We start from the raw sequence: 99,043 nt of genomic DNA on the forward strand, positions 1-99,043 counted from the left end.
CGACAGCTCGCGGCCGGAGAAGCCGTAGAAGTCGGCGATCGTATGGTCGGTGCCGAGCAGCGAGTCCGACTTCACCTGCGCCGAGATGCGCCGTACGCGCCGCAGGGTCGGGATATAGGCCCAGCCGTCGTCCTCGCGATGGGGATCTTCGTAGCGATAGACGATGAAAGCGGTGCCGCGGATATCGAACGGGGTGTAGAAGCCGGTGAACTCCTTGAACTCGAACTGTTTCGCATCCGGCACCGGCAGCGTATGGCTCTCGAGCTGGGCGAGGTGGGTGAAGTAGACCCGGCGATAAAAAGCCGACATCGTACGCTCAAACTCGCCGCCGCCGCCATAGATCTGCTTCATCTCGTCCGCGGTCGGCACGTGGTAGTTGAGGTTCTCGATACCCGAAGCCTGGAGCCAATCGCTGGGAGGATCCGACCACGTCGGGATTGTGTGCGAGCCGCCGAAACGCATCAGGGTAACCGGCGGGATCGTGAACAGTCCGAAGTTCTGCCAGCGCCATTCAAAGTTCCACGCCGCCTTCCATCCCGCGTCTGGGTCGCTCTCCTTAATCGCCGAGTTGGGGAAAGGTTGACCACACACGTAGTTGGCCAGGGTGTGGTCTGCGTTCAACCGCACCTGGCTCTGATACTTCTCGGTGCAGTCCAAGTAGTCCTTGCGCGGGGTGTGATCGACGTAAGGGCCGATCTTCATCTTGAACTCGGGAAAATTGAGGAACTCGATATACCCCGGCCACATGAAGGGCTTGATCTTGGTGTCCAGATCCGCCGCCGTAAGCACGTCGCCCGGTTTGAAATCGGGCTTGGCGTCCTTGTACTTGTTGAACCAGTCCATGAAGGTTTGGATGGTGTAGGTCTTGACCTGGTCGGGGCTGTTCACCGCCCGGGCCGCTCCCGCCGGCAAGGAAACACTGACGGCTAACGTCAGGGCAGCTACCGCCAGCCACCACGGCCTCGCGGCGGCTCTGCCATGCGGCATCGATTTGCGTCGCACGATATTCCTCTCCTTACGTGTTTAGGCGCCCCCAAAAGTCGAGCTGGTCGAATCGACTAAAGATCGGCGCGAACCTTTAATGCCAAGCTCCCTTGCAGACTTACACACACTCGCGCGCGCTCAGATTCTCCATCCGCCGTCCGCGCCGAGCAGATGCGTCGCTATGTGGTTAAGACTGTCAGCCGCCGTGTAGCGGACCATCGGTTCCTGCTCCGGAACCATCACCAGCAGGGTTGCGATGCTGCTGGAGCTGCCGATGCGCCCCAGCGCCCAGGCGACTTCCGCGCGCACCGTCGGGTCATTGTGGTCGCGCAGGAGCCCGCTGAGGAGCGCGGCATTGCGCTCGTTGCCGGTGGTTGCCAGCGCCTTGATCGCCGCCAGCTGGACATTGGCGTATGGTGAGTTAAGGCCGCTGAGGATGACGGCGGCGCCGACGTCCTGGCCCAGGTCTTCGAATAGCTGTGAAATCTCCAGGCGCGTCACGTCGTCCGAGTTGGCGAGCGAATTCTTAAGGTACTCCGCTCCCATCGAATCGCCGTAATGCGTCAGCGCCGCGGCGGCGCCGATGCGCACCTCCAGCTTGTGATCCGTCAACGCCTGCTTGAGCAGCGGCACCGCCGACGGATCATTGGCGAAACCCAGCGCTACGGCGGCCACCGCGCGCGCGTTGGTGTCCTGCGAACGATCGAAAACGACCTGGCGCAGATACGCAACTCCGGATTGATCGCCGAGCAGCAGCAGGGAGCGCGACGCCATCACCCGATCGAAGGCGTCGTAGTCCTTTGAGTTGTTCAGCACCTCGTGCAGCAGCGGCAGCGCCTTGCGATTGCCCAGCGAACCCAGGCTCTTGAGCGCCCCCAACCGCACCATCTTGTCCTTGGAATGGGTCGCCTCCATCAGGACCGTGACCGCGCTGGGATCGGTGGCCGCGGAAAGGCCCTCGACGATGATGCGCCGGTCGAAGGGCTGGGCGTGATAATAGAGATCGCTCAGAATTTCCACCGACTTGCGGTTGCCGTCCTGGCCCAGCCCGTCGGCCACCGCCATCTTCACGCTCAGGTCGGGATTGTTGTTGAAGGCGTCGAGCAGCAGATGGACGCCCTCGTCCTCACCACTTCCGGCGAGCGCGCTGGCGGCGAAGCACTTCTCGAAGATGTCGTGTTCCTTCAATCCGCGGCGCAGAACGATGAGCGAAAACTGCTGCAAGGCGATGAGGCCGGGAGTGTTGTTGAAGCGATAAGTCGCGTTGAGCCTGGCGGTCGCCTCGGACAGTTTGCCCACCTCGACCAGGTTGCGAATCGCAACCATGGAAGGGTCCCTGATCGCCGCCGCGACCATCCGGCTGTGTTTCGCGTGCCGAACCAGCGCCACGCTTGCGACGCCTGCCACCGCCAGCACGACCACCAGGAGCGCCCGCCGTCCCGACCCGCGCATCAGTCCCTTGCGGCCCTCCCCGCCGCCCTTGCTCACGGTCCTTGCCATCCGAATGTGCGGGGCCCGGCCCCGGGCCGGGCCCCGTTTACCTCTGACTCCGCTCTATTCCCCTAGAAGCGATAACGCAACCGGGTCCAGAACTCGTCCATCACGTTACGCTCGGCGCCGCCGGCCTGCATGTGCGCAGGGCCGAAGACGCTCTCACTGTAGGGCGCATCCTGCGGCGGCTGGAGACCGCCGAAGGCCCGCTGTTGGAACAGCGCGTTGGGTCCGACGTTGTGCTGATGCGATTTGCCGAGGAAAGCGTCGACGCCGATGGTCGCCGACCAATGGTCGCTGATCAGCCATTCGGTGTTGCCGCCGATCGTCGCGTCGGTACCCTCGGTGCCGAAGGCCGCAAAGATGAGCGGGATGATCTGATCACGGTAGTAGTGCGTCTGGGTGAACGCGGTGAAGGTGAAGTCGTTCACGCCGGTCACGATCCCGTCCTTGCCGCCATTCTCGCTCTTCTGCCCCGGATAGTAGGTCTCATAGAGCTGGAAGCTGCTGAAGAAGGTCCGGTCCGGGTTGAGGAACTTGATAAAGTGCGGACGGTCGAAACCGATGACGTACTGGAGAATGTCGCCGTTATGCGTCCAGTCGAGATAGTCGGTGTTGTTGAGCAGCGCGTTGTGCGTCCACGACGATTCCACCCGGATGACCACGCCCGTGTACGGCTCGAAGTAGTCGGCCGAAAGTCCGAGCGTGTTCGCCCGATGGTAGCGAATCTCGGCGCCGCCGCCGAACACGCAGTTGTTGAGGTAATTCTGCGGCGCAACGTTTTTGGCGAGGTGGATGCTGCTCGGGTCGGTCGCTATGAACGGCAGTCCCCCGCCGCCCGGGCCGAAGATCGCCGGATGGCCGGCGCTGATATTGGCCATCGCCGCGCATCCCGGCAGCGTCGGCACCGCGTCGAGGTTCGTCAGCACGAAGGTCGGCGTATCGCGGATACCCCAGTAGTCGGTCAACGCGAAGCGAATCGCCGGATGCGGGAGCTGGAAATCCCACTTCATGCCAAGGCCGGTGTTGCGCAGCCGCCAGTCGGGCACGCGCTCGCGAACCAGGCCGAAGTTGACGAAGTTGGGATTACAGCTTCCCGGCGTCGGGCTGCCGCCGCACAGTCCGGCGTCGAACAGGCTGTTGTCGAAAGCGAACGCCCGTTTCTGCTCGCCGAAGTTGACCGCCCACGGCTGCCCGCCCACACCCAGGCCAACCGGATTGAACTCGTCAAAGTTCCAGATCAAGTTGCCGGCCACGTCCTGCAAGCCGAGGATGTCGCCGAAGCGGTGCTGCAGCCAGGCGCTGAGCTGCGGGATACGGGTATCCTCAAACGGCTCGATGAAGAAGTGCTGGGAGAAGTCAACCGGGTTGACGATGTCCTGAAGCCGGAAGAAGTCGGCCTTACCCCAGACGATCTGTTGCTTGCCCAAACGCAGCAGGTTGGCGCCGAAGAAATCCCAGCGAAAATCCAGGTAGGCCTCGCGCACCGGGTAGTAGATCAGGTTGCTGTCGTCGCGCTCGAAGCGCAGGTTGCTGACCGTCTGCTCGACGTTGATGCAATGCCAGCATGACCACGGAACACCGTTGACGTTGTTGATGAATCTGATGTTCTGCGACACTGGCATCAGAAAGGCGAAGTCGCGTGCGACCACCCCGTTGAAACGCCGGGGGTCGTAGCCGAACGCGTTGAGCAGCGCCACACCGCCGCTCTTGGCGAACGGCTGGGTGAAGGGCGAAAAGCCGATGCCCGAAAACCCCGTGGTGTGGTTGCCGAAGCGGTCGGTGACAATGTCGTAGGCGCCTTCATATCCCGGCCGGATGTCCATGAAGTAGTTGACCGAGAAGCTCGAAAGCGGCGGGAGCCCTCCGAAAGTCGGGATGGCAGCGTCCTGAAGGAGCGCGCCCGAGGGCTGGAGGTCGATCCGATTGCGGATCGACGCCACATGATAATCGGTTACGAAATTCTCGTTACGGATGATCTCCTGATTTTCCACGTAGCCGTGGAGTCCGAAAGTGCTCGTGACGGTCTCGCCAAATGACTCGGCGTAGACCGGCGCGCCGGGCCAACACTCCACCCAGGCGAACGCCGCGGCCAACATCCACAATCCCACCCAGAATCTTTTCCAGCCTGCGTCCATTTAGTTACCCCCGAAGTTTAGAGACCGGCCATCCATACCCGCGACAGCCACAGACCGACCTCCTGTCAACTCACTCCTCCCTTTGCCTCCGCTTCCAGCTCCTTCTCGATCAACTCGAGGTCCTCGTCTGAGATCTCCGCACCGCGCTCGACGAACTTCGGCCTGAAGATCGAGAAGATCGAAGGAACCAGGGTGATTGCCGACAGCCAGTGCGTGATCATCAGCAGAGCCAGCAGCATCGCCATTTCCGCCGAGAACCGCAAATCGGACATCCACACCCACGGGATCACGCCGCCGACCAGCGTCGTCGCGGTGAACGTAACCGCCATCCCCGACGTCTGGATGGCGCGTTTGATCGCGCGCTCGTGATCGTGCAACCGCCCGTACTCGCGCTTGATCCGGTCAACCACGTACAGAATGTAGTCAACACCGATTCCCATACCGACCGCAGTCACCGGCAGGGTATTGATGTTCATGCCGATGCCTTTAAGGCCGATATAGAGGAAGCTGACGATACCGGCGGCTACCAGCGTGATCATGACCATCCCGCCGGCCACGAATGACATGTAGCTGAACGCCACCAGCGCAAAGACCACCAGCACGATAAGGATGGTGCTCACACGGTCGGAGTAGGCAACCTCGTCATTGAGGGCGGCGGTGGTGCCGATGGTGCCGCCGGCGAGCACGAACTTGACGTGCTTGAGCGGATGGGCGGCCGTAAACAGCTTGGTGCGGTAGATCGCCTCGTCGATCGTAGTACCCTTGGCGTCCTTGTAGAACACTACGAACTGGCCGTCCTTGGCGTGGTAGTCCATGTACTCGAGGATGACGCCGGGCACGGCCGCGTTGGCCTCATACATGAACGTCATGTTGCCGACGCCGTCGGAGGTCGGCGGCAGCACCGACCATTTCGGATCGTTGAAGTGGTAGAGCCGGTTGACGCTGCGGACCAGGGTTGGCAGGTCGCGCGTGTCGCCGGCCTCGGGCTGTTGCAGCATGTAATGCCGCAGGTTGTCGAGCGTTCTGAGGACGTGGACGTTCTTGAGGGCGTCGTCCTTGTCACCCTGGAGATAGATAACAAGCTGGTTGGAACCGGCGAAATCGCGGTTGATTGCGCGCGAAGAGACGTTGAAGTCGGAGTTGCGGAAGAGCAAGGGCGAGCCAGACTCGGTTTCGCCGATCTGCACCGAGGACGCCTCGTACGCACCGGCCAACACGATGAGACCGGAGAGGATGAAGACGACCCAGCGCCCGCGCGGGCTGGTGCAGCTCTCGCCCACCCATTCCAGCATGTCGTGCATCCACTGCGGCACGTAGTGCGCGGTCTTCTTGGGCGTCGGCAGCACGTCGAGCATCAGTGGGATGAGGAGCAGAATCGCGAAGATGTTGGAAAAGCCCCAGAAGCTGGCAAAGAAGGCGAGCTTGCGCACGAGCGGAATGGTCGCCACGGCCAGGACCAGGATGCCCGCGGCGTCAGCCAGGACGCCGATTCCGCCCGGCAGCAGCAACTCACCCATCGCGATCGCGACCGCGTGATGCTTGTCGCCGGTCGCTTCCAGCTCCTCGAAGTAGCGCTCGACCATCTGCACGCCGTGGCTGGCGGCGCGTGCCGAAACCAGCAGTGGGATGACAAGCACCAGCGGGTCAAGGTTGTAGCCGAGGATACCCAGGAAGCCGAGGCCCCAGATAGCCTGCACGATCGCGCCAAATACGGGCAGGGCGACTCCGTAAAATCGGCGGAAATATATGATCAGGGTGGCGAAGATGAAGAGGAACGTCACCGCGAAGATCTCGGCCAGCTCGCCGGTATAGAACCACACCCAACCCTTGAGCATCGGTTCGCCCGCCGCGTAGAGGACCGTGTTGCCGTCCTCGACGTGCTTTCGAATATCCATGATCTTGCGCTGGATATTGCCGTAGTCGAGGCGCTCCTCATTGAAGCCGGCCAGGATCAGCGCTGCCTTGCCGTCGGTAGAAAGATATTTCCCGTAGACGATGTCGTTGTTGTACATCGACTGTTTGAGCTTCTGTAGCCCTTCGGGAGTGGTTGGAATCGTCGCCGGCAAAGCGGGTTGGGATTGAATGAGGCCGCCAGAAGTCGCTACCAGGTTGCGAATCTTGGCGTGCGCGAGCGAAGCGACCTGGTAATGGTTGACTCCTTCGATTTGGTCAACCTTCTGGGTAACGTAACGAATCTTCTCAAGCGTCTCGTGGGTGAAGATGTCGCCGTTTTTCACGCGCAGCGAGAGACTGACGATATTGGCGCCGCCGAAGGTGGTGCGGAAGTGGTTATAGGCCTTGATGTACGGATGAGCCTGCGGCAATAGATCGGCAAACTGGCTGTACATCTGGACCTTCAACGCGTGATACCCGAAGAAGACCGTGATGACCGTCAACACAATCAACGAGGGCCATCGGTGCCTCAGCGTGTAGCGCGCGATGCCGTGAGTGATACGTTCTGCCATCGGCAGCTGCGATATGTCGTGGTTGGACGGCATTGGTTCAGACCTCTTCAGCAACTCGACAGCGCGCTTCGAACGCTGGAGTGTGTATTCATCAACAAAGCAGCTTGTTTAATTCTAGCCCTTGGCATGCGGCGACTCATTGCCCGCCGCCGCGATCGTGGCCTTGTCAATCATCTGCCACGACGTCCCGCCGTCGTGTGAAACGAGTACGGTCCCCTTTCCTCCGGTCACAATCCCCAGCGAAGCGTCCGGCGAGAACTTGACGCATCGCAACCACGTATAGATGTCCGCGGAGGTTTTCTGGTCCACCGCCCACTTGCCGCCGTCCTGGCGCGCAAGCGTGCCTAGAATACCCACCACCACTGCACTATGCCCAGCGGGGGTGGCCACCGAAAACAGGGTGTTTTCGGTGCCGGTGCGTACCGCCTTCCAATTCGCACCGCCGTCATTCGTTTCAAGAATGAGACCGCCGGTGCTCGCGATGTAGCCGTTCTGGGGGCTCGTCCACGCGCTGTTGAAAAGGTAAAGATCCTGCTCGGTCAGCTTCGGGATACCAAGTAGGTAAGCCTCTTGCGGCGTCACGTTCTGGAAGTAGGTCGGCAGGTCTGTAACCTTGTCCATTTCGGTCCAGGTCTTGCCCCCGTCGGTGGTCTTCTTGATCACGCCGAATTCGCCGACCACCCATCCAGTCGTATCGTCGAGGAAAGTAACGCCGTTGAGCGTCTCGTCCTTGTGCAGACTCTGATCGACCCAGGTCTTGCCACCGTCGGCCGAGTGAATCAGCGTGGCTTCAGGGCCCACCGCCCAAATCTGGCTGGGATCCTTTCCGCGCGCGATTGCGAGAAGGTTCTGATCAACAGCCTTTGGCACATCCGCCTTTTCCCAGGTCTTGCCGCCGTCGGTGGTGCGCAGGACCAGGCCGTCTTCGCCGACGACCACGCAATCGTTAGGCCCGGAAGCACTCGCCGCAAAGAGAGAAGAGCGAGTGGGAGTGGGCTGCATCTCAACCTTGGAGCCGTTGTCGGTGATCTTGAGGATGGTGCCGTAACTGCCGACCACCCAGGCGTTGTCCTTGTCGGCAACGGCCGCTCCGTAATAATCCTCGCGCACCGGCAAGGGATAGCCTTCCGCCTTGGTACCCACGCGCTGCTCTATTTCCCGCTTCTGCGCCTGGCCCTCACATCCGGCAGCAAGCCCCGCCAGAATCAACGCCGCAGCTACGGACAAGGCAGCTTTTCCACCCCTGGTGATAAGCTTGTGACTCAAAATGCTACCTCGCAAATCCTCGGAGTCACCTCTGCGCATGAGTGATGCCACACGTGCGCGCCGACGGAGTGAGGCGGCTCCTCAATATAGTTTGCCGTATCCCTAACCGGCCTTGCTTTTTTCTGTTCCTGCTAAACTCCCGGAACCGGCGGAACTTGTCCAGCATTGAGCAGGACAATGCTCCTCCCGGCCGGATTCCGGGTGGGACGCTTTTAAGCGCTATTCACGCCGAATGTCAAGCCTCACTCGTGCCTCAAGCATACGTTTGTTTACAGCGGCCCCGTCCGCTCAATGACCGGACCCGCTCGCCGGTTCAAATTGACCCCGACTCAGCCTCAGTCTGCGCCCGCCTGGGGCGCTCGCGTCGTCCGCATGCATCAATAAGCGCACCGGTGCGAATGCGTCGCCAACCCGAAGCCGCTGTTCAGTCATCCGTCCGCTTACTTGATCTCGACGCTTATCTGGCGATAGAGCCCGGGCCCCAGGTTGACCAGGCGGCGCTCGACCCCGCCCTGCTGCCAGCGCACGTCCTTGACCACGCGGTTCTCCTCGATGACCCGCTCGGCGCCCGAGGATGCGCGCTCAACGACCTTGACCTTCCCCGGATCGACGACGAAGACGGCGGCGTCACGCTCCGCGCGCTCCATCGCAGACTCCTGGCCTGGGGCGAGGGTCGTCTCCACGACCCGCATGCGGTCGTTCTCCAGGACGCAGATGCTCCCCGGCTGAACTTCCGTCCCGACCAGGGCTTCGCAGATGGTAAAGGAGCCGCGGCTTTGGCCCGGGCGCGCCGGCCGCTTGATTTCGATCAGAGCCTCGCGGAACGGCGTGCGATCGACATTGACGAAGCTCTCGGTGCCGCCTGCCGGAATGTAGTACACCGAGCGCTCGCGGCCAGCGAAGGTGTACGTGCCGTGGTCCTTGTCGTCGACGCGCAGCTCGGCGCCGCCGGTGATGTAGAGCACGTAGTCATTGGAATGATGGTGGAGCCCGCAGGTCTCGCCCGGGCCCACGTCCATCTCCCACACCCGTACGTCCTGGTTCTCGAAAAGCGACCGCGTAGCAATCTGAGTCAACGGATATTCGCTCTCAGGCATTGTCGAGTCCTCCATCTTTCCGCACGCGTGCTGGGATTGCGATGAGGCATATAGCACGGCGCGCGGCGGGCGAGAATGGCGCGAGCGTGCGGATTGCCTGCCTGCCGGTTTCGTGTTAGCGAAGGGCGCGCGTGCTGCCCGCGGCGCGCCGCTTGGCTGAGGAGGAACTGTCGATGCCGTATGCGGACAACCACGGAACCAAAATCTATTACGAGCGGTGGGGAAACGGTGGCCTGCCCATCGTCTTTCTCCATCCGTGGTCAACCAACGGCTACATCTGGTACTACCCGCTCTTCCATTTCGCCCGCGGCCGAGCCTGCGTCACGCTTGACCATCGCGGCCACGGCCGCTCCGATAAGCCGCTGACGGGCTATTCGATCCAGGAGCACGCCGCCGATACGGCCGCGGTGATGGCTGCGGCGGGAATCGACAAAGCGCTGGTGGTCGGCAATTCGATCGGCGGTATGATCGCGATGCAGCTCTGCCTGGATCATCCTGAGCGTGTCGCCGGAATGCTCATCCTGAGCAGCGGCACGGCGCTGTCCGAGAGCATGCCGCGCGAGGCGATGGAGGCGATGATGCGCGACCGCGACGCTACCTTCAGCCAGCTCCTCGAAGGGACGCTCTCAGCGCGCAGCAAGCGTGAGCGCCCGGAGATCCTCGATCTGATGAAGTCGCAGTTTCAGATCGAGGCGAATTTTCCGCGCCACGTCTTCGCTTCCGCCGCCAAGGACCCTAACGGCGTTTTCAACTGGAACATCAAGAGCAGACTGGGCGAGATCCGCCGCCCCACACTGATCATTGCTGGCGACGAGGACAACGCGACGCCGGTCGCGGCCAACAAGCTGCTCGCCGACAACATCCCGGGCGCCAGGCTCAACGTGGTCAAAGAGGTCGGGCATTTCTACCAGCTCGAACGCCCGGCCGAGTTCAACGCCGCACTGGAGGAGTTCATCCGCAGCCTGCCGCATTAGACGCGGCGCTCGACGGCAAGCCCCAGACCGCACCAGCGGCGCTGAGGCATGACGCGCACGAGGAGGATCGTTTACAGCGAAACGTGGGCCCGCCATTTTGGCCCGCGTCACGGAAGGAACCGAACCTATGGCAATGGATTTTGGCATTTTTTACGAAATCGAGATGGCGAAGCCCTACGGGCCACGCGCCGAGTATGAACTGTTTCAGCAGGTCATCGCGCAAGTGATAGAGGCCGAACGGGTGGGCTTCTCCCATTTCTGGACCGTCGAGCATCACTTCCTCTCCGAGTTCGCCTACAGCTCGGCGCCCGAGGTGCTCTACGGCGCGATTTCCCAGCGCACCAGCAAGATCAAGATCGGCCACGGCGTGCGCCTGCTGCCTTTCCCCTACAACCATCCGATCCGGGTGGCGGAGATGGGCGCGACGCTCGACCTCCTGTGCGAGGGCAGAATGGAGTTCGGCACCGGGCGCTCGGTGACGCGCGACGAGCTCGAGGGCTTCGGCATCAACCCCAGCGAAACCCGTGCGCTATGGGACGAAGCGCTCGACATCGTGGTCGGTGCCTGGACCAACGAGGTCTTCTCGTGGGAGGGACGTTACTTCAAGATTCCTCCGCGCGAGGTCATCCCCAAGCCGTTCCAAAAGCCCCATCCGCCGCTGTGGTGCGCCTCGACCGGGCCCGAAACCCATGAGATCGCCGGACGCAAAGGACTCGGCCTGCTTTCGTTCACGCTGCTGGTCGATCCGGAGGAACTGAAGCGGCGTATCGGGATCTATCGCGCGGGGCTCGCCCAGGCCAAGCCGGCTGGCAAGTTCATCAACGACCGCGCCGCCACCTTCACCATGGTGCATTGTGCCGAAACCAACAAGGAAGCGCGCGAAAACGCCAGGGCGGCAATGGAATGGTACGCGCGCAAGGCCTTCGAGGCGGTCGCCTCGGTCGGCATCTGGCAGTCGGGCAAGACCGACATGGGCACCTACGACTACCTCAAGCAGATGCTCAATGTGGATCCGGCCACGATCAACTTCGACCACATGGAGCAGAACGACATGATCATCTGCGGCGACCCCGACACTTGCATCAAGAAGGTCAAACGCTACCAGGAGGCGGGCTGCCAGCAACTACTGTGCTTCATGCAGATTTACAACATCCCGCACCAGAAGATCATGGATTCGATCAAACTGTGGGGCCAGCACGTCATTCCGTATTTCAAGTGAGTCGTTCGCGCCGGGCGCGTCGGCGCGGGGCCCTGACACGAGGCAATCGTCATGGCGGGAGATAAATCCGCTCCTCCTCCGGAGTCCCTGATCCGTGAGCTTTCCTCCTTTCCGCTGCTCAGCGCGATGTTCGGGCGGCGCGCGCGGCGCTTCGGGCTGGGGATGACGATCCCCGATGGCCCGCTCGCCTACCAGTCGTCGCATCCCCCGCTCGCGCTGAGCGAAACCGAGCGGATGCTGCTGGTGCTGTGCGGCGCCGGGATCAATGGGTGGAACACCGGAATGGAGCATACCGCGGCCGGCGAGCCGGACACCGGATGCAACTATCCCGTGCGGCTGCTCGGCCGTACCTTTCCCAGTGGCGCGGCGATCTACGCCTCCGAACTGATCTTCAGCGACGACGACGGCACCTGGCTTACCCGCCTGCGCGACCTTGACGCCGACGACCTGCTCGGCGGTCAGGCGCCGACCGACTTCGCCGCGCTGCTTAACCGGGTCAAGCAGCACTGCGTCCAGCTCGCCCCCGGGCGCGTCACCGTGCCCGCCCAGCCGCCGCATACCAGCGCGCACAACCTGTGGAACGCCAACAAGCCGGGCACCACGCTCTTTGCGCCAGTGATCGATCTGACGCAGCAGATGATGGACCTGATGGCGGTCTATCTGGGGATGGGGTTTACGCCGTTCGATCCGCAAAACGGCCGGGTCTGCGGCAACCTCGACCGCTTCATCCGCGCCGGCCTGCTCGACGGTGCAAAGCGCTTCTCGATCTTCGAGTTCGACCAGTATTGCCTCGCAACCGGCGCGATGGAGCTGGCGCTCATCTGCTACAACATCGTGCTCGCAATGCAGGCGATGGGCCTGGGCGGATGGATGTACACGGGGATCAATCCGGCCAGCCTGATGGGCGCGTTCGCCGCCAACGGGATTTCCGGGCTCGGTTTCCGCTTCGTCCGCGACGAGCGCTGGGCGCTACCCAACCCGGTCGGGATCGACAAGCATTTCGAGGGGCTATGCCCGCCTTACTGCGCCGACATGCGCGAGGCGGTGCGAAAATTCGTCGATCTGAAGTTCGGGCCCGGCGGCGCCTTCGACCCCGAACGCGCAGGCCCATATCGGGAGAACTCGCGGGTCAAGGCGCGCGTGGAGCGCTACAGCTCCGACTTCATCGAACTGATGGGCGAGGTCGCCCAGTATATCCACGACACCTTCGGTCGCTTTCCCGCCTCGGTGCCGAGCTTTTACATGCGGGTGTACACGCAGGCTCAGCACTGCGAGCTCGAATTTTATGACAAGTTTTTCGCCGGTGACTTCTACCTCGATACCCATGCCGCTCACATGACCAAGTGGCATGGCGGCGAGAAGTAGCGGAGCCGAGCCCGATCGCCAGGAGTAGAGAGTTGGCAGCCAGTTCACGAAGAGGCAGAAAATGGACCGCGCTCGCGTCAGCCTTCGCCGTTCTGTTCGCGCTCGGCGCCTCGCGCGCCGCCGCGCAGGACGTTAAGAGCTACAATCGGGCGACCGTCGATCAGTGGCTGAGCAAATACGCAAACGCCAAACCCGACTTCAAGCCGGGCGACGTCCTCACCAGCAAGGACCTCGAACGCATCCGCCCTTTCATCCCGCCCGGATGGCTGGAGCAGCTTAATTTCCCCGAGTTCAGGATGGAGATCATGGCGACGGCCGATCATACGCCGCGCAAGGATTTCCAGGAGTGCACCGAGAGATACCAGGCGCAGGTGCGCCTCAATGCTGACGGCTCGCTGGCCAACTACGTCTGCGGACAGCCGTTCCCGAATTCGGCGCTGAGCGTCTCCGATCCCGCCTCCGGCATCAAGGCCGCCTGGAATTTCGAGTACCGATGGCAGAACTACGGCCCGTTCTCGCTCAACTTCCTCTTCATCTCCGACACCTTCGGCGGGAACCACACCGGCCAGGCGCCCAACGTTATCGAGGGACCGCCCCAAAGCTGGATCGGCGGAATCAAGTATGCGGGCAAACTCCCGACTGACGCGGCCAAGTACTACGGCGGAGGCGGCTCGTTTAGCCGCATCCTGAGCAGTTTCTACCGCCGCGTTTACTTCAGCCATCTCGCGCCGCGCGCCGACCACGGCGGCCTGCTCGACACCGAGAACGCCAAGGAATTCCTATGGAAGGAGTTCAGCGGCTTCTTCTCGCCCTACGACGTCCGCGGCCAGGTCTTTGTCACCTACCGTTACGCCGACCCCCATCGCGCCGACGACGCCTGGGCCTACGACCCCCAGTTGCGCCGCGTGCGGCGCATCTCGGTCGAGGTCAAGTCGGACTCGGTCGAGGGCACCGATACCACCCAGGAGGACTTCTATAGTTTCTCCGGCCGCCCGCTCCACTGGCACTGGAAGTTCCTTGGCTTCAAGGACCTCCTTGCGGTGCTCGACGCACGCGAGGATTACGCCCATCTGTTCGGCCCCAACGGCGAAATCCCCAACGACCGCTGGTCGTTGCGCCGCTTTGCGGTGATTGAGCGCACCCCGGTCGAGGCGCACCATCCCTACTCCGGCGTCGTGATGTTCTGGGACGCCCAGAACTGGCATCCCTGGATGTCAATGGCATTCGACCAGCACGGCAAGCTCTGGAAGCTGTGGGAATTCACCTCGCGCTGGAGCGAAGACTTCACCGACTTCGCCGACATCAACCACGGCGTGCGTTCGGTGATGCTGATTGAGGAGAGCGTGGTTGACGTGCAAAACAGCCGCGCCACAATCTTCACCGGCTACGGCAGCGGCTATCCGACCGCCCACGCGGCCAACGTCGATCAGCTCTTTGACATCAGCAAGCTTGAGCAGATGCATCGTTGATGCTTGTCGCACGGCCCAGCCGTGCCCTTCGGCGCGGCGGGCGATAGCAAGGCTGTCAGGAGGTGGCTCCAATGGCGCTTAATCTCAAGGGCAAGGTGGCGCTCGTGACCGGCGCCAGCTCGGGTATCGGGCGGGCGACGGCGCTGGCATTTGCACGCGAAGGCGCGCGGGTTGCAGTGGCCGACTACGCCGCCGAGGGCGGCGAGCGCACGGTCAAGGAGATCGCAGCGGCAGGCGGCGAGGCGATTTTCATCAACGCCGACGTCTCGAAGACCGCCCAGGTCCAAGCGATGGTCAACCAGGTCGTCCAAACCTGGGGCCGGCTGGACTGCGCGCACAATAACGCCGGGATCGAGGGGCGCGCGGCGTCGCTGGTCGATTGCACGGAGGAAAACTTCGACCGCACGATCGCGATCAACCTCAAAGGCGTGTGGCTCTGCATGAAGTACGAGATCATGCAGATGCTCAAACAGGGCGGCGGCGCGATCGTGAACACCGCCTCGGTTGCCGGACTGGTCGGTTTCCGCAACCTCTCCGCCTACAATGCCTCCAAGGGCGGCGTTGTGATGCTCACCAAGACCGCAGCGCTCGAGTACGCGCAATCGGGAATCCGGGTCAACGCGGTATGCCCGGGCGTGATTCGCACGCCAATGGTGGCGCGGCTTATCGATTCCAGCCCGGCCTACAACGAGAAGGACCTCGAACAGGGCGAGCCCGTGGGCCGGATGGGCAAGCCGGAGGAAATAGCCGAAGCGGTGGTGTGGCTGTGCTCGGACGCGGCGTCGTTCGTCACGGGACTGCCGATGGCGGTGGACGGCGGCTGGGTCGCACAGTAGGCCGCCCGCGCGTCAAGGACTTCTTCCTTCCCCCTTCCCGTTCAGGGGAACCGGGGGCCAGGTTGGACCGGTCGCCATCGCGAGGTCCTCACCGTACGCTGAGCGCGACCCGCCCCAGCGACCCGAAATCGGCGACCACCTCCGCCGAGCCGGAGACGAAGTGGAGCCCGGTCCAGGTGCCGGTCGCCACGATGTCGCCCGGGCGCAACGCGCGACCGCGCCGGGCGAGATCGTTGGCGATCCAGGCGAGCCCGTCGAATGGGTCGCCGAGCGTAGCCGCGCTCGCGCCTTTTGCGCGCACTGCTCCGTTGACCGAAATCGCAACCTCGTGAGCGGCTAAATCCAGTCGCCGCCAATCCGCTATTCCGCGCCCCACGACCAGCCCGCCGTGGAAGCCGTTGTCGGCGATGATCTCCTCGATCCGCGCCGCCTTCCATCGCGCGATGCGCGTGTCGCAAATCTCGATCGCGGGCCACAAAGCGGCAACCGCAGCGGCGACCTCGGCACGTTCATAAGGGGCGGCGCGCGCCGGCAGCCCCGAGCGCATCGTGAAGGCGAATTCCGCCTCCACGCCCAGCGTGAAAAAATCTTGCGACGGCACTTCCGCAGGCGAATCGAGGCGTCCGGGGGCGAAGATCAGCGCGGTAAACGGCCCTTGGGCTTTGACCAGCGCCTGCGACTCCTTCGAGGCGCATCCAATCTTGTAACCGACCACCGGCAGGCCGCATCGGCGCGCGAAGGCCTCCTGGATCGCGTAGGCATCGTCCACCGAAAGCGACGCGCCGCTCGGCGGCAATCGCTCAAGCAACAGGCGACGCGCACGCGCCGCAACGAGCACCTCAACCGAAGCCTGGACATCCGGGGGGCTGATCATCTTCGAACAGTACTGATAGCACCGCGCGTCGGTCCCTGCACAGCTTGCCCGGCGCGGCGGCTTCGTGCCAACGTCGCGCAGGGGATGGGGCGCGCTTGAACCACCGCGAAGAACGCATCGACGTCCGCGGATGCACGGTGCCGACACTGATCGGGGGCGGCGGCCCGGCGCTGGTCTTACTGCATGGCGCCGGCGGAGCGGGACAGTGGTTCGAATTTCACGAACGGCTCGCTCAGCGCTTCACCGTGTACGCCCCGCTTCATCCGGGATTCGGCGGTACGCCTCTGCCCTCCTGGGTCAAGGAGGCCGAGGACCTTGCACTCCACTATGTTGACTTCATCCGCGCAATCGCAGCGGACAAGCCGCTGGTCATCGGGCTCTCGCTCGGCGGGTGGATCGCGACGGAGCTTGCCGTCTTTCGCTCTGATCTGATGAGTGGCCTTGTCCTGGCAGGCGCGCTTGGGGTACGTCCCGAACGTCCGACTCCCGACCTGTTCATCATGGATCCGATGGAAGCAGTGGGCTACCTGTTCGCCGATCCGGCCAAGGCCATCGCTCTGATGCCGCAGGGCGCGGCGGTGGACGGAATTGTGCGGATGTGGGAGGAGCAAGCGGCTGTCGCACGCCTGACCTGGAGACGGCCGTACAATCCGCAGCTGCACCGCCGGCTCCATCACGTGCGCGTGCCGACGCTCGTAGTCTGGGGCGGCAAGGATCGGCTGATCTCGCCCGAGCACGGGCGGATGCTGGCGCGCGAGATCAAGGGCGCGTGTTTCGAGCTGATAGAAAGCTCGGGCCACGCCGTCGCGATCGAGCAGCCGACCATGCTGGCCGACACGATTGCGCGCTTCGCCGACGGTATCGCGCTTGCGCCGCCGCAGCCGGCGGGCGATCGCCGCTGAGTACCGCGCGCGCCGGGAGGCAAGGATGAAGCTGTTCTTTTTCCACTTGATGCCGTGGCCGTTCATCCCCGATGACTTCCAGAAAACCTGGCGCAGCTCGTGGGTCGTACTGCCCAACTCGCTCTACGACCCCGCGATCGGCCATCGCGTGTACGGCGAGTATCTCGACCAACTCCAGTTCGCCGACGAGGTCGGCTTCGACGCGGTCTGCGTCAACGAGCATCACCAGAACGCCTACGGCACGATGCCCGCGCCGAACATCATCGCCGCGATGCTCGCGCAGCGGACCAAACGCGCGCAGATCGCGATCCTCGGCAACGGGATCTGCCTGCGTGAGAATCCGCTGCGGGTGGCAGAGGAAGTCGCGATGATCGACGTTATCAGCGGCGGACGCGTCATCTCGGGCTTCGTGCGCGGGATCGGATGCGAGTATTACTCGCTCGGCCTCGACCCCACCTTCTCGCGCGAGCGCTTTTTCGAAGCCCACGATCTCATTATCAAGGCGTGGACCGAGCCAGGGCCGTTCGAATGGGACGGCGAGCATTACCGCTTCCGCTACGTCAACGTGTGGCCGCGGCCTCTCCAGAAGCCGCATCCGCCGATCTACTGCCCTTCGCAGGGCTCGACCGAGACGATCGCGTGGGCCGCCGAACATCGCTACCCCTACATCATGACCTTCACTCCGCTCGACGTGCTGGTGCGTTTCTACGACATGTACCGCGAACTCGCCGCGCGCAAGTTCGGCTACGAGGCCGGCCCCGAACTGTTCGGTTGGACCTCGCAGGTGTACGTCGCCAAGGACGAAAAGACCGCGCTCGCCGAGGCGCGGCCGCATCTGAAGTACTTCGCCGAGCGATGCTTCGCGATACCCCCGCAGATGCTGATGCCGCCGGGCTACACTTCGGCGGCCTCGCTCCGGCGCTTCATCGAGGCGCGCGGCACTGCGGGCTCGTTCTTCGACGTTGACAACCTGCTGGCGAGCGGCGAGACGCTGATCGGCACGCCCGAGCAGGTCGGCGAGCGACTGGTGCGCAACATGGGACGCGCGGGCGCGGGCATCTTCATGGGCGCTTTCCAGGTCGGCGACATGCCGCACGACAAGGTGATGCGCAACGTCGAGCTGTTCGCCGACAAAGTGATGCCGTACCTGCCCGGCGCCAGCGCCGCGCCGCCGCGCCCGGAGCAAGCTTCAACGGGATCTAAACGGATGGAGACCAGCAAATGATCTACGAGTTGCGCGTGTATCATTGCCTGCCGGGACGCCTACCCGATCTGCTCAGGCGCTTCGAAACCGTAACAATCCGCCTGTTCGAGAAGCACGGGATCCAGCAGCTCGGCTTCTGGACGGTGGCTATCGGCGAATCCAACGCCGACCTGGTTTATATCCTGAAGTGGGATTCGCTTGCCGATCGCGACGCGCGCTTCGGCGCCTTTCTGCGCGATCCCGAATGGATCGAGGCGCGCCGCCTGAGCGAGGCCAACGGCCCGCTGCTCTCGTCGGTTTCCAACTCGATCCTGACACCGACTTCGTTCTCGGCCGCGCGATGACGATGCGCGTTCAGAGGCCGGGCCCGCGCGCGCCGCGCGTTGCCCGCCGGATCATTGAACCATGATGAAGGACATCCTGCTGCCGACCACGGTGGTCGGGAGTTACCCGCAGCCGGACTGGCTAATCGACCGCGACAACCTGCGCAAGCGGGTGCCGGTGCGATGGCGCGCGCGCGAGATGTGGCGCGTCCCCGATCAATGGCTAGAACAGGCACAGGACGACGCGACCGTCGTCGCCATCCACGACATGGAACGCGCCGGCGTCGATATCATTTCCGACGGCGAAATCCGGCGCGAGAGTTATTCCAACCGCTTCGCCAACGCGCTCGGCGGCGTCGATCCCGACCGCCCCGGCCAAGGGCTCAACCGTCGGGGCAAACCCGACGTAGTGCCGTTGGTCAACGGGAAGATCCGGCGAATCGCGCCGGTCGAGGTGCGTGACCTCGTTTTTCTGCGCGCACATACGTCGCGAATGACCAAGATCACTATTCCTGGCCCCTTCACGATGTCCCAGCAGGCGCAGAATGCCTATTACCCCGACGACGAAGCGCTGGCGATCGACTATGCGGCGGCGGTCAACGAGGAGATAAAGGATCTGTTCGCGGCCGGCGCCGACATCGTGCAGCTCGACGAGCCCTACATGCAGGCGTGGCCGGACAAGGCGCGCAAGTTTGCCGTGCGCGCACTCAATCGCGCACTCGAGGGAGTTCGCGGCACCACCGCCGTCCACCTCTGCTTCGGCTATGGCCATTACGTCAAGGACAAACACGAGACCGGCTACGCGTTCCTGCGCGAGCTCGAGGAATGCACCGCCGACCAGGTGTCGATCGAGGCGGCGCAGCCGAAACTCGACTTCTCCATCCTGAACGAGCTGCCCTCGAAGACGATCATGCTCGGCGTGCTCGACCTCGGCGACCCGCGGGTCGAGAGCGCGGAGACCGTCGCCGAGCGGATTCGCGCGGCGCTCAAATTTGTGCCATCCAGGCGGCTCGTTATCGCGCCCGATTGCGGGATGAAGTATCTCGAGCGTGGCGTCGCGTTCGCCAAGCTCAAGGCGATGGTGGACGGCACGCGGATCGTGCGCGCCGAACTCGGCCGCTGATCGCGCGCAGGCAGCCCCGCATCTGACCGCTCAAAGGCGCGCCCCGGCTATTCGACGACAACCGGAATGCGCACTTCGAAGTTCGACGCGACCGGCTTGCCGTCCTTCAACGCCGGAGAGAAGCGCCACCGCCTGAGAGTCCGCAGCAGGAGATCGTTCAGCTCCGGATACGGCGTCGCCTTGACCAGTGCCACCGTCGCGCTGCCGTCTGACGCTACGGTAAAGCGCGCAACCGCGATCGTATTGAGCGGGTTGCTGCGCAGGTCCGCGGGAATCTCTGGCAGCGGAGTGTACAGCGCCTGCGCGCCCTCGCTCGCGGCGCCAAGCCCGCCTGCCGCGCCGGTGCCGCCTGGCGCTGACCGTTCGGCCGGGGGCGTTGACGGTGCGGCCGAAGGAGCGGATGGAACGCCGCTTGGCGGCCCGGCCGCAGCGGGAGTTCGCGCGGCGAACGACTTCCGCTCCTCCCTGAGTTTCGGGTGATGCGCGGCACGGAGATGGCGCGGTTTTACGGCTTTCGCGCCTCGCGCGACGCTTGAAGCATGCGTCATCCGCACGGGGCTCGCTGCGGGCGGGCCAGGCGCCGACGGCGGCATCGCGATCGGCGGGATAACGCGGATCTCAACATACGAAGCCCTTGGAATGATCGTGCGGCCGACCCAGCGGTCGAGCACAAAAATCATCAGGGCTACCAGCGCCGCTGCGGGAACGCTCCACGGAAGCAAACGCCAGGGATTTGCGGGCGGAGGCGGCGCGAGGGCAGGCAGCGACGGGCGTCCGGCGAGCCGTACGGTGGCGCCGTCTTCCCGTTCCCTCATCGCGTATGCGAGCGGATTTCGCATCGGAGCCGTAACTGACCTATGCTTGCGTGGCGACGCGCCGCTCACGGCACCCGAGCGCGAGCTTATCAAATCGAGGCGCGTCCGGCGCGGTGCCTGCGCGCGCGCAAAGCCGCACGCGGGCGGCGAGCCCACATGAAGAAGACGTGCAGATGGCGATTGCAGGTGGCCGCGCTGGCCGTCCTTGTTTTTGCCCTCGCGCATGTCAGCGCCGTGCATGCCCAAGCCACCGGTGGACGCCCTGCGCTGATGGGCATGGTCAAGGATTCGCTTGGCCGTCCGCTCGAGGGCGTGCTGGTCCAACTCGATGCGCGCAGCGGCGCGCGCGTAGCTACGACGCGCAGCGAGGCTTCCGGCGCCTTTTCGTTCGAAGCACTGCCGCCGGGAACTTACGCGGTAGTGGCGCACGCGCGCGGCTTCAAACCGGCGATCGCAATTGCCACGGTCGTGGCCGGTCGCGCCGCACGGGTGCAACTCTCGATGGAGTCTCAAGAGCCGCTCAGCCTGAAACTGAGCGCTCCACGCCTGCGCCCCGCGCGCAACGCGGTCGCGCCAGGCGGCGTTACCGCCTATCACTTCAGCCAGCAGGCGATTCGCGAACTGCCGCTGGGCGAAAACGGCACCGTGAACCAGGTCCTCCTCCAGGCGCCGGGAATGATCCAGGACTCGACCGGTCAGCCGCTGCCGCGCGAGATGGACGACGCCCTGCAATACCGGATCAACGGCGTAATGATTCCCAACGTCCAGGTGCTCGACCTGGGACAGCTCTCGCCGCGCTTCGCCGAGAGCATCGACGTCCTCACCGGCGCGCTCCCGGCTGAATACGGCTACCGCACCGGCGCGGTGGTCGACATCCATACCCGCAGGGGCGAGATTGCCAACGGCGGCAGCGTCGGATACTTCGGTGGCCAGCGCGAAACGGTCCAGCCGAGCTTCGAATACGGCGGCTCACGAGGCGGCCTCGACTATTACGCAACCGGCTACTTCCTCCACAACGTTCGCGGCGTGAATCCGCCTACGCCTGGGCCCGATCCACTCAACGACTTCACCAATCAGGGCGGGAGTTTCTTGTATCTCTCGGATTTGCTCAACACCGACACCTCGATCAGCCTTATCGGCGCAAGCTTCGTGCACGATTTCGGATGGCCGGCGACACCCGACCAGCCGCAGGTCTTCGAGCTCTCCAATGTCCCGGTGTACCCCTCGGCCCACGTTTCCGACACCGAACTCGAACAGACCCATTTCGGTATCCTTGCGCTGAAAGGGGTGGCGCCCGGCGGCATCGATTATCAGCTCTCGCTCTTCAGCCAGTACTCGTCGTTGAGCTTCCACCCCGATTTTGCCGGGGAGTTGATATTCAACGGTCTGGCCGCGCGCGTCTTCCGCAGCAGCTTCGTCAACGGTTCGCAGGGCGATGCAAGCTGGCACCTCGGCACCCAACACACGCTGGGTTTTGGTTACTACTTCGATGTCGAGAACGCCGAGATTGACGACCACGCCTATACCTTCCCAGCGATCGACGGCGTTCAGACCAGCACCCTGCCCTTTCTCATCGTCGACAACCACAACCTGATGCAGTCGATGTACGGACTGTACGTCCAGGATCGATGGCAGCCGCTGGCCGGGCTGACCGTCGATTGTGGCGTGCGTTGGGACGAACTTGTGGGATTCATCGGCGGCGGGCAGGTCAGTCCGCGGCTGGGCGCGAGCTACCAGCTCGATCGAGCTACTACGTTGCACGCAGGCGCGGCGGTGTATTTCGTTCCTCCACCGACCGAATTTCTCGCCACTGAAGACATCGACCGCTTCGTCAATACCACCGCCGAGCCCGGGATTTTGAGGAACTCGCCGCCCAAGCCAATGGCCGACTACTTTTTCGATCTTGGGATGCGCCACCGCTTCTCATTCGGACTTCAGCTTGGGGTTGACGGATTTTTCGAGCTTGAACGCGACGTTCTCGACGAGGGACAGTTCGGTAGCTCCCTCATCTTCGCTCCGATTAACTATCGGCTCGGGCGAATCTACGGCGCCGAGGCGACCGGCTCGTGGCAACTGCGGGACAGCCTCTCAGCCTATGTCAATTTCACTTATACCGTGGCGCAGGCGAGCCAGGTGGTCAGCGGCCAGTTCAATTTCGACCCCCAAGAGTTTTCCTACATCGCCAGCCACTATATCGCCCTCGACCAGGGCCAGCTCTTCACCACGTCGGCCGGGCTAGCCTACCGATGGCACGGCTTCGTGGCGACCAGCGCCATAACCTTCGGCAGCGGATTACGCACCGGCTTTGCGAACACGGCGATGATGCCGTCGTACACGCAGGTGGACGCGAGTATCGGGCGAACCTTCGATGGGGTTCCGATGGTCGGCCGGGTCGACGCCCGCGTAAGCGTTGTCAACCTCCTCGACCGCATCTACCAATTCCACAACGGTTCCGGAATCGGAGTGGGCAGCGTCCCGCAGTACATGTCGCGACGCGCGCTCTACTTCAATTTCAAGGTACCGCTGCCGGGCGCAAGCCAGGGAGCGCCGACGCCCTAACCCCGGAGCGCCGGAGCTTAAGCTCCGGCGCTCGCCCCTTGGTCCACGGCGCCCGGACAGTCCGGCGAGCCGTCGGGCGCCCGCGCCCCTACTTCATCCACGACGGCAACTCGTCCTTCAACAGCGCCATCGTCGGGAATGCATAGTCGCCGGTCAGATAGAATCCGTACTGCCGGAACACGTTCTTCGTCATGATGTCGGTCGCGAAGGACAGCCACAGATTGACCGGCCCGACGTGGGTCATAAAAGCCGGCCCCACTCCGAGCTCCTGAACCTCGGAGCCATGGACCGTCAGTCCGCCGATATCCGGCGCAGACAGCGACTGGGTGTAGGTTACATGGAAGCCCGCCTTCAGGTCCTTCAGCACCGGAAACAGAAACGCGTTGTTGAACACGATCGAATCCCCCGGCGAGAAGGTCGTAAAAGCGCCCAGGGTTTTCACCAGCGGGGCGGGCGTCGGAAACTGATCGTTGGCGCTGAATACGTGGCTATAAATCAGATCTTCCTGCCATTCTGAACCTGCCAGCGGCCCGAAATTCTTGCCGAGATAGGTCCATCCGATGAAAGCCGGCGTGATCGACCATGCGTTTCCCCCGGTATTGAAGGCGTCGCCCTTGTCGTAAGCACCGGAGGGAAATCCGATCAACGGCGATATATAGGCGGTCGGCTTGACCCAGTCCTCATACTTCCAATGCTGGTAGGAGATACCGATTCCGAGCGGAGTCCACGAGATATCGCCGAATCCGCCGCCGCCGACTCCGATACCGACCGGTTCACCCGAGTCGACGTGCACGGTCTGGTAGTTGAAGAACATGTCCGAACTCAGGGTGATGTGGTTGCTGAACGGCTGCCAGGGGTAGAAATACACCCACTGGAACAACATCACTAAAGCGTCCAGCTGATGGTTTCCTGGTACCTTTTTACGATTGGTTCCCGACAGCGATTTTCCGACGTTGTAGATTGGCGCGACCTGGAAAGCCTGCACATCCTCGGCGCTCTCCGGAAAACCGCCATCGAAGAATGGATAATCATAGAAGTTGTACAGGCCGCTGTTCGCTCCGAGCGAAGGGCCGATATCGAGGCCATTCACCGTCAGGTCAGCGTGCCCGTAGGCTGGCCACAAGCAGAGAAGGACGCAGCCCGTCGCTATACTTAGCCATCTGAGCAACGATGATCGTTTCATAAGTCACCCCTCCGAAATGTGATTACGCACTGCGCGTGTTCAATGTACTCTGCGCATCTGTCACCTCCGTGTCGCCCGGCTTTGCGGAACTGTGCTTCTTCCGTCGACACGTTCCAGATTGAAGAACCCGACGGCCGGAGCCGGCGTGTGAACAAGCTCCCTCCTGGGCCTGGCGACCCTGTGATTTAGTGTTCTGGAATCCACAACCGGCCGCCGCCGGTTGCTCAGTTCCCCGTCAGAGATAAATCTTCAGCCGCGAGCTTTGCGCCACATCGTCAACGGAATCGCGCAAATGCCGGGAGACGGCCGAGCGGTGCGGTATCGCCGACAGAATTTGTCTTGTCAGAGCGCTCGCCGCAGCCTTCCACATCTCGTCGGTGTCGTCACGGATCGAAAGCGAGGACTCGCTCATCACCGACTGCCGCGCGACGTCCAACAGCGACATCTGCGCCCACAGGATGAGTCGGCTCTCCTTCTCCACCGCGCCGACGATGACGAACGCAGCGCCCCGCGCCTTTGCCCAGTCCCAGATACAGGCCGGACAGGAGCGGAAGTCCAATGGCGGCGCCTCGTCGGTGCGTCCGCGGTCGAGCAGTGTGAAGGCTCCGCTGTTCGCGACCAGTCGGCGAACCTCCCGGCTTATCAATCGGGCACGCGCTTTATCCTGCTCGACGTCGTAGCGTTCCCCCTCGGGCGCCAGGTCCACCAGGTCAAAATCGGCGACCACCACGGTGGGCGATCGGGCCGTGCCCGGCTGCGGCGCCGCAAGCGCGCGTCTTGCGGGAACCGTCAGCGCAAGCACACAGGCCGCAGCCGCCGTTGTCGGCATCAGGCAGAAGGTTCGCTGGCGAGTTCGGTTCGAGCGATTCACTGCGCAAGCCTCGCGCGGTGCGTTCAGTCTTCCTTCGACGGTGGACGCCCGGTCCCGATGAGATCGAGCGAGCGCGCCTTGACATATTCGTAGACCTGTTCGAGCTCGTCGGCGGTGAAGAAGCCGTTCCATCCCGGCATCCCCTTCGCCTCTCGCCCCTCCATCGCCACCGTGAAAAATTCGCGTCTGGTCATTCCATTAATAAGGGACTGGCGAAGATCAGGTGCATACTCACCGCCAGCGGCGTCAAAGCCATGGCAACGGAAGCAGTAGGAATTGTATTTTTCGAACCCGCCAAAGATATCGTCGGTGACAATTTTCTTGCCGTTTGACTGTTGGAAGACCTGGAAATCGACGGTAACCATCTTGCCGGCGAGGTTCTTGTACCGGTAGTGCTTGCTCGGCCCTTCCTCGAGTTTACCTTTGAGCGTGAGAATGTAGGTTGCAAGCTGCTTGGCGAGCTTGGGGCTCATGTCCTTATGCGCGGGCATCGGCACTTTTCCAAAGTCACCCACGCTGCCATTGATAATCTTGTTGGCAAGGTAGTCGGCCTTGGAGGGGTCGTGATTGTAGCGATTCGCGATCCTGATCCAGGCCGGACCCACGATGTCGCGCTTGATCGCGTGGCAAGAAAAGCAATCAAACCCGTGCGCCATAACTTCGTCAGGGCTGGCCGCTTCCTGCGCGGCCCCTCGACCCCAGCCCACGCTCGCGCAAATCGCCAGAAGAATAAAAAAAAACCGGCACCATCCCGCGGACAACATGCGACTCTCGCTCCAGCTCGCATATTGCCGCCGCCCCATTCTCACAAAGCTTCTCCCTCGACCGGATACAGGCGTACGTTGTAGCGGCGAAGAATGTCCTGAAGGGCACGTTTGTGCCGTGCGATTACCGCGTTCAACTTCTTCGCCAGCGCCTGGTCATTTTTCCGCACCCCCATCGCCATCGAAAACATGTACTGCTCGGGCGACCCGGTCACCCGCTCATTGGGAACCCGGGCCACCGTCAGGTCCGGATAATTTTTTAGGAAATATCCAATCGCGGGCTCCCAGGTGATCATCACATCGATCTTTCCGTCCTCAACCGCTTGCAGCATCGAGGCCGGCGACACTCCCTCCTGATCGCCCACCGAAAATGGAGTCGCATCAATGATCAGATCGCGGATCTTTAGTCCGTCCTCGGGCGGAGTGTCACGCTCGAATCCTATCTTGACCTTGCGCAGGATTGGTGAATCCATGCTCTCGAGATCGTAGTTTCTGGCTTTCTTCGAAACGAACACGTAGGACGACGCATAGTAGGGATCGGTCGTCAGTTCGTCCTGGTTTCCGTAGGGGATATCCATCACCGCGTCGCACTTGCCGCTATCGAGGTTGCGCGCGAGAAACTCCGAAAAGCCGCCGTGCTGGCGGTAGCTCGCCCAGGTGTAGACCAGCCGCTCGCCCAGCTCCCTGGCCACCAGTTCCGCTACCTTGTTCTCAAAGCCCTCGCCGGCGCGATTGGAGAACGGCATATAGTCCGGGTCGGTGCAGACGCGAAAATCGGCGGCCCGGGCCGAGGTCGCGGCGACGCACAGGAGGGTCAACGCAAGCGTAAGGAGAAGGGGTTGGCGCGGCATGTTCCAGGGATCCGATTGATGCGTGCGAGTTGGAAAGGAGCCGGCGGACCGTCCGTGGCCGCCGGCTCCGCATTGCCGAAGCTGCGGCTTAGAGGCTGAAAACCATCAGCGTGCCGCCGAGGTTGGTGTACTCGCCCAGCGACGCGGTCAAGCCGACCGCACCGAGGCCTTCGCTCGGCTTGGTCAGACCAGCCGCGAGCCCGATTCCGGCCCAGCCGCCGACGCCCGTGAGCACGGCGACGTACTGCTTGCCGTCATGCATATACGTGATCGGGTTGCCGATAATCCCCGAGGGGCAATGGAACTGATAAAGTATCTTGCCGCTGCGCACGTCAACGGCGCGGAACCATCCGTCGAGCGTGCCGTAGAAAGCGACGCCGCCGGCGGTGGTAAGCGCGCCGCTCCAGTCCTGAAAGGTGTCGTTGATAGCCCACTTGGTATCGCCGGTGACCGGGTCGAAGGCGATGAAACGGCCGCGTACGTTGGGCGACGCAGGGTACATATTGAGGATCGCACCGACGAACGGGAAGCCGGCCTTATATTTTACGTCGAACGCCTGGTAATCCATGCAGATGTGGTTGGTCGGGATGTAGAACAGGTGTGTTGTCGGATCGTAGGAAGACGGCTGTTCGTCCTTGTCGCCCTCGGCCGCGGGACAAATGCCCTTCACGTTCACCCCGGCCTTGGTCATTTTGGACGGATCGACGGTCGGCTTGCCGGTGGTGGAATCGATACTCGTCGCCCAGTTCACCGTAGGATCGTACTTGTGGACGGCAAGCAGCTTGCCGTTGCTGCGTTCGAGCACGTAGGCGTAACCGTTGCGGTCGAAGTGCGCGAGCGCCGGCACGGTCTGGCCGTTGACGTCGGCGTCGAACAGCACGTTCTCGTTGACCCCGTCGTAGTCCCATCCGTCGTGCGGAGTCATCTGGAACGCCCACGCGGCCACGCCCGTGTCGGGATTGCGCGCGATGAGGCTCATCGACCAGCGGTTATCACCCGGTCGCTGGGTCGGATTCCAGGTTCCCGGATTGCCGGTGCCGTAAAAAATCAGGTCGAGCTTGGGGTCGTATGAATACCAGCCCCAGGTGGTTCCGCCGCCCAGCTTCCACTCGTCGCCGCGCCAGGTCTCCAGGCTGGAGTTTTTGCCCACCGGCTTCTGGAGATTGGCGTTGATGGTCTTCTCGGGATCGAAGAGCATGCCCTCGTCGGAGCCGGCGCTGTACGCGCGCCAGACCAGCTTGCCGCTGTTGAGATCGAATGCGCTGAGGTAGCCGAGCACGCCGAATTCGCCGCCCGATACGCCGATGAGCACCTTGTCCTTGACCACCAGCGGCGCGGCGGTGACAGTCTGGCCCTTGAGCGGGTCTGCGTTGTTGGCCTTCCACAGCACCTTACCGGTCTTGGCATCAAGCGCGTAGATGTGGCCGTCGAGCGCGCTGGCGATAATCTTGCCGTCGGCGTAGGCAACGCCGCGGTTGACGACGTCGCAGCAGGCGACCGGCGGCGCGGCGGGATTCTTGGGCGGCTCGAATTTCCAGACAATCTTGCCAATGTTGTTGAGGTTTACGGCGTATACATAGTTCGGGTAGGCGCTCTCGAAAAACATCATGTCGCCGATCACCAGCGGCTGGCCCTCATGCCCGCGCAAGGTGCCGGACGACATCGTCCATGCGACGTGCAGGTCCTTCGCGTTCTGGGCGTTAATCTGATCCAACTTGCTGTAGCGGGTGATGCTGTAATTGGCGCCCGGCATCACCCACTGATTGGGATCCGTGGACATCTTCTCGAGCGCCTCGTTGGCCTGCGCGATCGAAACCGTCGCGAACAAGCCGGCCAGCACGAAACAAGCTATCCATCCGGTATGCCTTGAGCCAATTTTCATCTCGGTCCCCTCCCTGATCCAGTCAGTCGGTCATGCCCTACTCGCCGGGTGTCCTATACAGCCTGAGGCCCTGGGGCTAATTGAACCCTTCCTTTTGCGGCAGATCGTCTTTGATCTCGTACCACGGAACCTTCGAGGTGACGAAAGCGTGCCGGTAGGTATTCGCGGGATGGCCCGGGAAGGCGCCCTCGTCGATGGTGCCGGTGGCGACCGCGATAAGGTCCGGATGGTCGTCGAGGTCGAGCGTCACCGGGCAACCGCATTTCTGACAGAAGTGGCGATGCACCTTGGCGGAAGTGCTGTAGGTGCTCAGCCCTTCCTGCTTGTCGAACTTGAAGGCCGAACGGGGAAAGATCGAGAGCGTAACGAAAATAGCACCGTGGATCTTACGGCAGATCGAGCAGTGGCAGTGATGGGTGTCGACCGCAGGCGCGGAGATGGTGTAGCGCACGTTGCCGCAGTGGCATCCGCCGGTGAGCTTGAAATCCGCCATGATTCAACCCTCCTCGCGGCCGTCGAGCGGCCGATTCGTTGCCGGCTCGAGTTGTCGACCCTCAGTACTTGATCACGCTCCGAATCGAGGCGCCCTGATGCATCAGCTCGAAAGCCTTGTTGATCTCGCTCAGCGGCATGGTATGGGTGATCAGATCGTCGATATTGATTTTGCCCTGCATGTACCACTCGACGATCCTCGGCACGTCGCGCCGGCTGTGCCATCCGCCGAACGCTGTCCCCTTCCAAGTGCGGCCGGTGACGAGCTGGAACGGCCGGGTCGCGATTTCCTGCCCGGCCCCGGCGACCCCGATTATCACACTGGTGCCCCACCCGCGCCGACAGCACTCCAGCGCCTGCCGCATCAGCGTAACATTGCCGACGCACTCGAAGCTGAAATCGGCCCCGCCGCCGGTAAGGTCGACGAGATATTTGACCAGGTCGCCACCGACCTCCTTAGGATTGACGAAATGCGTCATTCCGAACTTCTCGGCGACCGCGCGCCGCGCCGGATTGATATCGACGCCGACGATCATCTCGGCGCCGACCATGCGTGCGCCCTGGATGACGTTGAGGCCGATTCCGCCGAGACCGAAAACTACTACCCGGTCGCCCACCTGGACCTTTGCGGTGTTGATTACGGCGCCCAGCCCGGTACTCACGCCGCAGCCGATGTAGCAGATTTTGTCAAACGGAGCGTCCTCGCGAACCTTGGTCACTGCAATTTCGGGAACGACCGTATAATTCGAAAAGGTCGAGGTCCCCATGTAGTGCAGCAGCGTCTGGTTGCCGAGCGAGAAGCGGCTGGTGCCGTCCGGCATCAAGCCGCGCCCCTGCGTATCACGAATCGCGGTGCACAAATTGGTCTTGCCCGACAGGCATGACGGACACTGGCGGCACTCGGGAATGTAAAGCGGAATTACATGGTCGCCCTTCTTGACCGAGGTCACCGCCTTCCCAGCTTCGACCACCACACCGGCGCCCTCATGGCCCAGGATGCACGGGAACAGGCCCTCGGGATCCGCGCCCGACAGAGTATAGGCGTCGGTATGGCAGACGCCGGTCGCCTTGAGCTCGATCAGGACCTCGTTGTCTTTGGGCGCAGCGAGGTCAACCGTCTCGAGCTTGAGCGGTTCGCCCGCTTTGAAAGCCACAGCGGCTTTGACTTTCATGGCCGTCCGTCCAATTCGCAGGGGAGTTGTGTGCGCCCGCCGCGGGTCCGAGCGCGCTCATGGGTCGCCGCGCCACGGCATCTTTGGCGGCGACGTCGTCGAGTGTATTCGGCGGCACGCGTCTCCCCAGGCCCGCGAGCGCCGACGCTGAGCGGTTTCAGCGAGTAGAGATATACATCGTGACCTCGAAGCCGTAACGGAGATCCTCGAACGTCGGCTTTGTCCATGCCATCTTGGTATTCCTCCAACAGCGGCGCCCGGTGCGCAGCGCCGCGATAAGCCGGCATCGCCACTTGCAAACGACGTACCCGGCAGGCATCACTGGAATCTGTAGCCATGAGTCGTTCAGACACACGCATTAGCGCTATATTGGATCGGTCTATCAGGCTGTCCGCTTTCTGGACAGTTAGTGAAAATTGACAGCGTTCAAACTCTTAACAAGCTATTCGTGTCCGCACGCTCGTTAACTCGGTCGGCCAATATTCCACATCCAGGCCGGGCCAATAGTCAGGTCGCGTGTCCGATGCGGCGCAGCTTCTGATACAGCGTCGTGCGCGAGACTCCAAGCCGGCGCGCCGCCGCGCTGATATTGTTTCCGCATTCCTCCATCGCGGTCAAAATCATCTGATCCTCCATCGCCCGCAGCGAGCGCTCGGCCCCCCGATGGCTGCCGCCGAGGTCAAGCGCTCCAGGCGCGCCGCGCATCTCGCCCGGCAGATCGTCCAGGCGGACCAGCGCGCCCAGGCACGCCTCGGCCCAGCGCGCACACAGGTTCTGCAGCTCGCGCACGTTGCCCGGCCATGAATAGGCGCGCAGGGCGGACTCGACCTCGGGCGAGAGCGTTAGCGCGGCGCGTCCGCTGGCGCCGCACTCGCGGGCGAGAAAGGCCTTGGCCAGCAGGACGACGTCCTCGTCGCGCTCGCGCAGCGGCGGGCACCGCACCTGCAACACGTCGAGGCGATAGTAAAGGTCGAGGCGGAATTTCCCCCGCGCCGCCAGGGCGCGGAGGTCCTCGTTGGAAGCCGCGATAATCCGCACGTCGAGCGGCTGCGGCAGCGCGCCGCCGAGCTTGGTCAAGGTGCGGGTCTCGACCACCCGCAGCAGCTTGGCCTGCAGGTCGACCGGCATCAGGGCGATTTCGTCCAGGAAGATCGTTCCGCCCTGCGCCTGCTCGAACTTGCCCCGCCCGCCTTCGCGCCGCGCGCCGGTGAACGCGCCCGGAGCGTAGCCGAACAGCTCGCTCTCGACCAGCTCGCCGGGCAAAGCGGCGCAGTTGACGGCGACGAAAGGCCCGCCTGCGCGGGCGCTCGCGTCGTGGATCGCCTGGGCGAAGAGCTCCTTGCCGGTGCCGGTTTCGCCGGTCAGCAGGACGGTACGCTCGCTGCGGGCCGCGGATTGCGCGGCGCGCACCGCCTGGCGGATGGCGCTGCTGGTGCCGAGGACGTCATCGAAGCGGGCCAGGCGCGCTGGTTCGCGCCCCGGCGCCTGCAATTCGTAGCGCTGCGCGGCGCGCGGACGCGCGTCGGCCGGACGCATGACCAGCAACGCTCCGAGCATCCGCTCGCGCGCGATCACCGGCCAGTAGTGCAGCGCCATCTCTTCGCTTTCCCACTGACCCGGCTCGTGGCGCAGCACGCCAAGGTCGGCCTTTACCCCGAGCCTCGCGAGCAGCGCTTCGAGCGGCCGATTGATCCACTCGCCGCCCCGCGCTCCGTCTTGGCCGCCGGCCAGCCGCGCCGCCTCGGTACTGAAGTGCACGATCCGGCCCTCCTCGTCCACGGCAACGATCCCCTCTCCGGGCCAGCGCCGGATCGCGCGCAGGAACTCCTCGAGCAGCGCATGGCGCCGCTCGAGCGCGACGTTGGCGAGCGCGCGTTCGATCGAGCGCGCGAGCGAGAGCGTGAAGTTGAAGGCCGAGCGATCGAGCTGGAGCGCGGGCCCCGAGATATCGACCGCGCCCAGCGCGCGCCCGCTCACCGGATCCCGCACCGGGCTGCCGTAGCAGACCCACGGATGCCAGCCCTCGCAAAAATGCTCCGGTCCGAACACGTAACAGGGACGCCCGCGCAGGAGCGCGCTACCGATACCGTTGGGCCCGACCGCGCGCTCGCACCAAAGCCCGCCCGGCGAGAGGTTGACTTCTTCCAAGCCGAGCATGGTTTTGGGATTGCCGATTTCAAGGAAAATACGCCCCTGCGCGTCCGCCAGCACGATCACGTGGCCGCTCGCCTCGACCACGTGAGCAAAATCGCCCAGCACCTGGCGGCCGGCAATCGCAAAGTCGTCGTGTTCGAAGAGCTGCGCTATCTGGTCGGGCTCGAGGCCGCGCGGCGCCCGGCGCGCGTGCGGGTCAAGATGCGCCCGTAAACACTGGCGCCAGCTCTCGAGAATGTCGCGGCGCACTCCATAGCCGCGGTCCGAGCCGCCGTTGCTGATGAATTTCTCCCATGCGCCTCGGAGCCCTGAGTACAGCTCGGCGGGGTCGCCGGAGAGCAGCGATGCCTCCGGCAGTGCGGTGGCCTTGAAGTCCACAGGCTGCCCCCTGCCCGTCGAATAGAAGAAGTACGCGCCGGCGTCAAGCCGAGGAGTGGGCCGCTCACGGCAATGCGTCGGCTGCAAGCGCGGCGTTTGTGGTGATACCGGCCTCGCGCAACTGGCGTGCGGCGTCTGCCGCGTCGGCGACAATCACCCAGCGCGGCACCGCCTGCGCGCGAATCTGTCGGCAGGCTTCGGTGATCGCGTCGGGTCCAAGCCCGCGCAAACGGCGGTTGAGCTGGCGCCGATAATCCATAGGAAGGCCGCAGACCGTGTCGCGCGCGAGCAAGTCGGCGATCTGCGCGCAGCTCTCATACGTGCCCGGCGTCCGTGCGACGAGGTAATCAACCGCGTGCCGCAACTCCTCCTCCGAACACGGCCGTGGGCCCGCGATATCGCCGACTTCGGCCGCGATCTCGGCCATCGCGGCCGCGGCGCGGTCGCGACGCACGAAGCTGCTGATCAACCACGTTCCACATTCCCGCGCGTCAATCAGCGCCGAGCGCACGCCGTAGGTCCATCCGCGCTCCTCGCGCAGTTTCAGGTTGAGCCGCGAGGCAAAGGTTCCGGCGACCACCGCGTCGGCGACCATCAACGCCTCCGCCGCAGTGCAGGCGCGCGCCACCGTTGGCAAACCCATCACGATCGCCGCCTGCTCCATCCGCGGGCGATCAACGAGCACAACGCTTTCCGGCACGCGGCTGAATTTCGAATCCGCCGCCTTTGTTGGTGGTCGATCGTCCGCGGCAGGCATGGCCACCCGCCATCGGCCCAGCGTACGCTCGAGCAGCGGCGCTGCATCCAGCGGACGCAGCGGCCCCGCCATCACCATCGTGACGCGCTCCGGCCGCAGGTTGGCGGCGTAATACTCGCGTACCTCGTTTGCCGTAAGCGCGCCGACACTTTGAGCGTTGCCCGAGCCGCTCATGGGACGCGCATATGGATGTCCTTCTCCGTACAGCGCAGGAGGCAACAGACGCGTCGCGAGCCCCAGCGGACTCTGGCGCTCATACGCGATCAACGCGAGACGCTTCTCGCGCACCCGCTCGAGGTCATCGTCGTCAAATTCCGGATTGGCGAGCAGCGCGGCGCATAGCGAGAGCACTTCGGTGACATTGGCGGCCAGTGCCGACACCTCAATCAAGGCGCCGTCGGCAAACACGCGGCCGCCGAACGAGGCCCCGAGCGACTCCTGCATGGCGTCGAGCCGTGCGCCGCCGACGCGCAGCGCTCCTTCGGCGAACATCGCCGTCGCGAGTCCGGCAAGACCGACACGCTCGCGCGTCTCCCCCGCAAAACCCCGCGCCAGGATGAATCTCAACTCGACCAGAAGCGAAGCGCTGCGCTCGGCGGCGATTACGTGCAAGCCATTGTCGAGCACGAAGTCCTTCGGCGCGGCCAACCACGACCAAGGCGAATCGGGCACCGGCGGCGGAACGATAGCGGGGCGCATCATGCCGTTTTTCTCTACGCCGCCCCGCGCAGCTCGACTACGGCGCGGTTGCGGCCGAGCCACCTGCGCGCCGCGGCGGCGACCGCTTCAGGCTCGGCTGCGGCGAAGGCGGTGATCCACGCATCAAAGGCCTGGGGTTCTCCAACAAGCATCGCAGCAAGGCCGAGCACGTCAGACTTGCTCTCCGGCCCGCCGACGCGCTCGAGACCGCGAACGAGCCGGGCGAAGATTCGCAGCCGCGCCGCGTCGACCTCGGCAGGATCCGCGCCGTCCCGAGCAAATTCCTCCAGCGCTCGCTCCGCCGCCGCTTCGATAGCGGCTAGCGGAACGCCCGCGCGCGCGGTTGTCGCAAGCACTGCCTGCGATCCGAACTCGCGCGGCCGCGTCTCGAACGTCACATCGACAGCAAGCCGCTGCCTCTCAAGAGCGCGCCACAGACGCGATGCCTTGCCGCTGGCGAACACCTCGCATGCGAGCTGGTACGCAGCCAGGTCGGACGAAGCGAAGCGCGGCCCGTTCCAAGCCAGATACAGGCGACTTTGCCCGCCTTGCTCAATTATTGTTCGCCGCCGGCTGCCTTCGATCGCAGGGTTCGCGCCATCGGCGCGATCAACCAATCCGCTTCCGCCGGGAAGCGATTCGAAATGGCGCCGCACCAGATCGATCGCGGAGCCCGGCTCGACGGCGCCGGCGATCACGACCGCGGCGTTGCCCGCGCAATGGCGCGTCTCGATCCAATTACGCACGTCGTCCGTGGAAATGTTGTCGAGTTGTTCCAGAACGCCATCGGGCGGATGCGCGTAGGGATGGCCTGGGCGATGCGCCAGGCTGGCGATTGCCGCGGGCACGCGCCCGTAGCGATCGCCGGCACGCTGGCGCAGCTCGTTGCGGACGACCTCGCGCTGGCGCGCGATCTTCTCATCGTCGAGCGCGGCGGCCAGATGTCCCATCCGGTCGGCCTCCATCCGCAGCGCGAATTCCAAGGCCCATGCGGGCACGGTCGCAAAATACGCGCTGTAATCCTCCCTCACGTACGCATTCATCCAAGTCGCGCCGATCCGCTCGAACGGCGCGAAGTACGAACCGGGAGCGGCGGACGTGCCCGTGAACATCAGGTGCTCGCACAGATGGGCGAGGCCGGCACGGGATTCGGGTTCCTCGCGCGAACCCGCGCGGTAAGCAACATGGATGGCGACGAGCGGCGAGCGCGCATCGCGATGGGTGACGACGGCAAGGCCGTTGGAAAGCCGCGCCGCGCGCGCGGGAACGCACGCGGCTTTCCAATCGATCGGTGCCATGCGAAACGTGGCTCAGCGCGAGCTCAACTCGCGCGAGTTGCGGTCGTCGCGGAACGTCAGCGGCCTCTCCGCCGTCGCGCCGCCCGAGTGGCCCTGCGCGCGCTCCACCGCCTCAGCGACGCGGTAGTGCTCCGGCGAGAGATCGCACACCGGATCGGTATCGGCCGGATCTCCCGTCAGCAGGAAAGCCTGGCAGCGGCAGCCGCCGAAGTCCTTGAAACGCTCGGCGCAGGTGCGGCACGGTTCGCGCATCCAGTCGAAGCCGCGAAAGCGGTTGAAGGCGGGCGACTCGTACCAGATCCAGCGCATGTCATGTTCGGCCACGCGCGGAAACTCGAAGCCGGGCAGCATGCGCGCCTGATGGCACGGCAGGGCGATACCGTCGGCCGTCACCACCATGAATACCGAGCCCCATCCGTTCATGCACGGCTTGGGTCGGCGCTCGAAGTAGTCGGGCACCACGAAATACACCTTGACCGACGAGCCCGCGCGCTCGCGGAAGCGGCGCGTCGCCTCCTCGGCACGCCGAAGCTGTTCGCGCGTCGGCAGCAGATGGTGCCGATTGAGAAACGCCCATCCGTAGTACTGGGTATTCGCAAGTTCGAGATACTCCACGCCCAGCCGTTCGGCCATGTCGAGAATCTGTTCAATGTGATCGAGGTTCTGGCGATGGAGTACGACGTTGAGCACCATCGGGTAGCCGTGCCGCTTGATGAGCCGCGCCAGGTTCAGCTTGAGGTCGAAAGTGCGCGTGTGGCTGAGGAAATCATTGAGCTCGCGGGTCGAGTCCTGGAAGCTGAGCTGGATATGGTCGAGGCCGGCCTCGCGCAGCCGCGCGATCCGGCCTTCGTCGAGGCCCACGCCGGAAGTTATGAGGTTGGTGTAGTAGCCGAGCGTATGCGCCTGGCCAACCAGGGTTTCGAGATCCTCGCGCGTAAGCGGCTCGCCGCCTGAGAATCCCAACTGCACCGCGCCCAGTTCGCGCGCCTCGCGCAAGACCTTGAGCCACGCCGCGGTCGGCAGTTCGGCGCCGTGGCGGATGTAGTCGACCGGGTTGGAGCAGAATACGCAGTGCAGGGGACAGCGGTAGGTGAGCTCCGCGAGCAACCACAGCGGACTACCTGCCCGGGACTTCGATCCATCCTCTTGCATAGGCGGCATTGAGAAATTCGATCACGTCGGCGCGCAAGTCGGCGCCGGGAAACGCCTGCTCGAGGCTCCGGATGACCTCGGCAATCGACGCGCGGCCGTCAATCCGTTTCATGATCTCGCCCGCGCTCGCCGACAGCTTCACCATCCCCTCGGGATACAATATCACATACGCCTGCTGCGCCGCCTCCCACTGGAGCCGGCAGCGCGCCGGAATCACCGGAACGTCCGCGGACACAAGTCTCACAGCCATCGTCGAAGCCCGCCTTGCCTAATACGCCGCCTGGACCGCGTCGAGCAGCGCCCACAGCACGTCGAGCTTGAACTGAAGGATCTCCAGCGCCCGCTCCTGCTGCGCGCGGGTTTTGAAATAGTCGAGCGTGACCGCGAGCCCGTGCTCGACGTCGCGCCGGGCCTGGGAAAGCCGCGAGCGGAAATACTCCAAGCCCTCGGGCTTGATCCACGGATAATGCCGGGGCCAGGTCGCCAGGCGATCGCGATGGGCCTGCGGAGCAAACATCTCGGTCAGCGACGAGCAGACCGCTTCCTGCCACGGGCGGGTGCGCGCGAAGTTGACGTAGGCGTCAACCGCGAAGCGCACCGCGGGCAGCACCAGGCGCAGCGAAGTCAACTCAGTGCGCTCGATGCCGCACGCCTCGCCGAGCCGGATCCAGGCCTCGATACCGCCCTCCTCGTCGACCGTGCCGTCCTGGTCGAGGATGCGCTGGATCCACAGGCGGCGCACCTCGCGGTCGGGACAGTTGGAGAGGATCGCGCCGTCCTTCATCGGGATATTGAACTGGTAGTAGAAGCGATTGGCGACCCATCCGCGGATCTGCGCGGGCGTCAGTTGGCCCTCGTTCATCCTGATGTGGAACGGATGGTGGATGTGGTAGCGCGACTCCTTTGCGCGCAGCTTGTGCTCGAATTCCTCCCGGCTCCACGGCCTGTCGTCCGCTTGCGCGCTCACAGCGAGATCTCCATCCCATCAAAGGCGACCTCGATACCGGCCCGTTCGAGTTCGCGCCGCTGCGCGGAATCCTCGTCGAGAATCGGGTTGGTGTTGTTGATATGGATCAGCACCTTGCGTGCGTGTGGCAGCTTCTTCAGCCATGAGAGCATTCCGTCCTCGCCCGACTGCGCCAGATGCCCCATCTCGAGCGCGCGTTTGCGTCCCGCGCCGAGCCGGATCATCTCGTCATCGGTCCAGAAGGTCCCGTCAACCATTACGCAGTCGGCGCGGCTCATGCACCGCCATACCTCCGGCTCGATCTCCGCGAGTCCTGGCGCGTAAAAGACCGACCTGCCGCTTACCGCGTTGACCATCATCAGCGCGATATTGTCGCCCGGCTGCGGGGTCTCGCGATGGGGCGAATACGGCGGCGCCTTGCTCTTGACCGCGACGGCGGTGAACTCGACGCCCTCGACGCCCGGGACGCCAAAGGGCGCGCCGCCGACGGGGCGGATTTCGTGCCAGGTGACGCCGCAGTAGCTCTCGAGCATGCGCAAGAGCGGATTGCCGGTCGTCAGGTCTTCGCGCACGCTCGCCGTGCAATAGACCTCGAGCCGCGCGCCCTCGCGCAGCATTGCCAACCCCAGCGTGTGATCGATCTGGCTGTCGACCAGGATTACGGCGCGGATCCCGGTGTCGCGCATCGCGCGCGCCGGCTGGAGCTGCGGCAGAGACTTGAGCTGCGTCAGCAGGTCGGGCGAGGCATTGATTAACGCCCAATTGGCGGAATCGGAGCTGACGGCGATCGAGGACTGGGTGCGCGGCCTCGCGCGTACGGTTCCCGAGCGTACTCCGCGGCAATTGCGGCAGTTACAGTTCCATTGGGGAAACCCGCCGCCCGCGCCGGCGCCGAGAACCAGGATTGTCATTTAAAGCGCTCGCGCGCAGCGTATCCGCGCGGAGCTCGCGCCCCCGCCGCGCAACAACTCGGGAGGGGCTGCGAGTAGGTGAGAAAGCGCCGAGACGCTGTCGCGCTTCGGCGCTTCACCACAGCCTAACGGTTCCAGATGTACATCGTGACTTCGAAACCGAACCGCAGCTCTGTAAATTCGGGTTTGCTCCAGACCATCGCAATCCCTCCTGACGCTAATAACGACGGCGGCAGGCTCGCCGCCTCACGACCCCAAATTGATCACAATTTGTCCAAAACGTCAAATCAGCCTCCGGCAAAGCCCAGAGCGATTCACCCTGCGAGCGCTCATCGCCCCGCCTCGCCGCGGCCCGGCGTGCGCGCTTCGGCCGGCGCTTGTCGCTCCTCGGGAGCCGGAATCGCGCGGAAAAAGCCCCAGTACATTGCGGCGGTCGAGCCTTGGAGGATCGCCGCCAGCGCGATCGGACTTGCCAGCCATAGCGTGGCCATCATCAGCCCGGCGAAGTACGGGCTCACCAGCGAGGTAATCTGCAACGGAACGTTGGTCAGGCCGGCCGCGGTCGCCCGCTCACGCGGCTCAATCAGGCCCATCAGATATGACTGGCGCACCGGAATCCACAGCGCGCCGCTGACCGCGCGCAGCGTGTACATGCACGCGGCACCGAGGAAGCTCGGCATCAGGACGGTGGCAAGCAAAAAGGCCGCCGAAATTGCGCGCGCCCATACCACGGTGCTGACCGCGCCAAGCAGACGGCTGATACGCCCGACGAGCAGGTTGGGCACGCCCGCCGCCAGATTGATCACGAAAAAGAGCTGTCCGAGCTGCGCCGCGTTCACCGCGAAGCGCCGATAGAACCAGTACACCACGAACGGCCCGAGCATCCCGACCGCGAGCCCGTTGACTCCGTTGATCGCCGCAAAGCGCAGGACCAACCACCACGACTCGCGCGACAGTCCCAGCCTGCGTCCGCTCCCTGGGGCGTCGGACGTCGCAGCCGACAGGTTGCGGGTATTCGCGGGCGGCACGGCGAGCGTCTGTGTGCGCGCGGCTTCGTGGACCGGCATCGTTACCGCCGCCATCACGACGCCCAGCACGGCAACGATCCAGAAAACGGCTCTGAACCCGCCCAATACCGACGCTCCGAAGTGGACGCGCGCCAGCATCGGCAACGCCGCCATCAGGCTGCCGAAGGCTCCCGCGACAACTCCGACGAAAGCCAGCGCGCCGAAGGCCGTGGTCCGCGCCCGGTCGCTGCTATGCTCGGCGACCAGCGCCTGCTCGGCCGGATAGTACGGTCCAACCGACGCGCCGGCCCCGGCCGGTCCCGTGCGACCGACCGTGCCCATCGCTGCCGCCAGCATCAACAGCGCGAAGCTGTGCGCGAGCGCGAACGCGACTCCAGCGGCGGTCGTGAGAAGCGACATCGCGATCAGCAGATTGCGCCGGCCGAAGCGGTCGGAGAGAAAGCCGACGGCCGCCGCCAGCGCAGCGCTCGCCAGCGCCGCCGCGGTGAACAAGTAGCCCAGGTCGAGCGCGCCGAAGCCGAGAAAGGCGACGTAGATCGGCACCACGATCGTCAGGCAGCTCTGGGTCAGGCTGCGCAGCGCGCGGCCTACGAAGAGCAGCGCCAGGTCGCGATTGAGCCATGCAGGCAACGACATCGCTCGCCCCCGCGCAGCGCAGTATCACACAGGGCGGCGCATCGCGGCTATCTGCGCGCGCTCTCAGCGCTCGCGATGGTCGCGCGGCTGGTCGGGCGTCTTCGGATGCGCGTAGGGATGGTGGCGCTCGGGCGGTGGGACCGCCAGCTCCGCCATCCGGCGCAGGCTGTCGCGACAGATCGCGGCGAGCTTGTCCTCGGTCACATAATCGAACGGATCGTGCAGGCGACGCTCGATGTCGCCGCCGCGTTCGGGCTGATGTTCGACGTACCAGCGCACGGTGCGCGCGAGCGCCTCGGTAACCGACACGGGATCGCGATAGCCCAGTTCGCTCCTGATCTTGTGGAGGTCCATCAGTTGATGATGCGAGGTATGCTGCAGCGTGAGAGCGCGCGCGGCCGAACCCGCCGCGTCGGGCACTGCGATTATCTCCAGCTCGCGGCCCATCGCGCGCGCTATCACCTCGACGATCTGCGCGAGCGTGAGCTGCTGTTCGTCGCCGCAGTTGTAGATCTGCCCTGCGGACGCTTGCGGCCGCTCCACCGCCAGCATCACCGCGTGCGCGAGGTTCTCGGCGTAGCCATGCGTCATCAGGGTCAATCCACCGTCGGGTAGGAGGATGAAGCGGCGGCCGTCGAGGATGCGCCGGATGACACACCATTCGCGCGGCACGAGTTGGTAGGGGCCGTACACGTAGGGGTAGCGTAGGAGCGCGGCGTTGGGATGCGCGCGCAGCACCGCCCGCTCGGTTTCGGCGATGAGCCACGAGAAGCGCTGTTCCTGCTCGCTTTCAACCAGCGGACCGCTCTCGGCAGTTGGAACTTTCATCCCGACCGGGAACAGCGCCTCCGGATGGAAGTGGCCGCGATAGCAGGCGACGCCGCCGACCCCGATGAAGCGCCCCGTCTTGCCTTTCAAAGCCTCGGCGACGAAGCGCAGGCGCCCGTACGTAGCAACGACGAGGTCAAAAATCCGTCCCTTGAGTGCTGTGTCGAGCGTATCGCGAAAGTGAGGGTCGGCGTGGATGTGTTCGACCTGGGACGGAATCTCGGGCACCTCGTGGGTGCCGCGATGCAGGATCGTTACCGCGTACTTGCGCGCGAGCAGGGCCTTGACCAGAAATGGCCCCGTAGGGCCGGTGCCGCCGACTACCAGTGCTTTCATCTCGTTCCGTGCGCGCCGTGCCAATATGAATGTCGGCGTGTACCAGACGGCGTGCCGCGGCGCAAACGATCAGGCGAGCGAGCTCCGCAGCCGCTGTTCGTAAAAACGTGCGAGTCCTTCGAGCATCGCCGCCGCGTCGCCCGCGAATGATGGGCCATGCATGATCGCGAGCGTGCGCGGCCTAAGCCGCGCCAGCCGGCGCACGGTCGGCGCCGTGTTCGGCGTGAGGCTGGTAAACGGAAGCACCTTTTCCAGCTCCAGTGCGGGGCCCAGAACGTCGCCCTCGGTAAGCGCAGCACCTTCGCCGGCCTGGGTGAACAGGTCGGAGCAAAACAGGGTGCCGGTGGTCTCCTCGAAGAGCAGGCCCGCGTCCCAGCAATGCGGGAGATGCGGGGTGTCGAGGCGGCGCACCTTCTTCCCGCCCAAATCGAGCACCTCGCCGTCGCGAAGCTCGCGCGGCGGGCGGAGCGCGATGTCGTTGAGCCAGATGTTGCAGCCGACGCGGCCGTGAGCGGCGGTCGCATTCGACGCGGCGGCGAGCCACTCATTCATCGCGCCGCACTCGTCGGATTCGACGTGGCTGAAGGTGACCCAGCGCAGGCGCGATAGGTCGATGACGCGCGAGACCGCCGCCGAGACCAGGGGGAACATCCTGCGCGGGCCGCAATGGAAAAGCAGCGGCTCATCGGCGTCAACCAGAAACTGGTTGAAGGTCAAGCCGGCGGGCCCGGCGACGCCCGGGACAAAGGTCGAGAGCCGGTAGATTTTGTCCGCAATCTGATCGACCTTGGTTTCCATGACTGACCACCTCGCTCGGCAGTTTGGCGTGCTCCACTCGCCCAGAATGCCCTCGCTCGACGCAATCTTCCAACCACACCGATCGCCTGCAGGCAAATAGCGCTGGCCCGAACGGAGGAACAGCGGATGACAAAGTCGCAGCTCGTCGCCCCGATCCACCGCCCGCCGCTTGCGTGAATTGCCGCGCGCGCCTTCAGCCGTGCAGCATCACCAGGCCGTCGCGGATTGCGCGCCCGCCCTGCGCGGACAGCGCCTCAAAGAACACTGCTTCGCCGCCGTCCTGCCGTTCGCGCGCGAGTAGCCGCAGCGTTACCTGCGACGGCATGAAAACCATCGCGCCGAAGCGCCCGTACACCCGCGTCACCCGCTCCGGGTCGCCCTGCGCCTCGCTATCGACGATCCGCGAAACGCACATTGCAAGTGTCGCGACGCCCATCAGGATCGGCGCCGATAATCCCGAGCGCCGCGCTTCCGTGGTGTCGGTATGGAAATTGATCGAATGGCCGGGGCGTGCGCAGGCGGTGTAAACGATCGCGGCGGTAGCGGCGATTGGAATCGCCATCTCGGCCCGCGGCGCGCCCGGCCGCGTAGCCGGGGCGGGCACGCGGGGGATTTCGCCGACTGATCTGTCCGGCCCCATCATCTGGACTCCCCTGAAAATCCGCCCCCAATGAATCGTCGCGACCGCCGCGCCGTTGGTCTCCGCGATGTCGTAGCGGGTGACCACGTAGGTGCCCGGCCTGCGGCGCTCCATCGCGGCGAGCGTCGTGCTCACGACCAGCTTCGCGGGCGGCCGGATTGACCGGTAAAAGACCATGTCCTGGGTGGCATGCACGCGCCGAATCGATTCCTCCTCGGTCAGCCCGGCTTCGAAGAACACCCGATCCATCGGCGTCATCGCGCGCAGCGCCAGGCCCACCGGGAACACCGGGTGTGCGACAAGCGGGCCGCAGTTGAGCGAATCGAGATAGCGCGGGTTGGCATCGCCCAGCCCCGCCGCATACGCCATCGTCCAGAACCGGTCCACCTCGTATTCGAACGGTCCGAGCGTGGTTCCTACCAAGCGAGAATCACACGGCATCGCACTGCTCCTCGACGGCGGAATAATGGCATATTTGGCACTCCCGCGGGTCTGCTCGGAAATCTCGGCCCGCGGGTGCGAGCCATCGCATGCCGGACGACGTAAGCTTCGTCATCACTTCGATGCCCCCGTATGAGCGCTCGCGTGCGCAGCTCGAAATCTGCGAGCACAAGGGCATTGGCCACCCCGACAGCATCTGTGACGGCGCTGCCGAGGCGGTTTCGCGCGCGCTCAGCCAGGCCTACCTGCGCGCGGCCGGTGAAGTGCTGCATCACAACGTGGACAAGGCTCTGCTGGTCGGCGGGCAGAGCCGTCCGCGCTTCGGCGGCGGCGAGGTCAACACCCCGGTGCGGCTGATAATCGGCGGACGCGCGACGCCGGTCGCCGGCCTCGACCTGGAGCAACTCGTGCGCGGCGCTGCGCGCGAATATCTCGTGGCGGCGCTGCACTGCGATCCGGGTTTATTCGTCGTCGAACCGGCGACTCGGACTGGCAGCCCGAACCTGGTGCGGATTTTCGCGCGCGGCCCGTCGGCGCGGATCGCCAATGACACCAGCTTTGGCGCGGGCTACGCGCCGCTCTCGCACCTGGAACGCGCGGTCCTCAAGCTGGCGGAGATATTGCGCTCCCCATCGTTCCGCGCCGCATTTCCAGCCGCTGGCGACGACTTCAAGCTTATGGGAGTGCGTACCGGACGCAATGTCCGCTTCACGGTCGCGCTGGCGTTCATCGATCGCACCATCCGCAGCGCGTCCGAATATTTCGCGACCAAGTCGAAAGCCCGGCGCTATCTCACGGACGCAATCGACATCGACTGCGAGATTGACATCAATATGCTCGACGACCCACAGGCGACTGATGAAACCGGGCTCTACCTGACGGTAACGGGTCTTAGTGCGGAGAACGGCGACGACGGCGAGGTGGGCAGGGGCAATCGCGTCAACGGCCTGATCACACCGTACCGGCGGATGTCGCTCGAAGCCGCGGCGGGCAAGAACCCGGTCGCCCACATCGGCAAGCTCTACAACGTGTTGGCGGCGGAGATCGCCGCCGCCATCTGCGCCGAGGTGGAAGGCGTCACGGAGGCCTCGGTGCAGATCCTCTCGACCATCGGGCGTCCAGTGGCCGAGCCGCAACTTATCGCGATCGAGCTGGCAACTGCGCATGGCCTCAGCGCGCGCTTCCGCGGAAGCGCGGAGGGAGTCGCCAGAAGCTGCCTCGGGCGCATCGATCGACTCTCCGAGCGGTTGATCCGCGGCGAGCTGCGCGTGCTCTGACCTCTGCCAGCCGCAATATCAAAAATTCTGGCCATCGTCCTGAGTGCGAAGAAGAATGCCCGAACCTTGACGTGGCGGCGGCGCGTCGCGTCGAGCCGCGTCAACGGTGCAGCGCCGGCAGGACTTCGGTGGCGAAGCGCTCGAGCGAGCGCATCGCCTTGGCCGGCGCAAGGCCCGGCAATTGCATGGCGACGATTAGCTCGCTCATCTGGCCCGTGCCGACAATCGCGGCGAGCTGCGCGGTCACTTCCTTTGCGGTTCCGAGCACGCAGGTGCGCCGCACCTTCTCCGGCTCCGGCTTGATCCACGTCTGCCTGCCACCGGTCGCCTCCGACAGCCACTTGGCGTACAGCTCGGCCTGGTACAGAGCGGGGCGCTCGATATCGGCCCACGCCTGGTCGGCACTGTCGGCGATGTACACGGTACGGCTGTTCACGATGTCGTAGGCGGCGGGGTCCTTGCCACGCTTGCGCAAAGCTGCGCGGTAGAGCGCGGCCTCGCGCTGGCCAAGATTGCAGGCGAAGGAGAGATCGAGCTCGGCGCCGCGCTCTATCGCTTTGGGCGCCATTCCGCCCCACAGCAGTTGCGGATGCGGCCGGCTGAGCGGGCGCGGCAGCACGCGCACGTCGCGGAACTGGAAGTATTTGCCCGCGAAGCTGAAGCGTTCGCCGGTCCACGCGCGCTTGAGAATCTCGATCGTCTCCAGCGTACGCCCGAGCCGCTCGGCGCGCGGCACCTGGAACCCGCCGAATTCCTCCGCGCGGTAGCCGAGTCCGATTCCGAGCCGCAACCGCCCGCCCGAGATGACGTCGATCGCTGCGGTGTCCTCGGCCAGGCGCAGCGGGTGGTAAAACGGCGCGAGCAGCACATAGGTGCCGAGCGCGACGCGGATGGTGCGCGCAGCGAGCGCGCCCAGTGTCGGCATGAGCGCGGCGAGATAACCATCGTCGGTGAAGTGATGCTCGGTCAGCCAGATCGAATCGAATCCCGCGCGGTCGGCGAACTCGGCCTGACGGAACAGCTCGGAATAAAGCGTATGGAAGTCGAGATTTGCGCCCGGCGGATTGCGGAAGCCGAGCAGGTAGCCGAACTTGATCGCCTCTGCCATCGATCTCGCAGCCTCCGACGGGCCGCCCTGGCTCCCGCCCGTACTCGCCTCCAGTTGCGGGGCGCTAGCGCCCCGCGTACACCGTGCGCACGAGCGGATGGGTTTCGCCGCCGTCGATCGTGAGCACCGCGCCGGTGGTGAAGCTGGCGGCGGGGCTGGCGAAGTATAGCGCCGCGCCGACCACCTCCTCGGGCTCGCCCGCGCGCTGGAGCGGAAAGGTCTCGCGCGCGCGGCGCGTGAAATCCTCGGTTCGCGACCATCCCTTGCTGATATCGGTATGAAACGGGCCGCACATGATGCAGTTGACGCGCACCCTGGGGCCGTACTCCTTGGCCAGCGCGACGGTCAGGATATTCAGTCCGGCCTTGGCCGCGGCGTAAGGCGCGGTCTCCGGGCTCGGCGCAACCGACGCGGTGGACGAAATATTGATGATGGCACCGCCCTCGCCCGCCGCCATCCGCGAGCCGAAGAGCGCCGAGAGCCGAAACGGCCCCTTGAGATTTACCCCGATTATCTTGTCGAAGAGCTCCTCGCTGGTCTCGAGCGACGACGGCGCGAGCGGCGAGAGCCCGGCGTTGTTGATGAGCACGTCGGCGCGGCCCCATCGCGCATAAACCTCTTCGGCAAGGCGGTCGCAATCCGCCCATTTGCCGACGTGCGCCGCGTGCGCCGAGCCGTCGGAGCCAAGCGCGCGAATCTCCTTGACGGTGGCCTCGCACGCTTCGAGCTTGCGGCTGGCGATCGCCAATCTCGCGCCGGCGGCGGCGAAGCCCAGCGCCATCGCATGGCCCAGCCCGCGGCTGCCGCCGGTGATCACCACCACCTTGCCGCTGAAATCGTATTGCACGGCGCGCGTCGTCATTGCGCTGCCACCTCCAGCTCGATTCGCCCGGCGAACTTTCGAAGCGCCGCCTCGCGCAGCGCCGGGATGTGCCCTGTGGGGAACAACCCGTTCGTCCCGCGGTACTCGCGCAGCACCTGGCGCGCGAGCGTGATCTTGTGGACCTCGGTCGGCCCGTCGGCCAGACCCATCACGAAACTCTCCATCACCTGGTCCACGAAGGGCATCTCGGGCGTCACGCCGAGCGAGCCATGGATCTGGAGCGCGCGCACGGCGACGTCGTGGAACACCTTGGGCATCTGCGCTTTCACCGCCGCGATGTCCTTGCGGACCTTGAGATAGTCCTTGTACTTGTCGATGCGCCAGGCGGTGCGCAGAACGAGCAGGCGGAACTGCTCGATGTCGATCCACGAGTCCGCGATCTTCTCCTGCACCATCTGCTTGTCCGCGAGCAGCGAGCCCTGGGTGGTGCGGGACAGCGCGCGCTCGCACATCATGTCGAACGCCTTGCGCACCTGCCCGATAGTGCGCATCGCGTGATGAATACGGCCGCCGCCCAGGCGCGTCTGCGCGACCACGAAGCCGCCTCCGCGCCCGCCCAACAGATGGTCCTTGGGCACCTGCACGTCCTGATAGTTGACGTAGGCGTGGGTGCCCTCGTCCTCATGGCCAACGCCGAGGTTGCGCACGATATTCACGCCGGGCGCATCGGTTGGAACGATGAAGGTGGAGAGCCGCTTGTAGGGCGGCGCGTCGGGATCGGTGACCGCGAGCAGGATCAGGAACGAGGAGTAGCGCGCGTTGGAAGAAAACCACTTCTGTCCGTTGATTACCCAGTTATCGCCGCGCAGTTCGGCGCGGGTCGTAAAAACCTTGGGATCGGCGCCGCCCTGCGGCTCGGTCATCGAGAAGCACGACACGATCTCGTTGCGCAGCAGCGGCTCGAGGTACTGCTTCTTCTGTTCCGGCGTGCCGTACTTGGCGAGGATCTCGGCGTTGCCGGAGTCCGGCGCCTGGCATCCGAAAACCGTCGGCGCAAAGCGCGAGCGGCCGAGGATCTCGTTCATCAGCGCGAGCTTGAGCTGGCCGTAGCCCTGGCCGCCGAGCTCGGGTTCGAGATGGCAGGCCCAGAGCCTGCGCTTGCGGACCTCGGCCTGAAGCGGGCGCACCAGTGCATTGCGTTTTGGATCCCGCACATCGTAGGGCGAGCCGAGCACGTAGTCGAGCGGCTCGACTTCCTCCCGCACGAATTTCTCCATCCAGTCGAGTTCCTTCTGGAAGTCGGGTTCGGTTTCAAAATCCCAGCTCATGGCGATCTCCTCAAAGATTCGGCTATGTGGGTTGAATCAACGGCCTCAAAGCTGTCCGCAATGGGCTCCGGGAGTCTCTGCGCACGTCAGACACGCGCGCGGAAATGACAGCGCAGGGGGCCGCGGAACGGAAGCCTGTTCATTACCGAGTCCAGTACTCAATAGCTATGCGAGCGACTTCTTCACGGCGTCCTCGATCACGGTACCGCGGAAGAAATCGGGATTGGCCGCGGTCCAGAAGCTGACCGGATTGTCGAATACCAACTCGCGGAAGGCTTGCTCGTCGATGAGGCCGTGCTCGACCAGCTCGTATGCCTCCTCGGCCGCCCGCGCCATCTCGGGAACGTCCCAGTGGCTCAGGTCCGAGCCGTAGAGCGGATGCAGCCGGGAGCCGGGCGGCGCGGTGCGCCGGTCGAAGGCGAGCGCGGTCAGCGGATCGTCGCCCTCGCATCCGAAGTAGAACTGCCTGCTGAAGATCGCGCTTATCTCCTCGGCGCTTTCTATTCCGCTCGGCTCCCATTCGTCGAGCAGCGCGGGGTCCTCGCCGCGCGTCATGGCACGGGCGTAGGCGTTCAAAAGCTCGCCCGCGCGATCCGACAGCCCGGGGCCACCGTAGCGGCGGCACAGATCCGCGAGGCTCTCGCGATCGATGTGCGCGGGATTGTAGTTCTGGACCGCGCCCCAGTTGCGCTTGTGCCAGTGCGAGATCAGGTCGCAGTGCAGGTTGTGCGCCCAGGCGACTCCGCCCTCCATGAAGGCGAAGCGCATCTGCGCAAAGCGCTTCGGCACGCCGCCCATCACAAGTCCGCGGCAGACCGCGTCCGCGCTCGCCGCGAAGTTGCCGAGATGGTTGTGCACGTAATTCGACGGCGTCGCTCGGCTGCCCCATCCGTAGCCCACCGAATGGAAGGTCGGCGACACTCTGAGTTCGGCGCACTTCGCCCACACCGGGTCGTAGTCGTATTCGCTGTCGAGGCCGTAGGTGTCGAGCCAGTAGGTGTAACGGGCGGCCTCGGGCGAGATGCGCTCAGCGGCCTTGACCGGCCGGCGCACGTAGCTCGCCATCATGATCGCGCGCATCCCGAGCCGGCCGACGGCGAACTCCAACTCCTCGATCGCCTCGCGCGGCGTGTGCATCGCGATAATCGCGACCGGCAACAGGCGGTCGGCGAACTCGGCGTACATTTCGGCGCGCATCCTGTTGAGCGCACGCACCGCGGCGCGCCGGACCTCCTCGTCGCCGATCTGCACCGCCATCAGCCCGACGCTCGGATAGATGATCGAGACGTCGAGTCCCATCTCGTTCATCCGCTCGTGGAAAAGCCTCGGGAAAAGGGCGGTGGCGAGGTCGCGGGTGTTGCGCGCAGGGCTCGCCCACCACGTCGGGCGCATCGCGCGCCGTTCATGGCGCTCCTCGCGCGTCAGCGTGCGCCAGCCGGCGCCGAGAAAGCCGTCGAAGCTCGCCTTGCCGAAGCGCTCGACCGCCGACGGGCCGGCCTCCGCGCGCAGATAGTCGAAGAACAGCGGCCCGGCCTCGTACTGATGGCCGTCGGAGTCAATTATCGGATGGCTCAGCCGCGCGCGCAGCGCGGCCGAGGGCGAGACGGGCTTGGCGGACATGATTTTGCTCCGGCCCAAGGTTTTAGCCCACCCGCGCGGCCCGCGCCAACCCCGGGCGCGGGCGTTACACGCGCGGCGAGGCAAAAGAAAAGCCGCCGGCCCAGGGCGCCGGCGGCTCGAGGCGGTCAAGCCGCGAAGCGATCAGTTCGCCGCCGCCGTCTTCTTGGTCCCGTGGTTGCCGGCCTGCGCGAGCTCCTCGTCGATGATCTGCTGAAACTGCGGCAGCGGCTGCGCGCCCACCAGCTGGCGACCGTCGATGAAGAAGGTCGGGGTGCCGCTGACATTGAGCTTGCGCCCTTCGGCGAGGTCTTTCTTGATCGCCTCTTCGTATTTGCCCTTGTCTAGACAGCCGTCGAACTTCGCGGTGTCGAGCCCGAGCTTCTTGGCGGTAGCTTTGAGGTCGGCGGGCGCGAGCTTGGACTGATCGGCGAACAGCGCGTCATGGTACTGCCAGAACTTGTTCTGCTCGCCCGCGCAACGCGCCGCGTTGGCCGCCGCCATCGCGTGATCGTGGAAGCTCAGCGGGAAATCCATGAACACGATCTCGACCTTGTCGCCGTATTTTTCCCGCACCTGCTTGACCGTGTCCTCGGCGCGCTTGCAGAAGGGGCACTGGAAGTCGCCGAACTCGATCAGCTTGACCGGCGCGTCCTTGGGGCCGAGCGTGGGATGGCCGGTGCTGGAGACCTCGACCCGCGGCGGCTGGAGCAAAACCTTGACCCCGTACTGCTGGCGCAGGCGCTCCAGCAGCGCCTCGCGCTGCTGCTGGGCGTCGCGCTGGCGCAAGGCCGCGATCAGGCGATCCTTGACCTTGTCGTAGGGGGTCGCCTTAAGCGCCGCGATCCTGTCCTTGTTCTGGTCGTAGAACTTTTTGGCCGAGGCGTCGTTCACATCGGCCGCGACCTTGTCGTCGATTTCGCGCTTGAGGAAATCGGCGACGCTGAGGTGGTCCTTGCGGGCCGCCTGTTGGAGCACGTAGTCATCGACGATATCATCAAGCGCGCCCTTGCGGGCGTCGTAAAGCTGGACCTTTATCTTGGCGTCCACCTCCTGCTGGGTAATCTTGTGGCTGCCGACGGTTGCGAGCACCGGGCTCACGTCCGCCGCCGCGGCCGCGGACGCGCCGATGAGGAAAGCCGCGGCGCCGGCCGCGATCGCCCCCGCCAGCAGGGAGCGGCCGTCGAGGCGCACCGCCAGCTTCCGAATCGCACTAAGTTCTTTACGCACTGATTTTTCGTCCTTACGGGCAGAATTGGGTTAAGGCCCTAAGCCGCATCAAGCCTATCATTACGGCAACCCCGCCGCGACCGGGGTTTGGCGCGCCGCCGCGCCCGTGGCATGTTCGCGCTCTAACGAGCTGCCGCGGCGGCGGATCGGGTTCCCAACCCGCTTAACCGAAGGCCGCCGCGGCTATATACAATGGAGCACTGGGGCGGTCACCTGGAAGCTTGGTCCGCGGCAAAGGAGGTCGAACCATGGCAAGCACGGTTTCGGCAGTCCTCCAGCAGAAGGGCAGCGAGGTCATAAGCGTAACCCCCGGCCAGAGCGTTACGTCGCTCGCCGGCCTGCTCACCGCGAGGCGTATCGGGGCCGCGCCCGTGGTTGACGAATCCGGTCGGCTGGTCGGTATCGTCTCCGAGCGCGACATCGTTCACGGCATCGCCGAGCACGGCGAGGCGGTGATGGCGATGCCGGTCGAGCGGCTGATGACGCGCGAGGTGAGAACCTGCGCGCCCCACGACGCGATCGTCGAGCTGATGGAAGTGATGACGATGCAGCGCATCCGCCACCTGCCGGTCATCCGCGACGGCAGGCTGGCCGGGATCGTCAGCATCGGCGACGTCGTCAAGCAGCGTCTGCACGAGGCGCAGTTCGAGCTCGAGTCGCTGCGCAATTACATCTGCTCGGCGTCGTAGCGCGTCGCCGCCAGCGGGAGCGGCGCGAATCCGAGGCGGCGCGCCTCAGCGCTCCGGCGCGCCGGCGAGGACCATCCGCTGGACACCCCAGGCCGCGCCGCTCAGGGCCAGCGTCAAAAGCGGCGCCCCCACCGCCATGACCAGCGCGAGCATGAAGGGCAGCCAATTCTCATCAGGCGAGTAATGCTGCATCGCGAGGCTGATGCCCCAGGCGTCGAGCAGGGCGGGGATCAACCACCAGGCCGCTTCGCCCACCAGCAGTGCGCCTGGGACCAGCCATCGGCGCCCGAGCGCAAGCGTAACCGCCTCCGCCACCAGCAACGTCGCCGCGACTGAGCCCAAGGCGGTCGCCGGCCACAACCTGAGCGGCGGCCAAACCATCGCGTCCATCATCGAACCCGAACTGAACTGGAGCATCGCGGCGGGAACGAGGACCAGCAACCAGGCCACGCCGATCGCGAAGGTTCGCGCGCCGCGGCGCACGAAGCCGGTTAACACCGTTAGCGCCGCCACGAGCAAGGCGACCGCAAACGCGATTCCGTACTGGCGGCGGCGATGGGCGAAGTAGGGCGCCCCGACCGTGGTCGAGACGTCGTGCGAGGCTTCGAGCGCAAGCGGCCCGTCGAGGCGGTCGGTGGCACCAAGGATTTGCCCTAACGCCACGCATCCGCCCTTGCCGCATCGGTTGACCGCCAGCGCGCACTGGATCGCGCCGCGCGCCGCGTCTTCGCGCATGTCCCTGCTGGCGGCGAACTGCGCGAGCGCGGCATTCGTGATACGTGCGCGGCGCAGGTAGAGCGCCTTCTGCAACCCGCTCTCCGGCGGCTCGACCGCAGGAACGGGCAGCGGCCGCATCGCAGCGGCGCGCGCGCCCGGCCACGGCGCGCCCATCGTCGCTGCAGGAGGCGGCGGCGATACAGCCAGTGCGACCAGCGCGCGCGGCGGCGGCTCCAAGGTGCGCACGATCTCCGACAATGCGCCGCTTGCTTCGGCGCTGCCGCTACGCTCGGCAATACGGGTCAGCGTCTCAGCCTTCTCGTCGTCCGTGGACTTTTCCGCGCGCAGCCAGCGTCCCAAGAAGCGGCCGATACTCGCGGCCTCGGTCTGGGCGCGGCTGGCGGCGAGGAAATCGTCCGCCGTATGCAACTGGCCGAAGCGATCGAGCGTCTGGTAGGCCTGCGCGCGCACGGCGCCGTCGGGGTCATTTTTGGCGGCGCGCCACAGCGCCGCAAAGTCGGGCGGCGTTTTGCAGTTGCGCAGAGCGACGGCGGCAGCCGCGCGCACCTTGGGCGCGGGGTCGGCGCCCAGGAGCCGATTGAGCGCCGGCGCATCGTCGCGCCATCCCAACAGATAGGTCAGCGACGCCCTCGTGGCGGGATAGTTCACGGCGGCGAGGCGCGCGGCGAACAACTGCGTCGCCTCCGCGTCATGGACCAGCGCGGGTGCGGCGAGCGCCGCCTCCACCGCGCTCGCCAACTCGAACGGCTCACGCACGGCAGCGGGTTTGGCGAGCGCGTCAAGCAGCGCTCCGAGCGCAGGTTTATCCGCGCACTGCCTGAGCAGCGCGAAGAACTGGTTTTCATTGACCGGTTCTGCCGAGCCGACGAACCGCGTCAGCATCGGCTGGAGTTGCGCGTTGCAGGCCACATCGGCCGCGCCGGCGCGCTTTGGCGCGAGCGCCGCGAGAGCAAGGGCGATTATCGATGCAAGTACAAACCGCAGCGCGAGCGCTGGGGCCGGTGGGCGCACGACGCAAGTATAGACATCGCCGGGCGCAAAAGCAGCCCACCAGGCGGCTCGCAGGCGCGCCGGGTGCGCGGCCGTTCTCATGTCCGCCGGCGATAGCGGGCTGGCCGAGCAGTGCGGCGAGCCGCGCCTGCTTCTGCTTCAGCCGCACTACCAGCACGCACGCCGATCACGTTCATCCTCGAGCGAGCGGGCACGGAAATTGAATCGAGCAAGCCACCGCGGCAGCGGCACAGGATCTTCCGTATGGCGCAGGAACCGGCGGAGGGCACGGTCAGTGGGATTGGCCGGCCGCGCGCCGGCGGCCCCGCAGCGCCGCGTCCGTCGTCGGCCTTCTACCGTCCCGACTTTTTCAATAAGGTTTTCCCCTGACGCGAGAGTGGCGGAACGGCAGACGCGCCGGACTTAGGATCCGGTGCCGCAAGGCATGGGGGTTCGAGTCCCCCCTCTCGCACCATCCGCCGCCGCGGCATTCACCTTGCCTAATCGAACGTTGACCACCGGGGCGGGCTGCGCGCGATGTGGATAAGCACGCTGCGCCAGGCGCGGCGCGTCGCCGCCGCCGTCATCGGCTTTACCCTGATCGCGGCCGGCGTCGTGATGCTGGTGACGCCGGGTCCGGGATGGCTCGCGATCTTCCTGGGCTTGAGCGTGCTCGGCGCAGAATTCGTTTGGGCGCGCCGCCTACTCAACCGGCTCAAGGAACAGGGAACCGAGCTGGGCAACAAGGTCCGCGGCCGAGCGGATTCCGCGGAGCGCCGCAAATCGCCTCCGCAGTGAGGAAATTGCCGCGCTCGACGCGCGTCGCGCCCGGCGCGCGGGTCAGGCGCGGCGCAACGCCACCTGGGGAGGCGGCGCGGCAAGCGGCGCCGGCGCGATCCCCTGGCTCAGGCACATCGCGTGCAATCGCCCGTGTTCGCGCGCGCACAGCTCGTCCCAGTTTCCCGACTCGGCCACCGCGCCGCCCTCGATGACGTAGATCAGACCCGCATAGCGCACGGCGGCGATGCGATGGGCGATCATCACGATCGTCGTCTCGCCGCGCAGCGCGTCGACGGTGGTAAGGATACGCTGCTCGGTATGCGCGTCGAGACTGTTGGTCGCCTCGTCAAGGATCAGCAGGCGCGGACGGCGCAGCAGCGCGCGCGCGAGCGCAAGCCGCTGGCGCTCGCCCTGCGAGATGGTCGCGCCGCGCTCGCCAATCGGGGTATCGAGCCCCTGCGGCAGGGCGTCAACGAAGGCGGCCGCCTCGGCTAGGGCGAGCGCCGCGCGCAACTCCGCCTCGCCCGCATCGGGCCGCGCCCACAACAGGTTGTCGCGCACGGTGCCGCGGAAGAGATGGGTGTCCTGGGCGACGTAGCCGACCTGCGCGCGCCACGCGCGGGCGCGCTCTTGGTCGAGCACCGCGCCGTCGATCGTCACTCGGCCGGCGGCAGGCACGAGCAGCCCGCACATCAGGTCGGCGATGGTGCTCTTGCCGGCGCCCGAGGTGCCGACCAACGCGACGAATTCGCCCGCCGGAACGACGAGATCGAGCTCACGTACGGCGGGCGGCTTGTCGGGCTGGTAGGAGAAAGAGACTCGCTCCAGGCGCAGCGCGCCTGCGAACTCGAGCGCCGCCGGCGGCGCGCCCGCCGGCTCGGCCTCGGCTGCGCATCGCGCGGTCAGCCCCATAACGTTTTCGAACGCGGGCATCGCCTGCACCAGCTCGCGGTACAGGTGATGGCAGAGCATCACGCTCGGGGTGACCCGCACAAACATCCCGAGCAGGAGGAGCACGGCGAACGGGGCAACCTCGAGCATGCGGAGCGCGACGTAAATCAAGACGGCGAGGATCGCCACCGAGCCGAGCTCGAACAGCGTGCCCACGGCCGTCCCTTGGCGCATGATCTCGACGCCGCTGCGCGCGACCTCAGCGCTGACGTTGGCGAAAGACTCGAAGTTGCGCTCCTGCGCGCTGTACATCCGCGCGGCCTTGAGGCCCTGGAGATGCTCGACGGCGGCGGCGTAGAGGTCGCGCGTGCGGCGGGAAAAATCGGCGCCCGCGTCATGGAGCAGCCGCGTGCGCCGACGCAACATCAGGACCAGCAGAATTCCGCAGCCGACCACCAGCGCCGTCGTCGGCGCCGAGACCACCAGCGCGACCGCCAGGTAGAGCGCAAGCAGGAGCAGCCGCGAGACCAGCCCCAACAGTTGCGAACCTGCGACTTCCGCCCGTTCGACCTCGGCGGTCAGCGCATGGGTGAGGTCGGCCGAATGCAGCCGCGAAACGAACAGCCATCGCGCGTTCGCGATCGCATGGTACAGCCGGCGGCGGAGCAACAGTCCGAAGCTCTGCTGGATCGAGTAGAAGGTGACGTTCTGCCATTGGCCTAGCACAGCGCGCGCTCCGACCAGCCCCGCAAACACAATCAGCAGAACGAGCAGGCTCGGATGCAGGCCGAGGGCCTGGATGGCCCCCGCAATCGTGCGTTCGTAGCGGCCAAGCGAACCTTGGGCGCCAAGGTCAAGCCCCGCGACCTGCAATAGCGGGAGCAGCAGCGCAAGGCCGACACCCTCAGTCAGCGACAGCAGAAGCATCAGGGCGAGCGCGCCGGCGAGCCGGAGGCGTCCGACTTCGAGCAGCGTCCTGATATAGGCAACGAGGGTCTTTGTCACGAGGGATTCACGCTGCCTGACGGCCGAATCGGCGTGGTCAGCGTCGCGGAACCCGGGCAGGGAGCTGGCTGCCGTCATTCCAGCAATTCAGCGTATTTAGTTTCTCTTAGATAATCAATGCATGCATAGCCGAGCCAAATCGAGTCATGCCTAAGCGCGACCTCCGCAGCAGCGCTCATCACGGCCTTCCGGTCGAGGCCATCGGACGGTAGCGGTCGAGGTCGAAATCGCCGATCAGCACCTTGCCGTCGGGAGCGACCAACCATGCATGGGCCGCCATGTTGCGGGCGCCGTCCCTGGCGACGCCGATTCGCAGGTCGCACGCATAACCCGCACGCAGCATCAGCGCCTCCGCCGCGAGCGCCTGCACAAGACAGTTGCCGCCGCCTGGAATCGCACGTCCGGCGGCCTCGACCGCCCAGATGATGCGCTCGGCAGGGGGCCGTAAACAGGCAATATTCGATGGCGCCGCGCGCAGGCGCCGTTGACTGCCGACAAGGGCGCCGCGGGCGGTTCGCAGCGGCATCAGCTTGACCATCACGCGGGCGGCGGCGACCGCCGTCGCCGCGCGCATCAATAGGCGGCGATCGGAGGAAGGGAGGCTAAGAAAGGTGGCGAGCCGGCGCCGCATCACGTGCTCGATGATCTCCGATCGCCGATCGCCCGGCAAGCCACGCGCTGCCGCCAAAACGGAATCGGACCAACCATGATGCCGCCGCGCATCAGCGTGCCCTGCGCTGCGTCACTGAATCCGCGCGCCAGAGCCCGCGCATGGCGGCGCTGCTCCCTTTCAGAGCAATCCGCAATGGACGCAGCAGGTAGTACAACGGTGCCAGGGCGCGCGGCAGGCGTGCGAGTTCGCGATCGTCGGCGCCCGGGGTAAGCGCGCGGGCGGCGAGGTAGCGGATTCGCGCGCGAGGCTGTTCAATCATCCGCAGCGGAATCGACCATCGCTGATAAAGCCGTGGCCCGCGCGCATCCGGATCGGCCGCATGCGCGATGAAGGTGCGCGCGGCGCGAATTACCGCGGGTTCGCTGCGCGCCTCCACAAGCGCTTCCTCGGGCACCTCAGCTTCGAGCAGGTCGTGAACGAGCACGACTCCCAGCAAAAGCATCCGGCGCGCCCCGACGCGCGCGGCGCGCTCGCGCAGCGGCTGCCAATCAACGGGCGCGGCGCGCATCAACTGCGCGACGTCGCATACGCCGCTTAGCGTTTCCCATCCGTGCCGGGCACCGTGCGCGCAGAGGTAGAGCAGATGATCGTCGGGGGCAAGCGTGCGCACGCCGCCGCCTTCCAATTCGACCGTTATCGCGCGCTGCCAAAGCTCGTCGCCGCCCAATGCCAGCGGAAAATATGGCTCGGCGAGCCGCCAATGGAGATCGATCGCCGCAAACGATCCCGGCTTCGCGAGCGAGGTTTCAAAGACGCCACTTCGCCCGATTTCCCCGACTCCGTATCCAGCAGGCGCGACGTAGCCGTCGGCGGTCAGGAGCCTGACCGCCTCGGCCGCCTGGTCCTCGCGCACCAGAAGGTCCAAATCGATAAACTGCCGGAGATTGGAGCTGCCATAAGCATGGACGGCCAGTGCGGGCCCCTTGAACGCGAGCGCCCGGATGCCGGCCGTCGCCATCAGCGCGTTGACGCGGACCAGCTCGCGCGCCAACGACGCGTTGCGCAGGGCATTGGCCTGGAACTGCCGGCGCATCGGCTGAATCGCCTCAGCCGCCGCTACCCCGTCGAGCGTCTGGCTCAGGCTCTTGTACACGAGCGGCAGGATCGCGTGGCGCGAGGCAAACGCCGCAAGCGCGAGCCAGTCGATTGCCCCGCCGCCAAGGAGCTCCCGCGCTCGGGCCGCGCGATGTCCCGTCACGGCCAGCGCCGCACAACAGAGCGCTAGCTCCGCCTCGCGCCCGGGGCCAATCGCATGGGATGACCGACGAGCCTGAACTTCGCTCGGCGCATCCAAGCTGCGCGTCCTTGCGGTCAGTTCCGTGTCGTTCGCGACAGCAGGCACATCGCGCCTCTTTGCCCATTGTGCCTGAAACTCTGCTCCAAAGCTTGCGCTGACGGATCAGGAGCGCCGATTCGGCGATGCGAAACGGGATTCAGGCATCTAGACAGCGAAAGCATAAGTCGGCACACTCAGCCGTTAGATGCCGAGTCTAGCGAAGGACCGGAAGGAGAGCTCGAAGGGGGACCGAGAAGTCGGAAGTCGAGAATTTGGCGTTCAGTTTAGCTCAAAACCGTCAATTTGACTAAACGTGTTCTATACGATATTAAGATAACGGATACTCCTCGTCACCTCTAAGTGCTCGGCGCAACCGCGGGAGGAGTCAGGAGCTCGGAGGCCGATTAACACCGGCTTAGACGCAGTGAGCACAGGCAACCACACTATCCGCGCGCGGTTATCTGCCGACGTGATGAGCGAGCGCTTCGGCGACGAGATCGTATTGCTCAACCTTAAGACCAACCGCTTTTTTTCGCTCAATCGCACCGGCGCCAGACTCTGGGAACTGCTGGCGGCGGGGGAGCGGCTCGAGGCAATCGAAGAGCAGCTCTGCCGAGAATTCGAAGTTGACCGGGCGCAAGTCACGGTGGAGGTCGAGCGGATGGTGGCCTCGCTCAACAAAGAGCAGCTATTGGAGCTGGAGGAAGGCTGACGCCGATGGCAGTAAGGGCAGCCGCGCTCCGACCGGAGTTGAAAGAGCATGGGTGGCCGCGATGGGTCGCGGCGCTCAGCCGCGGCATCGCCAGCGAGGTTCCGGGCCATCGGCGGATGGCCTTGGGTCCCGCGCGCGCCGAACGACGGCTCAACCTGTTTTGCCAGCTCGGAGAACCCGAACCGCTGGTCGCGGCCACGGGCAGCTGCGCCGTTGTGCTGGAAGGCTTCCTTTACAACGGGGCCGACCTCGCTGGCGAACTCGGCACCGACGAGGCCGACGATGCCGAGACTATACTGCGGGCATATGAACGCTGGGGCGAAGACCTGCTTAACAGGCTACGCGGGATCTTCGCCCTCGTGGTCTGGGATGCGAGTCGCGACCTGCTGTTGTGCGCGCGCGACGCGATGGGCAATCATCCGTTGTTCTTCTCCAGCGGCGCAGGCGACCTGATCGTTTCGACCTCGCTCGAAGCCGTGGTGCGCCATCCGTCTGTCTCCCGGGCGATTAATCGAGCTGCGGTCACCAGCTATTTCCTGGATTTCTTCCCCAAGCTCGGGGAGACCTTTTACGCCGAGGCGGAAAGGGTTCCGCCTGGACACGCCCTCGCAGTGAGCCGCGGAGAGCGGCGGGTTTATCGTTATTGGAATCCGCAAGCGCCAAAGCTCGGCTCAGGCTGGGTGACCGAAGACGAGGTCGAGCGGTTCAACGAGCTATTGTCGCGTGCGGTCGAGCGGTCTTTGGAGTTCGGCCCGTTGGGAATTTATCTCAGCGGCGGACTTGATTCCGTCAGTATCGCCGCCGTCGCCACCGACCTCAGCCGCGAGCGCGGGGTTCCGGCGCCGCGTGCTCTTTCGCTGATTTTTTCGACCCCTGAAGCGAATGAAGAGCGGGTGCAAAAGGCGGTGGGAGAACGGCTCGGCCTGGAGCATGACCTCGTGCCTTTCAGCGTCGCGGTCGGATCGCGGGGGATTTTGGGACCGGCCGTCGAGATGAGCGCGCACTCACCTCATCCGCTGCAGAACTACCTGCTGAGCGCGTACAACTATCTCGCGAGTCTGGGCCAACAGAACGGATGCCGGGCGATCCTGACTGGCACCGGTGGCGACGAGTGGCTGGGCGTCTCGCCCTTTCTGGCCGCTGATCTGATCGGCTCATTGGATGTTGTCGGGCTTTACCGTTTGTGGAATCAAACCCGTCGTTCGTTCAGGGTTGGACAGTGCGCCTATGCATTCCGCCTGCTGTGGAGCTTCGGGCTGCGCACCCTGCTGCGCGACACGACGCTGCGGACGCTCGAGCGGCGCAGTCCGTCAACTTTCGCTCGGATCAAGCGGAATCGGTTACGCAGGTTATTGCAGCCTTGGCAAAGGGTCGATGCGGAACTGTGGAGCAGCGTCAGCTCGCGCGTCGAGGCGGTGGAAACCGATCGGATCAGGGGGCTCGCCGAATGCGGAACCTATTTTGCGGAGGTGCACCGCGCGCTCGACCATCCGCTGGTCTCGTGGGAGATGGAAGAGTTGTTCGAAAACGGCAAGCGCTTGGGCCTGAGGTTTCTGCACCCCTATTTTGACCGCGACCTGGTCGAGCTGCTCTACCGCACGCCCCCCGCGCTGCTCAACCGTGGCGGACTGACCAAGGGTCTGGTGCGCCAGACGGTAGCCAAGCGGTTTCCTGGCCTTGGTTTCGACCAGCAAAAGAAGGTGCAGCTCACAAAGTTTTTTCCGTCGGTGATACGCGCCGAGGGGGCCGAGGTATGGAAGAGATTAGGTGGCGCAAAGGCCCTCATCGCCCTAGGGCTCGCCGAGCCGCAGCAGGTTGACTCTTGGGTGAGTACCGTGTTCCAGTCCGACCATCATCCAAAGGCCTTTCGGGTGTGGCAAATGATGAGTATGGAGTCGTGGCTAAGGGCGCGATTGTAGCGGCGGATTTCGGATTTTGATCCAGATGGGTAAGGAGCTACTTATGGCAAAGGGTCAAGGCAGAGGGTCGGGAGCCACACAGGCCGAGGCTGAGAAACAGCCTTGGCAGAAGATGGAACTGACCTACGTCGGCGATGCGGCCGAGCTGATCCAGGGTGGTGGAGGCAAGCTCAGTATTCAGGCTGATGATACCGGAGATGCTCCCCGCAAGCCGAAGGGGCTGGGCTAAGGCTGCCTGAGGGCTTTCATGCCCCCCGGACCAGCGTTTATCGCGCGGCGAGTGGAGTTTGCAATCGCCGCAGCGACGCCTGTCCGCGCACGCCCGCCCGACAGCGCCGCCGTCGAGGTCTGGCGCGACGTGCGCGGAATCGCGTGCGCCTTCAGCTACACCGCCGGCGGCTACGCCTGGATGGAGATGCCGGGCGCGGCCACGTTCCGCTTCGATGCGCGCCGCCTGAGCGTGACCGCGTATCCGGAACCGGGCGTCCAGTGCGGGCTCGTCGAAGCGGCCTATCGCCACGCCGCGCTGCCGGTGGCGCTGCATTACTTCGGAGCCGAAGTTCTGCACGCAAGCGCGATCCGCGCGTCCACCGGCGTGGTCGTGTTCTGCGCGGTTTCCGAAACCGGCAAATCAACGATGGCGGCGGCCTTCGGCGCGCGCGGCTATCCGCTATGGGCCGACGACGCGGTCGCGATCGAGGCCGAGGATGGCGCGCCGAACAAAACGATCAGGCTGCCGTTCGACCTGCGGTTGCGCGCGGCCTCGGCGGCTCATCTGGGTCGCGCGCCGGCGCGCGCCGGCGCCGCGCATGAGTTCGCCACCAGCCCGCTGGCGGCGCTGTGCGTTCTGGAACGCGCGGAGCCGGTGCGAGGCGACGTGAGCGTCGAGCGGCTTTCCGCGGGCCGCGCGCTCGCCGCGTTGCTCCCGCATGCCTTCTCTTTCAGCCTTAAGGACGAGGCGCGCAAGCGCCTCACGCTGCGCCGCTACCTTCATCTGGCCGCGCGCACACCCGTCTTCCGCGTCGCGTTCGCGGCGGGATTCGAGCGGCTGCCCGCGGTGCTCGACGCAATCGAGCAAACCGTCGCCGGCTTCGCGCCCGACGAATCCGCGCGCGAAGCCGCCGCCCTCTGAGATTCCGGACCAATACAAGGGGACCTGCCCGCCGTTCGGCGAGCGCTAGCGCAGCCGCGGGCGGACTTCGCGCTCGAAGCGCTCGAAGAAACCGTCGAAACCGGTGCGCTCGAGCGCGATCGGCGTCACCAGCACTTCACCGACTCCCAGTTCGGCGAACTCGCTGAGATAGGCGGCGAGTTCGGCGGGCGGCGCAAGGATTCCGCGCAGGTAGCCGCCCGTTTCGGTCCATCGCTCGGCGAAGCCGACATAGACGCGATGGCTCAGGGCGAAGCCGTCGAGCGAGCGGCCGCGGGCGGCGGCGAAATCGCGAAGCCACTTCAGCCGCTCGGCCAGCTCTGGCGCGCGCATCCGCGTCCCGTGCCACCCGTCGCCCAGCTCGACCGCGCGCCTTAGCGCGCGCCGGCTGAGCCCACCGACCCAGAGCGGGATCCGCCCCGCGGCCGGCGCCGGCGCGCAGCGCATCGCGTCGAAGTTGAAGAACTCGCCATGGAACGAGGAAAGGTCGCTGGCCCACATCGTGCGCATCAGGCGGATCGCTTCGTCGCAGAACGCGCCGCGCCGCTCGTACGGCGCGCCCAGCGCGCGGAACTCCTCGACCATCCATCCGCCGCCCACTCCGACCACGAGCCGCCCGCCGCACAGACGGTCGAGCGTCGCGAGCTCCTTGGCGAGAACGATCGGATTGCGATAGGGCAGCACCAGCACGCTGGTGGCGAGCCGGATTCGGCTCGTCACCGCCGCGGCGTAAGCGAGGTCGCAATCGGCTCCAGCAGCGTGCCGACCTGAACCGTCGGATGCTGCGCGGGAGTCAGGACGTGGTCGCTGACCCACAGCGAGGCATAGCCGGCTTCCTCGGCGCGGCGCGCGACGCGCGCTAGCAGCCGCGGATCGTCCTGAAACTGCGGCAGATGCAGCCCGATTTCCACCGCGCTCCCCGCCGCCCCCGTCGGTCAGCTCGAGGCACCGGCGGCGGCGCGCTGCACCTCGGCGCCCGCCGGGCGCTCGTACTTGCAGATGAAGCGCGGGCGGCGCCAGGCGATGAAGCAGGGCAGGATGAGCACGCCGGCAATCATGTTGGTCGCCATCAGGAAGATCAGCAGCACGCTCATCTCGTTATGGAACAGCAGCGGCGAGAACGCCCACGGCAAGATGCCGCCGATCATCACCGCGAACGTGCTGAACACCGCCGAGCCGGTGGTCCTCAGCGCCGTCGTGATCGCCTCCTCCAGCCGCCGCCCGCCGATCACCTCGTCGCGGATGCGCGCCACGGTGTAGATGCCGTAGTCCACGCCGAGCCCGATGCCGAGCGAGATCACCGGGATGGTGTCGATGGTGAGCCCGATGCCGCGCGCGCCCATGTAAACGAAGGCGCCGAAGTTCGCCATCACGCACGACACGATAAAGAGCGCGCCGGCCACCACTGAGCGGAATGAAATGACGCAAAACACGTAGATCGCGGCGAGCACGAACGTGATGTTGATCAGGTCGAGCCTGTAGAGCACGTCGTTGGCCGCCGCGTAAAGCCCCGCTTCACCGCCGAGGTAGCGCACGGCGACGCCTTTGAGCTGCGGATCGGTCCTGACGCGCAGGTTGACGAAATCCTGGATCTCGCTGCGCAGCGTGTTGAGCCGGTCGTAGGTATGGTCGGGCAGCAGCACGCGGATGCAGGTGCTGGTGACATGCGGGTTGTGGGCGAAAAAGCGCTCCATCTCGCCCGGCGCCGTGCCCGCGAAGAACATCCACCAGATGTTGCCGTTGAGCGCCGAGATCCGCGGCTGCGCGTAGTATTTCGGCTGGCCATTATGCAGCAGGCGATTCATCCCCTTGACCACCGTGTTGGAAAAGGAAACCACCGCCGCCACCTGCCCGTGCGCCTGGAGATAGGCGGCAAGATCGTCCTCCATCCGCAGCACCGGCGAGCCCAGCGACGACTGCGGCGAGGGCCAGTCTGGGGTTTCGAGCACGATCCAGCCCTCGTCCAGCGGGACGTACCTGCCGATCTCGGCCATATCGCGGTTGACCTTGGAGTCGGGACGGTAGAGCGGCGTGCCCGAGCTCGTATAACCGATCTTGGCGCGCTGGCCCGAGGCCACGCCCCATACGATAAAGGCGGCGCCGGCGACCAGAATCGTCGTACGCAGCGCGCCCGGCGTCACCGGCACCTGCACCAACCAATCGATGAAGCTGCCCATCCGCGAGCCGCCGGCGCCCAGCGCGCGCTCGGCCCAGCTGCGCGGCTTGATCCGCGGGCGCGGCAGATAGCTCATGAAAATCGGCTGGAAGACGAACACCATGGTCAGGCTGCCTGCGAGCCATACCGCGCCGGCAAAGCCGATCTCTTTGAGCACCGGGATACCGCCGAGCGAGATGAAGATGATCCCCGCGATGTCGGCGATGATCGACAGGAAGCCCGGCGGCAGCATCACGTTGGTGGTCGCCGCGCACGCCGCGTACTTGTCGTCGAGCGCGTCGAGCTCGTCGTAGTAGCGCCCCTGCCATTGGATGCCGTGGCTCAAGTCGCGCGCGGTCAGGATGAACGGGATAACCATCATGATGGGGTCGAAGTTGTAGCCCATCAGGCCGACGTACCCGAGCCCCCACAGCGCCGAAAACGAGCCGGTCAGGATCGGCGCCCACCAGCTCGAGCGCTGGCCCAGGCTGAGATACAGGATGGCCAGCATCAGGGCGATCGAAGCGAGGAAGATCACCGCGATCACGTCGAAGTAGTAGTAGCCCCAGCCGACGATCACTGGCACGCCGGCGATGTAGATGTCGGTGTTAGGGTCGGAGAAGCGGTGGACCAGGCCCTGGATCTGGTTGAACAGCGCGCCGTAGTCTATCCGATCGGCGTTGAACGCGGCGGTCACCAGCGCGCCTTTGTCGTCGGGCGTCACCAGCCCCATCACGCGGTCGCGATGGGCGTGGACCAAGTGGCGCAGTTCGTCGAGCTCGTGCTGATTGGCGGGCAGCCTCGGGTACATGAAACACTGCGACACCAGTCCACCCGGCACCGCTTCGGTGTAGGCGACGCGGTAAGAGGCAAGCGAAAAGACCTCGTTATGGTCGACCGCTTGCAGCGTGTTCACCGCATTCTGAAGGTCGAGTATTTTCTGGAGGGTTTTGAAGTTGAAGACGTCGCCGTGGCGCACACGGATCATCATCACCAAGGTCTGCGCGCCGCCGTAGCGCATCTGGTACTTCTCATAGAGCTGGACGTTGGGATGGTCGGCGGGAAACAGGTTCTCGAATTTGGTCGCCGCCCTGACATGCGCCGCGTTCCACGCCATAAAGGCGGTGATCGCGAGCAGCAGCAGCCCGATCGAACGGCGATAGCGCAGAACGAAATCGCCGATCCCCCAATTACCGGAACCAAGCGAACCCATCGCTTCTAAAGATCGCCCCTTGTTATTCCCGCGCGTCCCCGGGCGCGGGTTTGCGGAACGTGACGCCTAGCATTTGCCGCAAGCCCGCCGCAACCGCCCGCCGCCGACACCACGCCTGGCGGTGCGGGAAAATCGCTCACACTGCCCCCGCGCGCTCGATCGTCGGCGCCAGCTCGCCGACCACCGCGACGCCATCGCGCGAGGCCATCTCTGCCGCCAGCATTATCACCCGGCTCACGCCGGCGGCCGCGTAGCGCTCCAGCGCGTCGGCCCCGGGCGCCTGCTGGCCGGGCACACCGAGCAGCACGGAAAACTCAAGCCGCTCCGGGTCGCGCCCGTACTCCCGCGCCATCCGCTTGATCTGCGGGATACACTCGGCCGCCTTCTCGGGGCTGAGCCCGCCCGGCATCCATCCGTCAGCCCATCGCGCGACCCGCCTGAGCGCGGGCCCGGGATCGTGCGCGCCGAGCAGGATCGGCGGATACGGCCGCTGTACGGGCTTGGGATAGAGCCTGACCGGTGGAAAGCGGATGATCTCGCCTTCGTAGCTCGCCTCCGGCTTGCTCCACAGCTCGCGCATCGCCTCGACCGACTCGCGTAGATGGCGCCAGCGGCGTTTGAAATCGACGCCCATCACCGCCGCCTCCTCGGGAAACCATCCGGCGCCCACGCCGAGGCTGATTCGGCCGCTCGCGTAGAGATCGAGCGTCGCGACCACCTTGGCAGTTTCGATCGGATTGCGTTCGGGGAGCAGGCAGATGCTGGTGCCGAGCCGGATGCGCGATGTCGCCTGTGCGGCAACCGCCAGGGCGACGAAGGGGTCGACAAGATGGGCATAGAACTCAGGCACCTTGCCGTCGGTCGAGCGCGGATAGTAGGTCATATAGTGGGCCGGAATGACCAGATGCTCGGCGACCCAGAATGACTCGAAGCCGGCGCGCTCGGCGGCGGCAGCGATTGCCCCGGGATTGCCGGAGTGTTCGGTGAGAAAGGCCGCGAGTCCAACTTTCATGGTCACCCTCCTGCTGCGGGATGGATGCGCGCGCCAGGCGCGATTGTAGCACCGTTGTGGGCAAGTCGATCATCCACAGGGCAGCCGCCCGACCCGAACGGGACCGCCGCCAAAACGGTGCGTAACTGCCCGATCCTGCGAGCAATTTGGCCTTGGCCAGCTTGCGTTAGGTTCCGGCAGCGTTTAACCTGACCGCAGCCCGGACATCATGCGGCATTCGAGGCTTGTACTGGCGGCTTGTCTTGCGCTTGGGGTGGCGGCCTGTAGCCTGCGCCAGCAGCTCCCCACCGGTGAGAACTACTACGCGCTGGGTCAGCAAGCCTACGCGACCCATGACTACAAGGGCGCGACCATCTACTTCCAGAAGCTCATTGACCAATATCCGTTCAGCCCCTATGCCGAAGACGCCGAGCTTAAAATCGGCCTCGCCCAATACCAGATGAAGCACTACGCCGAGGCGATCGCCTCGCTCACGGACTTCGAGAAGATGCATCCGACGAGCAAGCAGATCGAGCTGGCGTCGTACTACCTGGCGATGGCGCACTTCGACCAGATCGGCCGTCCCGACCAGGATCAGACCCATACCCGGCTGGCGCTCGAGCAGTTCGAGATTATCGAGCGGCGTTATCCGGAAACCGGCTTCGCCGCCCTCGCCCATCAGCAGATCGCGATCTGCCGCGAGATGCTCGCGCGCCATCAGCTGCTGATCGGCGATTTCTACTACAGCCGTGCCAACTTCCGCGCCGCCGAATCGCGCCTGGCGGAGTTGATGCAGAAGTGGCCCGATACGCCAGTGGGCGATGAGGCGCTCTACCAGCTCGGCGACGTGCTGGAGAAGGAAGGCAAGAAGTATTCGGCGGCCCAAGCCTACACCGCTGAGGTCCTGCACTATCCGGGAACCGAGTACGCCAAAAAGGCCGAGGCCAAGCTCAAGAAGCTCCATCAGCCGGTCGACACCGAGGAAGACCCACTCAAACTGGTGCTGGCGGAAAGCGGATTCGGCGACAATTCGCCCGATAACGTGACCGTGCGCCAGGGCGACGACGCCGCGCTGGCCGCGGCAAGCGACTCCAAAGCCATCTATGGAGCCGACGGCCTGCCGAACCTCGAACGCGCGGCGGCATCCGCCAAGCCCGCGGGCGCGAGCACCATCGCGGCGCATCCCGCGACCGCTCCTGCCGGCGCCCCCGGCTCTTCCGCCGCCGGCACCGCCGCGGCCCAAAGCGTCGCCCGCGCATCCGAGCACGGCGCGCTGCCGGGCGTACTCAAGGCGCCCGCACCGACCGGGCCGGCAACGCTCGACCGCATTCGGCTTTCGTCAGCCGACCCGCCGCTGTCCGTGATCTTCGATCTTACCGGGCCAGTCGCCTACGACAACGAACTCCAGAGCGGCAACGGCTATTCGACCCTGACCATCCATCTCAAGGACACCCGGCCGGCACCCAAGATGGCCAGCCATTTGGTGTTCGACCGCTCGATCTTCCGCGATTGCGATATCGAGGCCAAGGCTGACGGCACCACAGTCACCGTCAACACGTCGCCGGTGTCGCGCTTTGCGGTGGTGCCGCTCCAGTCGCCGCCGCGATTACTTATCACCTTTACTCCAGAGAACGGGCAGGGTGCGCCCGATCAGGCTGCCGACGCCTCCGGCTCGCAGTTGTAGGCCGTCGGATACGATCAGGCAAATACTTCGTCGAAGCGCAGGCCCAGGAAGCCGAGTACTACCTGCGCATAAACACGCAATCCCCACAGGAAGCCGTCGAGCGGGATACGCTCGTCGTGGGCATGGTAAAGCGAGCCGAAGGGCATCTTCGCGCCGACCCTCACCGGCCCGAAACCGTAACAGGTCGCGCCGAGCTGCGCGTAGAACTTGCTGTCCGTCGCCCCGGGCAGCATCCAGGCGATCGCGCGCGCGCCAGGGTCGGCAGCTTCGAGCTCGCGCGCGATTAGGCGAAACAGCTCTGTGTCGGCGGAACCCTCGGCCGGCGGCGCCGACTTGATGACCTCCAACGCGGGCTCTGGGCCGACGATCTCGCGCAACTCGCGCAGAAAGCTCTCGGGCGTCTCGCCGGGCAGCGTGCGGCCGTCGAGCACCGCCGAGGCCTCGCCCGGGATGACATTGTCCTTGTAGCCGGCGCGCACGATGGTAGGCGTGACCGTGTTGGCCATCATTGCGCGAAACAGCGGCGGCGCGCTGTGCGGGTCGATTCCCAGCTCCCCCAGCGTGCGCCGCATCAGCGGCGTCAGTCGCTGGCGCATCGGCGTGCGATTCAGTCGCTGGATCAGATCGGCAAGCCACGCGATCGCGTTATCCGGGCGCGGAATCGAGCCGTGGCCCGGCGGGGCGTGTACGCTCATCCTGACCGTAACGTACCCCTTCTCGGCCACCTGGACCGGATAATAACGCCGACCGTTCAGATGGAGCGTGAAGCCGCCCGCCTCATTGAGCACCCATCCACAGCGGATAAGCTCCGGATGGCATTCGACGAGGAATTTCGCGCCCAGCTCCGAGCCCGCCTCCTCGTCCGCCACCGCGGCGAAGATCAAATCGCGGTTGGGCACCGCGCCAGCGCGTTTGAGCGCCAGCATCAGGCTCAGGTCCATCGCGCACTTGGGTTTCATGTCGATCGCGCCGCGTCCCCATACGCAACCCTCGGCGACCTCGGCGCCAAATGGCGGCCGGCTCCATCGCTGGGGCTCGACCGGCACGACGTCGGTATGTGAGGAGAGCATCAGGGGCGCCTCGACACCGCCCTTCAGCCGGGCGACCAGATTGGCGCGGGTCGGCTCCTTCTCCAGCACCACCGCGCCGATGCCCTCGGTGCCGAAGGCGGCGGCCAGCAGCTCAGTGGCGACCCGCTCGTTGCCAGGCGGATTGACCGTGTCGCAGCGAATGAGCGCGCGCAGGTGCGCGAGCGCCTCGCGCTCGAAGCTTTCCCATGGCGTGCGCGCCAGACGGCGTTGTGGGCTGATTTCCACCGGCCCAAGCAGTGTAGCCGATCGGCGGCGCGCGTGTGTAGTTCAGCGGCTGTTGGTTTCCCGGACGGCAACGCCAGCGTGTAGCAGTTTTCCACAGATTGCGGGGCAATTCTCCCGCATCCCACTGACGAGCAGCCACTTATTCATGCATGGCCGTGTCTTGCCGCCAAGGACGCGGGGTTTCGAATGGCAGTCCGTTTGCTATCGCTTCGCTATGGGATTCGCCTTGTTCCCTCGATTGCAAGCGGGCCGGCGGGAGCTGATCAGACCCTTGGGGCTGGGATTCGGCTTTCTGGCTCGGCCACAGGCTTGGCTCGTTGCGGGGCCGAATGGCGCTATAATGGCGCCGGTGAAGGTCGGCACGCGTCTAACCCTGGTGCTGCTGTTGGCGGTCACACCCGTCATCGCCGTGCACACCTATCTGAGCGTGCAGCGGGCCACCAACGCTTCGATAGCCGACCTCAAGCGCGAGATCCGCGCCAGTGTGCGCGCCCTGGTCCCTGCGGTCGATAATGACCTGCGTGAACGGCAGTGGGACCAGATCCTCAACGAGCTCCAGCGCATGAGCGTCAACGAGACTCGCGTCGCGCTGTTCACCGCCGACGGTAACCCGTGGTACATCCCGCTCGCCTTCCCCACTGAGCTGATGCCGACGGCTGATGACTTCCGCCGTGCCGACGCCGAGAGGTTTGCCGAGTTCGAGCGCACGATTGCCGACCGTAGCTGGTTCTGCCGCCTGGTCCCGTTAACCGTCAACGGCGAGCTGGCCGGCCGGCTGCTGGTCGCCCAGGACTGGACCAACATCAGCGAGGACCTGCGCGCGCGCAGGATGACCTCGATCGGCGTGGCGATGCTGGTGATGGCGTTGATTGCGGTGATCATCCCGCTGGCCGTGCGCCGCTATATCTCGGACCCGCTGAGCGAACTGTCGCGCCGAGTTACGCGCTTCTCAGCCGACGGGGCGCGCCCGCCCGAGGGCGACGAAGTTGAGCTGCTGACCGAGGAATTCCGCCGCCTGGCCCAGCAGCTCACCCAGGCCGGCGCCGATCTAACTGAGCGTCATCGGCGCGAGCTCGAACTCGAGCGCCGGCTGCAGCGCGCTGACCGCCTGGCTACGATCGGTACGCTCGCCTCGGGCCTGGCTCATGAGATCGGCACCCCGATGGGCGTGATCCGAGCCCGCGCCGAGTACCTGCTGCACAGCAAGCCGCCCGCGCCCAAGGCCCGCGAGGGGCTCGAGATCATCATCAACCAGATCGACCGCATCACGCGCATCGTGCGCATGCTGCTCAATTACGCCCGCGGCAACGAGCCGATCCGCGCCGCCAACGACATCCGGCGGATCGTGCAGCACGCGCTCAGCCTGGTCGAGACCGAGGCCGTGCGGCGCAACGTGCGGCTGACCGCCGAGCTCGGCGAGGAGCCCCTGACCGTCGATTGCGACGCCGACCAGCTCCAGCAGGTCTTCGTCAACCTGGCGGTCAACGCGCTCGACGCGATGGGCGAGACGGGCGGCACGCTGCAGGTGCTTGCCAGCGCCGAGGGCGTCAACGGCATTCGGCGCGCGCGCGTCACCTTCGCCGACACCGGGCCGGGCGTGGCCCCGCAGGACCGCTCGCGCGTCTTCGACCCTTTCTACACCACCAAGGAGCCGGGCAAGGGGACCGGGATGGGACTGGCGGTGAGCCAGTCGATTATGCGCGACCACGGCGGCGAGATTACGCTGGAGTCCGACACCGACGGCACACGGTTTTTCGTCACCATGCCGATGGCGGCGGAGCAGACGGCGCCGCGGCAGGCAGGCGCCCCGCGCCGTGGCGCCGAGGGAGTAGCGTGAGCGAAGATACCCAGGCCACGGTCCTGGTGGTTGACGACGACCGCGAAATGGCGGATGTCGTCTGCGACGTGCTGCGCGAGGCCGGCTATCGCGCGCTGGCCGCCAACTCCGGCGCCGCGGCGCTCGAGTTGGCCCGCCAGGAAAGCCCCGACGTCCTGGTCTCGGACCTGCGCATGAGCGGGCTCAGCGGCCATCAGCTCCAGCTCGAACTCAAGCGCAGCGCGCCCAATCTGCCTGTGATCATTATCACCGCCTTCGGCTCGATACAGACTGCGGTCGAGTCGATGAAGCTGGGCGCGTTCGACTACATCACCAAGCCCTTCAGCAACGACGAGCTGCTGCTGGTGGTCTCGCGCGCGCTGGAGAACCGCAGCCTGCGCCAGGAAGTGCGCCGCCTGCGCGGCGAGCTGGCGCGCAGCTACGGCCTGCCCAACATCATCGCGGCCAATCCGCGGATGATGGGGGTGCTGGAGGTGCTCAAGCAGGTCGCCGACAGCCCGGCCAGCGTGCTCATCACCGGTGAGAGCGGCACCGGCAAGGATCTGCTCGCGCGCGCGCTGCACTTCGAGAGCTCGCGCCGCGAGGGTCCATTCGTGCCGATCAACTGCGCGGCGATTCCCGACAACCTCATCGAGAGCGAGCTCTTCGGTCACGTGCGCGGCGCCTTCACCGACGCCCGCCAGAGCAAGACCGGGCTGTTCGTCGCCGCCCGCGGCGGCACGCTCTTCCTCGACGAGATTGGCGAGATGCCGCTGCCGTTGCAGGCCAAACTGCTGCGCGTGCTCGAGGACAAGAAGGTGCGCCCGGTGGGCGCCACCGAGGAGATTCCCATCGACGTGCGGATCGTCGCCGCCACCAACGCCGACCTCGAACCACTGATGGAACAGGGGCGCTTCCGCTCGGACCTCTACTACCGCCTCGCCACGCTGATGCTGGCGGTTCCGCCGCTGCGCGAACGCCCCGAGGACATCCCGCTCCTGGTCAAGCATTTCGTCGCGCGCGCGGCCGCCGAGGCAGGCAAGCCGCTGCCCGAGATCGAGCCGGCAGCGATCAGCGTGCTGATGCGCTACCGATGGCCGGGCAACGTGCGCGAGCTGCACAACGCGCTCCAGAGCGCCGTCATCCTCTGCCGCGACGACCGCCTGACGGTCAAGGATCTCCCGCCGCGCGTCGCAGGCACGCGCACCGTCCCCAGCCGGACGATCGAGGAGCTAGTCGACCGCAGGCTCAGCCTGGATCGGCTCGAGCGTGAGTACGTGCGCGCAGTCCTCAATTCGGTCGGCGGCAACAAGCGCGAAGCCGCCGCGATCCTCCAGATCGACCGCAAGACCCTCTATCGCAAGCTCGAAGAGCCTGAAGAGCCCGTCGAGCAAGCGCAAAGCAGAGCCGAGTAACGCGTCAGCGCGCGGCCAGCGCGCGCATTCGGCCTCGGTGCGGCGTTGCGCTTCGTGTCGTTTCAGTGGCGGCGGCGCGCCTGCGTTTGTTAAGTATTCTGCGTGGCCGCGCTTCGGCGCTTGCCGGGAGGCGGCGCGGAACACGCGTCATCGACGGAGGTGTGTGGTGAGCGGCGAGGCCAGGCGGACACAAACCGTTGCGATCGTCGGCGCGGCCGAGATGGACGCTGCGGTGGGCGCGCGGCCGGCGCGCGCGTGCTCGCCACGCTGGGCGGGCGCTCGGCCGCCAGCGGCGCGCGTGGGACTGGCGCCTAGGCTGCGCGCCGAGCTTGCGCGCAGCCAGCCCGAGATATTGGCATGGATGGGCCCGAAGGTTCCGGCGACGTTCCACAAGGCCTGGCGCTGGGTTGCCGAGATGGAACAGATCGCTGAGTTTCTCGGCGCGCCCGGCGACGGCGCAGCGATCTATGCCGGAATGGCACGGCTGTACACGCGATTGTGCTATAAGGCGACGGCTCGCGGCGTCCGCGACGCGCACGAACAAGCAACTTGATCCTCGCGATCGGGAAGGAACAGGAACCCTAAACCGCATGGCTGAAGTGAAATTCGGAGTTTTTCTGCCGACCGGCGACTTCGCCGAGATGAAGCGCTCGGCGTTGCGCGCCGAGGCCGAGGGATTCTACTCGGTCTCCACCAACGACCATTTCTTCACCCCCTTCGGTTCGCCCGAGACTCCGCAACTGGAATGTTTCACGGCCCTGACCACGATTGCGGCCCTGACCAGTCGCATCCGTCTGGCGCCGGCCGTGGTCAACGCGTCGTTTCGCACACCGCCGATGCTCGCCAAGATAGCCTCGACCCTCGACCATGCGTGCAACGGACGCCTGACGCTGGGGCTGGGCGCGGGATGGAAACGCGATGAGTACGAGGCGCACAACTACCGCTATCCGTCGAACAGCGAACGGCTCGACCAGCTCGACGAGACGGTGGCCGTGCTCAAGGCGATGTGGACGCAGCGGGCGCCCTCGTTTCGCGGACGCCACTTCGCGATCGACCACGCTTACAACAATCCGCGCCCGCTGCAGAAGCCGCATCCGCCGATCATGCTCGGCGGCTCGGGGAGCAAGCTGCTGAAGATCGCAGCCGCCCACGCCGACGTGATCAACCTCATCCCGCCGATCTTCAACGGCAAGGACTTCATCAACGACCCCCCGGCGGCGATAAAATTCGATATGGCTGAGCTCAAGCGCCGCATCGACATGCTGCACGGCTTCGCCCGCGCCGCCGGCCGCGACCCGCGCGCGATCGAGGTCAGCGGGCTGAGCGTGGGATGCCTTTCACGCAGCGCCAATGATCCCGTGCTGCGCGCGACCGCCCAACAGATCGGCTTTGGCGACGTCGAGGCGGCGCGCCGAGCACCGGTGTTCCTGATGGGGACGCCGGAGCAGGTGCGGCGCGAGATCCGCACACGACTGGAACAGTTCGGGATGACCTGGCACATCATCTTCTTCGTCAACGACGAATCGCAGAGGCTGTTCGTCAAGGAAGTGATGCCGGAGTTCGCCCGCTAGGACACCGCAGCGTCGCCGCCCGCGCACGAAAATGCTTGACCGCCGGGATGCCCTGATCTATTCGGGCTCTTAGGTCGTTCGAGCGTTGCGCCCCCCGCTGCTTCGCCCTCCGATCGAGCGCGGGTTTTTTCCCATGGGCCTCGTGCGTCTCACTTCGTTTTCGCGCCGATACGAATGCGGATCTCTGACGAGCGTGCCGCGACCTCCGCCGCTCGCCGCCGCGGATTCAAGAGCGAGACGACGTGAAGGAGGTTTCCGTCATGCCGAAACCGAATGACAAATGTCCGTGCGGCTCGGGCAAGCTCTACAAGGACTGCTGCGGCAAGGGAAAATAGCGGCGCGAACCGGGGCTTGAGCTGCAAGTTCACAAGCGCGTGAGGAGGACGCTTTCTCCTGCGGCCGGGTCGCCGCCGCGCCTTCCTCTACGCGCTCTCCCGCCTCCCCCGTTTCCGCTCGGAGGATCGGGACCCTGCTAGCCGCGGGCAGGCGCCGCGGAGTATGGCGGGCGCACGCTGTCGCCGAGCAGCGCCTGCGCGCCGCGCAGCGCCTCCTCGGTTTCACGCAGCAGGCCGGCGAACACCTCGGCGGCGGGCTTGATCTCGCGGATCAGCCCTGAGCCCTGGCCGGCCGGCATAAAGGTACGCTCGGGGTCGGCGCTCGTCCCCGGTCTTCCGCTGAATCCCATCACGCCGTTCTTGTACGACACCACGACCTGCTCCGGGTACGGCTTGATCCGCGCCGGCTCGCGCTCCCACTCCATCACGTAGCGGTTGCGGATCACGCGGCAGGTCTTGCCGGTGAAGCACCGCGTGCGCAGCGTCGAATCCTCGCGCGCGGCCACGATCGATCGGCGATAGGCGTCAGCCGCCTGCGCCTCGGGCGTGGCGATGAAGCGCGTGCCGATCACGACGCCCTGCGCGCCCATCGTGAGCAGCGCCGCGATCTGGCTGCCGTGCGCGATTCCGCCGGCGGCGAGCACCGGCAGCCGCACCGCGCGCAGCATCTGCGGCAGCAGCGACATCAGGCCAATCTCGCCGGTATGGCCGCCGGCCTCGGTGCCCTGCGCGACCACCACGTCGGCGCCGGCGGCCTGCGCCTTCTCGCCGTGATGGACCTTGCCGCACATCACGACCACCTTCATGCCGTGCGCGTGCATGGTCTGAATGAACTCGGCGGGCACGGCGAGCCCGGCGACGAAGATTTTTACCTTCTCCTCGATCAGCACCGGCATGTGCGGGCGCATCAGGTCGGGGATAGGCGCGAGCAGATCGACGGCGAACGGCTTGTCGGTCAGTTCGCGGGTCTTGCGGATTTCCGCGCGCAGCTCCTCCGGCGAGCATCCCGCGGCCCCGATTACACCGAGGCCGCCGGCGTTGGAGATTGCGGCGACCAGCCGATGCATCGCGACCCCGCCCATCCCGGCGAGCACGATCGGATACTGGATGCCGAAGTAGTCGCAAATCGAAGTTCGAATCACCGCTTGGTTCCTCCGCGAGCGCTGCGCGTGATGGGTCGGCGGCCTTGCGCTCCCCCGGCGCAGGCAGCTTTGCATGAGCTCGATCTTACATACAATGCAATCGTGGCACAGGATTCAGCCCGTGTCGGCGCCGCCGCTCGCGCATATCAGTATGGATAGAACACGAAGAACAGCAGCGAGAGCGCGGAGAGCGCCCACAGGCCCGGGCGCACTTCGCCGCCGCGCCCGGCGGCGAGCTTGAACAGCGGGTAGAGCACAAAGCCGGCGGTAATGCCGACGCCGATGTTGTAGGTGAAGCTCATCAGGGCGATTATCGCGAAAGCCGGCAGCAGCTCGGTGTAGTCGTCGAAATCGATCTTCGCGATCGGCGCGACCATCATCGCGCCAACGATCACCAGCGCCGGGCCGTACGCCTGCGGCGGAATCGCGGTCACCGTCGGCGCGAAGAACAGCGAGACCGCGAACAGCGCCGCCGTCGCGACTGCGGTCAGCCCCGTGCGCCCGCCGGCGCTGACACCCGCCGCCGACTCGATATAGGCGCCGGCAGTGGTGGTGCCGACCAGAGCGGCAAACACGGTCGCCAGCGCGTCGGCCATCATCGGCCGTTCGATCTGCGGCAGATGGCCGCGCTCGTCGAGCAGGCCCGCGCGCGCGGCGACACCGACCAGCGTGCCCAGCGTGTCGATCAGCGCCATCACGAAGATCGTCAGCAGCACGCCGAAGAAGCCCCATCCGCGCGCCCGTCCGAAGTCGAGCTGGAAAAGGATCGGCGCGGGGCTGGGCGGCGCGCCGACCCATCGATGCGGCGCGCGGGCGACGCCTGCCGCAAATGCCGCCGCCGAGGCGAGCAGGATGCCGAGCAGGATTGCGCCGGGCACGCGCCACAGAATGAGCAGCGCGATCAAAACGAAGCCGCCGATCGCAATCATCACGGCCGGCGAGTTGAGCGCGCCCAGCCTGACCGGCGCGCCCGGCATGCCGAGCGCAACTATGCCCGCCTCGTTGAGCCCGATGAAGGTAAGAAACAGCCCGATGCCGGCGGCGAAGCTGTAGCGCAGCCCGGCCGGCACCGCCTCGGTCATCCACTGCCGCACCCGCGCGACGGTCAGCGCGGTAAACAGCACGCCCGCGATGAACACCGCGCCCAGCGCCTCCTGCCATCGGTAGCCCAGCACGCGCACCACCGTGTAGGCGACGAAGGCGTTCTCGCCCATGTAAGGAGCGATCGCGAAGGGACGGTTGGCGTACAGCCCCATGATGAGCGTGCCGAAGATCGCGGTCATCACCGTCGCCACCATCGAGGGGCCCTCGGGGATGCCCGCGGCTTTCAGGATCGCGGGGTTGACCGCGATGATGTACGCCATTGTGACGAACGTGGTCACGCCGGCCATCAGCTCGCGCCACACGCTGGTGCCGGCCTGCTCAAGGCCGAAGAATGCCGAGATTCGCGCCCGCACTCGATGCCCTCCCCTGCCCGTCGGCTCGACGGCCACCGCCGGGCCGGGCCCAGCTTATCTTTGCGGACGCGGTTTTCCAGCGGCGCTGGCGATGCGCGGCGCTTGATGAGAAAATCGCGGGCGGAGCCGTGATCATGGACAACACGACGTCGATTCCGGAACCGCAACGCGCGGCCGAGCGGCGCGCGCCGCGCACGCTCGCCGTCGATATCGGCGGCACCGGCATCAAGGCCGAGCTGCTCGACGAACACGGGCGCCCGCTGACCGAGCGTGCGCGCATCGCGACGCCGAAGAAGGCCACCCCGCGCAAGGTGATCGCCGTCGTGCGCAAGCTCGCCCGCACGTGCGGCGCCTTCGACCGCGTCTCGGTCGGTTTCCCCGGCGTGATCAAGAACGGCGTGGTCTATACGGCGCCCAACCTGGGCAGCGGATGGAACGACTTCGACCTCCAGCGCGAACTGGGCCGCGCGCTCAAGCGCCCGGTGCGGATCGCAAACGACGCCGACGTCCAGGGGCTGGGTGTAATCTCGGGCCGCGGCGTTGAGCTGGTGATCACGCTCGGCACCGGTTTCGGCTCGGTTATCTTCGTTGACGGGCACCGCATCCACCTCGAACTCGCCCACCATCCGTTTCGCAAGGGCAAGACCTACGAGGACGAACTCGGCCATCGCGCGCTCAAGAAAAAGGGCAAGGCGCGATGGAACCGGCGACTGCGCGAGGCTATCGACGATCTAAAGCAAACCTTTAATTACGACCGGCTGTTCATCGGCGGCGGCAACGCTCGGTACATCCGTTTTGACCTGCCCGCCGACGTCAAAGTGATCAGCAACGAGGAAGGGCTGCTCGGCGGAATCAAGCTGTGGCAAGAGCCACAGCGCAAGGGCACATTTCGCCGCCGCGCCGCCGCACTATCGACGGAGAAGCGGCCGGCGAGCACCCGTGCGGTTACGACAGGCAAGGTCAGCGCCGGAGTGGGGCCGGCGGTAGTCAAGCCTGCGCTCGCGGCTATCAAGGCTTCGCCCGCAGGATCCAAATCGGCAACCGCGGCGCGCAAAAGGGCGGCGCCGGCCACCAAGGCCACCGCTGCTACGGCTAAACGGGCCGCCGCGGCTACGATGCCCGCTGCGGCGGTGGCAAAGGCGGCGGTGGCAGCGGCGAGGCTCGGAGCCGCGGCGGCGAAGATCGCAGCGGCGGAGGCTGCGGCGATGGCGTCGAAGGCTAAGATGGCTGCGCGCACCGAAAGGCAGCTCGCAGGCGCCGACGGACCAGCATCGGCGCGCAGCGCCGATACACCGGGCGAAACGGCCGCCGCCAATCTTCCATCGAAAGCGCCTGATCCTCCCGGTAGTTTGGGGGCAGCGAATGAGGGGCGGTGAAAAGGGCGGCAGTGGCTGAACGCGACCCAAGCACGACGGCGGCGCAATGGGATGCGATTATCGAGCGCCATCTCGACCGCCTGCGCGTCGAACGCGGCCTTGGCAACAACTCGATCGAGGCTTACGCGCGCGACCTGCGCGACTTCCACGAATACTGTGCTGAGCATGAGATCACGCCGGCGGCGCTCGGCACGCGCGTCGTCAGCGGGTACCTCGAACGGATGGGGCAGCGCGGGATGGCGGTCGCAAGCCAGCGCCGCCATCTGGCGAGCATCCGCGGCCTCGTGCGCGAGCTGCTCGACGCCCACATCCTTGAGCGCGACCCGGCCGCCGCGGTCAAGCTCCGGCCTCATCCGCGCTCCCTGCCCCGCACGCTTTCCCGGCGCGATATCGAGATTCTGCTCGACGCGATCGATACGACGACGCTGCGCGGCAAGCGCGACCGCGCGATGCTCGAGCTGGCCTACGGATGCGGCCTGCGGGTTTCCGAACTTGTCGGGCTGCGGCTGGGCCAGGTCAACCTCGCCGAGCGGGTGGTGATCGTGATGGGCAAGGGCGGCAAGGAGCGGGTGGTGCCGATCGGCAAGGCGGCCGTTCGCGCACTCAAAGGCTACCTCATTGCGCGCGCCGAGGAGGCGGCGCGCAATTCGCGCGCGGCAAGACCCGGCGCGGCGCTCTTCATCAGCCGGCTCGGTCGCGCGATGACACGCCAGGGGTTTTTCAAGGCGCTCAAAGGGTGGGCAGCGGCGCAACCGCGGCTTGGATGGGTCAGTCCGCATACGTTGCGCCACTGCTTCGCGACCCATCTGCTGGAGGGCGGCGCGGACCTGCGCGCGGTGCAGGAGATGCTCGGCCACAGCGACATCTCGACCACCCAGATCTACACCCATCTCTCGCGCAGCCATCTGCGCAAGGTCCATCGCACGTTCCATCCCCGCGCTCGCTATCCCGAGCCCGCCTGAGGCGGCGACGAACCGGATGCCGAACGTCACGTCGTTCATCGTCGAGCTTTCGATCTGGGCGGTGCCCACGGTCTTTGCAATCGTGCTGCACGAAGTGATGCACGGCTACGTGGCGCACGCGCTGGGCGACGACACCGCGGCGCGCGCCGGGCGGCTGACGCTCAACCCGCTGAACCACGTCGATCCGCTCGGCACCGTGATCCTGCCCGCGCTGCTCCTGTTCCTGCATCTGCCGGTGTTCGGCTACGCCAAGCCGGTGCCAGTCGATTTTCGCCGGCTCTCGCCGCGGCGCGCGGGGATGATCGCGGTCGCGGCGGCGGGTCCGCTGACCAACTTCGCGCTGGCGGCGGCGAGCGCCGCGCTGCTGCGGCGGGTCGCACCGTACATCGATGCGCCATGGGGCGAGATTGTGGCGCTGCCGATCGCGCTGATGCTGCGCGCGTCCGTCGTCATCAATATCGTGCTCGCGGTCTTCAACCTGCTCCCGCTGCTGCCGCTCGACGGTGGGCGGGTGGTGGTTGGCGTTTTGCCGCTCGGCGCCGCACGCGCCTTCGCCCGTCTGGAGCCGTACGGATTTCTGATATTGTTTGCGCTGCTGTATACGAACGCGGTAGATGCGGTAATCAATCCGGTGATCAACGCGATCGCACGGGTGCTGCTGTGAGCGACGCGCCCGAAACCACGGCGGCGCGCCCCGAGGCGGGCCCGCGCTTCAGGCTCCCCATCTACGAGGGGCCGCTTGACCTCCTGCTCCATCTGATCAAGCGCGCCGAGCTCGACCCACGCGACGTGACCGCCAGCGTGATCACCGAACAGTATCTCGCCTACCTGGAGCTGCTCGATTCGCTCAACCTCGACATCGCCGGCGAGTACCTGGTGATGGCGGCGACGCTGCTGCTCATCAAGTCGTTCTCCCTGCTGCCACATCCGGGCGCCGAAGAGCTCGAAGAGGCCGAGGAGCTCAAACGCGACCTCGTCGAGCGTCTACTCGAGTACCAGCGCTATCGCGAAGCGGCCGACAAGCTTGCCGAGCGCCCGCTCCTGGGCCGCGACGTCTTCGCCACGCCCGGCGAGCGGCTGCCTGCGGAGGAGAACGCCGGGCCAAACTTCAACGTTTCGATCTTCGACCTGGTCGAAGCGATGGCGGCGGTGCTCAAGCGGCTGGGCGAGGCGACACCGCGCGCGATCGAGCTGCGCGACATTCCGGTCGCCCAATGCATCCCGCGCATCATGGGCGCGCTCGAGGCGGGCGGCGCGGTTGAATTCGCCGCGCTGTTCGAGGATTTTCACGACCGCCCGCTGGTAATCGCGACCTTCATCGCGTTGCTCGAACTGATTCGCCAGGGCAAGGTCCGTGCGTTTCAGGAGCGCCGCTTCGGACCCATCCTGCTCGAGCGGCGCGAGCCGCCGGCCGCGGCGGATGCGCTCCGGTCGTCGGCCGGCGAACCGTCGCCATCCGCAGACGACCCACCGCCGTCTGCAGGCCAAGAACCCTCATCGGACGGCGGCGAGCGGGAGCAATAAGCGGCGGCGGACGTGGCAAGGCGGCGCGCGCTGAACCGGCGCGCGGGGAAAGATGGAAGAAGAACGGCTCAAGGCCATTTTGGAGAGCCTGCTGTTCGCGGCGGGTGAGCCAGTGCCGCTGACGCGGCTGGTGGCGGTGCTCGACAACGTGCCACGCGAAGCGATCAGGAAGGCACTCGGCGAGATGATGCTCGCCTACGGCGCGGGCGGACGCGGCGTGGTGCTCGAAGAGGTTGCGGGCGGTTACCAATTGCGCACGCCCAAGGAGCACGCGCTTTACGTGCGCAAGCTGTTGGCGGCCAAGCCGCCGCGGCTCAGCCGTCCGCTGTTGGAAACGCTCGCGATCGTGGCTTACCGCCAGCCGATCACCCGACCCGAGATCGAGCAGTTGCGCGGCGTCGACTCCGGCGGCGTGCTCGATACCCTGCTCGAACGGCGACTGATTCGAATCGCCGGGCGCAAGGAGGCGCCGGGCCGTCCGATCATGTACGCGACGACGCCGGAGTTTCTTGAGGTCTTCGGGCTACGGGATCTTCAGAGCCTGCCCGACCTCGACGAGTTCAAGGAGCTGGAAGGACGCGCCGGCGTGGATGCGGCGGTCGAACCGGCCACCGACTTCGTGCCGGGCGACGAGCCTGCGCCGACGTCGGCAGAGGACGCCGCGGCCGCAGCGGCCGCGGCGTCCTCTGCCGCTCCCTCGGCGGAAGCGCAGCCTGAGCCGGGCGCGCCCGCCGAGGCGGGCGCGCCCGGCTCAGGCGATAACTCCGCCGTCGCTGGCGCCCCGAGCGACGACGAGCGGCATTAGCCGCTCGTCGTCGCTCGGGGATTTGACGCAGACCCGGCCCGCGGCGCCGCCCGCCAGCGTACGGCCTACACGATCCGCCGTGCGGCGACGCGAACCCGCATCCGCGCGTCCACCACCACCGCGCCGCGCCCGGGCGCCAGCACCTTGACCGGGTTCAGGTCCATCTCGGTAAGCTCGGGGATCGCATCGACCAGCGCCGAGACGCGCTGAAGAATCGAGACGAGCGCGGCACGGTCGCCCGGCGCCGCGCCCCGATAGCCGTCGAGCAACCGCGCGCTCCTGAGCGAACCCACCATCTCATGCGCGTCGATATCGGTCACCGGCGTGAGCCGGAAGGCAACGTCGTGAATCAGCTCGACCATCATCCCCCCCAGCCCGCATACGACCAGCGGACCAAAGGTCGGATCGGTGGTGACGCCGACCAGCGCTTCGATTCCCCCCGGCACTTCGCGTTGCAACAGCACGCCTTCGAGCTGGGCGCCGGCGTTGCGCGCGCGCTCGGCAAGCGTCACCGCGGCTTCCGCCACCGCGACCGCCGAGTTCAGCCCCATGATCACGCCGCCGATATCGCTCTTGTGCGTGACGCCCGGCGCGATCACCTTGGCCACCAGCGGATAGCCGATTCGATCCGCGACCCGCGGCGCGTCGGCGACCGACGCCCGCTCGGCGAGCGCGATTTCGATTCCCGCCGCGCGCAGGACGGTCGCGACGTCCTCGGGCGCGAGCCAGCGTCCGCCGTCGGCGCCAGCGAGTACCCGATCGACAACCGCGCGCACCGTGCTGAGCGCGAACGGGCTTAGACTGAGGGCGTTGCCGCGCGGCCTGCTGCGCCATCGCGCGTAGCGCCACGCGGCCGCCAGCACCATCGCGGCGTTCTCCGGAAAGGCGTAACAAGGCACCTGGCCGCGGGCGCCGGCGTTCAGCACCACTGGCGGCCATTGCGAGGAAAGCGGCACCGCCAGCACCGGCTTATGCGCCGGCACCCGCGCGGCGCCGCGCGCGATCCCCTCGCCGATCCGCGCGCGCAGCCCTTCGGTGATGGGCACGTTGATTGCCACCAGCGAATCGACGTTGGAGTCCGCACCAACCGCCGCGATCGTGCGTTCGTACTCGTCGGGCCCGGCGGTCGCGGTCATGTCGATCGGATTGCCAAAGCCGGCGCGCGCGGGCAGGAACGAGGCCAGCTCGCGCAGCGTCTCCTCGCTCAGTGCAGGCAGCGTCAGGCCGTTGGCCTCGCAGGCGTCGGCGAGCAGAATTCCCGGGCCGCCGGCGTTGGTCACCACGCCCACACGCGGGCCGCCCGGGATTGGCTGCGTCGAGAGCATCGCGACGACGTCGAACATTCCCATCAGGGTATTGGTGCGGATCACACCCGCCTGCTCGAAGAGCGCCTCGACGGCGACGTCGAGGCTCGCCAGCGCCGCGGAATGGCTGCTCGCGGCGCGCCGGCCAGCCGCCGAGCGCCCGGACTTGACCGCGACGATCGGTCGGCGCCGCGCGACCTCCGGAGCCAGGCGCGCAAACTTGCGCGGGTTGCCGACACTCTCCAGGTAGAGCACGACCACCGCCGTGCGCGGATCGTCGAGCCAGTAGGCGAGCAGGTCGTTGTTGGAAACGTCGGAGCGGTTGCCGGCCGAAACAAAGGCCGACAAGCCCAGCCCGCGGCTGTTCATGTAGTCGAGGATTGCGATGCCGAGCGCGCCGCTCTGCGAGTACATCCCGATGTTTCCCGTCGGCGGCGCCTGCGGCGCAAACGTCGCGTTGAGCCGCACCACGGGATCGGTGTTGAGCACTCCCATGCAGTTCGGTCCCACCATCCGCATCCCCGACTTGCGCACCATCTCGAACAACTGCTGCTCCGCCGCGCGCCCCTCGGCCGAAACCTCAGCAAATCCCGACGTGATCACGACCACGCCGTGGACGTGGGCGTGCGCGCACTCCTCGATTACACCGGGCACCTGCTCGGCGGGCACGCTGATGACCGCGAGATCGACCGGCGCGCCGATTGCGCCCACGCTCGGGTAGCATCGCAAACCCATCACTTCGTCCGCGTTCGGGTTGACCGGGTAGATCGGGCCGTTGAAGTCCGCGCGTTTGAGATTGGCGACCAGCGCGCCGCCGATCTTGCGATGCGAGCGCGAGGCGCCGATCACCGCCACCGAGCGCGGATGGAGCAGCTTGCGAATGCTCTCGGCGGCGGCGTGCCATTCGCGCGACTCGGCCGCCTGGCGCAACTCCGCGGTTTCGCCGGTCGGGAAGCTAAGGTGGACCACGCCGGCCTCGGTCGAGCGCTTAGCGCGAAAGCCGCTCTTGGCGAACACCTCCAGCATCCGGTTGTTGTCGCCCAAAACGTTGGCCTGGAATTCGACGATCCCCGCCGCACGCGCGATCCGCCCCAGATGTTCGAGCAGCAGCGTGCCGATGCCGCGGCCCTGATGCTCGTCGAGCACGGCGAAGGCGACCTCGGCGCGTCCGGGCTCCGTGGAGACGTAGCGGCCGACCCCGATGAAGCGCTCTTCGCCGTCCTCGCGCAGGCTGGCGACCAGCGCAACGTGGCTTTTGAAATCGACCTCGGTAAAGCGCACCAGGTCGTCGCGCGTCAGCGCGTTCTTCAGTCCGAAGAAGCGGTGGTAGATCGACTCCTGGCTCAGCCGCTGGAAGTGGTCGAGCAGGCGCTGCTTGTCGTCGGGTCGGATCGCGCGGACATAGATCGAACCGCCGTCGCGCAGCACCTCGTGCGCCGAATAGTTACGTGCTTCGATACTCGTGTCGTCAGCCATCGCCGTAATGCCTGATGCAAAACGGGGACCGCCGCGCGCGCGCATCGCCTACGGCGCGCGGAGTCGCACAAATCGCCGCGTGCGGGGCGGCAGTTGCCCGCGACCTTCCCGTGCATTTGGCTAAATGCTTGCACTCGGCCGCTCCAGATACCATCGCCTACAGGTCCGGCCGGATACAGCCCCCGGCGCATTCCCGCCCGTATCGCTTGACAGCGGCGACCCCGCGGAAGTTCACTCAGGCTCGACGGCGACCGATTCCGAGCGGAGGACGATCCCGATGGCGAGAATAATCGACGGCGACGGCCACATTGTCGAGCCGTTCGCGGTATGGGAGGAATACACTGAGTCCGCCTATCGCGACCGCGTGATCCGCGTAAAGCGCAACGCGCAGGGACGCGACGAGCTATGGATCGGCGGCGAGAACCGCACCCGCCCGCAACTGCCGCTCGCCGCCACCGTTATCCCCGGCGGCCTGGTCGATCTCAAGCACGCAAGCGAACTTACCTGGAACGACCTTTTACCCGGCAGTTACGACCCCCACGCGCGCGTCAAGGACATGGACCTGGAGGGGATCGACGCTGCCGTGCTCTATCCCTCGCTCTATCTCCTCTACGGCGACCTCACCGACCCGAAAGTCGCGACCGCCGCCTGCCGCGCCTACAACTCGTGGCTGGGCGATTTCTGTAAGGCCTATCCTGCTCGGCTCTTCGGCGTCGCACCGATGCCGATGCTGGAGGTGGACGAAGCGGTCAAGGAGATGCGCCGCGTGGTCACGGAACTGAACTTCAAGGCGGTCTTCGTGCGTCCCAACCCGTTCAACGGACGCCGCCTGTGCGACCCGGCTTACGACCCGTTCTGGCGCGAGGCGGAGGAGCTCGACGTCGCGGTCACCGTCCACGGGAGCTTCGGTACCAGGATGCCGTCGATGGGCGCCGAGCGCTATCACGACCCGTTCTTCTTCCACATGATCTGCCATCCGTTCGAGCAGCAAGCCGCCTGCATGGATATCGTCTGCGGCGGCGTGCTTGACAAATTCCCCCGCCTGCGCGTCGGCTTCCTGGAGTCGGGCGTCGGATGGCTCGGCTATTGGCTGGACCGGATGGACGGCCATTACGAGAAGATGCATACCTACGTCCCCTGGCTCAAGAAGAAACCGAGCGAATACTTCTTCGAGCAGTGCTATGTCTCGCTCGACCCCGACGAGCGCACACTGGCCGCGATGGTGGAGTTGGGCGCCGAGCGCAATATCCTGTGGGGCTCCGACTATCCGCACTTCGACTGCACGTTTCCGGGTATCGTCAAAGAAGTACAGAAGGCCTGCCACGGGCTCCCAGAGCGGGCGCGACAAAATATCCTGACCGAAAACGCGGTCCGCTTTTACCATCTTTAGAACAGGCGTGCCGCGCGTGATGGATCGGTTTCATCTGACTGCATACTCAACTTGAGTACGTAAAGGCGCCAAGACGGAGGCCGAACCATGAGCACGCACAACGGAAGCGGCGGCGGTGAATACGCGGTGGTGTGGCCGCGAGCGCCGCGCACCGCAAAACTCACCCAGCTCGCCGAACGTCCCGAGAGCCTGCGCGGCAAGACCATCGCGGAGCTATGGGACTATATCTTCCGCGGCGACGAAATTTTTCCGATCATCGAGGACGAGCTCGCCCGCCGTTTCCCGGACACGCGCTTCGTCAACTACAAGACCTTTGGCTCAACCCACGGCGCGCAGGAGCGCGAGGTGCTCGCGAAACTGCCCGCGATGCTCAAGGAGCACGCGGTGGACGCGGTTATCTCCGGGATGGGCTGTTGAGGGAGCTGCACGCCCGCCGTGCTGCGGGCGAGCGCGATCGCCGAGGCCGCCGGCGTGCCCAGCGTCTCGCTGGTATGCGAGGGCTTCATGGGCCAGGCCGCGACGACCTCGGTCGGGCTGGGGATGCCCAACCTGCCGCTGGCGATGGTCCCCGGCCACGTTGACGTCCAGAGCGCCGAGGAACTTAAGGCCAATATCGTGCGCGTCACACTCGAGCGCGTAATCAACGGGCTGACCGCGGCGCCCGCCGCCGTGACCTCGCTTGGCACCGAACCCGCCCCGCGCGACATCGTCTTCACCGGCACTTTCGAGGAAGTCAACCGGCTCTTCTACGAGAACGAATGGAGCGACGGGCTGCCGATCGTGCCGCCCACGATCGCCAAGGTCGACGAGTTCCTGCGTTACACCGAACGCGCGCCCGACGAAGTGCTCGGCGTGATGCTCCCCGACAATCGCAAGGCGACCGTATGGAGCGTCGCGGTCAACGGGGTGATGGCGGGATGCCGTCCGGAATACCTGCCGGTGCTAGTGGCCGCGGTCGAGGCGATGGCCGACCCGGGCTACGGCGTCGAGCACAGCGGCAATACGCCCGGCGCGGAAACCCTGATCATCCTCAACGGCCCGATTATCAAGCAGCTCGGCTTCAACTACGAACAGGGCGCGTTGCGCGACGGTTTTGTCGCCAACACCAGCGTCGGGCGTTTCTGGCGACTGTACCTGCGCAACGTCGCCGGCTTCCTGCCGCACAAGACCGACAAGGGCACCTTCGGCAACACCTGGCGCGTCGTGCTGGCCGAAAACGAGGACGCCCTTGCGCGTATCGGATGGGAACCGCTCGCAGCCGAGCGCGGCTTTAGGCGCGGCGACAACGTGGTCACGATTTCGCGCTACACCGGCGGCGACGTGATCGCGTCGGTGCATGGCAACTCGGCCGAGGAGCTGCTGCCGTACCTGGCCGACGCGCTCGCTAAGCAGATCGGATGGGAGGTGGTGTTCACGGTCGGGATGGCGAATTCGAGCCAGCAGCCGCTGTTGGTGCTCAGCCCGATCCTGGCCGAGACGATCGCCCGCTCCGGCTACTCCAGGCGCGACGTGCAGCGCTACCTGTTCGAGCGCGCGCGTATTCCGGCCCGGAAGTTTGAACAGTATATTGGCAAATATACTCACTTCATTCCGGACAACCGCACGCTCGTCGACCTGGTCAACATGGGCAAGGCGCCGAGCGTCTTCGCCGCCTCCGACGATCCCGACCGGATGGTGCCGATCGTCGGCAAGCCCGAGGACTTCCTGATCGCGGTCAGCGGCGACCCGCTGCGCACCAACGCGTACGTCTTCGTGCATAACGGGATTCTCGGCTACACGACCTCCAAGGCGATCCGGCTGCCGCGCGACTGGCCGGCCCTGCTCGCTGCCGCGCGCCTGGCGTAAGACGCGCGGCGCGGCGATTGCGATGGCCGAGCGCGACGTGCTGTGGGTGCTCAATCCGGCCGGGCAGCGCGCCTCGGGCGAGTGGATCGACGATACGCTGCGCGAGCGCGCCGCCGAGCGCGGGATGCTCGGCAAGCTCTGGCGCGCCGCCGACTTTCCCCGCCAGCGCGTCGAGGTGATTCGCGCCGCCGACCCGTTCGTCGAGGTCAACGATCTGTTCTACCGTCGCGGATGGACCGACGGGCTGCCGATCGTTCCGCCCACGCTTGGCCGGGTCGAGGAGATGCTCGCGCGCGCGGGCCGCGGCCGCAACGACTCGCTCGGTGAACTCGATCCGCTGCGCGGCCTCGCCACGATCGAGAAGGTCGCAGCCAATGCCGTCATGGCGGGGTGCGGCCCGGAGCATTTGCCGGTCGTGCTCGCCGCCGTCGAGGCGATCGCCGAGCCCGAATTCAACCTGCGCGGCGTGCAGACCACCGATGAGAACGTCGCGCCGCTCCTGATCGTCAGCGGCCCGGCGGCCGCGGCGCTTGAAATCAACGCCGGCTTCGGCGCGCTGGGGCCCGGATGGCGCGCCAACGCGACGATCGGCCGCGCGCTCAGGCTCGTGATGAACAATATCGGCGGCGGATGGCCGGGCGCGGTGTCGCTCGCCGGACTCGGCAGCCCGGCGCGCTACACGCTCTGCCTTGCCGAGAACGCCGCGCAGAGCCCGTGGCCCCCGCTCCATGTCGAGCTCGGCCTCGACAAGTCTGAAAGCGTTCTGGTCGTGATGCGCGCGGAGTGCGCGATCAACCTCACCGGCGGACTGGAGGAGATCGCGAGCGTGATGGGCTCGGCGACCTCCGCCTTCACGATGCTGCACGAGGGTAAAGTTGCGGTAGCGCTGGCGCCGTACGTCGCACGCCGGCTCGCGGAGAAGGGCTTGAGCAAGGACGACGTGAAGCGCCGGCTCTTCGAGCGCGGCCGGATGGCGGCTGAAACGCTCAAACACTCGTGGCTATGGACCACGATCGCGGGGCGCGAGGGCTGGCCGCGATGGGTGCGCGAGGCCGTGGAGCGCGGCGCCGCGGTCCCCGCGGTCCGCGCCGCCGAGGACATCACGCTGATCGTCGCCGGCGGCGATCTAGAGATCCCGCAGCACGCCTACTTCCCCTCGTGGGGCTTCCCACCCTGCCGGATCGTGAAGATGATCCATGTCCCGCGATGAACCTCGGCCTAGATGCGGAAGGAGCTTGCCGGCGCGTCCGCCCCTGAATCGACGGCCGCCCCTGTAGCCCGCGCCGCCGGCCGGCCTTCCCATCGGCAGGCCGGCGGCGATAAACTCCGATGACCCGCCGCCCGGCGCGGCGCGCGAAATTTCCAGCGTGCGGAGACCAGCCATGGCCGACAAATTACGCAGCAAACTGATAACCGAGGGCGTGCAACGCTCGCCCAACCGCTCGATGCTCCGCGCGGTCGGCTTCGGCGACCGTGACTTCGACAAGCCGATCATCGGGATCGCCAACGGCTACAGCACGATCACGCCGTGCAACTTGAGCCTGGGAATGCTGACCGAGCGGACTGAAGCGGCCGTGCGCGCGGCCGGCGCGATGCCGCAGACCTTCGGCACGATCACGGTCAGCGACGGGATCGCGATGGGCACCGAGGGGATGAAGTACTCGCTGGTCTCGCGCGAAGTGATCGCGGATTCGATCGAAACCGCCTGCAACGCCCAGTCGATGGACGGCGTGGTGACGATCGGGGGCTGCGACAAGAACATGCCCGGCGCGCTGATCGCGATGGCGCGCATGAACATTCCCGGCATCTTCATCTACGGCGGCACGATCAAGCCGGGCCACCTTAACGGCCGCGACCTCACCATCGTCAGCGCTTTCGAGGCGGTCGGCGAGTACAGCGCGCACAAGATTGACGAGGCCCAGTTACTTGCCGTCGAGCGCAATGCCTGCCCGGGCGCCGGCTCATGCGGCGGGATGTACACGGCCAACACGATGTCCTCGGCGATCGAGGCGCTGGGGATGAGTCTGCCGTACTCCTCGACCATGGCGGCCGAGGATGCCGAGAAGGCCGAGAGCGCGGCGCGCTCGGGCGAGGTGCTGGTCGAGGCGGTGCGCCGCGGCCTGCTGCCGCGCCGGATCATGACGCGCAAGGCGTTCGAGAACGCGATCGCGGTGGTGATGGCGGTCGCCGGCTCGACCAACGCAGTGCTGCATTTGCTTGCGATCGCGCACGCGGCCGAAGTGCCGCTCACCCTCGACGACTTCGAGGCGATCCGCGAGCGCGTGCCCGTGCTGTGCGACCTCAAGCCCTCGGGTCGCTACGTCACCACCGATTTCCATCGCGCGGGCGGCGTGCCGCAGGTGATGAAGATGCTGCTCGTGCACGGCCTGCTCCACGGCGACGAGATGACGATCACCGGCCGCACGATTGCCCACAACCTGGCCGAAGTCCCCGAGGCGCCGCGCAAGGACCAGAATGTGATCCACCAGTGGGACGATCCGCTCTACCCGCAGGGCCATCTCGCAATCATGCGCGGCAACCTCGCCACCGAGGGCGCGGTCGCCAAGATCACCGGCATCAAGCACACCGAGATCACCGGCCCCGCGCGCGTTTTCGACCGCGAGGAGGACTGCCTGGAGGCCATCCTCGCGGGCAAGATCAAGAAGGGCGACGTCGTCGTGATCCGCTTCGAGGGGCCCCGGGGCGGCCCCGGGATGCGCGAGATGCTGTCGCCGACCTCGGCGATCATCGGCGCGGGGCTGGGCGATTCGGTCGGGCTGATAACCGATGGCCGCTTCTCCGGCGGCACCTACGGGCTGGTGGTCGGCCACGTCGCGCCTGAGGCGGCGGTCGGCGGGCTCATCGCGCTGGTTCACGAGGGCGACTCGATCACGATCGACGCGCGCAAACGGCTGTTGCAGCTCAACGTCGCCGAGGACGAGATCGCACGCCGGCGCGCGGCGTGGAAGCCACCAGCACCGCGCTACACGCGCGGCGTGCTCGCCAAATACGCCGCCCAGGTGTCGTCAGCCTGCTTCGGCGCGGTCACCGACTGAACGCCGCCCGCCGGGCGCATCGCGGGTATCCGCCGCGCGCGCGCCGCGTCAAACTAGGATCTGCCGGAGGGGTGGCCGAGCGGTTGAAGGCACCGGTCTTGAAAACCGGCAGCGGCGCAAGTCGCTCGTGGGTTCGAATCCCACCCCCTCCGCCATCCGGCCGTTTGCGGATCCGCGCGAGCTCAATTAATGACGTTTGATGTGGGCGCGTGCCCGCACACGCAAAGGCGGAGGTTTCGTCCATGGAAGACCGCGGGCTGCTGGCGGGGATTCGGGTGATCGACTGCGGCACGTACGTCGCCGGGCCGGCGGCGGCCACCGTGATGTCGGACTTCGGCGCCGACGTGATCAAGATCGAGCGCCCGGGCGGCGGCGACCTCTGGCGCATCTTCTCCAAGCTGCCCGGCACCGCCAAGGCCGAGCTCGACTGGTGCTGGGCGCTGACCAGCCGCAACAAGCGCAGCGTCGCGCTCGATCTTGCCCGTCCCGAGGGGCGTGAGGCGCTGCTCCGCCTGGTCCGGACCGCCGACGTCTTTCTCACCAACTACCAGCGCACGCTGCTCCAGAAATTCAGCCTCACGTGGGACGATCTTTCGGCCGTCAATCCGCGCCTCATCTACGCCCATCTGACCGGCTACGGCGACACCGGCGATGAAGCCGATGATCCGGCCTTCGATGCGCTCGCCTATTGGGCGCGCTCAGGCCTGATGACCAGCGTCACCGGCCTGGACGGCACGCCGAGCGGCCCGCGGCCCGGGATGGGCGATCATCCGACTTCAATCTCGATGTTCGGCGCGATCATGCTCGGACTGTACAATCGCGAGCGCACTGGCAAGGGGGCGCGGGTGACGACCTCGCTGCTCGCCAGCGGCGCATGGGCCAACGCGTGCGACCTCCAGGCCAAGCTCCTGCACGCGACCTTTCCCGAGCGTGGCGCCGCCAAGCATCCGCCCAACCCGCTGACCGCGGTCTATCTCAGCCGCGACGCCAAGATGTTCCTGCTCGTGCTGATCGACCCCGACAACGAGTTTCCGCGCCTGTGCCGGGCCTTCGGCCAGGGCGAGCTCGCAAGCGGCGAGCTGTTCGCAACCAACGAGGCGCGCGCTCAGAACGCGGCGGCGCTCTATGCGATCCTGCAATCCGAGTTCGAGAGCCGCGACCTCGCCGAGTGGAAAACGATCTTCAAGCAGAACGATATCAAGTGGGCGCCGCTGCCCAGGCTCGACGACGTCGTCGCCGACCCGCAGATGCGCGCCGCGGGCGCGTTCGTCGAATACGAACATCCGCGCGCCGGCAGGCTGGAGACCGTCAACAGCCCGATCTTCGTTGACGGCTCACGCAAGCGAAAGCCGACCGCCGCGCCCGAGCTTGGCGCGCATACGCGCGAGGTCTTGCGCGAGCTCGGCTACGCCGACGACGCCATCGAGTCACTCGTCCGCGCCGCCGACGGACGCTAGCCCGCCGAACATCTCGCCATGCCGATGACGCGGCGCGAAATCGAGCGGATGCTGAAGGAGCCGCACGTCGCGGTGGTCGCGGTCACCGCGCCCGACGGCGCCCCGCATGCGGTACCGACCTGGTACGAATATCGCGGCGGCGAGGTCGTCTTTCATACTGAGGCGAGCGCCTTCAAGCATAAGTGCCTGCTGCACGACCCGCGTGTCACGCTGGTCGTCGATACCAAGAAGCCGCCGTACCGATGCGTGATCCTCAAGGGGCGGGCCACGATGAGCGAGGGCGTCGACGACGCGCGCATCCGACGGATGGCGGTGGCGTACATGGGCAAGCGCGCCGGCGAGGCCTACGCGCGCGAGCTCAAGGGCGAGCGAATCGTGATCGTGCGGCTTAAGCCGTCACGTACGATCTCGTGGGATTACAGCAGGGAAACTCCTTAGCGAGCGCGGGCCGGGCACACTTGCCGCCGGGGCGCTAGCGGCCGGTGAAGCGCGGCTTGCGCTTCTCGGCGAACGCACGCCCGCCCTCCTTCGCATCCTCCGAGCGCGCAACCCGCATCAACTGGCGCCGCGCAAGCGCCTGCAACTCCGACGGCCCGCGCGGCAGCAGCATATCGCGGGTGAACGTCTCAAGCAGGCCGAGCACCAGCGGCGCGCTGTCGGCAAGCTTGCGCGCATACTCGCGCGCGGACTCCATCAGACGCTTGACCGGCACCACCGCGTTGACCATCCCGACCTCGTAGGCGCGCTGCGCCTTCATGTGCGCCCCGGTCAGCATCAGCTCCATCGCGACCTTGTACGGGATGCGTACGGCGAGGCCGGCAATGAGCCCGCCGCAGAAGCCAAGCTGCGCCTCGGGATAGGAGAAGTCGGCGTTGTCCGCGGCGACGGCGAGAGTCGAGAATTCGACCAGGCAGCACGCGCCGCCGACGCAATGGCCAGCGACCGCCGCGACGATCGGCTTGGTGAGCGGCACCCCCACGCCCGGCATGCACTCCCACAGCTCCGGATCGCGCGGCGGATCGCGCAGGTCAGCGCCGGCCGAGAACGCGCGCTCGCCCGCGCCGGTCAGCACCGCGACGCGGTCGTCGCCGCCCTGGAAGTGAATCAGCGCGTCGCGCAGCTCGGCCACCAGGGCGTTGGAAAGCGCGTTGAGCCTGTCGGGGCGGTTGAGCGTGATGGTCGCAATCCGCTCGCCGGAGTCATAGAGGACTAGGTCGCTGCCCATCGGCATGCTCCGCCGCGCAGCTCAGCCAGCGACCACCGCGATCGCGTTTATCTCGATCATCAGGCGCGGATCGACCAGCGACTTGACCTCGACCAGCGTGCTCGCCGGGTACGGCGGCTTGAAATACCTGCGGCGAACTTCGTGGATCGCACCGAGCTGCTTCATATCGGTGACGAAAACCGTGATCGCAACAATGTCGTCGAAGGTCGCGCCCGCGGCGCGCAGCACGGTTGCGATATTGCGCAGGGTCTGCTCGGTCTGCGCGCGCATGTCGCCCTCGCCCACCACCCTGCCCTCGTCGTCAGTCGCCACCTGGCCCGAGATATGGAGCGTGCGGCCGGCGGGCGCCCACGCCGCATGTGAGAACGCGCCGAAGGGGGCCTTCAAACCACTGGGATTGAAGCCTTGCGCCATTTGCGTCTCCTCCTGTGCCGGTTGGCCGCGATTCTAGGACTTGGCCGCCGCCGAAGGGAACTCGGCCTTAAGCGCGCGCTCCAGCTCGTCGCGGCGCACGCCGCGCTCCTCGGCGGCGCATCTCAGCTCCTCCGTGATCCGCGCGCCGGCGCCGTGGGCGAGCTCGCGATAAACGTTGGCTGGCACCGGCAGGTCGAGCGCGCGGGCGAGCAGCGTGATGTAGTTTTCAATGATCGGCGAGTTGTCATGCAGGCGCTTTTCGAACTCGCGGTAGCACGAGTGATAGATCGTCACCAGCATGTCGGCGCGGGCCGCGCGCGCGCTCGCCAGAATCCACGCGATCCTGCTTTCGAAGCCGGCGCTCCCGATCTGCGGCGCGAGCAGGATCGGCACGCAATGCAGCCCAAGCTCGGGGTCGCTGTGTTCGGCAACGATTTCGAGGCCGGGAATCGCGGCCAGCAGCTTGCGGCAGTTCTCCATATCGCGGTCGCGATCGGGCGTGCCGGTATGGCCGTGCAGCATCACGCGCGCCGACAGCCGCGGTCTTAGCTCGAGCCGGTCGAGCCGGCGCGCGATGAACTCGGTGACGTGCAGCTCGTCGAAGCCCCATTGCGCCGGATCCGAGCCCTTGCGCAGATTGGTATGGCACGACGGACACCAGCTGATAAGCGTCGGCGCGCCCTCGGCCTGGAAATGGCCGACCGTGCGGGCGAGCGCGCGCTCGCGATCGGCGCGTTCGGTCATCGGGCTGCCGCAGCAATGCGCGGGTCCCCCGAGGATCGAAAGCTCGGGATTGAGCAGATGCACAACGGCGGCGGCGAGCTGGGCCAGATGGGGCGTGCGCAGCACGTTGCATCCGAGCCAGAGCGTGGCGCGCCGTTCACCCTCAGCGCCCAGGCGTGGCTGCGCGTGCGAGTCGCGAAACGGCTGTCCGTCGGCGGTGAGCGCCTGGTTGAGCACGATGATGTTGCGGAAATAGGTGTCGAGTGGATTGGCGGGCGTCTGGTTGTCGCGCTGCTGCGGAATCTTGTCGTCGCTCATTGCTGTCACCCGGCTCGAAGAATGGCTGCGCCATCAAATCACAAAAACTTCGGCAGCACGCGGTCGGTGAACGACAGGAAGGTCTCATGGCTGAGCGGCGCTCCGATCAGGTAATCGAGGCCGATCTCCTCGTGCAGGCGCGCGATCTGATCGATCACGCGCTCGGGCGTCCCGTGGACCACCACTGAATCAACGTAGCGCTGCACGGGATCGACGTCGCCGAAGCGTTTGGCGTCGATATAGGTTCTGAGCAGCCACTTGGCGCCCTCGCGCGCGACCGCCGCGGCCTCGGCGTCGGTCGCGGCGATCGCCAGCAGCCGCGCGTGCGGAAGTTCGCGCCCGCCAACCGGATGGCCGTGGCGCGCAAGTTCGCGCCGGTAGACCTCCCAATGCTCGCCCGCCTCGGTGAAGGTCGAATGGGGACCGGTCAGCACCGGGTATCCGTGCGCAGCCGCCCACGTCACGGCGTCGACCGAGCCGGCCGCGACCCACATCGGCGGATGCGGCCGCTGGAGCGGCTTGGGCAGGACCTCGACGTCGTCGAACGAGAAATACCTGCCGCGGTAGGTCAGCCGCTCGCTACTCCACGCCCGGAGCACGATGTCGACTGCCTCGCGAAAACGCGCCTGGGTCTCCTCCATCGGCACGCCAAAGGTGCGAAACTCGCGCGCGTCGAAGCCGCGGCCGGCGCCCCAGTTAACCCGCCCGCCGGAGAGGATGTCGAGCAGCGCGATCTCCTCGGCCAAACGCAGTGGATGGTAGAAGGCGGCAAGCGTGACGCCGGCGCCGATCCTAAGCTTCGTGGTGCGCGCGGCAACGTGCGCGCCCATCACCGGAATCGACGGACATACGCTGTAGTCGCTGAAATGATGCTCGGTGAGCCAGACCGCGTCGTAGCCGGCGCGATCCATGATTTCGATCCGCTGCAGAGCGCGCTGGTACACGGTGGGCAGGGCGACGCGCCGCTCGGGCCAGCTGAAGAACTGAAGGATTCCGAATTTCACGATTCGCTCGCGCGCATTCCAATCTAGCAGCAGCGCCTGCATCCGGCATCCGGTTCGGCTTCGCTCTTATCATAGTCGCGCGTCGCCAAGCCAAGGGCCGCATCCGGCGCCAGGTTTGTTCAACCGCGCCCGTCGGCTATGATTCTCCCCACTGGGTCGCGTTGCGCAGGTCAGCCGCGGGCGGCCATCTCCCACCGCCCCGTCGTCCTGCCCATAAAGCCGGCGCGCCATCCGCGCGTTTTCGGCATCAGCGAAAGGAGTGGGATGCGTATGAAACCACGGGTTCGTAGCACGGTGGGCGCTGCGGTTGTAATGGTGGCGGCCGCGCTGTGCGTGGCACCGGCACATGCGCAGGAGAAAGCGACCGTTCGAGCCGGCTACCTGACCTGCCACGTGGCCAGCGGATGGGGTCTGATCTTCGGCTCCTCGCGCACGGTCCATTGCACCTATTCGCGTGACAAGACTCATACTGAATACTACAACGGCTCGATTACCAAGTTCGGCGCCGACATCGGCTATCTCTCCTCGGCGGTGATGTTGTGGGCGGTGGTCGCGCCGACCACCGACCTCGGCGAGGGCGCGCTGGCCGGCCATTACGGCGGCGCGACCGCGAGCGTCGCGCTGGGCGTCGGCGCGGGCGGCAACGTGCTGGTCGGCGGATTCAAGAAATCGATCGCGTTGCAGCCGATCTCGATCGAAGGCCAGAACGGCCTCAACGTGGCGGCTGGAATCGCCGAGTTGAACCTGAAGTTCGAGAAGGCCAAGACCGAGAAGGAGGCCAAGGAACACCAGGGCGCCTGATCTTTCGCAGCCATAGCAGCCGCGGCAGGCGACCCGGGTTCGCCTGCCGCGGCTGGGTTGGTATCCGGGCCGCGAACGCGCTACACGAATGCCAGAACCATCGCGGGCCGCCGGCCACGATCGATCCTCGGAGTTCTGGCGTGCGGTACGCCGGCGCCGCGCGATGACCACCTCGCGAGGTCAGCGCCATGGCACAGGAATTCACAATCTGCGTGGGCACGGTCGGCGCCGGGGTATGGTTCAGTCCCGACAGCGGCAACCATTGGCGGCGCAGCAAGATGGACCTGCCGTTTCATGCCGAGCCAGGTGAAATCCAGATCCGCGCGCTTGCGCTCTCGCCCCATAATCCGCACCAGGTCTATGCCGGCTCCGAGGCCGGGCTCTATCGCAGCACCGACAACGGCGCCAGCTTCGAACTGGTGAACTCGCCGATGGACGGGATGCAGATTTGGTCAGTGGCGGTCTCGCCGACGAGCCCCGATGTCATCGTCGCCGGCACCAAGCCGCCCGCGGTCTTCCGCACCGTGGACGGCGGCAAACGATGGGACAAGCTGAATATTACGATCGCCGAGAAGTGCCTCGCCGGCGCGCCCAAGGTCACCAATATCGTGTTCGACCCGCGCGACCCGCGCTCGCTATGGGTCGGCGTCGAAATCGACGGCGTCTATCACAGCCGCGACGGCGGCGATACGTGGATGCAATGCCGCGCGCTGGGCGACAAGCCGCTCAACCAGGACGTCCACGGACTCGCAGTGAGTGCCGGGCGACCGGCGAAGCTCTTGGCAACGACGCCTGACGGGATCTGGAGCAGCACCGACGAGGGCGAGAGCTGGAACGTCCACGGCTTTCCTCGCTTCGCCGAGCGCGACACGATTTCGTATTGCCGCGGGCTCGCGCTCAGGCCCGACAACCCCGAGGTCTTCTTCGTCGCCAACGGCGACTTCATCCCAGGCAAGCGCGGCGCGATCTGGCGCACGCGCGACGGCGGCCGCACCTGGGAAAAGGCGGCGCTGCCGGTCGAGCCGAACTCGACGATGTACTGGTTCGCGACCAACCCCGCCGATTCCAACGTCGTGGTCGCCAACAGCCTGCATGGCTATCTCTACGCCAGCCGCGACGGCGGCGACTCCTGGCAGAAGCTGCGGCGCGAGTTCGGCGAAGTGCGCGCGCTCGCCTGGTTGCCGAACTGACGTGGACGCGCAGGCGAAAATCCGTCGCGTGGGCGCGGCGTGCGGCGTACACTTTCGGAACCGGGAGGCGTCGCATGAACGCGTTCAGCCATCATTTCGTCGAAACCAATGGCATTCGGATGCACTACGTAGAGGCCGGGCAGGGGCCGCTCGTCGTGCTCTGCCATGGCTTTCCGGAGTCGTGGTATTCCTGGCGCCATCAGATTCCCGCGCTCGCCGAGGCCGGCTTTCGGGTGGTCGCGCCCGACCAGCGCGGTTACGGCCAGACTGATCGCCCGCAGGCGGTAGCCGAATACAGCATCTTCCGCATCGTCGGCGACGTCGTCGGCTTGGTCAACGCGCTGGGCGAGCGCACGGCCGTTATCGTCGGCCATGACTGGGGCGCGCCGGTCGCATGGCTGGCGGCGCAGTTGCGTCCAGACCTTTTTCGCGCGGTCGGATTGCTCAGCGTCCCGTACCTGCCGCGCGGCCCGATGCGCCCCAGTGCGCTTATCAAAGCGATTTTCGGCAGCAAGGTCTTCTACCAGCAGTACTTTCAGGAGGAGGACAAGGCCGAGCGCGACCTCGAACGCGACGTGCGCGCGACCATGCTCGCGGCGCTCTACTCGCTGTCGGGCGACGCGGAGGGCAGCGACCGATGGCGCTACGCGTTCGGGCCTGGCGAGACTTTCCTCGACTCCGTCGTGATGCCGAAGAAGCTGCCCCCGTGGTTGACCGAGGCCGATGTCGATTTCTTCGTCGGCGAGTTCACCCGCACCGGCTTTCGCGGTGCGCTCAACTGGTACCGCAATATCGACCGTCTATGGGAAGAGAGCGGCTTCCTCGACGGAGCGCGTCTGATGCAGCCAACCCTGTTTGTCGCCGGCGAGAAGGACGCCGTCGTGGAGTTCTACGGCGACGCCTACCGCGCGCTCGAGGCCAACGTGCCCAACCTCAATCAAAAGGTGCTGCTTCCCGGCGCCGGCCACTGGGTCCAGCAGGAGCGCCCGAGCGAGGTCAACCGCCTGCTGTGCGAGTTTCTCAGCTCGCTGTAGCGGTCCTCGACTGGGCTTCCTGATTCTCGGCCGACATTCTGCCGATACACGCATTCTGGCGATAATTCACCATTCAAGGCGCATCTTGACATATGTTTGATAAATAGAGAGGCTTACGTTGCCGAGGAGGCGAGTAATGAAGCCTAAGGTGCGCGAGGCGTTACCGGCCCTGGTGGCGGTCACGATGGGCTTCTACCTCCTGTCGGCCCAAGGCGCGCCGGTCGGGCCGCAGACGCAGCTCTACTCGGTGACCCGGCTCGACCTCAGTGTCCAAGCGCAGCAAGGGACCGGCCAGCCGCGCGCGCCGATCTTCGTTCCGCGCCGCTTCGCCAATCCGCGCCTGCTCGCACAGGTAAAAGCGGCGTACGCCAAAGGCTCCGGCTCCAAAGGCGGGGGCGGTGGAGGTGGAGGTAGGGGAAAGCCATCGCCATCGCCATCGCCATCGCCATCGCCATCGCCATCGCCATCGCCATCGCCATCGCCATCGCCATCGCCA

The 99,043-nt window shown here is 65.9% G+C and carries 84 protein-coding genes and 2 tRNA genes; 39 read left to right on the plus strand and 47 right to left on the minus strand.

What is annotated here, in order from left to right:
* From VFB33_17050 to VFB33_17075, 6 genes are all read right to left on the minus strand, one after another.
* Positions 1-888, minus strand: an 888-nt coding sequence (locus VFB33_17050) for a DUF1329 domain-containing protein (protein HZO83404.1), incomplete at its 3' end; no start/stop codon positions are given.
* Between the two features lie 234 nt (positions 889-1,122).
* A complete protein-coding gene (locus VFB33_17055; protein HZO83405.1) occupies positions 1,123-2,472 on the minus strand; it encodes a HEAT repeat domain-containing protein in 1,350 nt (449 codons plus the stop codon).
* Positions 2,473-2,546: 74 nt separating this feature from the next.
* On the minus strand, positions 2,547-4,613 hold the full coding sequence (locus VFB33_17060; protein ID HZO83406.1) for a DUF1302 family protein: 2,067 nt from the start codon (positions 4,611-4,613) through the stop codon (positions 2,547-2,549).
* A 65-nt stretch (positions 4,614-4,678) separates the two neighbouring features.
* Positions 4,679-7,078 carry an MMPL family transporter gene (locus tag VFB33_17065; protein HZO83407.1) on the minus strand — a complete coding sequence of 800 codons (2,400 nt, stop codon included), beginning with the start codon at positions 7,076-7,078 and terminating at the stop codon, positions 4,679-4,681.
* 114 nt (positions 7,079-7,192) lie between these two features.
* Positions 7,193-8,344, minus strand: a complete 1,152-nt coding sequence (locus VFB33_17070; GenBank protein HZO83408.1) for a YCF48-related protein — start codon at positions 8,342-8,344, stop codon at positions 7,193-7,195.
* Positions 8,345-8,784: 440 nt separating this feature from the next.
* On the minus strand, positions 8,785-9,441 hold the full coding sequence (locus VFB33_17075; GenBank protein HZO83409.1) for a hypothetical protein: 657 nt from the start codon (positions 9,439-9,441) through the stop codon (positions 8,785-8,787).
* 152 nt (positions 9,442-9,593) lie between these two features.
* Here VFB33_17075 and VFB33_17080 point away from each other — a divergent pair, with 152 nt between their 5' ends.
* The 5 genes from VFB33_17080 (at position 9,594) to VFB33_17100 (ending at position 15,304) form a co-directional block, all read left to right on the plus strand.
* Entirely contained in the window at positions 9,594-10,415 is an 822-nt protein-coding gene (locus tag VFB33_17080) for an alpha/beta hydrolase (protein ID HZO83410.1), read from the plus strand.
* A gap of 127 nt (positions 10,416-10,542) precedes the next feature.
* Complete coding sequence (locus VFB33_17085) at positions 10,543-11,634, plus strand: LLM class flavin-dependent oxidoreductase (GenBank protein ID HZO83411.1); 1,092 nt, start codon at positions 10,543-10,545, stop codon at positions 11,632-11,634.
* Between the two features lie 51 nt (positions 11,635-11,685).
* Positions 11,686-12,999: a hypothetical protein gene (locus VFB33_17090; GenBank protein HZO83412.1), complete on the plus strand. Its 1,314-nt coding sequence runs from the start codon at positions 11,686-11,688 to the stop codon at positions 12,997-12,999.
* 32 nt (positions 13,000-13,031) lie between these two features.
* On the plus strand, positions 13,032-14,468 hold the full coding sequence (locus tag VFB33_17095) for a DUF1329 domain-containing protein (GenBank protein ID HZO83413.1): 1,437 nt from the start codon (positions 13,032-13,034) through the stop codon (positions 14,466-14,468).
* Between the two features lie 71 nt (positions 14,469-14,539).
* The gene (locus VFB33_17100) at positions 14,540-15,304 is read left to right on the plus strand and encodes an SDR family oxidoreductase (GenBank protein HZO83414.1); all 765 of its coding nucleotides are present in this window, start codon (positions 14,540-14,542) and stop codon (positions 15,302-15,304) included.
* 88 nt (positions 15,305-15,392) lie between these two features.
* Here the strand turns inward: VFB33_17100 and VFB33_17105 are convergent, their stop codons facing one another.
* The gene (locus VFB33_17105; GenBank protein HZO83415.1) at positions 15,393-16,178 is read right to left on the minus strand and encodes a fumarylacetoacetate hydrolase family protein; all 786 of its coding nucleotides are present in this window, start codon (positions 16,176-16,178) and stop codon (positions 15,393-15,395) included.
* A gap of 95 nt (positions 16,179-16,273) precedes the next feature.
* Here VFB33_17105 and VFB33_17110 point away from each other — a divergent pair, with 95 nt between their 5' ends.
* The 4 genes from VFB33_17110 (at position 16,274) to VFB33_17125 (ending at position 19,730) form a co-directional block, all read left to right on the plus strand.
* The gene (locus VFB33_17110) at positions 16,274-17,080 is read left to right on the plus strand and encodes an alpha/beta hydrolase (GenBank protein ID HZO83416.1); all 807 of its coding nucleotides are present in this window, start codon (positions 16,274-16,276) and stop codon (positions 17,078-17,080) included.
* 25 nt (positions 17,081-17,105) lie between these two features.
* The gene (locus VFB33_17115; GenBank protein HZO83417.1) at positions 17,106-18,305 is read left to right on the plus strand and encodes an LLM class flavin-dependent oxidoreductase; all 1,200 of its coding nucleotides are present in this window, start codon (positions 17,106-17,108) and stop codon (positions 18,303-18,305) included.
* Positions 18,302-18,628, plus strand: coding sequence for an NIPSNAP family protein (locus VFB33_17120; protein HZO83418.1), 327 nt, complete (start codon positions 18,302-18,304; stop codon positions 18,626-18,628). Before VFB33_17115 ends, VFB33_17120 begins: the two co-directional genes overlap by 4 nt.
* Positions 18,629-18,689: 61 nt before the next feature.
* Positions 18,690-19,730 (plus strand): hypothetical protein, encoded by a 1,041-nt coding sequence (locus VFB33_17125; GenBank protein HZO83419.1) that lies wholly within the window; start codon positions 18,690-18,692, stop codon positions 19,728-19,730.
* Between the two features lie 47 nt (positions 19,731-19,777).
* On the opposite strand, the gene VFB33_17130 is transcribed toward VFB33_17125, so the two are convergent.
* The gene (locus tag VFB33_17130) at positions 19,778-20,785 is read right to left on the minus strand and encodes a TonB family protein (protein ID HZO83420.1); all 1,008 of its coding nucleotides are present in this window, start codon (positions 20,783-20,785) and stop codon (positions 19,778-19,780) included.
* On the opposite strand from VFB33_17130, the gene VFB33_17135 reads away from it, so the two are divergent.
* Positions 20,702-23,104: a TonB-dependent receptor gene (locus VFB33_17135; protein ID HZO83421.1), complete on the plus strand. Its 2,403-nt coding sequence runs from the start codon at positions 20,702-20,704 to the stop codon at positions 23,102-23,104. The two genes, VFB33_17130 and VFB33_17135, sit on opposite strands and share 84 nt — an antisense overlap.
* 88 nt (positions 23,105-23,192) lie before the next feature.
* Here VFB33_17135 and VFB33_17140 read toward each other — a convergent pair whose 3' ends face one another.
* From VFB33_17140 to VFB33_17225, 18 genes are all read right to left on the minus strand, one after another.
* Positions 23,193-24,194 carry a transporter gene (locus tag VFB33_17140; protein ID HZO83422.1) on the minus strand — a complete coding sequence of 334 codons (1,002 nt, stop codon included), beginning with the start codon at positions 24,192-24,194 and terminating at the stop codon, positions 23,193-23,195.
* Between the two features lie 328 nt (positions 24,195-24,522).
* Complete coding sequence (locus VFB33_17145) at positions 24,523-25,158, minus strand: DUF2380 domain-containing protein (GenBank protein HZO83423.1); 636 nt, start codon at positions 25,156-25,158, stop codon at positions 24,523-24,525.
* A gap of 23 nt (positions 25,159-25,181) precedes the next feature.
* Complete coding sequence (locus VFB33_17150) at positions 25,182-25,961, minus strand: c-type cytochrome (GenBank protein ID HZO83424.1); 780 nt, start codon at positions 25,959-25,961, stop codon at positions 25,182-25,184.
* A 2-nt stretch (positions 25,962-25,963) separates the two neighbouring features.
* Entirely contained in the window at positions 25,964-26,773 is an 810-nt protein-coding gene (locus VFB33_17155; protein HZO83425.1) for a quinoprotein dehydrogenase-associated putative ABC transporter substrate-binding protein, read from the minus strand.
* Positions 26,774-26,861: 88 nt separating this feature from the next.
* A complete protein-coding gene (locus VFB33_17160; GenBank protein ID HZO83426.1) occupies positions 26,862-28,655 on the minus strand; it encodes a methanol/ethanol family PQQ-dependent dehydrogenase in 1,794 nt (597 codons plus the stop codon).
* 76 nt (positions 28,656-28,731) lie between these two features.
* The gene (locus tag VFB33_17165) at positions 28,732-29,148 is read right to left on the minus strand and encodes a GFA family protein (protein HZO83427.1); all 417 of its coding nucleotides are present in this window, start codon (positions 29,146-29,148) and stop codon (positions 28,732-28,734) included.
* A 61-nt stretch (positions 29,149-29,209) separates the two neighbouring features.
* The gene (locus VFB33_17170; protein ID HZO83428.1) at positions 29,210-30,319 is read right to left on the minus strand and encodes an S-(hydroxymethyl)glutathione dehydrogenase/class III alcohol dehydrogenase; all 1,110 of its coding nucleotides are present in this window, start codon (positions 30,317-30,319) and stop codon (positions 29,210-29,212) included.
* Positions 30,320-30,826: 507 nt separating this feature from the next.
* Positions 30,827-32,851 (minus strand): sigma 54-interacting transcriptional regulator, encoded by a 2,025-nt coding sequence (locus tag VFB33_17175; protein HZO83429.1) that lies wholly within the window; start codon positions 32,849-32,851, stop codon positions 30,827-30,829.
* 64 nt (positions 32,852-32,915) lie between these two features.
* Positions 32,916-34,310 carry a pitrilysin family protein gene (locus VFB33_17180; GenBank protein HZO83430.1) on the minus strand — a complete coding sequence of 465 codons (1,395 nt, stop codon included), beginning with the start codon at positions 34,308-34,310 and terminating at the stop codon, positions 32,916-32,918.
* Positions 34,311-34,321: 11 nt separating this feature from the next.
* On the minus strand, positions 34,322-35,605 hold the full coding sequence (locus VFB33_17185) for a pitrilysin family protein (protein ID HZO83431.1): 1,284 nt from the start codon (positions 35,603-35,605) through the stop codon (positions 34,322-34,324).
* A gap of 12 nt (positions 35,606-35,617) precedes the next feature.
* Complete coding sequence (gene pqqE, locus VFB33_17190) at positions 35,618-36,712, minus strand: pyrroloquinoline quinone biosynthesis protein PqqE (GenBank protein ID HZO83432.1); 1,095 nt, start codon at positions 36,710-36,712, stop codon at positions 35,618-35,620.
* 10 nt (positions 36,713-36,722) lie between these two features.
* Positions 36,723-37,007 carry a pyrroloquinoline quinone biosynthesis peptide chaperone PqqD gene (pqqD, locus tag VFB33_17195; protein ID HZO83433.1) on the minus strand — a complete coding sequence of 95 codons (285 nt, stop codon included), beginning with the start codon at positions 37,005-37,007 and terminating at the stop codon, positions 36,723-36,725.
* A gap of 18 nt (positions 37,008-37,025) precedes the next feature.
* Positions 37,026-37,724, minus strand: coding sequence for a pyrroloquinoline-quinone synthase PqqC (gene pqqC / locus VFB33_17200; GenBank protein HZO83434.1), 699 nt, complete (start codon positions 37,722-37,724; stop codon positions 37,026-37,028).
* Positions 37,721-38,635: a pyrroloquinoline quinone biosynthesis protein PqqB gene (gene pqqB, locus VFB33_17205; protein HZO83435.1), complete on the minus strand. Its 915-nt coding sequence runs from the start codon at positions 38,633-38,635 to the stop codon at positions 37,721-37,723. Before pqqB ends, pqqC begins: the two co-directional genes overlap by 4 nt.
* A gap of 329 nt (positions 38,636-38,964) precedes the next feature.
* Positions 38,965-40,299 carry an MFS transporter gene (locus VFB33_17210; protein HZO83436.1) on the minus strand — a complete coding sequence of 445 codons (1,335 nt, stop codon included), beginning with the start codon at positions 40,297-40,299 and terminating at the stop codon, positions 38,965-38,967.
* 63 nt (positions 40,300-40,362) lie between these two features.
* Entirely contained in the window at positions 40,363-41,463 is a 1,101-nt protein-coding gene (locus VFB33_17215; protein ID HZO83437.1) for an NAD-dependent epimerase/dehydratase family protein, read from the minus strand.
* Between the two features lie 69 nt (positions 41,464-41,532).
* Entirely contained in the window at positions 41,533-42,261 is a 729-nt protein-coding gene (locus VFB33_17220; protein ID HZO83438.1) for a hypothetical protein, read from the minus strand.
* A 193-nt stretch (positions 42,262-42,454) separates the two neighbouring features.
* Positions 42,455-43,342, minus strand: coding sequence for a MaoC family dehydratase N-terminal domain-containing protein (locus VFB33_17225; GenBank protein HZO83439.1), 888 nt, complete (start codon positions 43,340-43,342; stop codon positions 42,455-42,457).
* Positions 43,343-43,431: 89 nt separating this feature from the next.
* Here VFB33_17225 and VFB33_17230 point away from each other — a divergent pair, with 89 nt between their 5' ends.
* Positions 43,432-44,619 (plus strand): methionine adenosyltransferase, encoded by a 1,188-nt coding sequence (locus VFB33_17230; GenBank protein ID HZO83440.1) that lies wholly within the window; start codon positions 43,432-43,434, stop codon positions 44,617-44,619.
* A gap of 100 nt (positions 44,620-44,719) precedes the next feature.
* Here VFB33_17230 and VFB33_17235 read toward each other — a convergent pair whose 3' ends face one another.
* The 5 genes from VFB33_17235 to VFB33_17255 form a co-directional block, all read right to left on the minus strand.
* On the minus strand, positions 44,720-45,727 hold the full coding sequence (locus tag VFB33_17235; GenBank protein ID HZO83441.1) for an LLM class flavin-dependent oxidoreductase: 1,008 nt from the start codon (positions 45,725-45,727) through the stop codon (positions 44,720-44,722).
* Between the two features lie 64 nt (positions 45,728-45,791).
* On the minus strand, positions 45,792-46,589 hold the full coding sequence (locus tag VFB33_17240; GenBank protein ID HZO83442.1) for an SDR family oxidoreductase: 798 nt from the start codon (positions 46,587-46,589) through the stop codon (positions 45,792-45,794).
* Positions 46,586-47,878 carry an acyl-CoA dehydrogenase family protein gene (locus tag VFB33_17245; GenBank protein HZO83443.1) on the minus strand — a complete coding sequence of 431 codons (1,293 nt, stop codon included), beginning with the start codon at positions 47,876-47,878 and terminating at the stop codon, positions 46,586-46,588. The genes VFB33_17240 and VFB33_17245 overlap by 4 nt, the downstream gene beginning before the upstream one ends.
* Before the next feature lie 165 nt (positions 47,879-48,043).
* Complete coding sequence (locus VFB33_17250) at positions 48,044-49,498, minus strand: amidohydrolase family protein (GenBank protein ID HZO83444.1); 1,455 nt, start codon at positions 49,496-49,498, stop codon at positions 48,044-48,046.
* Between the two features lie 141 nt (positions 49,499-49,639).
* The gene (locus VFB33_17255; protein HZO83445.1) at positions 49,640-50,725 is read right to left on the minus strand and encodes a thioredoxin domain-containing protein; all 1,086 of its coding nucleotides are present in this window, start codon (positions 50,723-50,725) and stop codon (positions 49,640-49,642) included.
* A gap of 248 nt (positions 50,726-50,973) precedes the next feature.
* On the opposite strand from VFB33_17255, the gene VFB33_17260 reads away from it, so the two are divergent.
* Positions 50,974-51,414 carry a CBS domain-containing protein gene (locus VFB33_17260; GenBank protein ID HZO83446.1) on the plus strand — a complete coding sequence of 147 codons (441 nt, stop codon included), beginning with the start codon at positions 50,974-50,976 and terminating at the stop codon, positions 51,412-51,414.
* 45 nt (positions 51,415-51,459) lie between these two features.
* Here VFB33_17260 and VFB33_17265 read toward each other — a convergent pair whose 3' ends face one another.
* On the minus strand, positions 51,460-53,034 hold the full coding sequence (locus VFB33_17265; protein ID HZO83447.1) for a HEAT repeat domain-containing protein: 1,575 nt from the start codon (positions 53,032-53,034) through the stop codon (positions 51,460-51,462).
* A gap of 372 nt (positions 53,035-53,406) precedes the next feature.
* Between VFB33_17265 and VFB33_17270 the strand changes: the two genes are divergently transcribed.
* The 3 genes from VFB33_17270 (at position 53,407) to VFB33_17280 (ending at position 53,940) form a co-directional block, all read left to right on the plus strand.
* Positions 53,407-53,532: a hypothetical protein gene (locus VFB33_17270; protein ID HZO83448.1), complete on the plus strand. Its 126-nt coding sequence runs from the start codon at positions 53,407-53,409 to the stop codon at positions 53,530-53,532.
* Between the two features lies 1 nt (position 53,533).
* Positions 53,534-53,617, plus strand: a tRNA-Leu gene (locus tag VFB33_17275).
* Positions 53,618-53,679: 62 nt separating this feature from the next.
* Positions 53,680-53,940 carry a PGPGW domain-containing protein gene (locus tag VFB33_17280; protein HZO83449.1) on the plus strand — a complete coding sequence of 87 codons (261 nt, stop codon included), beginning with the start codon at positions 53,680-53,682 and terminating at the stop codon, positions 53,938-53,940.
* A 42-nt stretch (positions 53,941-53,982) separates the two neighbouring features.
* Here the strand turns inward: VFB33_17280 and VFB33_17285 are convergent, their stop codons facing one another.
* The 3 genes from VFB33_17285 to VFB33_17295 all read right to left on the minus strand — a co-directional run bounded on the left by VFB33_17285 (position 53,983) and on the right by VFB33_17295 (position 57,689).
* On the minus strand, positions 53,983-55,818 hold the full coding sequence (locus tag VFB33_17285) for an ABC transporter ATP-binding protein (GenBank protein HZO83450.1): 1,836 nt from the start codon (positions 55,816-55,818) through the stop codon (positions 53,983-53,985).
* A gap of 178 nt (positions 55,819-55,996) precedes the next feature.
* On the minus strand, positions 55,997-56,506 hold the full coding sequence (locus VFB33_17290; protein HZO83451.1) for a lasso peptide biosynthesis B2 protein: 510 nt from the start codon (positions 56,504-56,506) through the stop codon (positions 55,997-55,999).
* Between the two features lie 34 nt (positions 56,507-56,540).
* Positions 56,541-57,689: a nucleotidyltransferase family protein gene (locus tag VFB33_17295; GenBank protein ID HZO83452.1), complete on the minus strand. Its 1,149-nt coding sequence runs from the start codon at positions 57,687-57,689 to the stop codon at positions 56,541-56,543.
* A 502-nt stretch (positions 57,690-58,191) separates the two neighbouring features.
* Between VFB33_17295 and VFB33_17300 the strand changes: the two genes are divergently transcribed.
* From VFB33_17300 to VFB33_17310, 3 genes are all read left to right on the plus strand, one after another.
* Entirely contained in the window at positions 58,192-58,479 is a 288-nt protein-coding gene (locus tag VFB33_17300) for a PqqD family protein (protein HZO83453.1), read from the plus strand.
* 116 nt (positions 58,480-58,595) lie between these two features.
* Positions 58,596-60,398, plus strand: a complete 1,803-nt coding sequence (locus VFB33_17305) for an asparagine synthase-related protein (protein ID HZO83454.1) — start codon at positions 58,596-58,598, stop codon at positions 60,396-60,398.
* 247 nt (positions 60,399-60,645) lie between these two features.
* On the plus strand, positions 60,646-61,530 hold the full coding sequence (locus tag VFB33_17310; protein HZO83455.1) for a hypothetical protein: 885 nt from the start codon (positions 60,646-60,648) through the stop codon (positions 61,528-61,530).
* A gap of 45 nt (positions 61,531-61,575) precedes the next feature.
* Here the strand turns inward: VFB33_17310 and VFB33_17315 are convergent, their stop codons facing one another.
* From VFB33_17315 to VFB33_17330, 4 genes are all read right to left on the minus strand, one after another.
* The gene (locus tag VFB33_17315; protein HZO83456.1) at positions 61,576-62,268 is read right to left on the minus strand and encodes a TIGR03619 family F420-dependent LLM class oxidoreductase; all 693 of its coding nucleotides are present in this window, start codon (positions 62,266-62,268) and stop codon (positions 61,576-61,578) included.
* Positions 62,265-62,459 carry a hypothetical protein gene (locus VFB33_17320; GenBank protein HZO83457.1) on the minus strand — a complete coding sequence of 65 codons (195 nt, stop codon included), beginning with the start codon at positions 62,457-62,459 and terminating at the stop codon, positions 62,265-62,267. The genes VFB33_17315 and VFB33_17320 overlap by 4 nt, the downstream gene beginning before the upstream one ends.
* A 24-nt stretch (positions 62,460-62,483) precedes the next feature.
* On the minus strand, positions 62,484-64,916 hold the full coding sequence (locus tag VFB33_17325; GenBank protein HZO83458.1) for an MMPL family transporter: 2,433 nt from the start codon (positions 64,914-64,916) through the stop codon (positions 62,484-62,486).
* Positions 64,917-65,052: 136 nt separating this feature from the next.
* Positions 65,053-65,928: an LLM class F420-dependent oxidoreductase gene (locus VFB33_17330; protein HZO83459.1), complete on the minus strand. Its 876-nt coding sequence runs from the start codon at positions 65,926-65,928 to the stop codon at positions 65,053-65,055.
* Positions 65,929-66,136: 208 nt separating this feature from the next.
* On the opposite strand from VFB33_17330, the gene VFB33_17335 reads away from it, so the two are divergent.
* The gene (locus tag VFB33_17335; GenBank protein HZO83460.1) at positions 66,137-67,591 is read left to right on the plus strand and encodes an outer membrane protein assembly factor BamD; all 1,455 of its coding nucleotides are present in this window, start codon (positions 66,137-66,139) and stop codon (positions 67,589-67,591) included.
* Between the two features lie 14 nt (positions 67,592-67,605).
* Here the strand turns inward: VFB33_17335 and VFB33_17340 are convergent, their stop codons facing one another.
* Positions 67,606-68,907: a M20/M25/M40 family metallo-hydrolase gene (locus tag VFB33_17340; GenBank protein ID HZO83461.1), complete on the minus strand. Its 1,302-nt coding sequence runs from the start codon at positions 68,905-68,907 to the stop codon at positions 67,606-67,608.
* A 340-nt stretch (positions 68,908-69,247) separates the two neighbouring features.
* Here VFB33_17340 and VFB33_17345 point away from each other — a divergent pair, with 340 nt between their 5' ends.
* The 4 genes from VFB33_17345 to VFB33_17360 all read left to right on the plus strand — a co-directional run bounded on the left by VFB33_17345 (position 69,248) and on the right by VFB33_17360 (position 73,709).
* Positions 69,248-70,744 (plus strand): HAMP domain-containing sensor histidine kinase, encoded by a 1,497-nt coding sequence (locus VFB33_17345; GenBank protein ID HZO83462.1) that lies wholly within the window; start codon positions 69,248-69,250, stop codon positions 70,742-70,744.
* On the plus strand, positions 70,741-72,138 hold the full coding sequence (locus VFB33_17350) for a sigma-54 dependent transcriptional regulator (GenBank protein ID HZO83463.1): 1,398 nt from the start codon (positions 70,741-70,743) through the stop codon (positions 72,136-72,138). Before VFB33_17345 ends, VFB33_17350 begins: the two co-directional genes overlap by 4 nt.
* 166 nt (positions 72,139-72,304) lie before the next feature.
* Complete coding sequence (locus tag VFB33_17355; protein HZO83464.1) at positions 72,305-72,691, plus strand: DUF1932 domain-containing protein; 387 nt, start codon at positions 72,305-72,307, stop codon at positions 72,689-72,691.
* Positions 72,692-72,728: 37 nt separating this feature from the next.
* Positions 72,729-73,709: an LLM class flavin-dependent oxidoreductase gene (locus VFB33_17360; GenBank protein ID HZO83465.1), complete on the plus strand. Its 981-nt coding sequence runs from the start codon at positions 72,729-72,731 to the stop codon at positions 73,707-73,709.
* Positions 73,710-74,181: 472 nt separating this feature from the next.
* Here the strand turns inward: VFB33_17360 and VFB33_17365 are convergent, their stop codons facing one another.
* The gene (locus VFB33_17365) at positions 74,182-75,186 is read right to left on the minus strand and encodes a nitronate monooxygenase (protein HZO83466.1); all 1,005 of its coding nucleotides are present in this window, start codon (positions 75,184-75,186) and stop codon (positions 74,182-74,184) included.
* 146 nt (positions 75,187-75,332) lie between these two features.
* A complete protein-coding gene (locus VFB33_17370; GenBank protein ID HZO83467.1) occupies positions 75,333-76,643 on the minus strand; it encodes an NCS2 family permease in 1,311 nt (436 codons plus the stop codon).
* Positions 76,644-76,777: 134 nt separating this feature from the next.
* Here VFB33_17370 and VFB33_17375 point away from each other — a divergent pair, with 134 nt between their 5' ends.
* From VFB33_17375 to scpB, 5 genes are read left to right on the plus strand one after another with little or no spacing between them, the layout of a single operon-like run.
* Positions 76,778-78,019: an ROK family protein gene (locus VFB33_17375; protein HZO83468.1), complete on the plus strand. Its 1,242-nt coding sequence runs from the start codon at positions 76,778-76,780 to the stop codon at positions 78,017-78,019.
* 11 nt (positions 78,020-78,030) lie between these two features.
* Positions 78,031-78,981, plus strand: a complete 951-nt coding sequence (locus VFB33_17380; GenBank protein ID HZO83469.1) for a site-specific tyrosine recombinase — start codon at positions 78,031-78,033, stop codon at positions 78,979-78,981.
* Between the two features lie 16 nt (positions 78,982-78,997).
* Entirely contained in the window at positions 78,998-79,645 is a 648-nt protein-coding gene (locus VFB33_17385; GenBank protein HZO83470.1) for a site-2 protease family protein, read from the plus strand.
* The gene (locus tag VFB33_17390) at positions 79,642-80,505 is read left to right on the plus strand and encodes a segregation/condensation protein A (GenBank protein ID HZO83471.1); all 864 of its coding nucleotides are present in this window, start codon (positions 79,642-79,644) and stop codon (positions 80,503-80,505) included. Before VFB33_17385 ends, VFB33_17390 begins: the two co-directional genes overlap by 4 nt.
* Before the next feature lie 52 nt (positions 80,506-80,557).
* Positions 80,558-81,310, plus strand: a complete 753-nt coding sequence (scpB, locus tag VFB33_17395) for an SMC-Scp complex subunit ScpB (GenBank protein HZO83472.1) — start codon at positions 80,558-80,560, stop codon at positions 81,308-81,310.
* 65 nt (positions 81,311-81,375) lie between these two features.
* On the opposite strand, the gene VFB33_17400 is transcribed toward scpB, so the two are convergent.
* Positions 81,376-84,090 (minus strand): GNAT family N-acetyltransferase, encoded by a 2,715-nt coding sequence (locus VFB33_17400; GenBank protein ID HZO83473.1) that lies wholly within the window; start codon positions 84,088-84,090, stop codon positions 81,376-81,378.
* A gap of 277 nt (positions 84,091-84,367) precedes the next feature.
* Between VFB33_17400 and VFB33_17405 the strand changes: the two genes are divergently transcribed.
* The 8 genes from VFB33_17405 (at position 84,368) to VFB33_17440 (ending at position 92,276) form a co-directional block, all read left to right on the plus strand.
* Entirely contained in the window at positions 84,368-85,480 is a 1,113-nt protein-coding gene (locus tag VFB33_17405; protein ID HZO83474.1) for an amidohydrolase family protein, read from the plus strand.
* An 87-nt stretch (positions 85,481-85,567) separates the two neighbouring features.
* A complete protein-coding gene (locus VFB33_17410) occupies positions 85,568-85,897 on the plus strand; it encodes a hypothetical protein (protein HZO83475.1) in 330 nt (109 codons plus the stop codon).
* 18 nt (positions 85,898-85,915) lie between these two features.
* The gene (locus tag VFB33_17415; protein ID HZO83476.1) at positions 85,916-87,325 is read left to right on the plus strand and encodes a UGSC family (seleno)protein; all 1,410 of its coding nucleotides are present in this window, start codon (positions 85,916-85,918) and stop codon (positions 87,323-87,325) included.
* Positions 87,326-87,347: 22 nt separating this feature from the next.
* Complete coding sequence (locus tag VFB33_17420) at positions 87,348-88,535, plus strand: hypothetical protein (GenBank protein ID HZO83477.1); 1,188 nt, start codon at positions 87,348-87,350, stop codon at positions 88,533-88,535.
* Between the two features lie 172 nt (positions 88,536-88,707).
* Entirely contained in the window at positions 88,708-90,381 is a 1,674-nt protein-coding gene (gene ilvD / locus VFB33_17425) for a dihydroxy-acid dehydratase (protein HZO83478.1), read from the plus strand.
* Between the two features lie 65 nt (positions 90,382-90,446).
* Positions 90,447-90,536 (plus strand) — tRNA-Ser (locus VFB33_17430).
* An 87-nt stretch (positions 90,537-90,623) separates the two neighbouring features.
* Entirely contained in the window at positions 90,624-91,838 is a 1,215-nt protein-coding gene (locus tag VFB33_17435) for a CoA transferase (GenBank protein ID HZO83479.1), read from the plus strand.
* Positions 91,839-91,862: 24 nt separating this feature from the next.
* The gene (locus tag VFB33_17440; GenBank protein HZO83480.1) at positions 91,863-92,276 is read left to right on the plus strand and encodes a TIGR03618 family F420-dependent PPOX class oxidoreductase; all 414 of its coding nucleotides are present in this window, start codon (positions 91,863-91,865) and stop codon (positions 92,274-92,276) included.
* A gap of 34 nt (positions 92,277-92,310) precedes the next feature.
* Here the strand turns inward: VFB33_17440 and VFB33_17445 are convergent, their stop codons facing one another.
* From VFB33_17445 to VFB33_17460, 4 genes are read right to left on the minus strand one after another with little or no spacing between them, the layout of a single operon-like run.
* Positions 92,311-93,063: an enoyl-CoA hydratase-related protein gene (locus VFB33_17445; GenBank protein ID HZO83481.1), complete on the minus strand. Its 753-nt coding sequence runs from the start codon at positions 93,061-93,063 to the stop codon at positions 92,311-92,313.
* A gap of 21 nt (positions 93,064-93,084) precedes the next feature.
* Positions 93,085-93,477: a RidA family protein gene (locus tag VFB33_17450; GenBank protein HZO83482.1), complete on the minus strand. Its 393-nt coding sequence runs from the start codon at positions 93,475-93,477 to the stop codon at positions 93,085-93,087.
* A gap of 33 nt (positions 93,478-93,510) precedes the next feature.
* Positions 93,511-94,518 (minus strand): (Fe-S)-binding protein, encoded by a 1,008-nt coding sequence (locus tag VFB33_17455; GenBank protein HZO83483.1) that lies wholly within the window; start codon positions 94,516-94,518, stop codon positions 93,511-93,513.
* A 38-nt stretch (positions 94,519-94,556) separates the two neighbouring features.
* Positions 94,557-95,564: an LLM class flavin-dependent oxidoreductase gene (locus tag VFB33_17460; protein HZO83484.1), complete on the minus strand. Its 1,008-nt coding sequence runs from the start codon at positions 95,562-95,564 to the stop codon at positions 94,557-94,559.
* Positions 95,565-95,792: 228 nt separating this feature from the next.
* On the opposite strand from VFB33_17460, the gene VFB33_17465 reads away from it, so the two are divergent.
* From VFB33_17465 to VFB33_17475, 3 genes are all read left to right on the plus strand, one after another.
* Entirely contained in the window at positions 95,793-96,323 is a 531-nt protein-coding gene (locus VFB33_17465) for a DUF992 domain-containing protein (protein ID HZO83485.1), read from the plus strand.
* Positions 96,324-96,511: 188 nt separating this feature from the next.
* Entirely contained in the window at positions 96,512-97,513 is a 1,002-nt protein-coding gene (locus VFB33_17470; protein ID HZO83486.1) for a hypothetical protein, read from the plus strand.
* A 74-nt stretch (positions 97,514-97,587) separates the two neighbouring features.
* Positions 97,588-98,547, plus strand: coding sequence for an alpha/beta hydrolase (locus tag VFB33_17475; GenBank protein ID HZO83487.1), 960 nt, complete (start codon positions 97,588-97,590; stop codon positions 98,545-98,547).
* Positions 98,548-99,043 lie beyond the last annotated feature (496 nt).

The sequence above is a fragment of the Candidatus Binataceae bacterium genome (assembly GCA_035650475.1).
GTDB lineage: Bacteria > Desulfobacterota > Binatia > Binatales > Binataceae > JAKAVN01.

Coding starts and splice junctions, on each gene's coding strand:
- VFB33_17060 (HZO83406.1), bottom strand. CDS start 4,613: ATGGACGCAGGCTGGAAAAGATTCTGGGTGGGATTGTGGATGTTGGCC.
- VFB33_17065 (HZO83407.1), bottom strand. CDS start 7,078: ATGGCAGAACGTATCACTCACGGCATCGCGCGCTACACGCTGAGGCAC.
- VFB33_17075 (HZO83409.1), bottom strand. CDS start 9,441: ATGCCTGAGAGCGAATATCCGTTGACTCAGATTGCTACGCGGTCGCTT.
- VFB33_17085 (HZO83411.1), top strand. CDS start 10,543: ATGGCAATGGATTTTGGCATTTTTTACGAAATCGAGATGGCGAAGCCC.
- VFB33_17090 (HZO83412.1), top strand. CDS start 11,686: ATGGCGGGAGATAAATCCGCTCCTCCTCCGGAGTCCCTGATCCGTGAG.
- VFB33_17100 (HZO83414.1), top strand. CDS start 14,540: ATGGCGCTTAATCTCAAGGGCAAGGTGGCGCTCGTGACCGGCGCCAGC.
- VFB33_17105 (HZO83415.1), bottom strand. CDS start 16,178: ATGATCAGCCCCCCGGATGTCCAGGCTTCGGTTGAGGTGCTCGTTGCG.
- VFB33_17115 (HZO83417.1), top strand. CDS start 17,106: ATGAAGCTGTTCTTTTTCCACTTGATGCCGTGGCCGTTCATCCCCGAT.
- VFB33_17120 (HZO83418.1), top strand. CDS start 18,302: ATGATCTACGAGTTGCGCGTGTATCATTGCCTGCCGGGACGCCTACCC.
- VFB33_17125 (HZO83419.1), top strand. CDS start 18,690: ATGATGAAGGACATCCTGCTGCCGACCACGGTGGTCGGGAGTTACCCG.
- VFB33_17135 (HZO83421.1), top strand. CDS start 20,702: ATGAAGAAGACGTGCAGATGGCGATTGCAGGTGGCCGCGCTGGCCGTC.
- VFB33_17130 (HZO83420.1), bottom strand. CDS start 20,785: ATGCACGGCGCTGACATGCGCGAGGGCAAAAACAAGGACGGCCAGCGC.
- VFB33_17150 (HZO83424.1), bottom strand. CDS start 25,961: ATGGGGCGGCGGCAATATGCGAGCTGGAGCGAGAGTCGCATGTTGTCC.
- VFB33_17155 (HZO83425.1), bottom strand. CDS start 26,773: ATGCCGCGCCAACCCCTTCTCCTTACGCTTGCGTTGACCCTCCTGTGC.
- VFB33_17160 (HZO83426.1), bottom strand. CDS start 28,655: ATGAAAATTGGCTCAAGGCATACCGGATGGATAGCTTGTTTCGTGCTG.
- VFB33_17165 (HZO83427.1), bottom strand. CDS start 29,148: ATGGCGGATTTCAAGCTCACCGGCGGATGCCACTGCGGCAACGTGCGC.
- VFB33_17170 (HZO83428.1), bottom strand. CDS start 30,319: ATGAAAGTCAAAGCCGCTGTGGCTTTCAAAGCGGGCGAACCGCTCAAG.
- VFB33_17180 (HZO83430.1), bottom strand. CDS start 34,310: ATGATGCGCCCCGCTATCGTTCCGCCGCCGGTGCCCGATTCGCCTTGG.
- VFB33_17185 (HZO83431.1), bottom strand. CDS start 35,605: ATGGCACCGATCGATTGGAAAGCCGCGTGCGTTCCCGCGCGCGCGGCG.
- pqqD (HZO83433.1), bottom strand. CDS start 37,007: ATGGCTGTGAGACTTGTGTCCGCGGACGTTCCGGTGATTCCGGCGCGC.
- pqqB (HZO83435.1), bottom strand. CDS start 38,635: ATGACAATCCTGGTTCTCGGCGCCGGCGCGGGCGGCGGGTTTCCCCAA.
- VFB33_17210 (HZO83436.1), bottom strand. CDS start 40,299: ATGTCGTTGCCTGCATGGCTCAATCGCGACCTGGCGCTGCTCTTCGTA.
- VFB33_17215 (HZO83437.1), bottom strand. CDS start 41,463: ATGAAAGCACTGGTAGTCGGCGGCACCGGCCCTACGGGGCCATTTCTG.
- VFB33_17220 (HZO83438.1), bottom strand. CDS start 42,261: ATGGAAACCAAGGTCGATCAGATTGCGGACAAAATCTACCGGCTCTCG.
- VFB33_17225 (HZO83439.1), bottom strand. CDS start 43,342: ATGCCGTGTGATTCTCGCTTGGTAGGAACCACGCTCGGACCGTTCGAA.
- VFB33_17230 (HZO83440.1), top strand. CDS start 43,432: ATGCCGGACGACGTAAGCTTCGTCATCACTTCGATGCCCCCGTATGAG.
- VFB33_17235 (HZO83441.1), bottom strand. CDS start 45,727: ATGGCAGAGGCGATCAAGTTCGGCTACCTGCTCGGCTTCCGCAATCCG.
- VFB33_17240 (HZO83442.1), bottom strand. CDS start 46,589: ATGACGACGCGCGCCGTGCAATACGATTTCAGCGGCAAGGTGGTGGTG.
- VFB33_17245 (HZO83443.1), bottom strand. CDS start 47,878: ATGAGCTGGGATTTTGAAACCGAACCCGACTTCCAGAAGGAACTCGAC.
- VFB33_17250 (HZO83444.1), bottom strand. CDS start 49,498: ATGTCCGCCAAGCCCGTCTCGCCCTCGGCCGCGCTGCGCGCGCGGCTG.
- VFB33_17260 (HZO83446.1), top strand. CDS start 50,974: ATGGCAAGCACGGTTTCGGCAGTCCTCCAGCAGAAGGGCAGCGAGGTC.
- VFB33_17265 (HZO83447.1), bottom strand. CDS start 53,034: ATGCTGACGCGGTTCGTCGGCTCGGCAGAACCGGTCAATGAAAACCAG.
- VFB33_17270 (HZO83448.1), top strand. CDS start 53,407: ATGGCGCAGGAACCGGCGGAGGGCACGGTCAGTGGGATTGGCCGGCCG.
- VFB33_17280 (HZO83449.1), top strand. CDS start 53,680: ATGTGGATAAGCACGCTGCGCCAGGCGCGGCGCGTCGCCGCCGCCGTC.
- VFB33_17305 (HZO83454.1), top strand. CDS start 58,596: ATGGCCTTGGGTCCCGCGCGCGCCGAACGACGGCTCAACCTGTTTTGC.
- VFB33_17310 (HZO83455.1), top strand. CDS start 60,646: ATGCCCCCCGGACCAGCGTTTATCGCGCGGCGAGTGGAGTTTGCAATC.
- VFB33_17325 (HZO83458.1), bottom strand. CDS start 64,916: ATGGGTTCGCTTGGTTCCGGTAATTGGGGGATCGGCGATTTCGTTCTG.
- VFB33_17330 (HZO83459.1), bottom strand. CDS start 65,928: ATGAAAGTTGGACTCGCGGCCTTTCTCACCGAACACTCCGGCAATCCC.
- VFB33_17335 (HZO83460.1), top strand. CDS start 66,137: ATGCGGCATTCGAGGCTTGTACTGGCGGCTTGTCTTGCGCTTGGGGTG.
- VFB33_17345 (HZO83462.1), top strand. CDS start 69,248: ATGGCGCCGGTGAAGGTCGGCACGCGTCTAACCCTGGTGCTGCTGTTG.
- VFB33_17360 (HZO83465.1), top strand. CDS start 72,729: ATGGCTGAAGTGAAATTCGGAGTTTTTCTGCCGACCGGCGACTTCGCC.
- VFB33_17375 (HZO83468.1), top strand. CDS start 76,778: ATGGACAACACGACGTCGATTCCGGAACCGCAACGCGCGGCCGAGCGG.
- VFB33_17385 (HZO83470.1), top strand. CDS start 78,998: ATGCCGAACGTCACGTCGTTCATCGTCGAGCTTTCGATCTGGGCGGTG.
- scpB (HZO83472.1), top strand. CDS start 80,558: ATGGAAGAAGAACGGCTCAAGGCCATTTTGGAGAGCCTGCTGTTCGCG.
- VFB33_17400 (HZO83473.1), bottom strand. CDS start 84,090: ATGGCTGACGACACGAGTATCGAAGCACGTAACTATTCGGCGCACGAG.
- VFB33_17405 (HZO83474.1), top strand. CDS start 84,368: ATGGCGAGAATAATCGACGGCGACGGCCACATTGTCGAGCCGTTCGCG.
- VFB33_17410 (HZO83475.1), top strand. CDS start 85,568: ATGAGCACGCACAACGGAAGCGGCGGCGGTGAATACGCGGTGGTGTGG.
- VFB33_17420 (HZO83477.1), top strand. CDS start 87,348: ATGGCCGAGCGCGACGTGCTGTGGGTGCTCAATCCGGCCGGGCAGCGC.
- ilvD (HZO83478.1), top strand. CDS start 88,708: ATGGCCGACAAATTACGCAGCAAACTGATAACCGAGGGCGTGCAACGC.
- VFB33_17435 (HZO83479.1), top strand. CDS start 90,624: ATGGAAGACCGCGGGCTGCTGGCGGGGATTCGGGTGATCGACTGCGGC.
- VFB33_17440 (HZO83480.1), top strand. CDS start 91,863: ATGACGCGGCGCGAAATCGAGCGGATGCTGAAGGAGCCGCACGTCGCG.
- VFB33_17445 (HZO83481.1), bottom strand. CDS start 93,063: ATGGGCAGCGACCTAGTCCTCTATGACTCCGGCGAGCGGATTGCGACC.
- VFB33_17450 (HZO83482.1), bottom strand. CDS start 93,477: ATGGCGCAAGGCTTCAATCCCAGTGGTTTGAAGGCCCCCTTCGGCGCG.
- VFB33_17455 (HZO83483.1), bottom strand. CDS start 94,518: ATGAGCGACGACAAGATTCCGCAGCAGCGCGACAACCAGACGCCCGCC.
- VFB33_17460 (HZO83484.1), bottom strand. CDS start 95,564: ATGCAGGCGCTGCTGCTAGATTGGAATGCGCGCGAGCGAATCGTGAAA.
- VFB33_17465 (HZO83485.1), top strand. CDS start 95,793: ATGAAACCACGGGTTCGTAGCACGGTGGGCGCTGCGGTTGTAATGGTG.
- VFB33_17470 (HZO83486.1), top strand. CDS start 96,512: ATGGCACAGGAATTCACAATCTGCGTGGGCACGGTCGGCGCCGGGGTA.
- VFB33_17475 (HZO83487.1), top strand. CDS start 97,588: ATGAACGCGTTCAGCCATCATTTCGTCGAAACCAATGGCATTCGGATG.